Annotated in this window: 102 protein-coding genes (1 of these 102 running past the window's edge); 48 read left to right on the top strand and 54 right to left on the bottom strand. The window is 67.8% G+C overall.

Going from position 1 to position 115,343, the window contains the following annotated elements; all coding sequences use genetic code 11:
• Positions 1-713 precede the first annotated feature (713 nt).
• Positions 714-1,865 carry a hypothetical protein gene (locus TEF_08750; protein ANK80874.1) on the top strand — a complete coding sequence of 384 codons (1,152 nt, stop codon included), beginning with the start codon at positions 714-716 and terminating at the stop codon, positions 1,863-1,865.
• Between the two features lie 7 nt (positions 1,866-1,872).
• On the opposite strand, the gene TEF_08755 is transcribed toward TEF_08750, so the two are convergent.
• From TEF_08755 to TEF_08765, 3 genes are all read right to left on the bottom strand, one after another.
• Positions 1,873-5,925 (bottom strand): hypothetical protein, encoded by a 4,053-nt coding sequence (locus tag TEF_08755; GenBank protein ANK80875.1) that lies wholly within the window; start codon positions 5,923-5,925, stop codon positions 1,873-1,875.
• On the bottom strand, positions 5,922-7,745 hold the full coding sequence (locus TEF_08760) for an asparagine synthase (glutamine-hydrolyzing) (GenBank protein ID ANK83372.1): 1,824 nt from the start codon (positions 7,743-7,745) through the stop codon (positions 5,922-5,924). The genes TEF_08755 and TEF_08760 overlap by 4 nt, the downstream gene beginning before the upstream one ends.
• 128 nt (positions 7,746-7,873) lie before the next feature.
• On the bottom strand, positions 7,874-8,233 hold the full coding sequence (locus tag TEF_08765) for a hypothetical protein (GenBank protein ANK80876.1): 360 nt from the start codon (positions 8,231-8,233) through the stop codon (positions 7,874-7,876).
• A 30-nt stretch (positions 8,234-8,263) separates the two neighbouring features.
• Here TEF_08765 and TEF_08770 point away from each other — a divergent pair, with 30 nt between their 5' ends.
• Positions 8,264-8,542 (top strand): transposase, encoded by a 279-nt coding sequence (locus tag TEF_08770; GenBank protein ANK80877.1) that lies wholly within the window; start codon positions 8,264-8,266, stop codon positions 8,540-8,542.
• A 50-nt stretch (positions 8,543-8,592) separates the two neighbouring features.
• Entirely contained in the window at positions 8,593-9,435 is an 843-nt protein-coding gene (locus TEF_08775; GenBank protein ID ANK80878.1) for an integrase, read from the top strand.
• Here TEF_08775 and TEF_08780 read toward each other — a convergent pair.
• Positions 9,432-9,929 carry a hypothetical protein gene (locus TEF_08780; GenBank protein ID ANK80879.1) on the bottom strand — a complete coding sequence of 166 codons (498 nt, stop codon included), beginning with the start codon at positions 9,927-9,929 and terminating at the stop codon, positions 9,432-9,434. The two genes, TEF_08775 and TEF_08780, sit on opposite strands and share 4 nt — an antisense overlap.
• Positions 9,930-10,373: 444 nt before the next feature.
• Here TEF_08780 and TEF_08785 point away from each other — a divergent pair, with 444 nt between their 5' ends.
• Positions 10,374-11,660, top strand: coding sequence for a UDP-N-acetyl-D-galactosamine dehydrogenase (locus TEF_08785; GenBank protein ANK80880.1), 1,287 nt, complete (start codon positions 10,374-10,376; stop codon positions 11,658-11,660).
• A gap of 62 nt (positions 11,661-11,722) precedes the next feature.
• Positions 11,723-12,730, top strand: a complete 1,008-nt coding sequence (locus TEF_08790; GenBank protein ANK80881.1) for a hypothetical protein — start codon at positions 11,723-11,725, stop codon at positions 12,728-12,730.
• Between the two features lie 48 nt (positions 12,731-12,778).
• Here TEF_08790 and TEF_08795 read toward each other — a convergent pair whose 3' ends face one another.
• Positions 12,779-13,528, bottom strand: a complete 750-nt coding sequence (locus TEF_08795; GenBank protein ID ANK80882.1) for a hypothetical protein — start codon at positions 13,526-13,528, stop codon at positions 12,779-12,781.
• Positions 13,529-13,778: 250 nt separating this feature from the next.
• On the opposite strand from TEF_08795, the gene TEF_08800 reads away from it, so the two are divergent.
• A complete protein-coding gene (locus TEF_08800) occupies positions 13,779-18,959 on the top strand; it encodes a hypothetical protein (GenBank protein ID ANK80883.1) in 5,181 nt (1,726 codons plus the stop codon).
• Here the strand turns inward: TEF_08800 and TEF_08805 are convergent.
• Together TEF_08805 and TEF_08810 are read right to left on the bottom strand one after the other, a co-directional pair.
• Positions 18,956-19,939, bottom strand: coding sequence for a hypothetical protein (locus TEF_08805; protein ID ANK80884.1), 984 nt, complete (start codon positions 19,937-19,939; stop codon positions 18,956-18,958). The genes TEF_08800 and TEF_08805 overlap by 4 nt on opposite strands.
• Before the next feature lie 51 nt (positions 19,940-19,990).
• On the bottom strand, positions 19,991-20,563 hold the full coding sequence (locus TEF_08810; GenBank protein ID ANK80885.1) for a histidine phosphatase family protein: 573 nt from the start codon (positions 20,561-20,563) through the stop codon (positions 19,991-19,993).
• Between the two features lie 105 nt (positions 20,564-20,668).
• Here TEF_08810 and TEF_08815 point away from each other — a divergent pair, with 105 nt between their 5' ends.
• A complete protein-coding gene (locus tag TEF_08815) occupies positions 20,669-21,283 on the top strand; it encodes a carbonic anhydrase (GenBank protein ID ANK80886.1) in 615 nt (204 codons plus the stop codon).
• Positions 21,284-21,354: 71 nt separating this feature from the next.
• Entirely contained in the window at positions 21,355-22,161 is an 807-nt protein-coding gene (locus TEF_08820) for a TIGR03084 family protein (GenBank protein ID ANK80887.1), read from the top strand.
• A gap of 78 nt (positions 22,162-22,239) precedes the next feature.
• Here TEF_08820 and TEF_08825 read toward each other — a convergent pair whose 3' ends face one another.
• A complete protein-coding gene (locus TEF_08825; GenBank protein ANK80888.1) occupies positions 22,240-22,662 on the bottom strand; it encodes an acyl dehydratase in 423 nt (140 codons plus the stop codon).
• 13 nt (positions 22,663-22,675) lie between these two features.
• Entirely contained in the window at positions 22,676-23,149 is a 474-nt protein-coding gene (locus TEF_08830) for a hypothetical protein (protein ID ANK83373.1), read from the bottom strand.
• Positions 23,150-23,432: 283 nt separating this feature from the next.
• Here TEF_08830 and TEF_08835 point away from each other — a divergent pair, with 283 nt between their 5' ends.
• From TEF_08835 to TEF_08870, 8 genes are all read left to right on the top strand, one after another.
• Positions 23,433-25,067: a hypothetical protein gene (locus TEF_08835; protein ID ANK80889.1), complete on the top strand. Its 1,635-nt coding sequence runs from the start codon at positions 23,433-23,435 to the stop codon at positions 25,065-25,067.
• Between the two features lie 65 nt (positions 25,068-25,132).
• On the top strand, positions 25,133-26,389 hold the full coding sequence (locus TEF_08840) for an urea ABC transporter (GenBank protein ID ANK80890.1): 1,257 nt from the start codon (positions 25,133-25,135) through the stop codon (positions 26,387-26,389).
• 85 nt (positions 26,390-26,474) lie between these two features.
• Positions 26,475-27,344 carry an urea ABC transporter gene (locus TEF_08845; GenBank protein ID ANK80891.1) on the top strand — a complete coding sequence of 290 codons (870 nt, stop codon included), beginning with the start codon at positions 26,475-26,477 and terminating at the stop codon, positions 27,342-27,344.
• Positions 27,341-28,411, top strand: coding sequence for a hypothetical protein (locus TEF_08850; GenBank protein ID ANK80892.1), 1,071 nt, complete (start codon positions 27,341-27,343; stop codon positions 28,409-28,411). Before TEF_08845 ends, TEF_08850 begins: the two co-directional genes overlap by 4 nt.
• Positions 28,401-29,129: an ABC transporter ATP-binding protein gene (locus TEF_08855; GenBank protein ANK80893.1), complete on the top strand. Its 729-nt coding sequence runs from the start codon at positions 28,401-28,403 to the stop codon at positions 29,127-29,129. The genes TEF_08850 and TEF_08855 overlap by 11 nt, the downstream gene beginning before the upstream one ends.
• A gap of 851 nt (positions 29,130-29,980) precedes the next feature.
• A complete protein-coding gene (locus tag TEF_08860; protein ANK83374.1) occupies positions 29,981-31,495 on the top strand; it encodes an amidase in 1,515 nt (504 codons plus the stop codon).
• A gap of 4 nt (positions 31,496-31,499) precedes the next feature.
• Positions 31,500-33,200 carry an AMP-binding protein gene (locus TEF_08865; protein ID ANK80894.1) on the top strand — a complete coding sequence of 567 codons (1,701 nt, stop codon included), beginning with the start codon at positions 31,500-31,502 and terminating at the stop codon, positions 33,198-33,200.
• A gap of 87 nt (positions 33,201-33,287) precedes the next feature.
• Positions 33,288-33,932 (top strand): hypothetical protein, encoded by a 645-nt coding sequence (locus TEF_08870; GenBank protein ANK80895.1) that lies wholly within the window; start codon positions 33,288-33,290, stop codon positions 33,930-33,932.
• Between the two features lie 48 nt (positions 33,933-33,980).
• Here the strand turns inward: TEF_08870 and TEF_08875 are convergent, their stop codons facing one another.
• Together TEF_08875 and TEF_08880 are read right to left on the bottom strand one after the other, a co-directional pair.
• Positions 33,981-35,228 (bottom strand): acyl-CoA dehydrogenase, encoded by a 1,248-nt coding sequence (locus tag TEF_08875; protein ANK80896.1) that lies wholly within the window; start codon positions 35,226-35,228, stop codon positions 33,981-33,983.
• A gap of 14 nt (positions 35,229-35,242) precedes the next feature.
• Positions 35,243-36,361, bottom strand: a complete 1,119-nt coding sequence (locus tag TEF_08880) for an acyl-CoA dehydrogenase (protein ANK80897.1) — start codon at positions 36,359-36,361, stop codon at positions 35,243-35,245.
• Positions 36,362-36,521: 160 nt separating this feature from the next.
• Here TEF_08880 and TEF_08885 point away from each other — a divergent pair, with 160 nt between their 5' ends.
• Complete coding sequence (locus TEF_08885) at positions 36,522-37,631, top strand: hypothetical protein (protein ANK80898.1); 1,110 nt, start codon at positions 36,522-36,524, stop codon at positions 37,629-37,631.
• Between the two features lie 115 nt (positions 37,632-37,746).
• Here the strand turns inward: TEF_08885 and TEF_08890 are convergent, their stop codons facing one another.
• The 3 genes from TEF_08890 to TEF_08900 form a co-directional block, all read right to left on the bottom strand.
• On the bottom strand, positions 37,747-38,859 hold the full coding sequence (locus TEF_08890; protein ID ANK80899.1) for a hypothetical protein: 1,113 nt from the start codon (positions 38,857-38,859) through the stop codon (positions 37,747-37,749).
• Between the two features lie 169 nt (positions 38,860-39,028).
• Complete coding sequence (locus TEF_08895) at positions 39,029-39,817, bottom strand: 2-deoxy-D-gluconate 3-dehydrogenase (protein ANK80900.1); 789 nt, start codon at positions 39,815-39,817, stop codon at positions 39,029-39,031.
• Positions 39,818-39,921: 104 nt separating this feature from the next.
• Complete coding sequence (locus tag TEF_08900; GenBank protein ANK80901.1) at positions 39,922-41,352, bottom strand: hypothetical protein; 1,431 nt, start codon at positions 41,350-41,352, stop codon at positions 39,922-39,924.
• On the opposite strand from TEF_08900, the gene TEF_08905 reads away from it, so the two are divergent.
• The 4 genes from TEF_08905 (at position 41,331) to TEF_08920 (ending at position 44,086) form a co-directional block, all read left to right on the top strand.
• Complete coding sequence (locus tag TEF_08905) at positions 41,331-42,239, top strand: 16S rRNA (cytidine(1402)-2'-O)-methyltransferase (protein ANK80902.1); 909 nt, start codon at positions 41,331-41,333, stop codon at positions 42,237-42,239. The genes TEF_08900 and TEF_08905 overlap by 22 nt on opposite strands.
• Complete coding sequence (locus TEF_08910) at positions 42,226-42,600, top strand: hypothetical protein (protein ID ANK80903.1); 375 nt, start codon at positions 42,226-42,228, stop codon at positions 42,598-42,600. The genes TEF_08905 and TEF_08910 overlap by 14 nt, the downstream gene beginning before the upstream one ends.
• A gap of 108 nt (positions 42,601-42,708) precedes the next feature.
• Positions 42,709-43,278 carry a hypothetical protein gene (locus tag TEF_08915; protein ANK83375.1) on the top strand — a complete coding sequence of 190 codons (570 nt, stop codon included), beginning with the start codon at positions 42,709-42,711 and terminating at the stop codon, positions 43,276-43,278.
• 13 nt (positions 43,279-43,291) lie between these two features.
• Positions 43,292-44,086 carry a hypothetical protein gene (locus tag TEF_08920; protein ID ANK80904.1) on the top strand — a complete coding sequence of 265 codons (795 nt, stop codon included), beginning with the start codon at positions 43,292-43,294 and terminating at the stop codon, positions 44,084-44,086.
• An 11-nt stretch (positions 44,087-44,097) separates the two neighbouring features.
• On the opposite strand, the gene TEF_08925 is transcribed toward TEF_08920, so the two are convergent.
• Positions 44,098-45,183, bottom strand: coding sequence for a hypothetical protein (locus TEF_08925; protein ID ANK80905.1), 1,086 nt, complete (start codon positions 45,181-45,183; stop codon positions 44,098-44,100).
• 119 nt (positions 45,184-45,302) lie between these two features.
• On the opposite strand from TEF_08925, the gene TEF_08930 reads away from it, so the two are divergent.
• The 8 genes from TEF_08930 (at position 45,303) to TEF_08965 (ending at position 56,368) form a co-directional block, all read left to right on the top strand.
• Positions 45,303-46,241 (top strand): glutathione synthase, encoded by a 939-nt coding sequence (locus tag TEF_08930; protein ID ANK80906.1) that lies wholly within the window; start codon positions 45,303-45,305, stop codon positions 46,239-46,241.
• A gap of 162 nt (positions 46,242-46,403) precedes the next feature.
• Positions 46,404-49,076: an aconitate hydratase 1 gene (locus TEF_08935; GenBank protein ID ANK80907.1), complete on the top strand. Its 2,673-nt coding sequence runs from the start codon at positions 46,404-46,406 to the stop codon at positions 49,074-49,076.
• Positions 49,077-49,151: 75 nt separating this feature from the next.
• Positions 49,152-49,889, top strand: coding sequence for a hypothetical protein (locus TEF_08940; GenBank protein ID ANK80908.1), 738 nt, complete (start codon positions 49,152-49,154; stop codon positions 49,887-49,889).
• Positions 49,890-50,129: 240 nt separating this feature from the next.
• Positions 50,130-51,899: a hypothetical protein gene (locus TEF_08945; protein ID ANK80909.1), complete on the top strand. Its 1,770-nt coding sequence runs from the start codon at positions 50,130-50,132 to the stop codon at positions 51,897-51,899.
• Between the two features lie 4 nt (positions 51,900-51,903).
• Positions 51,904-52,785: a 4-(cytidine 5'-diphospho)-2-C-methyl-D-erythritol kinase gene (locus TEF_08950; GenBank protein ANK83376.1), complete on the top strand. Its 882-nt coding sequence runs from the start codon at positions 51,904-51,906 to the stop codon at positions 52,783-52,785.
• A 42-nt stretch (positions 52,786-52,827) separates the two neighbouring features.
• Positions 52,828-53,469, top strand: coding sequence for a cytidylate kinase (locus tag TEF_08955; protein ANK83377.1), 642 nt, complete (start codon positions 52,828-52,830; stop codon positions 53,467-53,469).
• Positions 53,470-53,556: 87 nt separating this feature from the next.
• Positions 53,557-55,299: a 30S ribosomal protein S1 gene (locus tag TEF_08960; protein ANK80910.1), complete on the top strand. Its 1,743-nt coding sequence runs from the start codon at positions 53,557-53,559 to the stop codon at positions 55,297-55,299.
• 157 nt (positions 55,300-55,456) lie between these two features.
• The gene (locus TEF_08965; GenBank protein ID ANK83378.1) at positions 55,457-56,368 is read left to right on the top strand and encodes a hypothetical protein; all 912 of its coding nucleotides are present in this window, start codon (positions 55,457-55,459) and stop codon (positions 56,366-56,368) included.
• 249 nt (positions 56,369-56,617) lie between these two features.
• Here the strand turns inward: TEF_08965 and TEF_08970 are convergent, their stop codons facing one another.
• Positions 56,618-57,229 (bottom strand): disulfide bond formation protein DsbA, encoded by a 612-nt coding sequence (locus TEF_08970; GenBank protein ANK80911.1) that lies wholly within the window; start codon positions 57,227-57,229, stop codon positions 56,618-56,620.
• Between the two features lie 77 nt (positions 57,230-57,306).
• Here TEF_08970 and TEF_08975 point away from each other — a divergent pair, with 77 nt between their 5' ends.
• Positions 57,307-57,921, top strand: coding sequence for a hypothetical protein (locus TEF_08975; GenBank protein ANK80912.1), 615 nt, complete (start codon positions 57,307-57,309; stop codon positions 57,919-57,921).
• A gap of 225 nt (positions 57,922-58,146) precedes the next feature.
• Here TEF_08975 and TEF_08980 read toward each other — a convergent pair whose 3' ends face one another.
• The 4 genes from TEF_08980 to TEF_08995 form a co-directional block, all read right to left on the bottom strand.
• A complete protein-coding gene (locus TEF_08980) occupies positions 58,147-58,695 on the bottom strand; it encodes a hypothetical protein (GenBank protein ANK80913.1) in 549 nt (182 codons plus the stop codon).
• A complete protein-coding gene (locus tag TEF_08985; GenBank protein ANK80914.1) occupies positions 58,692-59,828 on the bottom strand; it encodes a phosphonate metabolism protein PhnM in 1,137 nt (378 codons plus the stop codon). The genes TEF_08980 and TEF_08985 overlap by 4 nt, the downstream gene beginning before the upstream one ends.
• 183 nt (positions 59,829-60,011) lie before the next feature.
• A complete protein-coding gene (locus tag TEF_08990) occupies positions 60,012-60,299 on the bottom strand; it encodes a hypothetical protein (protein ANK80915.1) in 288 nt (95 codons plus the stop codon).
• Positions 60,300-60,417: 118 nt separating this feature from the next.
• Positions 60,418-61,002, bottom strand: coding sequence for a Rossman fold protein, TIGR00730 family (locus tag TEF_08995; GenBank protein ANK80916.1), 585 nt, complete (start codon positions 61,000-61,002; stop codon positions 60,418-60,420).
• Positions 61,003-61,024: 22 nt separating this feature from the next.
• Here TEF_08995 and TEF_09000 point away from each other — a divergent pair, with 22 nt between their 5' ends.
• The 3 genes from TEF_09000 to TEF_09010 all read left to right on the top strand — a co-directional run bounded on the left by TEF_09000 (position 61,025) and on the right by TEF_09010 (position 63,707).
• Positions 61,025-61,387, top strand: coding sequence for a hypothetical protein (locus tag TEF_09000; GenBank protein ANK83379.1), 363 nt, complete (start codon positions 61,025-61,027; stop codon positions 61,385-61,387).
• A gap of 77 nt (positions 61,388-61,464) precedes the next feature.
• Positions 61,465-62,868 carry a hypothetical protein gene (locus TEF_09005; GenBank protein ANK80917.1) on the top strand — a complete coding sequence of 468 codons (1,404 nt, stop codon included), beginning with the start codon at positions 61,465-61,467 and terminating at the stop codon, positions 62,866-62,868.
• 65 nt (positions 62,869-62,933) lie between these two features.
• Positions 62,934-63,707, top strand: coding sequence for a 3-oxoacyl-ACP reductase (locus tag TEF_09010; protein ID ANK80918.1), 774 nt, complete (start codon positions 62,934-62,936; stop codon positions 63,705-63,707).
• Positions 63,708-63,745: 38 nt separating this feature from the next.
• Here TEF_09010 and TEF_09015 read toward each other — a convergent pair whose 3' ends face one another.
• Complete coding sequence (locus TEF_09015) at positions 63,746-63,976, bottom strand: hypothetical protein (protein ANK80919.1); 231 nt, start codon at positions 63,974-63,976, stop codon at positions 63,746-63,748.
• 170 nt (positions 63,977-64,146) lie between these two features.
• On the opposite strand from TEF_09015, the gene TEF_09020 reads away from it, so the two are divergent.
• Entirely contained in the window at positions 64,147-64,959 is an 813-nt protein-coding gene (locus tag TEF_09020) for a 2-methylisocitrate lyase (GenBank protein ID ANK80920.1), read from the top strand.
• 3 nt (positions 64,960-64,962) lie between these two features.
• Here TEF_09020 and TEF_09025 read toward each other — a convergent pair whose 3' ends face one another.
• Positions 64,963-65,883 carry a hypothetical protein gene (locus tag TEF_09025; protein ANK80921.1) on the bottom strand — a complete coding sequence of 307 codons (921 nt, stop codon included), beginning with the start codon at positions 65,881-65,883 and terminating at the stop codon, positions 64,963-64,965.
• A gap of 193 nt (positions 65,884-66,076) precedes the next feature.
• On the opposite strand from TEF_09025, the gene TEF_09030 reads away from it, so the two are divergent.
• From TEF_09030 to TEF_09040, 3 genes are all read left to right on the top strand, one after another.
• Positions 66,077-67,465, top strand: coding sequence for a DUF4856 domain-containing protein (locus TEF_09030; protein ID ANK80922.1), 1,389 nt, complete (start codon positions 66,077-66,079; stop codon positions 67,463-67,465).
• Between the two features lie 1,142 nt (positions 67,466-68,607).
• Positions 68,608-69,582, top strand: coding sequence for an iron ABC transporter substrate-binding protein (locus TEF_09035; GenBank protein ANK83380.1), 975 nt, complete (start codon positions 68,608-68,610; stop codon positions 69,580-69,582).
• Positions 69,576-71,249 carry an ABC transporter permease gene (locus TEF_09040; protein ID ANK80923.1) on the top strand — a complete coding sequence of 558 codons (1,674 nt, stop codon included), beginning with the start codon at positions 69,576-69,578 and terminating at the stop codon, positions 71,247-71,249. The genes TEF_09035 and TEF_09040 overlap by 7 nt, the downstream gene beginning before the upstream one ends.
• Here the strand turns inward: TEF_09040 and TEF_09045 are convergent.
• Positions 71,246-71,806 (bottom strand): hypothetical protein, encoded by a 561-nt coding sequence (locus TEF_09045; protein ID ANK80924.1) that lies wholly within the window; start codon positions 71,804-71,806, stop codon positions 71,246-71,248. The two genes, TEF_09040 and TEF_09045, sit on opposite strands and share 4 nt — an antisense overlap.
• Before the next feature lie 77 nt (positions 71,807-71,883).
• Between TEF_09045 and TEF_09050 the strand changes: the two genes are divergently transcribed.
• Genes TEF_09050 through TEF_09060 form a run of 3 tightly spaced genes read left to right on the top strand, consistent with a single transcriptional unit; the run spans position 71,884 to position 74,860 of the window.
• Entirely contained in the window at positions 71,884-72,900 is a 1,017-nt protein-coding gene (locus TEF_09050) for a hypothetical protein (GenBank protein ID ANK80925.1), read from the top strand.
• Between the two features lie 11 nt (positions 72,901-72,911).
• Positions 72,912-74,186 carry a hypothetical protein gene (locus TEF_09055; GenBank protein ID ANK83381.1) on the top strand — a complete coding sequence of 425 codons (1,275 nt, stop codon included), beginning with the start codon at positions 72,912-72,914 and terminating at the stop codon, positions 74,184-74,186.
• Positions 74,183-74,860, top strand: a complete 678-nt coding sequence (locus tag TEF_09060) for a hypothetical protein (protein ANK80926.1) — start codon at positions 74,183-74,185, stop codon at positions 74,858-74,860. Before TEF_09055 ends, TEF_09060 begins: the two co-directional genes overlap by 4 nt.
• On the opposite strand, the gene TEF_09065 is transcribed toward TEF_09060, so the two are convergent.
• On the bottom strand, positions 74,845-76,452 hold the full coding sequence (locus TEF_09065) for a hypothetical protein (GenBank protein ANK80927.1): 1,608 nt from the start codon (positions 76,450-76,452) through the stop codon (positions 74,845-74,847). The genes TEF_09060 and TEF_09065 overlap by 16 nt on opposite strands.
• Positions 76,453-76,534: 82 nt before the next feature.
• Here TEF_09065 and TEF_09070 point away from each other — a divergent pair, with 82 nt between their 5' ends.
• Entirely contained in the window at positions 76,535-77,542 is a 1,008-nt protein-coding gene (locus TEF_09070) for a hypothetical protein (protein ANK80928.1), read from the top strand.
• Between the two features lie 103 nt (positions 77,543-77,645).
• Here TEF_09070 and TEF_09075 read toward each other — a convergent pair whose 3' ends face one another.
• Positions 77,646-78,380: a hypothetical protein gene (locus tag TEF_09075; GenBank protein ANK80929.1), complete on the bottom strand. Its 735-nt coding sequence runs from the start codon at positions 78,378-78,380 to the stop codon at positions 77,646-77,648.
• A 97-nt stretch (positions 78,381-78,477) separates the two neighbouring features.
• On the opposite strand from TEF_09075, the gene TEF_09080 reads away from it, so the two are divergent.
• Positions 78,478-80,796, top strand: coding sequence for a transketolase (locus tag TEF_09080; protein ANK83382.1), 2,319 nt, complete (start codon positions 78,478-78,480; stop codon positions 80,794-80,796).
• Between the two features lie 68 nt (positions 80,797-80,864).
• Positions 80,865-81,302, top strand: coding sequence for a hypothetical protein (locus TEF_09085; GenBank protein ID ANK80930.1), 438 nt, complete (start codon positions 80,865-80,867; stop codon positions 81,300-81,302).
• On the opposite strand, the gene TEF_09090 is transcribed toward TEF_09085, so the two are convergent.
• The 9 genes from TEF_09090 to TEF_09130 form a co-directional block, all read right to left on the bottom strand.
• Positions 81,270-82,286 carry a tetraacyldisaccharide 4'-kinase gene (locus TEF_09090; protein ID ANK80931.1) on the bottom strand — a complete coding sequence of 339 codons (1,017 nt, stop codon included), beginning with the start codon at positions 82,284-82,286 and terminating at the stop codon, positions 81,270-81,272. The two genes, TEF_09085 and TEF_09090, sit on opposite strands and share 33 nt — an antisense overlap.
• Positions 82,283-83,548, bottom strand: a complete 1,266-nt coding sequence (locus TEF_09095; GenBank protein ID ANK80932.1) for a hypothetical protein — start codon at positions 83,546-83,548, stop codon at positions 82,283-82,285. The genes TEF_09090 and TEF_09095 overlap by 4 nt, the downstream gene beginning before the upstream one ends.
• On the bottom strand, positions 83,545-85,344 hold the full coding sequence (locus TEF_09100) for a hypothetical protein (GenBank protein ANK83383.1): 1,800 nt from the start codon (positions 85,342-85,344) through the stop codon (positions 83,545-83,547). The genes TEF_09095 and TEF_09100 overlap by 4 nt, the downstream gene beginning before the upstream one ends.
• A 65-nt stretch (positions 85,345-85,409) precedes the next feature.
• Positions 85,410-86,594, bottom strand: a complete 1,185-nt coding sequence (locus tag TEF_09105) for a hypothetical protein (protein ID ANK80933.1) — start codon at positions 86,592-86,594, stop codon at positions 85,410-85,412.
• A gap of 89 nt (positions 86,595-86,683) precedes the next feature.
• Positions 86,684-89,023 carry a ribonucleoside-diphosphate reductase, adenosylcobalamin-dependent gene (locus tag TEF_09110; GenBank protein ANK80934.1) on the bottom strand — a complete coding sequence of 780 codons (2,340 nt, stop codon included), beginning with the start codon at positions 89,021-89,023 and terminating at the stop codon, positions 86,684-86,686.
• Between the two features lie 170 nt (positions 89,024-89,193).
• Positions 89,194-89,904, bottom strand: coding sequence for a hypothetical protein (locus TEF_09115; GenBank protein ANK80935.1), 711 nt, complete (start codon positions 89,902-89,904; stop codon positions 89,194-89,196).
• Positions 89,901-90,503 carry a hypothetical protein gene (locus tag TEF_09120; protein ID ANK80936.1) on the bottom strand — a complete coding sequence of 201 codons (603 nt, stop codon included), beginning with the start codon at positions 90,501-90,503 and terminating at the stop codon, positions 89,901-89,903. The genes TEF_09115 and TEF_09120 overlap by 4 nt, the downstream gene beginning before the upstream one ends.
• On the bottom strand, positions 90,500-91,366 hold the full coding sequence (locus tag TEF_09125) for a hypothetical protein (GenBank protein ID ANK80937.1): 867 nt from the start codon (positions 91,364-91,366) through the stop codon (positions 90,500-90,502). The genes TEF_09120 and TEF_09125 overlap by 4 nt, the downstream gene beginning before the upstream one ends.
• Entirely contained in the window at positions 91,363-92,043 is a 681-nt protein-coding gene (locus TEF_09130; protein ID ANK83384.1) for a cell division ATP-binding protein FtsE, read from the bottom strand. The genes TEF_09125 and TEF_09130 overlap by 4 nt, the downstream gene beginning before the upstream one ends.
• A gap of 188 nt (positions 92,044-92,231) precedes the next feature.
• On the opposite strand from TEF_09130, the gene TEF_09135 reads away from it, so the two are divergent.
• Positions 92,232-93,029, top strand: a complete 798-nt coding sequence (locus tag TEF_09135) for a hypothetical protein (protein ID ANK80938.1) — start codon at positions 92,232-92,234, stop codon at positions 93,027-93,029.
• A 69-nt stretch (positions 93,030-93,098) separates the two neighbouring features.
• Complete coding sequence (locus TEF_09140) at positions 93,099-93,458, top strand: MFS transporter (GenBank protein ANK80939.1); 360 nt, start codon at positions 93,099-93,101, stop codon at positions 93,456-93,458.
• 10 nt (positions 93,459-93,468) lie between these two features.
• Here TEF_09140 and TEF_09145 read toward each other — a convergent pair whose 3' ends face one another.
• On the bottom strand, positions 93,469-93,726 hold the full coding sequence (locus TEF_09145; GenBank protein ANK80940.1) for a hypothetical protein: 258 nt from the start codon (positions 93,724-93,726) through the stop codon (positions 93,469-93,471).
• 176 nt (positions 93,727-93,902) lie between these two features.
• Here TEF_09145 and TEF_09150 point away from each other — a divergent pair, with 176 nt between their 5' ends.
• Positions 93,903-94,865 carry a prolyl aminopeptidase gene (locus tag TEF_09150; GenBank protein ID ANK80941.1) on the top strand — a complete coding sequence of 321 codons (963 nt, stop codon included), beginning with the start codon at positions 93,903-93,905 and terminating at the stop codon, positions 94,863-94,865.
• A 2-nt stretch (positions 94,866-94,867) separates the two neighbouring features.
• Here the strand turns inward: TEF_09150 and TEF_09155 are convergent, their stop codons facing one another.
• The 15 genes from TEF_09155 to TEF_09225 all read right to left on the bottom strand — a co-directional run bounded on the left by TEF_09155 (position 94,868) and on the right by TEF_09225 (position 111,936).
• On the bottom strand, positions 94,868-95,488 hold the full coding sequence (locus TEF_09155) for a hypothetical protein (protein ANK80942.1): 621 nt from the start codon (positions 95,486-95,488) through the stop codon (positions 94,868-94,870).
• A 130-nt stretch (positions 95,489-95,618) separates the two neighbouring features.
• Entirely contained in the window at positions 95,619-97,754 is a 2,136-nt protein-coding gene (locus tag TEF_09160; GenBank protein ANK83385.1) for an alcohol dehydrogenase, read from the bottom strand.
• Between the two features lie 189 nt (positions 97,755-97,943).
• The gene (locus TEF_09165; protein ANK80943.1) at positions 97,944-98,747 is read right to left on the bottom strand and encodes a cobyrinic acid a,c-diamide synthase; all 804 of its coding nucleotides are present in this window, start codon (positions 98,745-98,747) and stop codon (positions 97,944-97,946) included.
• Entirely contained in the window at positions 98,744-99,694 is a 951-nt protein-coding gene (locus tag TEF_09170) for a hypothetical protein (protein ANK80944.1), read from the bottom strand. Before TEF_09170 ends, TEF_09165 begins: the two co-directional genes overlap by 4 nt.
• Positions 99,695-99,700: 6 nt before the next feature.
• Positions 99,701-101,857: a flagellar biosynthesis protein FlhA gene (locus TEF_09175; protein ID ANK80945.1), complete on the bottom strand. Its 2,157-nt coding sequence runs from the start codon at positions 101,855-101,857 to the stop codon at positions 99,701-99,703.
• Between the two features lie 35 nt (positions 101,858-101,892).
• Complete coding sequence (locus TEF_09180; GenBank protein ANK80946.1) at positions 101,893-103,284, bottom strand: sigma-54-dependent Fis family transcriptional regulator; 1,392 nt, start codon at positions 103,282-103,284, stop codon at positions 101,893-101,895.
• A gap of 19 nt (positions 103,285-103,303) precedes the next feature.
• Entirely contained in the window at positions 103,304-104,086 is a 783-nt protein-coding gene (locus TEF_09185) for a flagellar motor protein MotA (GenBank protein ID ANK80947.1), read from the bottom strand.
• A 5-nt stretch (positions 104,087-104,091) separates the two neighbouring features.
• On the bottom strand, positions 104,092-104,454 hold the full coding sequence (locus tag TEF_09190) for a flagellar motor switch protein FliN (GenBank protein ID ANK80948.1): 363 nt from the start codon (positions 104,452-104,454) through the stop codon (positions 104,092-104,094).
• A gap of 24 nt (positions 104,455-104,478) precedes the next feature.
• Entirely contained in the window at positions 104,479-105,090 is a 612-nt protein-coding gene (locus tag TEF_09195) for a hypothetical protein (protein ID ANK80949.1), read from the bottom strand.
• Positions 105,091-105,104: 14 nt separating this feature from the next.
• The gene (locus TEF_09200; GenBank protein ANK80950.1) at positions 105,105-106,118 is read right to left on the bottom strand and encodes a flagellar motor switch protein FliG; all 1,014 of its coding nucleotides are present in this window, start codon (positions 106,116-106,118) and stop codon (positions 105,105-105,107) included.
• Positions 106,119-106,128: 10 nt separating this feature from the next.
• Positions 106,129-107,829: a flagellar M-ring protein FliF gene (locus TEF_09205; GenBank protein ANK80951.1), complete on the bottom strand. Its 1,701-nt coding sequence runs from the start codon at positions 107,827-107,829 to the stop codon at positions 106,129-106,131.
• Between the two features lie 191 nt (positions 107,830-108,020).
• Complete coding sequence (locus TEF_09210) at positions 108,021-108,311, bottom strand: hypothetical protein (protein ANK80952.1); 291 nt, start codon at positions 108,309-108,311, stop codon at positions 108,021-108,023.
• 106 nt (positions 108,312-108,417) lie between these two features.
• Positions 108,418-109,749 (bottom strand): hypothetical protein, encoded by a 1,332-nt coding sequence (locus TEF_09215; protein ID ANK80953.1) that lies wholly within the window; start codon positions 109,747-109,749, stop codon positions 108,418-108,420.
• Between the two features lie 90 nt (positions 109,750-109,839).
• A complete protein-coding gene (locus TEF_09220) occupies positions 109,840-110,511 on the bottom strand; it encodes a hypothetical protein (GenBank protein ANK80954.1) in 672 nt (223 codons plus the stop codon).
• Between the two features lie 9 nt (positions 110,512-110,520).
• Positions 110,521-111,936 carry a hypothetical protein gene (locus TEF_09225; protein ANK80955.1) on the bottom strand — a complete coding sequence of 472 codons (1,416 nt, stop codon included), beginning with the start codon at positions 111,934-111,936 and terminating at the stop codon, positions 110,521-110,523.
• 235 nt (positions 111,937-112,171) lie between these two features.
• On the opposite strand from TEF_09225, the gene TEF_09230 reads away from it, so the two are divergent.
• Positions 112,172-112,777, top strand: a complete 606-nt coding sequence (locus tag TEF_09230; GenBank protein ID ANK80956.1) for a glutathione S-transferase — start codon at positions 112,172-112,174, stop codon at positions 112,775-112,777.
• Positions 112,778-112,793: 16 nt separating this feature from the next.
• Here TEF_09230 and TEF_09235 read toward each other — a convergent pair whose 3' ends face one another.
• From TEF_09235 to TEF_09245, 3 genes are all read right to left on the bottom strand, one after another.
• A complete protein-coding gene (locus tag TEF_09235) occupies positions 112,794-113,111 on the bottom strand; it encodes a hypothetical protein (protein ANK80957.1) in 318 nt (105 codons plus the stop codon).
• A 4-nt stretch (positions 113,112-113,115) separates the two neighbouring features.
• Positions 113,116-113,823 (bottom strand): cytoplasmic protein, encoded by a 708-nt coding sequence (locus TEF_09240; protein ANK80958.1) that lies wholly within the window; start codon positions 113,821-113,823, stop codon positions 113,116-113,118.
• Positions 113,824-113,894: 71 nt separating this feature from the next.
• Positions 113,895-114,884 (bottom strand): NAD(P)H-quinone oxidoreductase, encoded by a 990-nt coding sequence (locus TEF_09245; GenBank protein ANK83386.1) that lies wholly within the window; start codon positions 114,882-114,884, stop codon positions 113,895-113,897.
• Between the two features lie 77 nt (positions 114,885-114,961).
• On the opposite strand from TEF_09245, the gene TEF_09250 reads away from it, so the two are divergent.
• Positions 114,962-115,150 carry a hypothetical protein gene (locus tag TEF_09250; GenBank protein ID ANK80959.1) on the top strand — a complete coding sequence of 63 codons (189 nt, stop codon included), beginning with the start codon at positions 114,962-114,964 and terminating at the stop codon, positions 115,148-115,150.
• Here the strand turns inward: TEF_09250 and TEF_09255 are convergent.
• A protein-coding gene (locus TEF_09255) for a hypothetical protein (GenBank protein ID ANK80960.1) crosses the window boundary here: on the bottom strand, positions 115,140-115,343 show its 3' end. It continues 297 nt past the right edge of the window; the window shows 204 of its 501 coding nt (coding positions 298-501); the start codon falls outside the window, past its right edge; it ends in the stop codon at positions 115,140-115,142. The two genes, TEF_09250 and TEF_09255, sit on opposite strands and share 11 nt — an antisense overlap.

Here is a 115,343-nt window from a genome sequence, read left to right on the forward strand (position 1 = left end):
CCGCGTTCATTTGTCCCGGTTCAGGCAACACCTGTCCCGCATCCTGCGGTCCACAGCTACCAGACAGGTGGCTCAGGATCGCGCTGCCCAATCCTGGGCGTCGGAAGCGGACGCCACCTCTCCGGGAACCCCGGAATCCTGCCAGCTCACGCGGGGCGCGGACCGACCTCTGACACCGGCGCCGCTCCGGGCCCGCCCGTGCACGGCATCATCGATCGCGCCAGTCCGAATTGTCGTTGAGCCGCAGAAAGAGCGGGGTTCCCTGATCAATTCGCTGCTCCCGGAAACAGCGTTCCCTGCAGGCATTTGCGAATTCCCTGCAGATGGATTCCGGCTCCCTGTTCCGGGACTTGAATTTCCTGTTCCTGATCACAGGGAATTTGCCCGAAAAGAAACAGGATTCCAGGGGGTTACGGCAACCAAATGCGCCCCACCAGGCCCGAAAAAGACGAAAATTCCCTGTTCTTCCCTGTAAACAGGGACCCACGTTGCAAGAGACCGGTTCGACCGAGACTGCGGACACCACCATTTTTCGACTGTGCGCCATTCCCTGTGGCAACCCTCTACCCGCATGGCCGGGGCTGCGGCCCATTCGGTCGCGGCCCGGTTGCGGACGACCCGCCTCGCCAATACCTCAAGGTCAGACCGGCCGGACGTCGGGCCCAGGGCCCGGCGCCGCCGCACCGGAACGCGACAGGTACAAGGAAAACAAGATGATCGACGTTCGGAATCTTCTCGAAAGGCCCGCCACACCGGCGGTTTCGATCTACATGCCGGTGCGCAGCATCGCGCGCGACCCCTACAAGCTGGGCAGTCATCTGAAGGGGCTTGTCCGGCAGGCGAAGTCGATGGCCGGCGACCGGCACGAGGAGGAGATGTTCGCGCCCCTTGCCGACCTGGCAGGCGATCAGGGGCCGTGGCGCCACGCCATGGAAGGTCTGGCGGTATTTCTCGCGCCGGGATTCTCCCGCATCGAATGGCTGGGATTTGATCCGAACAGCTTTGTGGACGTGGGCGACCGCTTCAACCTGCGGCCGCTGATGCCGATGCTGGAGCCGTCGCAGGGCTTCCTGATCCTGACCATCGATCCGAAGGAGAGCCGTCTCTACCGCGCGGCGCGCTTCGAACACACGCCGGAAGAGGACAGGGCTTTCGCCGAGACCCTGGCCGATATCACGCGCAAGACCGAAGTGGAGGCCAATGTCGGCTTTCACCCCACCGGTCCCTCGCCCACCACCGGCGGCGCGCCGACACCGAAGTACCACAGCCAGGGCGACAGCCCGCCGGACTACAAGCAGGTCGAACTGGACGAGTTCGTCGGCCAGCTCGCCAAAGCGGTGGACAGCCATCTCTCGGGCGCCAGGGAGCCGCTGGTGCTGGTATCCGACCCCAACCTGCTGGGCATGTGCCGGGAGCACCTGCACTATCCGCACCTTGTCGAGGAAGGCGTCGCCAAGAACCCTTCCGGCCTGACGCCCGAGGAAATTCACGGCGAAGCCCTGCTCCATGCCCAGCCGGCGCTGGACGCGGCCCGGGAACAGGCGTTCTCGCGCCTCGAAGAACTGGCGGGCCGGCACGAGGCCAATGCGGCGACCCGCTCGACGGACGTCGTGGCCGCCGCCGAGCACGCCCGCGTCGACACCGCCTTCGTCGATCCGGCCAGACCGCTCTGGGGCCGGCTGAATCCGCGCGAGGGCGACCTGGACGTCAGCATCTCGGGCGAGAGCGAACGCGGTCCCGGCGACATCGATCTTGTCAGCGTCGCTATCGCGAGCACGCTTTCGAATGGCGGACAGGTATTTCTGGCCGCGCGCGGCGACATGCCGCCGGGCGACGAACCGCTCTGCGCCGTGATGCGCTACTGAATTCCGGTCAGGGGGCGCTGTCGGCAGGCGTTTCGGCGTAGACCCTCAGCGTCGCCCCGGTCATCGCCGCCAGGCTGAACGATTCCGGCGCCCAGCGCCCGGCCTCCTCGGCCATGGCCGTCATGCGCCCGCGGTCCGACAGCAGTTCGAACAGCCGCCCGGCGAGAACCGTCGGGTCGCCGCTGTCGATCAGAATGCCCGTCTTGTCCGCCACCATGGTTTCCTTCGCGCCGCCGACATCCGTCGCGGCCACGGGGACGCCCAGCAACTGGGCCTCGATGAGCACGTTCGGCAGTCCTTCCATGCGGGATGTCAGCAGCAGCAGCGACATCATCCGCATCCAAGGCTCGATGGGCCGTTTGGCGCCGGGCAGGTGGATCCGGTCCGCCAGACCGCGCTCGCGCACCAGTCGCAGGAGCTCGGGCCGGAGCGGGCCGTCGCCGATCAGCAGGAAGTGCGCCTCCGGCAGCCGTCCGGCCAGTTCGATGGCCGTGTCGACGAACAGCTCCGGGCGTTTCTCTTCCGAGAACCGCATGACGCCGCCGATCACAACGGCATCGGCGGGAATGCCCAGCGCCCGGGCCTCGGCGGGCATCTCCGCGGCGCCTCTGAGTTGCGTGACGTCGAAGCCGTTGTGGATGACCCGGATTGTTCCCTCGGGCAGGCCGATCCAGTCCTCGTAATCGCGGGCGCCATTGTGGGAGTTGTTGACCATGGTGATCTGCGGCAGCCGCAGCATCTCCCGATAGCCCGGCAGCAGATAGCGGCGCAGGCGGCGTCGGGCGTCCGGCCGCGTGCTGCGCGTCCCCATCACGATCCTCGGCACGCCGGCCATCAGCGCCGCGAGACCGCCGGCGATGTTGATGGTGTCCTGCCAGAGATGGACGACATCCGGCCGCCGGCGCAGGAAAAGCCCGAGCAGAGGCAGGGTGACCGCCTGAATCTCCTGCGGCAGCACCGCGGCCAGGCGGATGGCTTCGCGATGGGGCAGGGCCTCTCGTCCCAGCGCCCGCACCTGATCGAACAGGTCTTCGCCGGCCAGTTCAAAGATCTCTCCGCCCAGTTCCCGGATCGACGGCAGGAAGAAATCGCGACGCTGATAGGGATCCAGGGATCGGACCGCAAGCTCCACCGAGTCGAAATCGTGGGCATTCGCCGCCAGGCCGCGCATGGTGTACATCACCTGGCGTTCCGAGCCGCCGCTGCCCAGGGTGCTGGTCACAAGCATCGCCCGGCCTTCCCGTTCGGGACCGGCGGGCCGCGGCCATCGCCCGGCGCAGATCGCCCCGTAGACGTCGTCGGGTACCAGCAGGTCGCGGTACTGCTCGGGCGGTGTCCGCGGCCAGTCGCGATAGGTTGCCGCCATGACGGTCGCCGCCTGCGCCAGCGCGGCGTTGACCGTGTCGTCGGCCAGCGTCCGCCGCCGCGCCTCGACGGCCTGCTCCCAGACGCGGCCATAGGCGCCCTGATACAGCTCGAACCGGATCGCCCGGCGGCGGATATCCAGATTGCCCGGTTCCATCGCCACGGCCTGCGCCAGTAGTTCGCGCGCCTCTTCGAAGATATCCGCGAGTTCGGCGAGCCGCGCACTCTCGGCCAGCCCCCGGGCGCTGTCGGTGGCGAGATGTTGGCGCGCGCGTTCCAGTTCGCGGCGGGCTTCGGCGATCTTGTCGGCGCTCATCAGGTTCTTGATGCGGCCGGCCCAGAAGGTCGGATTGGCCGGGTAGAGGTCCAGGCCCCGCTGGCAGATCTCCTCCGCCTCGTCGAGGCGGCCCAGGCGCTCGCTCAACGTGTAGCGGTACTGCAGTCCGCCTTCGTGATCGGGCTCCAGGTGCAGCAGTTCCTGCACCAGATCGTCGAGAAGCGGAATATCGCCGCCGGCCGCGGAAAGCCGGACGATGTAGCGGAACTGGATGTCGGGATCCCGCGGCCACGCGCTCTTCATCCGCTCCCAGTGGGCCAGCGCTGCTTCGTGATCGTGCTGCGATTCCAGCGTGCGGCCTAGGCGGACCAGCGAGATCCGGTCGCCGGTGAGGAATTGCATCGCTTCGTCATAGCGCCGTGCGATTTCGGTCCGGTCGCCGTGACGGTAGGCGATCAGCACGTTGTTGATCGGCCAGTACGGGCTGTCGGGCGCGCGCCGGCGGATTTCCTGGTTCTCGTGCTCGGCCTCGGCCAGTTCGCCCAGGCGCAGCAGGGCGTTCACCAGCGCTTCGCGGCTGTCCAGGTGGTCGGGGTTCAGTGTCAGGGCTTCACGATAGAACGCGACCGTCTCGGCCAGGTCGCCGCGCCGGCCGGCGCAGCGCGCCAGGAATATGCGCGGTTCGAACGGCCGCACACGGTCTTTCGGGGCGTCCAGCAGTTCGCGCCAGAGCGTCTCGGCGGCTTCCAGTTCCCCGGCACCGTAGAGGAGTCGCGCCATTCGCAGTTTCGCGTCAACCGAGTCCCGGTGATGTTCCAGCGCGCGTTCCGCCCAGGGCCGGGCGCCCCCGCGGTCTCCTAGAACCACATGGGCGTCCGCGAGCGCGAGCAGCAGCCGCAGGTCGCTTTCGCCGGGGTCGATCGCGGCGGCGACCTCGCGTAGCCGATCCAGATCGCCACGGGCGCTGCAAATCTGGACCAGAAGCATCCGGATCGCCGGATTGCCGGGATCCGCTGCCAGAGCAGCCTCTGCAAGCGGCAGCGCAGCGGCGCTGTCGCCGGCGCGCTGCCAGGCATAGGCTGCCTGGATGCGCGGACCGGCGCGCGAGGGCTGCAGTTCGGCCAGGCGGCCCCAGGCGAGGGCGGCGGTGCGCCACTGCTGCGTACGGTTGGCGGCGAACCCCAGAAGTTCGGCGGCTTCGGCATCGTCGGCGTCGCTCTCGAACAGCGACAACGCCTCGTCGTAGGCCTCCTGCAGTCGGTCAGCTTCGAACAGCCACCGCGCCTCCACCAGCCGGACTTTGCGTTCCGCGTCGGCGGTCTCGTCCTGCGCCTCCGCAATCGTCCCGCTGTCCAGGACTCCGAAGTCGACCTCCGGCCCTGTCGCCGGTTCGGGCGCCGATTCCGCCGGAGGGGCATTCGGGACTTCCGGCGCCGCACCGGCGCCGGCCTCGATGTCGTTCTCGGGGGCGGGGAACAGATCGGACTGATCCGCTTCCGCATCCAGGCCGGCCGCAGCGGGCAGGTCCGTGTCTGGCCTTGCGACCGCATCGTCGACGCCGGGGGCAGGTTCGGTGAAGGCCGAGCGCCACTTGCGGATGCGTCCCGCGGTTTCCGGAACGATCGTCACCGCCTGCTCGAAGAAGTCGTCGGCGATCTCCGGTTCGCCCCGGCGCAGAGCGATGCGGCCGAGGAACAGCAGTGGCTCCTCCGGGCGCTGCAACGGCGTCCGGTCGGTCAGCATGGCCTGCCAGCGCAGACGCGACGCTTCATACTCGCCGAGCCGGTATTCCAGCCGCGCGAGATAAAGGTCGGCGCTGGCCCGCGTCTCGGTGAAAGCGGAAGCCGCTTCCAGCCATGGCCGGGCGGCCCTGGCGTCGCCCTGCGCCCAGTAATGGCGGCCGGCCTGCAGGTTGAGACGCCCGGACTGCCGTGCCGCCGCGCGATAGGCGTCGGATTCGATGTGACGGCGAATGGCGTCCGTCTGCTTCAGCCGTTCGAGCAGGCGGATGCGGCGATGAAGCAGTTCTTCGTGATCGGGATGAGTGTCGAGGGCGAAATCGGCCGCCGCCGCGGCCTGGCCCAGATCGCCCAGATGAGTCAGGGCCTTGACGTACTGGACGTGGCCGGCGGCATCCGCCGGGTCGAGCGTGGTCAACCGGCCCCAATGCGCTGCCGCCTGGCGCCAGTCGCGTTCGCGGTTGGCCGCGATGCCGGCGCGTCGGACATCGCGCAATTCGCGGCGTCGACGCTGTTCCGGACCAGGCGCCGTTGCAGGTGCCCGCCCGCCGGTCTGCGGCCCGATCCCCTCTTCCGGCTTCGTGGCGGTCCCGTTCCCGGCGTCTTCATCGGACGGGCCGCCGGGCGGGCCGGAGAACCATCCCTGAACCCGCCGGATCAGGGTCGCGAACTGGCTCATGCCGCCTGGCGCCGCGTTACGCCGCCGCCGCGCAGATCGAGCCCGAGCGGCGCGCGTCCGTCGCCGTCGATGTAGGTCTGATACCAGAGTTCCAGGCAGAGCAGGGTCCACAGGCGGGTGCCGTGATTCTCCTTGCCGGAGAGATGGTCGTCGACCATCCGCTCGAGATAGGGCGGATGCATCAGTTCGCGCTCCCGGAAGCGGCGGGAAAGCAGGGTATCGCGCAGGAAATCGGTGATGTCGTGCGCCATCCAGTGCGCCACCGGCACGGAGAAACCCATCTTCAGCCGGTAGAGGCATTCGTGCGGCACGTGCGGCTCCATTGCCTGCTTCAGCAGGGCCTTGGCCTGCATCTCACCGTGCCGGGCGTAGACCCGGCGGCTCTGCGGCAGGCGCGCCGCCCATTCGGCAAGGACATGGTCCAGGAAGGGGCTGCGGCCCTCCAGGCTGTTGGCCATGGTGGCGATGTCGGCCTTCACCAGCAGATCGTCGGGCAGATAGGTTTCCACGTCCGTGCGCGCGGCACGCTCGGCGGCGGTCGTCTCCGTGCCGGCGTCAAGTCCGGCCAGCCAGTCCGACGGGGGATTGAGGCAGAAGGGCAGCAGCGCGGGACCGTAGCCGCGCATGCGGTGCTCGTCGCGGAACTTGCCGACGATCCGCTCGTAGTGGTCACGCGGCAGCGAGGCCGCGGCGAAGGGGCCGATGCCGCGCGCCAGGGCGCCGCGGGTGAGATTGCGGGCCTCGCCCATGCGCAGATAGCGCGAGTAGCCGAGAAACACCTCGTCGCCGCCGTCGCCGGATACAGCCACGGTTACGTGTCGGCGGATCTCCTTCGCCAGGGCGTAGGTGACCAGGGCGGAGGAATCGGCATAGGGCTCGCCGTACATCCAGATCAGTTCCGGCAGGACGTCGATCAGCCCGTAGTCCATCTTGTAGTCGCGGTGGTCCGTGCCATAGCGCCGGGCCACAGCTTCGGCATAATGCAGCTCGTCATTGCCGACATTGCCGAAGCCGACCGAGAACGTCTTGAGCGGTTCGGACATGCGCGGCGCCATCCGGGCGACGACCGCCGAGGAATCGACGCCGCCCGACAGAAAGCAGCCGATGGGCACGTCGGCGACCATGCGCAGCGCGACGGACTCGTCGAACAGCGTCATGAACTCCTCGAGCAATTCCTCGACGGGCCGGTCCGCCAGCGCCGGATCGACCGCCGGAAGCGACCAGTAGCGCCATTGCCGGATGGCGCCGTCGGCTGCGACGACCATCGCCGTTGCGGGCGGCAGGCGGTGGATGCCGGCGAAGGCAGTCTGCTCACCTGTGCAATAACCCAGGCCGAGATAGTCGTGGATCACTTCCAGAACCGGTTCGCGGGGGACGCCCGGCACGCGCAGGATCGCCTTGATCTCCGAGGCGAAGACCATGCGCTGTCCGTCGCGGTGGTAGAAGAGAGGTTTCTTGCCGAAGCGGTCGCGGGCGGCGAACAGCTCCCGCCGGTCCGCGTCCCAGATGGCGAAGGCGAACATGCCGCGAAGCCGGTCGAGCACGGCATGGCCCCATTCGCGATAGCCCAGCAGCAGCACTTCAGTGTCGGAACTGGTGCGGAAGCTGTGCCCGCACGCCTCCAGCTCGCCGGCGATCTCGCGGTAATTGTAGATTTCGCCGTTGAAGACCAGCGCGTGGCGGCCGTCTGCGCTGACCATGGGCTGGGCGGAGCGGTGGTCGAGATCGATCACCGACAGCCGCTTGTGGCCCAGGCCGACCGGACCGTCGACCCGTACGCCCTCGTCGTCCGGTCCCCGGTGACGGATGGCTTCGATCATGTCGCCAATCCAGCCAGCGGCCTCCTCCGGCAGGGGAGAACCGTCGAACTGCAGGATTCCGGCTATGCCACACATATTCCCAAGCTCCGAAACGCCACATGTCGGATGCGCCGCGCGGCGCCCACCGACTATCCTTCGCCGTCGCCGGGCGTCAGCCGCGAATAGATGATCGAGGCCGATTTCAGGTCCGGGTCCAGTTCCAGGGCCATCCCGGCCGATTCCCGTGCGCGTTCCTTTTGCCCGGCGCGTTCCAGGCATTTGGCGAGCTGCAGATGCGCCAGGGCGTTGTCAGGCAATTGGTCGGCCTGAGACTCCCAGTAAGGCACTGCTTCCACGAACCGTCCCTCGGCCATCAGCGCCATTCCGATGATCTGTTGCGCGGCGATGTTGTCGGGTTCGCGATCCAGATGGGCGGCCGCCAGCGGAAGTACGTCGTCGCGGCCCTCCCGATGGGCCTCCAGTGAGCCTCCCCCATTGAATTGGTCCATCCTGATGTTTTGGAACAAGGAGGATCAGAGATGGCAAGGAAGCGTCACAAGCCTGAGGAGATCGTGGGCAAGCTCCGCCAGGCGGACGTCCTGCACAGCCAGGGCATGTCGATGGCGGATGCGATCCGGCAGCTGGGTATCAGCGAAGTCACCTTCTACCGATGGCGCAGGGAATATGGCGGGATGAGCGGCGATCAGCTGCGGCGTCTGAAGGAGCTCGAGAAGGAGAACGAGCGGCTGCGCCGGGCGGTCTCCGACCTGACCCTGGACAAGCAGATTCTGAGTGAAGCTGCGAAGGGAAACTTCTGAGCCCCTCGCGCCGCCGACGTTGCATCGATCATGTCCGCCGGCGTCTCCGGATATCGGAGCGCCGGGCCTGCCGGGTTCTCGGCCAGCACCGCTCCACGCAGCGCCATCTCCCGCGTGGACGTGATGACGAGGCCCGGCTGGTGGCGGACATGATCGAGCTGGCCCGTCAGTATGGCCGATACGGCTATCGCCGGATCGCGGCCTTGCTTCGGGAGGCCGGCTGGCAGATCAACGACAAGCGGGTCGAGCGCCTCTGGCGGCGCGAGGGGTTGAAGGTACCGGCCCGGCAGCCGAAGAGGCGGCGGCTGTGGCTGGGCGACGGATCCTGCATGCGGCTGCGGGCAGAACGGCCCAACCATGTCTGGTCCTATGACTTCGTCCACCACCGGACACATGATGGCCGGACCTTCCGGACCTTGAACGTGCTGGACGAGTTCACGCGCGAGAGCCTGGCGATCCGGGTTCGCCGGAAGCTCTCGTCGGTCGATGTGATCGACGTCCTGACGGACCTGTTCATTCTCCGCGGTCCACCGGCCTTCGTTCGCTCCGACAATGGCCCCGAGTTCGTCGCCGAGGCCGTGCGGCGCTGGATATCAGCGGTGGGCGCCAGAACGGCGTTCATCGAGCCGGGCTCACCCTGGGAGAACGGCTTTATCGAGAGCTTCAATGCCCGGTTCCGGGACGAGCTGCTCGACGGGGAAATCTTCTACACGCTGAAGGAGGCGCAGGTGGTCATCGAACAATGGCGCCGTCACTACAACACGATCCGACCGCACAGCCGTCTCGGCTACCGACCACCGGCGCCGGAGGTCATCATTCCGCCAGGCTGGCCGTCAGGCTCCGCTCCGCTTCACCAGCCGGCCGGCCTGGCGGCAAAGCCGCCCATGCACTAACATTCCACCCGGACCAATCGCTGGGGGCTGGTCAGTATGACCGTTTCGATATGGTTCTGAATTGGATCCTCAATGTCGCGATGGTTCCACATGCAGGCGAAGAACCCGCCATTCCTCAAAAGCCGGATAGTTTCCTTCAATGCCTTGGGACGATCACAGACGTTGAACGAACTGCCGAAGGTGACCAGGTCGTAGGAGTCATCGGGCATGCCGGTTTGCTCGCCCGTCCCCTCGAACCAACGAACGTTTTTCATGCTGGCCGTGCGCTCGGCGCCAAGGGCCCGCATGTTGTCGTTCGGCTCGACCGAATCGACCTGCATTCCACGCTCGGCCAGTTTGATTGTCAGGTGGGCCACGCCCGCGCCGACGTCACAGACAGGCTGCCCTGCTTTGACGTCAGCCACTCGAAGCATCGCATCGATAGCCGAATCCGCATAATCGGGCCGCTTCAGATATGCAGCGGCGAGTTCGCTATAGTCCCATTCGGTTTTCATGAACCGTAGATTCCCAACATTTTGTTTTTGAACCCTCTTGGTTGGAAAAAAGGACGTACCGCAGACTGGACGCCCCCTCAGTCGACCATGTTGAGGCCACGGGAATGTCCCGCGGACAGCTGCAACCGGCGATCAAACCGCTCTCCCGAGCCGATCAAGCACAATGTGACTTTGACAAAGTTCGCCTTGGCCACAGCCACTTCACGACGCTCTCTCATGACCGAAAGATGACAAAAATGTTGCAGCACCATCTACAGGAACTCTCGGTTGATTGGAAGCGGTTCCGATTTCACGTGGACACAGGGTTATCAGGCCCTGCAAGGGAACTTTGCCGCTTGTCCGCCGCTCGCCTCTCCCCCTATGGATTGTTGCATTGCGAATGACTATACCGGGCGTCCCGTGGCCCGCCCTTGGGGCTTCAGGCGCAGAGGAACAGGGACAAGCATGACGGTTTCGGAACGGATCGCCGTGGTCGGTCTGGGCTATGTGGGTCTGCCGCTGGCCGTCGCGTTCGCGCGGGCCGGCCTGGATGTCGTCGGCTATGACATCAGCCGCGCGCGGGTCGAGGAGCTGGCGGGCGGCCATGACCACACGGGCGAAGTCGAGGACGGTGGCCTGGCCGGGCTCGAAGGCATGTTCACCTGCGAACCGGAGCGTCTGGCGGACAGGACGGTCTACATCTTCGCGGTGCCGACGCCGGTCGACAGCGCCAACGTGCCCGACTTCGGGGCCCTGCTGGGCGCCTGCCGTCTGGTCGGGCCGCACCTGCGCCCCGGCGATCTGGTGGTCATCGAATCGACGGTCTATCCCGGTGTCACCGAAGAAATCTGCGGCCCCGAGATGGCGCGGACATCGGGGCTGAAACTGTTCGAGGAGATCAAGCTGGGCTATTCGCCCGAGCGCATCAATCCGGGCGACCGCGAACACACGCTGGAGCGGATCGTCAAGGTCGTCTCCGGCCAGGACGCGGAAACGCTGGGTCGCGTGCGCGCGCTCTACGACACCGTGATCAAGGCGGGCACGCATCCGGCCGAATCGATCAAGGTCGCCGAGGCCGCCAAGGTCATCGAGAACATCCAGCGCGACATCAACATCGCGCTGGTCAACGAGCTGGCCATGCTGTTCGACCGCATGGGCATCGAGACCGAGGCCGTGCTGCGCGCCTCCGGCACGAAATGGAACTTCCTGCCGTTCCGGCCCGGTCTGGTCGGCGGCCACTGCATCGGCGTCGATCCCTATTACCTGACCCACCGGGCCGAGCAGCTCGGTTTCCACACACAGATGATCAGCGCCGGCCGGCGCATCAACGACAGCGTCGCCGGCTTCGTGGCCCAGAAGGTGCTGGAACTGCTCTACCGCCACGGCCGCAAGGCGCCCGGCCGCAAGGCGGCGATCCTGGGGCTGACCTTCAAGGAGAACGTGCCGGACCTGCGCAACAGCAAGGTCGAGGCGCTGGTCAGGCAGCTCGGCAATTACGGTCTCGAGGTGGTGGCCCACGATCCGGTGGTCGGCGCCGCGGAGGTCCGCGAGGAACTGGGGCTGACACTGTGCGGCGACGACGACGTGCTGGACGCCGACTGCGTGATCCTCGCCGTGCCGCACGACGCCTATATGAAGGACGACGCGGCCTGGGTCATCGACCGGCTGGGCGATGACAGCATCGTTGTCGACATCAAGAGCCGGCTGCCGCGGGCGCGGCTGAAGCCCTCGCAGGTCTACTGGAGCCTGTGAGCGCGCGCGGCGCAACACGGGAAAGCGGGAGAACGGACGACATGGCGGCTGCGGATGGGACGATGACCGTGCTGGTGACGGGCGCGGCCGGATTCATCGGCTATCACGTGGCAGATCGCCTGCTCCGCGACGGCGTGCGCGTCGTCGGTCTCGACAATCTCAACAGCTATTACGACGTCCGCCTGAAGGAGGCGCGGCTGGCGCGCCTGCGCGGTCACAACCGCTTCGCCTTCGTCCGCGCCGCGCTGGAAGACCGTCAGGCGATCGAGGACGCCTTCGCCGAGCATCGCTTCACCCACGTGGTCAACCTGGCCGCACAGGCCGGCGTGCGTCACTCGCTGGAGGCGCCGCGCGACTACATCGACAGCAACATCGTCGGATTCATGAACATCCTCGAATGCTGCCGTCACGGCGATGTCGCGCATCTGGTCTATGCCTCGTCGAGTTCGGTCTATGGCGGCAACGAGAAGCTGCCCTTCTCGGTCTCCGATAATGTCGACCACCCGAAGAGCCTCTACGCGGCCACCAAGAAGGCCAACGAGCTGATGGCGCATGCCTACAGCTCGCTCTACGGCATCCCGACGACGGGCCTGCGCTTCTTTACCGTCTACGGCCCCTGGGGCCGGCCCGACATGGCGATGTACCTGTTCCTGGACGCGATCTATGGCGGAAAGCCGATCAGGGTCTTCAACAACGGCGACATGATCCGCGACTTCACCTACATCGACGACATCGTGGAGAGTGTGGTGCGGCTGGTGCCGCGGGCCGCGGCGCCGGACCCCGGCTTCGATCCGAAGGCGCCCGATCCGGCGACAAGCTGGGCGCCGGCCCGGGTCTACAACATCGGCAACTCCCGCCAGGAGCACCTGATGCACGTCATCGGCCTGCTGGAGCAGGCGACGGGCATCGAGGCGGCGAAGGAATTCCTGCCCATGCAGCCGGGCGACGTCCAGGCCACCTGGGCCGATACCGCGGCGCTGGAGGCGGCGATCGGCTTCACGCCCGACACGCCGATCGAGGAGGGCGTCCGCCGCTACGTCGCCTGGTACCGCGACTATCACGGGAAATAGCCTGGCCGTTCCGTCCTCGGGGAGGCGCGGATCGAGGCGGCCGAAACCCTAGCGGGCTTCGATTTCGGCCAGCAGATCCCGGGACTGGTCTTTCAGGGAATCGTTGCTGTCGGGGGACTCGATGATCCGGTTCAGGATGGCGACGGCGGCTTCGGTGTCGCCGTCGGCGTAGCCCGTATCGGCAAGGATCAGCGCCCGCCAGTAGTCGGCGTTGTCCGAACCCTCGAGACTGGGGCGTTCGAAATAGGCCAGCGCGGCCGCCAGATCCCGTTCCACGCCGACGCCGTTGTAGAGTTCGGTCCCGGCGACGAAGGCGCCGATGCGGGAATCGAACTTCTCGACGGCGGCGCGGGCAAGCTCGAAGGCGAGGCCCCGGTTGCGCTCGGCCACCGGGCCGCTGCGGAATTCACGCGAGAATTCGATGGCCTTTTCCTCGCCGACGGCCGCGACGTAATCGTCGACGAACAGCCGCCTTGCGTCCTCCTCCAGGCCTTCGTAGCGGAGTTCAAGTTCCTCGGCGCTCAGCGCCGCAAGGTCCTGAACGCCGTCGGTTGCTTCGGTCAACGGGGCGGGTGCTTCAGCGGATGCCGCGGCGGGCTTCTCCTCGGCCGCCATCGACATCTGGCCCGCGGAATCGTCCGCGGCCGCTGACGGCTCATCGCGTTCGACGGACACGGCCCGGGTGCCGGCGTCCATGCCAACCATTTCGGCGGCGTCTTCGGCATAGAGGAAATAGGCGATCGCCGCGATCCCGGCGAGCGCGATCACGATGAGAAAGATCTTCAGTGTTTTTGCCATTTCGCTTGCCCCCGCTACCCGCTTCACGACCCTCTGATACCGCCCGGATATGGGCCAGCGATGTGTCGGAGATCAAGGGATTTCTGGAATCCCGTGGTCCGGGGGACGGGCAGCCGTGCCAGACCGTGACGGTGGCTTCATCCGTCCCCGCGGCCCCGGGGCGACAGTTCGGGCCGCTGATGGTAGGTTGCGTCGAAGGGGTCGGAGATCGTCGTCTTCCATGCGGGGGCGCTTGGTATGAGGGTGTGAGATGGATGACGATCCACTGCTGATGGCGCCGGCAGTCCCGCTGGTCGAGGACATGGCAGTCCCGGTGATCTGCGCCCATTGCGGGCAAGATCATGAGAGCTTCGACCACCAGGGCGCGGCCCTGAACGGGCCAGATGGCGCCTTCGTCACCTTCGGCACGAAGTGGGGCGGGGGCGATCCCGGCGATCCAGGCGGGGTCGTGACCTGGAGCATCGCCACCCAGACCCTCTCGGCGTCGGACGGCAGCGCCATAACCCCGTTGGCGAATTTCATGCCGAGCGGGTTCGAGGCGGACATCCAGGCGGCCTTCGACGCCTGGGAGGCGGTCGCGGACATCCGCTTCGTCAGGGTGGCGGACGAGGGCGGCGAGGCCGGGCTGGATCCGATCGGCGACATACGCTTCGGCGGCCAGTTCATCGACGGCGCAAACGGCACCCTGGCCTTCGCCTTCGGGCCCGGCGAGTACCGCGGCCTGGACCTGATCGGCGGCAACGGCGCCACGGACGCGCTGAACGGCGAGGTCGCCTTCGACACGTCGGAGGCGTGGGAGACATCGACGGCCGGCCCCGCCAACGGCTTTCAGGTTTTCCTGGTGGCGCTGCACGAGATCGGCCACGCCATCGGGCTGGACCACGAGGAGACCAACCTCGCGGTCATGAACGCCTTCTACAACGACACGCTGACGGGGCTGCTGGCGGACGACATCAACGGCGTGCAATCGATCTACGGCAATGCCGGGTCGGTGGCGGACCCGACCGAAGTCAGCGGCACCGCGGCCGGAGAAACCATTACAGGCGCGGGAACGAACAACGCGCTGTTCGGCCTGGCGGGGGACGACGTTCTGACGGGGGGCGCCGGCCTCGACGTGCTGCAGGGCGGCGACGGCAATGACACGCTTTCCGGCGGCGCGCTGCGCGACAAGATTGCCGGGGGCGACGGCGCCGACAGTCTGGATGGCGGCACGGGCGACGACGTCCTCTCCGGCGGCCTCGGCGATGACATCTACGTGGTCGATAACGCCAACGATGCCGTCTTCGAGGCGGCCGGCGCCGGGCGGGACACGGTTCAGGCAAGCGGATTCAACTACTTCGTGGACGACAATGTCGAGGTGGTGCAGGTCGTCGGCGGCGTCGCGACGACCGTCACCGGTTCGGCCGCGGCGGAGGAGATTTTCGGCGGGTCGGCCGGTGACCTGGTCTTCGGCGGCGGTGGCGATGACACCATCGACGGCGGCGGCGGCGGCGATCAGCTGCAGGGCGGCAGCGGGGCCGACAGCCTTACCGGCGGCGCGGGTTCGGACACGCTGTTCGGCGATGCAGGATTCGACACGCTGAGCGGCGGCGCCGGCGACGATCAGTTGAGCGGCCAGACTGGCAACGACGAACTGTTCATCTATTCCGAGGGCGATGACTCCCTGACCGGGTTCGAAGGTGGCGCGGGCTCCGACGATGTCATCGACATCAGCGCCCGCGGAGACGTCACCGACTTCGCCGGTATCCTGGCCATCGCCTTCGAGTCCGGTGCCAACGGCATCATCGACTTCGGCGGCGGCGACCGGTTGATCCTGTTTGGCGAGAACATCGCCAACCTGACGGAATCGGACTTCGTCTTCCAGGTTGTTCCGGGAGAGGCAATAGCCGGCGACAACAATGCCAACACGCTGACCGGCAGCGCCGGCGACGATACGATCGAGGGGCTGGGAGGCGCCGACTCGATCGACGGTCTCGGCGGCAATGACAGCATCCTGGGCGGCGACGACAACGACTCCCTGTTTGGCGGTTCGGGGGCGGACACGATCGAGGGGGTCGGCGGCGCCGACTTCATCGACGGTGGCGGTGGCGACGATACGCTTCGGGGCGAAGCCGGGCCCTCCACCACGCCCGGCACATTCGGTCCGGATACCGTGTTCGGTGGAGGAGGCGATGACTTCGTCTTCGGCGGCGTTGGCGCCGACTCGCTGTTTGGCGGCGACGGCAATGATTTCGTCTTCGGCGGCGGCAGCGGCCTGGATACGCTGGCCGGCGGCGCGGGCGACGATCAGCTGGGCGGCCAGACCGGCAACAACGAGATTTTCGTCTACACCGAAGGCGCCGACATCCTGTCAGGCTTCACCGCGGGCGCCGGATCCGGCGATGTCATCGACATGTCCTCGCGCAATGACGTCACGGACTTCGCCGGCGTCCAGGCGATCCTGACCGAGGTCAGCGGCAATGCCCGCATCGACTTCGGCAATGGCGATCGTATCTCGATCATCGGACAGAGCGCCGCCAGCCTGACCGCGGGCGATTTCATCTTTGCGCCGGCCGGCGTATCGCTGACCGGTGACGGGAATGCCAACACGCTGACCGGCGGCGTTGGCGACGACACGATTTCCGGGCTTGCGGGTCCCGACCTTCTGCAGGGGGCGGGCGGGGCGGACACCGTCTCGGGCGGCGACGGATCGGACACCCTGGATGGCGGTGACGGGAACGATACGCTGCGCGGGGAGGTCGGCACGGACCGGCTGATCGGCGGCGCGGGCAATGACATTCTGGATGGCGGCGGCGGCGCCTTCGACGTGGCCGACTACACAGGCTCGAACGCCGGCATCACCGCCGACCTGGCCGCCGGCACCGCGGCTGGCGACGGGACGGACACGCTCATCGGCATCGAGCGGATCGAGGGCGGCACGGGCGACGACAGCCTTGCCGGCGACGCCAACGCCAATGTCCTTTCCGGCGGCGTCGGCAACGACACGCTGGACGGCAGGGGTGGCGACGATCTCTTCGGCGCCAATCTCGGCACCGGCGACGATACCGTCATCGGCGGGGAGGGCACCGACCGGTTCCTGCTGGTCAACGCCGGCGACAGGGCCGCGACCCTGAGCGTGGCCAGCGGTGCGGGCGGCGACACCATCTCGGGCGGCGGCGAAAGCTTCGACCTCAGTACCGTCGAGGAAATCGAGTACCGCGGCGGGGCTGATGCCGATCAGTTCGACGGCTCTGCGGCGGCCGCCACGATCTTCGCCACACTCGGCGACGGCGCGGACTCCATCGCGGGCGGCAGCGGGGACGACAGCCTTTCCGGTGAAGCGGGCGACGACACGCTGGATGGCGGCGATGGCGATGACACGCTGAATGGCAGCTCGGGCAACGACTCGCTGGACGGCGGCGCCGGCTCGGACCGTGCCACCTACGCCGGCAATCTGGCGAGTTTCACCTATGGGCTGACCACGCTGGGCGTGCTGACGCTGACCGATACCATCGGCGGCGAGGGGGCGGACACGCTGGCCGGTATCGAGACCATTGCCTTCTCGGATCAGACTCTCTCGATGAGGGTCAGGAGCGATAGCGCCGATACCTTCTTCGCCGGCGCCGGCTCGCACATCATCGCCGGGCTGGACGGCGTCGACGACCTGCGCGGCAATCTGGGCAACGACCTGATCGACGGCGGCGGTGCGGGCGACCTGATCCTCGGCAATGGCGGTCTCGACACGCTGCAGGGCGGGCTGGCGCGCGACACCATCTTCGGCGGCGACGACAACGACTCGATCATGGGCGGCGACGACGTGGACTCGCTTCGCGGCGACGGCGGTGACGACTTCATCGACGGCGGCGCGATCCTCGATTTCATCTCGGGCAATGACGGCGCCGACACGCTGATCGGCGGCGACGGCAATGACCGGTTGTTCGCCGGCGCGGGCAACGACTCGCTGCAGGGGGATGCCGGCAACGACCAGATGTTCGGCGAGGCGGGGGCGGATACGCTGATCGGCGGCGCGGGCGGCGACCGCATGGATGGCGGGAGCGAAGCCGACAGCCTGGATGGCGGCGATGATGGCGACGTGCTGCTGGGCGGCGGCGGCAACGACACCATGTCCGGCGGCGCGGCGCTGGATCTGCTGCTCGGCGAGGCGGGCGACGATTCCATGTCCGGGGGCGAGGGCAACGACTTCCTCCGCGGCGGTATCGGCAATGACACGCTTTCGGGCGACGCCGGGGTCGACAACATGCGCGGCGAGGATGGCGACGATTCCATGTCCGGCGGTGACGACACCGACATCATGGAAGGCGGCGAGGGCGCCGACACCATGGCCGGTGACGCGGGCAATGACCGTCTGTTCGGCGACGCGGGGGCGGACGTGCTGACCGGCGGCGGCGGCATCGACCGTCTCGATGGCGGCATCGGCAATGACAGTCTGGACGGCGGCGCGGCGCGCGACGATCTGCTGGGTGGCGCGGGCCTCGACACGCTGACCGGCGATGACGGCGATGACCGGCTGTTCGGTCAGGACGACGACGACCAGCTCTTCGGCGGGCTCGGCGCCGACCGGCTGGATGTGGGAACCGGCGACAATCTGGCCCTGGGCGGCGCCGGGGCCGACACGCTGATCGGCCGGACGGGCAACGACACGCTGTCGGGCGAGGATGACGACGACCTGATGTTCGGTCTCGAAGGGGCTGACAGCATGTCCGGCGGCGGCGGCGTCGACAACATGCTGGCCGGCGACGGTGACGACACCCTCGATGGCGGCGACGGTGACGACTTCGTCTTCGGCCAGGCCGGGGCGGACAGCCTGGAGGGCGGATCGGGCGCGGACCGCGTCGACGGCGGTGAGGGTAATGACAACGTCTCGGGCGGAGCCGGCGACGACACGGTGATCGGCCGCGGCGGCGCGGACACGCTGTCCGGAGGCGATGGCGCCGATCTGCTGTTCGCGGGTGCCGGCGCCGACAGTGTCTCCGGTGACGCCGACAACGACCGGCTGGTTGGCGAGGCGGGCAACGACACCATGTCGGGCGGCGCGGGCGATGACCTGCTGGAGGGCCGGGCGGACAATGACAGCCTCTCCGGCGATGACGGGGCCGACCGGCTCCTGGGCAACGAAGGCGACGATGCACTTTCGGGCGGCCTGGGCAACGATTCCCTGCGCGGCGACGCCGGCGACGACACGCTGTCGGGTGGCGGCGGCGCGGACGAGTTCCGGTTCTTCTCAGGCGACGGCACGACCAGCAACGACATCGTCAGCGATTTCGAGGTCGGCCAGGACACGTTCCGGCTGTTCTCGCTGACCGTCCAGACGGTCGCCGACGCCGACGCGGATGGGGATACCCTGGTCGACGATACGCTGGTGACCTTCTCCAACGGCGCCACCGTCGGCCTGATCGGCATCACCGGACTGCAGGAAAGCGACCTGTTCTAGCCGCTGGCCAGTATGCCCTCGACGACCGTCTGCACGTTGAGCGCCTCGCCGACGCTGGCGAGGTCGTGGGGCGCGCCACGGGCCATGGCGGCCAGTTTCTCCACCTGCCGTTTCAGGATCAGCGGCCGCGCCTCGGCGTGACTCGGCGCGTCCGGATCGCCGGTCCAGCTGCCGTCCGGCATCAGGCGTTCGGCCAGGGACCAGTCGCGGATGCGCACCGAGCCGTTCGAGCCGTGCAGGACCCAGAGATTGTGGTCGGAATGGTCCACCTCGCCGACGTCGCCGGTGAGCCGGAGCGGCAGCCCGCCGGCGGTCAGTTCGGCCTCGATGGCCGTTTCCGCGCCGTCGCCGCGGGAGAAGACCGCACGCGCCGATTGCAGCTCCAGCGGGCCGGCGAAGCGGCGGGCGAGGAACAGGAAGTGGGAGACGACTTCCCGCGTGAAGCCGCCTTCATGGCGTTTCGCAAGCCAGTCGGCGGCGTCCATCTGCCAGTCGCGCGGCCATTGTGCGAAGCGTGCGGCGATCTCGAGCCGCTCGGGCCGGCCGACGACGCCCTGCTCGATCCAGGCGCGCACCGAATCCACCGACGGCGCGGAGGCGAGAATGAAGTTCACCGCCGCCGGACGTTCGGCTTTCGCCGCCATGTCGCGGAAATCGCGCGATTCCTCGAGCGAGATGCCGAGCGGCTTTTCGGTGAAGACGGCGCGGCGGGCATCCAGCGCCGCACGGGCGTGGTCCAGATGGGTCGCCGGCGGCGAGGCGATGTAGACGGTCTCCGCACGGTCGATGACGTCATCGGCGTCATCGACGAAAGGCAGGTCCGGCAGGTCGACCCCGAGCCGCGCCCGCGCCGCGGGGTCGGGATCCCAGAGCGCCGTGAGCCGGATCAGCGCCGGATCGTGGGCCAGGGTGGCGCGGACAATCCGTTCCCCCATGATGCCGCAGCCGATGATGCCGAGCCTTTCCGGTCCGTTCGCCATGCCGAATCCTCCTCCTTGCCGCCGCCAGCATAGCGGCCCGCTGCGTCCCGTTCAGGGGCGCATGTGAATGGAGCCCGCGACCCGGACAGATCCGTCTTCGGCGACGTCCAGCACGAGCAGTTCGCCCGAGGCGACGCCGCGTCCGGCAAGCGCCGAGATATTGACCTGATGCGTCACCAGCATCAGCCGCTCGCCGCCGTCATGGGCGCGGAGCAGTTCCTGAACCTCGGCGGTCTGGATCTCGCGCGTCGAGCGGTCCCGGAAGAAGGAATTGAGCGCCGGAAAGCCCTCGGGCTCGCCCAGATCCAGCAGCCGCGCGGTCTCCCGGCAGCGGCACCACTGGCTGGTCAGCACGCGGGTGAACTCGATGCCGCGATCCCGGATTGCGGCGCCGATCGCGCGCGCCTGGTCACGGCCTTCTGCATCCAGATTGCGCTGGGTCGCGCAGTCGCCGATCTCGAAATCCGCTGGGTCGCCATATCCCGGCGCAATGGCGTGGCGCATGATGGCGATGGCGCCGGGCTTCGCCAGCGCGGCCCAGGCGGCTTCGTCGGCGCGCGGCTGGCCGCCGGCGGCGCCCACCACGGCGATCACGGCGAGCGCGAGAAGGAGTCGGATGAACATGATATCTCTCCTGCTGGATTTCCGTCCGCGGCCTGATATTTCAGGGGTGCTGCGAGCGGGGGACGCTGCTATCTGTCCTCCGGTACGATTGACGGGAGGGAATGGATGAACGCCAAGACACCGCAGGACCTTCTGGCCGAGAACGTGCGCTGGGCGGAAAACCGCGTCGCCAGCGATCCGGAGTACTTCCAGCGGCTTTCGGCGCTGCAGTCGCCGGATTTCCTCTGGATTGGCTGTTCCGACAGCCGCGTGCCGGCCAATGTGATCACCGGTCTGGAGCCCGGCGAGGTGTTCGTCCATCGCAATGTCGCCAACATCGTCTACGCCGCCGACCTCAACTGCATGTCCGTGGTCAAGTTCGCCGTCGACGGACTGAAAGTGAAGCACATCATCGTCTGCGGCCACTACGGCTGCGGCGGGGTCCGTGCGGTGCTGGAGAATTCCCAGGAGGGCCTGGTGGACCACTGGCTGGCGCCGGTCCACAATCTGCACCGCCGCTACCGGCGGGAACTGGCGACGCTGGAGACGCTGGACGCGCAGATCGACCGGGTCTGCGAGCTCAACGTCATCGCCCAGGTCGACGCGCTCTGCCATTCGCCCATCGTGGTCGAAGCGTGGGAGCGGGGGCAGGAACTGGCCGTGCATGGCTGGATCTATCGCCTGAGCGATGGCCGGCTGCGCGACCTGAAATGCGGCCGGGCCGGACTGCTGGCGGAGTAGGGCGCCGACGACTGACGAAGGACGGCCTGCGGCCGTCCGTTTGCCGAGAAGACCATGGGGAGGGTCGGAACATGCAACAGGCCAGGGACTTCCGAGACGAGAGCGATCAGCTTCATGCGCTGATCGAGCCCCTGAATGACGAGCGGATGGCGACGGTGACGGCCTTCAAGGGCTGGACCATCAACAACGTCATCGCGCATCTGCACACCTGGAACCACGGGGCGGACCTGTCGCTCAGCGATCCGGAGAAGTTCCGCGAGTTCTTCGAACGGCTGGTGGCGCACCGCGACGCCGGCGGCCTGGTGATCGACTTCGAGAAGGCGTTCTGCGAGGGCGCGGAGGGCCGGGATCTGGTCCGCATGTGGCACGACTACTACGGCCCCATGAGCGAGCGCTTCGCCGAGGCCGATCCCTCGGCCCGCGTGCCTTGGGCGGGTCCGTCGATGAGCGTGCGCTCGTCGATCTCCGCCCGGCTGATGGAGACCTGGGCCCACGGCCAGGAAGTGTTCGACGTGCTCGGTGTGGTGCGGAAGAACGCCGACCGGATCCGCAATATCGTGATCCTGGGCGTGAATACCTATGGCTGGACCTTCCACGTCCGCGGCGAGACGCCGCCCGAGCCCATGCCGCATCTCCGGCTCACCGCGCCGTCAGGCGAGATATGGGAATATGGCGACCCGAGTTCTGCGGAACTGATCGAAGGCCTGGCCGAGGAGTTCTGCCAGGTCGTCACCCAGGTGCGGAACATCGCCGACACCTCGCTGAAGGTGACGGGGCCGAACGCCACCGAGTGGATGGCCAAGGCCCAGTGCTTCGCCGGCGCGCCGAACGACCCGCCCGCGCCGGGCACCCGGCGGACGCTGACCAGGGCCGCGTGAGGGGCAGGGCCGCGTGAGGGGCCGCCCGACCGAGAGACTGCGTCCCGGGGGCAAGCCCCGGGACGCCGGTGAGTTGCTTCAGCCTTCCAGCCGCGCGGTGGCGTTGCCGGTGATGACCGTCTGACCCTTCTGGTTGGTGGTCTCGATCGTGACATCGGCCACCGTCTCGCCGTTCTCCTCGCGGATGTCGGCGACGGTCGCCTTCGCCTTCAGCGAGTCGCCCGGCCAGACCTGATTGGTGAAGCGCACGCCGTATTTCTTGACGTTGGCGACGCCGAACATGTCGGTGACGATGCGTCCGGTCATGCCCATGGTCAGCATGCCGTGCGCGAAGACGCCCGGATAGCCCGCCGCCTCGCGCGTGTAGACGTCATCGGTGTGCAGCGGGTTGTAGTCGCCCGACGCGCCCGAATACATCACCAGCTGGGTGCGCTTGAGATCGTCGACCAGCTCCATTTCGCGCGTATCGCCGACCTTGATGTCGCTTTTCTTCACTGCCATCGAATTGTCTCCCTCAACCCTGTGCGACCGGGCGCTCGGTCTTCACGCCAACGCTGCGGGCGCGGACGACCAGTTCGCCCTTCTGGTCGCGATATTCCGTGATCCGCTCGGAGAACATCAGCTTGCCGGCGCGCTTGCTCTCCTTCTCCCAGGTTTCGCCGTCGTGGACGGTCACGGTCAGCACGTCGCCGGGCCGCAGCGGGCGCATGTACTCGAAGTGCTGCTCCGCATGCAGCCCGCCCGAGGAAGACGGCTTGCCCTCGATGCCGCTCGGGTTCTTGCCGGAGCCGAACCACGGCTTGCCCGGCTGCAGACGCAGGTAGTAGTCGGGGTCGAACTGCGCGACCGACTGCGGGAAGGTCAGCGGTGCGACGATGCCCCCGGCCTCCGTCTTCTTCGCCGCCTCGGCGTCGACATGTTCCGGCGAATAATCCCCGATCGAGCGCGCGAACATCAGGATGTGCGTCGCCTCGACGGGGAAGGTGATCTTCTTATCGTCTGACAAGGCTCTCTCCTCCCATCTGAACCAGCCGTAATTGACGCCAAAAACGCGGTGCTTGTCACCCCCTCCGGCGCGCGGCGCGCATCTGCCGCGACTGGTCTGCACATCCCATGACCAGATGCCTGCCCGACAAGTGATACATCTGCTCATTCTCTGGCCCGTTCGATGAAACACTTGACTCTCCGGGCGTTTCCCACGGACGATTTTTCTGCAGCGTGAGAAAAGCGAAGGGCCGGTGGCCCGGACATCTTGGCGCCACACAGACGGATTGGCTTGGGAGGGGACCTTGGGCTGGCTGGTCGGAATCATCCTGGCGATCGTCGTCCTGATCGTCGCGATCCTCTTCCTGAACCGCTTCTACAAGAAGGGCAGCCGCGACGTCGCGCTGATCCGGACCGGCTTCGGCGGTCAGCGGATCGTGATGGAGCGGGGCTGCATCGCCCTGCCGATCGTCCACCGCGTCTCCGAAGTCAACATGAAGACGACGCGGCTGGAAATCGAACGCAAGGGCGAGCGGTCGATCATCACCAAGGACCGTCTGCGCGTCGACGCGGCGGCCGAATTCTATGTGCGGGTGAACCCGTCCGGGGAGGGCGTGACCACGGCTGCACAGGCTCTGGCGGGCAAGTCCTTCCGTGCAGCCGACCTGGCCGAGACGCTGGAGGGCAAGCTGGTCGACGCCATGCTCTCGGTGGCGGCGCACTACACCATGGACGAATTGCAGGACCGGCGCGGCGAATATGTGCGCGAGGTGTCCGAGGCCCTGTCACCGACGCTGGCGCTGAACGGCCTGCTGCTGGAGAACGTGGCCCTGACCCGTCTCGACCAGACGCCGTTCGCTTCGCTGGACGAGAACAACGCCTTCAACGCCATCGGCATGCGCCGTCTTTCGGAGATCATCGCGACCTCCCGCAAGGAGCGGGCGCAGATCGATGCGGAAGCCGATGTCGCCGTGCGGCAGAGCCAGCTGGAGGCGACGAAGCGGCGCTATGTGATCGAGCAGGAATCCGAACTGGCCCACCAGGCGCAGCAGCAGGAGATCGAAAGCCGGCGCGCGGCAAGCCAGGCCGAGATCGCCGAGCAGCAGGCGCTGGCCGAGCGCCGCCGCGAAGCCGCCCGCATCGAGCGGGACCGGGAGGTGAAGTCCGCGGAGATCAAGCGCGATCAGGACGTCCGTCGCATGGAGGTCGAGGCGGAGATGAGCACCCGGACCGCGCGCCACGAGCGCGAGGTCGCGCTGGCTGCGAAGCGGATCGATGAGGCCAGGGCGCATGCCGCCGCGCTGCTGGAGGAGGCCAAGCGCGTGGAGGCCGATGCCGGCGTCGAGACCGCCCGTGTGATCGCGGAAGCCGAACGGCAGAGGCGCCTGGCGACGATCCGTGCCCTGGAGGAAGCCGAGGTCGACGACACCCGGGTGAAGAGCGAGACCGAAACCATCCTCGCCATGGCCAGGGCGAAGGGCGAGGCGACCGACATCGAGGCGACGTCGAACCGGATCGCGATGCTGGCCGAGGCCGAGGGCCGGAAGGCGCTGGTCAACGCGGAGAACGACCAGAGCGAGAACCTGATGCGCCTGAAGCTGGACATGGCGCGGATCGAGGCGTTGCCGGAGGTCGTGTCTCGCATGACCAAGCCGGCGGAGAAGATCGATTCCATCCGTATCAACCACATTTCCGGCTTCACCGGCGCCGGCGGCGGAAAGGGCGACGGGACGGCCGGCGGCGAGGGGGCAGCGTTCAATCAGGTGGTCGACAGCGTGCTGTCCATGGCCCTGCAACTGCCCGCCATCCGCAAGCTCGGCGAGGACATCGGCATGAATGTCGGCGACGGCCTGAGAGGGCTTTCGGCGACGATCGGCGGCGACGAGCGGCCGGCGCCGGGCCGTCCGGCCGACGACGAATGAGCCATCTGCCCGGGCGATCCGGGCGTACCGGGCCCGTTCCGGGTCCAAGGACAGGGAGCAGCAACATGAAGGCGACGCGCAGAACCTTTCTCAAGGGCACCGCCGCGACCGCGGCGGCGCTGGCGGCCCCGGCGATCATCGGGCGGGCGCACGCGGCCGATCCGATCAAGCTGGTCAGCATCCTGGATCAGTCCGGCGGTCTCGACATCTATGGCCGGCCGATGGTCAGCGCCAGCGAGATGGCCGTGGCCGAGATCAACGAGGCCGGCGGCCTGCTCGGGCGGCCGGTCGAACTGACGATGTACGACCCGCAGTCGACCATTCAGCTCTACACCCAGTACGCGACCCAGGCGGCGGCCTCTGACCGCGCCGACGTGGTCCATGCGGGCATCACCTCGGCCTCCCGCGAGGCTATCCGGCCGACGCTCAGCCGTTTCAACGTGCTCTATTTCTACAACGTCCAGTACGAGGGCGGGGTCTGCGACAAGAACACCTTCTGCACTGGCTCCACGCCGGCGCATACGGTCGAGAAGCTGGTGCCGCACGTGATGAACAAGTGGGGCAAGAAGGTCTACATCGTGGCCGCCGACTACAACTACGGCCAGATCATCGCCGACTGGGTGCAGAAGTACGTCGCCGAGCAGGGCGGCGAGACGGTGGCCACCGAGTTCTTCCCGCTGGACGTCACCAACTTCGGACCCACCATCCAGAAGATCCAGGCGGCCAAGCCCGACATGGTCTGGTCGGCGCTGGTCGGCGGCGCGCACATCTCCTTCTACCGCCAGTACGCGGCCGCCGGCATGAAGGGCAGCATCCCGGTCGCCTCCACGACCTTCGGTCTGGGCAACGAGCACCAGTCGATCTCGGCGGAGGAAGGCAACGGCATGCTGACCTCCTACACCTATTACGAGGAGATCGACACGCCGCGGAACCAGGCCTTCGTCAAGCGCTTCAAGGATCAGTACGGCGGCGCCGACGCGCCGTATCTGAACGAACTGGCCGTTCGCTCCTACGAGGGCATCCACCTCTGGGCGGAAGGCGTGAAGGCGGCCGGCACGCTGGACCGCATGGCGGTGATCGAGGCGCTGGAAGGCAATGTCACTTTCGACGGGCCGTCTGGCGTCATTTCCATCGAGCCGACCTCCCACCATGCGACGCTCAACGCCTACATCGCCGAGGTGCAGGATCAGAAGTTCAACGTGCTGGAGAAGTTCCCGGAGCAGAAGCCGACCGACACCATGCAGGTCTGCAACCTGATCGAGAACCCGAACCAGTCCGCCTTCCTGTTCGAGAACGGCCTGGAGGCGGCGGGCATCAAGTAGTCCGCGATCCGGCGGCCGGGCGCCCTGGCGGGGTCCGGCCGCTTCCACCGCCTCTCGCGCCGCCTCGAACAAGGAACGCCGAAACTTGGACCTCTACGCCGCTCTGGCCCTGCAGATCGTCTATGGCGTCGCCAACCTCGTGCTGATCTCGCTGGGGCTGGCGATCATCTTCGGCATGATGCGGGTCATCAACCTGGCCCATGGCGAGTTCCTCATGCTGGGCGGCTACACGGTGGTCATCTCCACCAATGCCGGCGTCAACATCTGGATCGCGATGCTGATCCTGGCGCCGCTGGTGGTGGGGATCATCGGCCTCGTCGTGGAGCGGCTGATGATCCGCTTCCTCTATGGACGCATGGTCGACACCCTGCTGGCGACATGGGGTCTGTCGCTGGTGCTGATCGGTCTGATCACCACCATCTTCGGGGCCCAGACGGCGACCACCATCTCGCCGCCGATCGGCGCGGTCCGGATCGGCGGTTTCACCTCCTCGGGATACGAGATCTTCCTTATCGCAATGACGGCCCTGCTCTCGATCGCCGTCTACGCCGTGCTCCGCTACACCAAGCTCGGCCTGCTGGCCCGCGGCACCATGCAGGGGGCGGAGATCGCCTCGGCGCTGGGCGTCTCGACGGGACGGATCTACGCCGTCACCTTCGGCCTGGGCGCGGCCGTGTCGGGCCTGGCCGGCGGTCTGCTGGCGCCGGTCACGGGCGTGCTGCCGACCATCGGAGCCACCTACATCGCCAAGGCTTTCATCACGGTGATTTCCGGCGGTGCGGCGATCCTGTCCGGCACGCTTTCGGCCTCGGCCCTGCTGGGCAGCGTCAACTCGGTTCTGAGTTACGTCACAGGCCCCACCATCGGCGAGGTGGGACTGCTGGTGGTCGCCATCGTCCTGCTCAGGCTCATGCCCCAGGGCATCACCTCCAAGTTCTTCCGGAAAAGCCTGTGAGCCGCGCCCGGGAGAACCGCTGGCTGACCATCACCGGCGTCCTGGCCGTGATCTTCCTGCTGGGCGCGCCGCAGGTGCTGGAACTGTTCACCATCATCAACCTGACGACCGCCCTGGCGCTGGCGCTGCTGGCGCTCAGCCTCGGGCTGATCTGGGGCTTCGGCGGCATCCTGTGCTTCGGCCAGACGACCTTCTTCGGCGTCGGCGCCTACGCCTATGTCGTCGCCGCGATCAATTTCGGCGGCACCAGCTGGGCCGTCGTCGTCGCCATCCTGGCCGCCGCCGCCTTCGCCGCGGTGCTGGGTTATTTCGTCTTCTACGGACGGGTCTCAGACGTCTATCTGGCGGTGATCACGCTGACGGTCACGCTGATCTTCTACAACCTCATGCGGCGGACCTCGGGACCGGAGTACAAGATCGGCGACGCCCTGCTGGGCGGTTTCAACGGCATCAACGCGCCGCCGCTCAACGTGCCGGGATACGCGAACTGGTTCCTGTTCCCGGAGGATGTCTTCTACGTCGCCATGGCGACCCTGATCGTTGCCTATTTCGGCTGCGTCTGGCTGACCCGGACCCATTTCGGCCGCGTCGCGGTGGCCATCCGCGAGAACGAGCTGCGCGCGGAACTGATCGGCTATGACATCCGCCTGAACAAGCTGGGTCTGTTCACCATCGGCGGCGGACTGGCCGGCGCGGCTGGCGTGCTGTTCGCCAATGGCGTGGGCCGCGTGACGCCGGACGTCTTCAACCTCTACAACGCCGCGCTGACCATCATCTGGGTGATCGTCGGCGGCCGCGGCACGCTGATCGGACCCATCCTCGGCGCGCTGGCGCTGTTCTATCTGACCAGCGGCCTGGGCCAGCAGAGCACGATCAACAACAACCTGATCCTGGGCGTCATCCTGGTCGTCTTCGTCCTGCTGGTCCCGCGGGGCATCGTACCCAGTGTGATCGAGTTCTGGGACGCGCGCACCGGCCGCCGTCGCGAGTTCTCGCGCCGTGGACGGCGCAGACCGCGCAGCCGCAAGCGCTCCGGCGCCTCGACGGAGGCCCATCATGAGGGATAGGGGCGAGATCGTCGTCGAGACGCGCGGGCTGTCGGTGCACTTCGGCGGCGTCGTCGCCGTCGACCAGGTCGATTTCTCACTGAGGGAGCGGGAGCTTCGCTGCCTGATCGGGCCGAACGGCGCCGGCAAGAGCACCTTCTTCAAGTGCCTGACCGGCCAGCTCGAACCCACCCATGGCGACGTCGTGATCCGCGATCTCAACGTGAAACGCGCCCACAGCCACGAGATCGCCGGCCTGGGCGTTGGCATCAAGACGCAGGTTCCGAACGTCTTCGAGGGACTGACAGTGCGCGAGAACATCTGGCTGTCGGCGCGCCGCTGGCACGACAGCCGCCGCGCCCGCGCTCTGGTGGAGGAGACGATCGAGCGCCTACGTCTGGGCGACATACGCAACGAACCGGTCAACGAGCTTTCCCACGGGAAGCGCCAGTGGGTGGAACTCGGCATGGTCGTCGCCGCCGAACCCTGGCTGGTGCTGCTGGACGAGCCGGCGGCGGGCATGACCCACGAGGAAGTGGAACTGACCGCCGAACTGATCCGGGAGATCAACGAGACGGCCACCCTGATCGTCGTTGAACACGACATGCAGTTCATCCGCATGATCGCGGAGAAGGTCACGGTCTTCCATCGCGGCGCGATCCTGATCGAGGACACCATGGACAGGGTCTCGGCCGATCCGACGGTCCGCGAGGTCTATCTGGGGCACAGGAAGCAATGAGCGGCGAGGCGATCCTGCAAGCGAGGGGGCTGCGCGCCGGCTACGGCCGGGTGCCGGTGCTGCACGGTATCGACCTCGACCTGGGCGAGGGCGAGATCGTCGGCGTGCTCGGCCACAACGGCATGGGCAAGACGACCCTGCTGAAGACGCTCTGCGGCATCATCCGGCCCACCGGCGGGCGGATCGATTTCGACGGCATGGACATCACCCGCGAGCCCGCACACGAGCGCAACCGCATGGGCATCGGCTACGTGCCTCAGGGACGGGGCATCTTTCCCATGCTTTCGGTGACCGACAATCTGCGCATGGGCATCGCCGCCCACCAGGCCGACGAGCACGAGGCCGTGCAGCGCATGGTCGCGGAGTTTCCTCGGCTGGAGCCGATGCTGGACCGCCGCGGCGGCGCGCTTTCCGGCGGCGAGCAGCAGATCCTCGCTCTGGCCCGCTGCCTGATCAGCGATCCCGTGGTCATCCTGCTGGACGAGCCGACCGAGGGCATCCAGCCGTCCATCGTCGACGACATCGGCGCCCTGCTGCAGAAGCTGCGCCGCGACCGCGGCATATCCATCATCCTGGTGGAGCAGAACCTGGAATTCATCACCGAGCTTTCCGACCGGATCCTGCTGCTGCAGAAGGGTGTGGTGACCGGAGAGGTCTCGGCCGCCGCCAACGACCCCGAACTGATCGAAGAGTTCACCGGCTTCGGCGCCGGCCGTCAGCCCCGCGCCGCCACATCGGCCGGCAAGCGCCCGGCGACGACACCCGGACCGTCGGCGAAGGCAACGCGCCAGGCCGCCGACATGACACCGCACCAGCCAGCGCGTCCGACGCCCGTACAGGAGGCGATCTACATGACCGTGAAGCGACCCACCCTCTCCCAGATGCGCGCCATCGTGGAGGACTTCGGCATGCACATGCCGGACGAACGCATCCGCGAGTTCATGGATCTGATGGAAGGCAACATGCAGGCCTATGATCTGATCGATTCCCTGCCTGACTACCTGCCGCCTGTCGACTATCCGCGGACCGCCGGGTACCGCCCCGGCCCGGACGAGAATCCGATGAACGCCTGGTACGTGAAAACGGAGATCAAGGGCGCGCCGCGCGGGCCGCTGGCCGGCAGGACGGTCGCGCTGAAGGACAATGTCTGCCTGGCCGGCGTGCCGATGATGAACGGCGCCTCGACGCTGAAGGGCTACGTCCCCGATGTCGACGCCACCATCGTGACGCGGCTGCTGGATGCCGGCGCGACCATCGTGGGCAAGGCGCATTGCGAGTATTTCTGCCTCTCGGGCGGCAGCCACACCAACGCCACCGGGCCCGTGCACAACCCCCACAAGCGCGGCTTCTCGGCGGGCGGCTCCTCGTCCGGCTCCGGCGCGCTGGTCGGCGCGGGGGAGGTCGACATGGCGATCGGCGGCGACCAGGGCGGCTCCATCCGCATGCCGGCCAGCTTCTGCGGCTGCTACGGCATGAAGCCGACGCACGGGCTGGTGCCCTATTCCGGGGTCATGCCGATCGAGAACACGATCGACCATACCGGCCCGATGACCCGGAGCGTCCACGACAACGCCCTGATGCTGGAAGTCATCGCCGGCGCGGACGGTCTTGACCCGCGCCAGTACGCACCGAAGACGGACAACTACACGGCGGCCGTGAACCGTGGCGTCGGCGGCCTGCGCATCGGCATGGTCAAGGAGGGCTTCGGCCGCGAGGAATCCGAACGCGACGTCGACGACGCCAACCGCGCGGCGGCCGAGCGTTTCCGCGAGATGGGCGCGACGGTCGACGAGGTCTCGATCCCGATGCACAACATGGGCACCGCGATCTGGACGCCGATCGCGCTGGAGGGCCTGACCAACCAGATGATGAAGGGCAACGGCATGGGCACGGGCTGGGAGGGCCTCTATGTCACCAGCCTGCTCGACTTCCATTCCAACTGGCGCTCGCGCGCCGACGAGCTCTCCGACAGCCTGAAGATATCCATGATGGTCGGCGAGTACTTCCAGCGCCACTACCGGGGTCACTTCTACGCCAAGGCGCAGAACCTGGCGCGCAAGCTGCGCGAGGCCTACGACCAGATGCTCGGGGCCTACGATCTGCTGCTGATGCCGACCACGCCGATGAAGGCGCAGCCGATCCCGGCGCCCGACGCGCCGCTGTCCGAGTATCTGCAGCGCGCCTTCGAGATGCTGAACAACACCGCGCCCTTCGACACCACCGGCCATCCGGCCATGGCCGTGCCCTGCGGCATGGGCGACGGGCTGCCGATCTCCCTGATGCTGGTCGGCAAGCACTACGCCGAAAGCACCATCTACCAGGCCGCCGGCGCCTTCGAGAGGGCGGGCGACTGGCGCAAGATGTAGCGCGATGACCGCGCCTCCTGGCGGCAGATCCCATGTGAAGGGGGCGAGCGTCCCGCCTCTGCGGCGGGAGACTGTGCCGGGATTTCTGGCGCGCGCCGTCCGCAAGTGGCCGGACCGGCCGGCGGCTGTCTTCGCCGCCGAGGGCGTGCGCTGGACCTGGGCCGAGTTCGCCGCCCGGGTCGACCGCTGCGCCGCCGGCCTGCTTTCTCTGGGACTCTACCGCGGCGACCGGGTCGGGATCTGGTCGCCCAACCGCTCCGAATGGCTGCTGGCGCAATTCGCCACGGCGCGGATCGGGCTGATCCTGGTCAACATCAACCCCGCCTACCGCCGCGCCGAGCTGGAATACGCCCTGAACAAGGTCGGCTGCGCGGCGCTGATCACCGCGGAGCGCTTCAAGAGCTCCGACTATGTCGGGATGCTGAACGACCTGGCGCCGGAGCTGGCGGACGCCGCGCCGGGCCGGTTGCGCGCCGAGCGGTTGCCGAAGCTGCGGACGGTGATCCATCTGGGCGCGGAGAAGCGGCCGGGCATGTACGCATGGGCGGATGTGATGGCGCGGGGCCGGACCGCCTATCGCAGCCGACTGGACGGCCTGTGCGGCCGGCTGAAGGCGGAGGACGCGATCAACATCCAGTTCACTTCTGGCACCACCGGCGCGCCCAAGGGCGCGACGCTGACCCATCGCAACATCGTCAACAACGGCTGTTTCGTCGGCCGGGCGATGAACCTGAGCGAGCAGGACCGGCTCTGCATTCCGGTGCCGCTCTACCATTGCTTCGGCATGGTGCTGGGCAACCTGGCCTGTGTGGCGCATGGCGCCTGCATGGTGTTCCCCGGCGAGGGCTTCGAAGCCGGCCAGACCCTGAAGGCCCTGGAACGCGAGCGCTGCACCGCGGTCCATGGCGTGCCGACCATGTTCCTCGCCATGGTCGAGCATCCGGATTTCCGCCGCTTCGACCTGACCTCGCTGCGTACCGGCATCATGTCCGGCGCGCCCTGTCCGGCCAGTCTGATGGAGCGGGTCATGCGCGACATGCACGCCGGTGAGATCACCATCGCCTATGGCATGACCGAAACCTCGCCGGTCTCCTTCCAGACGGCGATCACCGACCCCGTCCACCGCCGCGTCTCCACGGTCGGGCGCGTCCAGCCACATGCCGAGGTGAAGATCGTCGACGAAGCCGGTGAAACCGTGCCCGTGGGGCAGGAGGGCGAAATCTGCACGCGCGGCTATCTGGTCATGCAGGGTTACTGGGACGATCCCGAGCGGACGGCCGAGGCGATCGACGCCGGCGGCTGGATGCACACCGGCGATCTCGGCCGCTTCGACGACGAGGGCTTCTGCAACATCATCGGCCGGGTGAAGGACATGGTTATCCGCGGCGGCGAGAACATCTACCCCGCCGAGATCGAGGAATTCCTGCGCGGCCATCCCGACATCGCCGATGCGCAGGTCTTTGGCGTGCCCGACGAACGCTTCGGCGAGGAGCTCTGTGCCTGGATCGTGGCGCGGGCCAGCGCGAAGGTCACTGTCGAAAGTGTCCGCGCGTTCTGCGAAGAGCAGATCGCCCACTACAAGATTCCGCGCTACGTGAAGTCGGTGACCGAGTTCCCCATGACGGTGACCGGCAAGGCCCGCAAGATCGAGATGCGCCAGGCGATGATGGCCGAACTGGGAGTGAAGGAGGCGAGGACCGCGTGAGATGACAGGTGTGCGACGAATGTCACTTGCGCGGCGTTGGCCGTCGCGGCGTGATTCTGGTCAGGGCGTGCGGCAAGGGGGCAAGCCATGACCAATCCCTTCTCCAGGGTCCGCTATCAGGATCACATGCTGCTGGGCCGGCTGCTGAACGGCAACCGCCGCGGCGAGGGCAACAACTACATCGTCCTTCGCGACTATTCTGTCCGCTACTGGCGCAAGACCGACGACCAGGCCGGCCCGGGCACCGTGGTGACGGTGCCGGCGGGCATGCTGACCGACCTCGCCAGCGTGCCGCCGATCGCGCGCAGCTTCCTTTCGGTGACAGGGCGCCACACCGAAGCCTCGATCGTCCACGACTACTGCTATCTCTACCAGAAGGGCGATCCGGAGCCGCATTGCGGCCTGGACCGCGACGAGGCCGACTTCCTGTTCCTGCAGTTGATGCGGGAGGCCAATGTCAGCCCGCCGGACCGCGACAAGGCATTCCTCGCCGTGCGGGCCGCGGGCAAGGGGGTCTACGAGGACCGCAACGACATCCGCAATGTCCGCGAGAGCCATCCCCGGCCGGAACTGGAGGAGGAGCGGCTGCGCATGTTCGAGCAGTGGGGTCCGCTGCTGGACCAGATCGCCGGCACCGACTGGGCGGAGCGGAAGGGCGCGCTACCGGGCCAGGCGCCCCATTCCGAGGTCATCGACGACGTGGCCGTCTTCGAACCCGAGATTCCCAACTAGGGAAGCCGGCTTTCGCCGTCGGAAACCGGACTTCAGGTGCTCTGGACGTCAGTCCTTGCCGCTGGTGGGGATCTCGTTGAAGGCGACGTCCTTGTCGACGCGGATGTCGCCGGGCAGGCCCAGCACCCGTTCGCCGATGATGTTGCGCAGGATCTCGTCGGAGCCGCCCTCGATGCGGGTCGCGGGTGAGCGTAGCAGCATGGCCTGGAAGCGGCCCCTGGCCTCGGCGTCGTCGCCCGTCATCACGCCGGCCTGGCCCTGGACGTCGAGCGCGAACATTGCGAGTTCCTGCATCATCGAGCCGGCGACCAGCTTGCCGATGGAGTTCTCCGGCCCGGGCGTCTCGCCCTTGGACAGCGCGCTGATCGCCCGCATGCCGGTGTATTTCAGGCCCGAGGCGCGGACCGCGAAGTTCGCCAGCCGCGAGCGGACCGCGGGGTCGTCCACCGCCGGCCGGCCGTCGATCTCCGCGTTCATGCAGAAATCGAACATCTCGGGAAAGCCCGTGGGCATGCCCGACCCGATGGACAGCCGCTCGTTCATCAGCGTCGTCAGCGAAACGCGCCAGCCTTCGCCGACCCGGCCGAGCCGCTGGCTGTCGGGGATGCGCACGTCGGTGAAGAAGACCTCGTTGAAATTGGCGTCGCCGTTGGCCTGCCTGATCGGCCGGACCTCGACGCCCTCCGAGCGCATGTCCAGGAAGAACATTGTCAGGCCCTTGTGCTTGGCCACGTTCGGGTCGGTGCGCGCGATGAGCAGGCCGTACTGGGCGCGGTGCGCGCCGGAGGTCCAGATCTTCTGGCCGTTGACGATCCAGTCGCCATTGTCCTGCTGCTCGGCGCGGGTGCGGATGCCGGCCAGGTCGGAGCCGGCCGCGGGTTCGGAGAAGAGCTGGCACCAGATTTCCTCGCCCGAGGCCAGCGGCGGCAGCATCCGCCGCTTCGTCTCTTCGTCCGCCCACTCCATGACGGTGGGGCCACACATGCCCTGACCGATCAGGAAGGGGCTGGAGAGCTTGGCGTAGACGCCTTCCTCCTGGCCCCAGATGACGCGCTGGATCGGAGTCGCCGCCGCGCCGCCATACTCCTTCGGCCAGTGCAGGCAGGCCCAGCCGGCATCGTACTTCTTCTTCTGCCATTCCCGGGAGGCGACCAGCGGGTCCATCGACGTGATGCCGCTGGTGGCGAAGCCGGCCTGCTTCAGTTCGGGCTCCAGGTGCTTCGGCGCATTGGCCGCAATCCAGGCCCGGGCGGTCTTGCGGAACTCGGCCTCTTCCGGGGTATCGTCGAAATCCATCTTCGTTTCTCCCTTCAGGCGGCGGAAGCGTTGGCGTTGCGCATTTGCTCGATCAGCCGGTCTTCCCAGGCCGACAGCGGCCCGAGAGCCAGGGCTAGTCCGTTGGCGCGGCGATAGTGCAGATGGCAGTCGAAGGCCCAGGTGAAACCCATGCCGCCATGAACCTGGATGTTGTTCTTCGCGCAGTGCTGATAGGCCTGCGTCGCCGAAACCCGCGCCGTGGCCGCGGCGACGGGGGTCTCCGCCGCGCCGTTCGAGATCGCCCAGGCGCCGTAATAGGCGTTGGAGCGCGCCAGCGTCGCCGAGACATACATGTCCGCCAGCATGTGCTTGATCGCTTGGAAGGAGCCGATCTGCCGCCCGAAGGCCATGCGCTCCCTGGCATATTCCGTCGCGGTCTCCAGCGCCCGGTCGGCGCCGCCGATCTGTTCGAATGCCAGCAGCACCGCGGCCCTGTCGAGCACGGTCTCGACCGTCCGCGCGCCGTCGGCGCCGTCGCCCAAGGGTTCCGACGGTGCGTTCTCGAAGGTGATGCGGGCCTGTTTGCGGGCGGGATCGATGCTGTCCACGGTGTCCACTCTCACACCCTCGGCATTCAGTTCGACGAGACGCAGCGACAGCCCGTCGGCGTTCCGCACGCTGACAATGGCGAAATCGGCGGCGCCGGCATCGGCGACCGGCGCCTTGACGCCGCTGACGCGGCCGTCGGTGGCCGTGGTGGCGATGTTCCGGACGGTGGTGCGCCCCGGCGCTTCGCCATGGGCGAAGCAGCCGATCGCCTCGCCGGCGGCCAGCTTCGGCAGCCAGTGGCGCTTCTGCGCCTCGCTGCCGGCGGTCATGATGAAGTCCGCGGCGAGATAGATCGACGAGGCCACGGGCACGGGCGCCAGCGCCCGGCCCAGTTCCTCCGCCACCACGCAGAGCTCCAGAGGGCCCTGGCCTGCGCCGCCGAACTCTTCGGGGATCGCCGCGCCGAGCACACCCAGTTCGGCCAGTCCTGTATAGACCTGGGCGTCGTGGGTCAGGTCGCTCTCCAGCACCGCGCGCACGGCGCTGGACGGACAGCGGTCGGTCAGGAAGCGCCGCACATGGTCGCGCAGCATCTTCTGGTCATCTGAGAAATCGAGGTTCAACGCGCTCCCCTTTTGCGTGCGATCGGCGACCGGAGGCCGACATTCGAATAGCTTGCCATGCACCGGGAGGCAATGCGGCAGCGACAAGCGGTCGTGCCGCCGGCCACCGAAAGGTCACCGGCTACCACTTGATGGCGGGCGCAACCGGCGACACAGATAGATGATGGATCAGACAGCGAACTACATCCAGGCGAGGTTCGCGCGGCCGGCCCTCGCCTCCGTGCTCATTGCAGGTCTCGCTCTGGGCGGCTGCGAGAGTATCGTCGACGACGTCAGGGATCTTGCCGGCGGCAGTGATACGGCTGACGCGGCGCATCAGCAAGCGGACCAAACCCGTATCGCCCAGGCGCAATCGCATTTCGACAATGGCCGGCCGGAGCAGGGCGTAGCGCTGTTGCGCCCGCTTGCTGACGAAGGCGACGCGGAAGCCCGTTTCCTGCTGGGCCTTGCCTACAGCGACGGGCGAGGGGTGCCGAGAGACCTGGCGCGGGCATTGAGTCTGTTCGAGGCCGCCGCTGCCGACGGTCATGCCGATGCCGCCTTTCTGGCGGGACTGGCGCATCATCGCGGCAGGGGCGCGGCGGCAAACCAGACGGAAGCCGTCCGCTACATGCGCCAGGCGGCGGAAGCCGGCCATGCGGCGGCGCGGTACCGGATGGGCCTGTTCCATCAGACCGGGGCAAGCGTGACCAGGGACCCTGAAAGCGCCGCCGGATGGTTCCGGCTGTCGGCCCGGCAGGGATTCCCCGAGGCCGCGGCCGCCATTGCACAGGCCTACGAGAACGGCGTCGGGGTCGAGAAGAATCTGCCCTGGGCGATGCGCTGGCACGAGCGTGCCGCCGAATACGGCGTTGCCCGATCCCAGTTCAAGTTCGGCGTCCTGATCGCCGCCGGCCGCGGCATGCCGGCGGATCCGGAAACCGGCCTCAAATGGCTGATCCTGGCGGAGGGGAAGGGCGTCGCGGAGGCCCCGCCGGTGGTCGACGCCGTGGAGGCGCGGCTTTCGCCGGCCGCGGTGAGGCGTGCTGAGATGGCTGCGCGCGCGTGGCGGCCACGGCCCGCCGGGGAGGTCGAGCCGGTGGATCCGGCGACCGTGCGTTATGTCCAGGCGATGTTGAACAGGCTCGGGTTCGACGCCGGAGCCGTCGACGGTCTGGACGGGCCCCGCACGCGCGCTGCGGTTCGCGCGTTCCGTCAGAGCCGGGCGCTCGGCGGTGGCGCCGGGATCGACGAGCCTGTGCTTCGAGCGCTCCGCCAGGAAACCGCCTGACCGCCTCACCCACCCGAGCGAAAAGAAGGACGCCGGACCTCGCGGTCCGGCGTCCCCTTCTGTCCAGGCCGCTGCGGACCGGCCCCTGAAGACCGGTCCGTCCGACGGAACGCGATCAGCTTTCGCTGCCGGTATCCGTATCGGCGTCGTCGATGTCGCCCTCGGCGACTTCGCCGTCATCGGTGGAGCCGTCATCGGTACCGTCATCGGCCACGTCGCCGTCATCGGTACCGTCATCGGCCACGTCGCCGTCGTCGGTTGAACCGTCATCGGTACCGTCGTCGGCCACGTCGCCATCGTCGGTCGAACCGTCGTCGCTGCCGTCGTCGGCCACGTCGCCATCGTCGGTCGAACCGTCGTCGGTGCCGTCATCGGCCACGTCGCCGTCGTCGCCGTCATCGATTCCATCGTCGGCATCGTCGATACCGAGAAGATCGTTGACGGCCTCGGCGACGTCCTGATCGACATCCTTGTTGGCCGCCGCCTCGAGAGCCGCTTCCGCCTCGGCGCTGTCCTTGCCATTCTCGGCCACCGTGTCCGCATAGGCCTGGATCAGCCCGACGCGGGAGTTCGGTGCAGCATTGTCACGCGCGGTCTGGGAGGCGTGCGCGGCATTCAGCGCGCCCAGCTTGCCGGCGAGGTTGCCGCTTTCGTCAGCATCGTCGATCTCGCCGTCATCGAGATCGGCGTCCGCGCGGGCCGTGGCGCTCGTGTCGAGGCCTCGGCCTCTGCCCTGCCCCCGACCGTTCGTATCGCCTTCGACGTCTGCGCTTGCGCCGAGGCCACGGCCCGGGGCGTTTCCGCTCTGGCCGGGAGCCGTGCCGCTCAGACCGGGCGCCTCGGCGCTCTGGCCGGGCGCGCTGCCGCCATGACCCGGCGCGCTGCCGCTGTTGCCCGGGCCGCCATCGCCGGCATCAGCACTCGCGCCCGGACCGCCGCCGCCGGGACCACCACCGGGGCCGCCGCCGGGTCCACCGCCGGGACCGCCGCCGCCGGGACCACCACCGGGGCCGCCGCCGGGACCGCCGCCGCCGGGACCGCCACCGGGGCCGCCGCCGCCGGGTCCGCCACCGGGGCCGCCGCCGCCGGGACCACCCTTGGCCAGGGCGGCCGGCAGTTCGAACGTCAGCTTCTTGCCGTCGATGCCGGCGTCCATCATCAGGGCGCCGCCAAAGGCGACGGCGCCGAGCGCCAGCATGCTTGTCGTCTGTTTCAGCCGGTTGATCATTTCCTGGAATCCTCCCGAGAGGTTGGATTTTCGGAACGCGGAAAGGCCCGGCGTTCCGTGTGGACGCGCAAGTGCCGCGCGCCCCTTCCATGAACAATCTAGTAGCTGCAACCGGCGGACGTTATGACCGGCTGGTGATCAAACTGTGACGCCGACAGGTCCGGTCCGGTCAGAACACCCAGTAGCCGCCGTCGATCAGGAAGCTCTCGGCGGTGTGGAAGCCGGAGGCCTCCGACATGATGTAGACGGCGATGCCGCCGAAGTCTTCCGGGCGGCCCCAGCGGCGCATGGGCATGCGCGGCATGACGTTGCCGTGAAACCGCGGATCGGCGAAGGCCTTTTCGGTCATCTCCGTCTCGATCCAGCCCGGCAGGATGGCGTTGGCGGTCACGCCATGGCGCGCGAACTCGATCGCCAGGGCGTTCATCATCGAGACGAGACCGCCCTTGGAGAAGGCATAGTGTTCATTGCGCGCCGGGCCGGACAGCGCGGCAAGGGAGGCGGTGCCGACCAGCCGGCCGAAGGGATCGCCGTTCTTCGAACGCTCGACCATGTGCCGCGTGGCGGCGCGGAAGGTGAAGAACGCGCCCTCCATGTTGACCGACATGACGTGGCGCCAATCCTCGATCGTCATCTCGGTGAAGGACGTCCCGCGCGCGGAGACGCCGGCATTGGCGAAGCAGCCATCGACCCGGCCATGGGCCTCCAGCGTTTCGGCGAAGCGCCTGTCCACATCCTGCTCGTCGGCCACGTCGCAGACGAACGCCGTGTGCGTGCCGCCGGGCCCGGCGGCCTTCAGCCGTTCCAGCGCCTCGGCGTTCTTGGCCTCGTTGCGGCCCCAGATCGAGACATCGCCGCCGGCGGCCGCGATGGCCTCGCCGAAGCCCAGACCGATGCCGCCATTGCCGCCGGTGATCAACGCCACCTTGCCCGTCAGATCGAACGGCTGGTACGCCATGTCGCTTCCCTCCCCGATATCGTTTGCTCGCCGCGCCCGCCGCGGCCCTCGGGAAGGTCGGATAGCAGATAACGCGCCTCTCGCGCCATCCGCTCCGTGCGGGATCAGTTGATCAGCAGATCGAAGTTCTCCGGCGCTTCGTCGATCACCGCCGGGCCGTTCTCCGTCACCCGCAGGATCGAGAGCTGACGGTCGGTGGTGTTGTCCGGCCCGATCCGGAATGCGCCCAGATAGGCGCGGAAGCCGTCCGGGTTGTGCAGCCGGTCTGCCGAGAACGGGTTCTGGCCGGGCTGGGCCGTGCGCACCAGATCGGCCGTCATCGCCACGGCGCCATAGGCGAGTGCTGCGATATCCAGTGGCGTTTCGCCGTACTCCGAGCGGTAGCGGTCGCTGAAGGCGTTGATCAGTTTCGGATCCGGGTGGGGGAACCAGGCGCCGATCAGCGTCGGCTCCGTCTCCAGGCCGTCACCGTACCAGCTGCTCATGCCCAGATAGCGCACCGTTTCCGGATCGATGTCGTAATAGGCCAGCAGCGGCGCCATGGTCTGCAACCGGCTGCGCGGCTCGGCGATCAGCACGGCGTCGAACGGCGGGTCGCCGAAGGTGTCCAGGTTTTCCAGCCGCCGCAGCGCCTGCTTCGAGATATCGTCACCGCGGTTCTTGAGCCGGGCGCGCTCTCGTTTCAGGGCGGCTGCGCGCGCGTCGTAATCGGCGAAGGATCTGGCGGCGTTCAGCAGACGGTCGTCGCTCGCCTGCGCGCCGGCGGGATAGAAGTAGATCCGTTCGGCGGCGGCGCCTGCGTCGATGGCTGCCTCGCGCAGGTTCTCGGCCACCACCCGGCCGTAGTTGGAATCCGGCAGCAGGGCGCCGAACCGCGAATAGCCGTTGCGCGCGGCGAAGCCGACGATGCGCCTTATCTCCGTCTCGGGGGTCAGACCGAGGATCAATGTGCCGTCCGAGGCTTTGGAGGCGTCGTTGGAAAAGGCCAGCACCTTGATGCGGTTGCGGGCGGCGATGTCGCGCACCAGGGGTACGTGATCGCCGAACAGGGGGCCCAGAATGATATGTGCGCCTTCGGCAACCGCGGCTTCGGCGGCGGTCCGGGCGCCCAGCGGCGTCGATTCCGTGTCCTTGGGCATCAGCATCAACCGATCAGCGCCCTGGTCGAAGACGGCCATCTGCGCCGCCTTCAGCATCATCTGGCCGACAGTGCCGGCGCGGCCGCTGAGCGGCGCCAGCAACGCCACTCGCACCGGCTGACCGGATCCGACCAGTTCCCGCATGCGGGGGTCGCTGGCGGCGGCGGTCTCGAAGTCGTTCAGGGAGTCGCTCGCCAGACCGCCGGGCAGGGCCGGCTTGTCAGGTTCGGTCGAAGGCGCAGGCCGCGGGTCGGGTGTGGTCGCCACTTCGGGCGTCGCCGTGGTAGGTTCTTCCCGCTGCGCCTGCTCGCATCCGGCGGCGGCGAAGGCGACGAGAACAAGCGCGCATACGCGGCGGCGGTAGGGGATCGAAAATCGTCTCATCAGGGCACCCATCTTCTTCTTGTACCGAGCCTGCCGAAACCGATCCGCGACGCCCGAAGCCCGGAAGCGGACTCTACGTCGTCGCCACGCCGATCGGCAATCTCGGGGACATCTCCGAACGCGCCAGAGAGATCCTCGCGAGCGCCGATCTCGTCCTGGCGGAGGACCGGCGGATGGCGGCCAGACTTCTCCAACACATAGGCGCGCGGACCACAGTCGCCAATTACCACGAGCACAATGCGGCCAGAGCAAGGCCGGACATCCTGCGCCGCCTCGCCGAAGGTCAGGTGATCGCGCTGACCAGCGACGCCGGGACGCCACTGATCTCCGATCCCGGTTACAGGCTCGTCGACGAGGCGCTGGAGGCCGGCGTGCCGGTCCGGGCCGTCCCCGGCCCCTCCGCGGTGATCGCGGCTCTGTCGGTTTCGGGCCTGCCCACGGATCGGTTCATGTTCGTCGGATTTCCGCCGCCGAAGCAGGCGGCGCGGCGCAGCTTCCTGGCGGAGGTCGCCGGCATTGCCGCGACATTGGTGCTCTATGAATCGCCGCGCCGGCTGCCGGACTGCCTGCGTGACATGGCCGCGGTCCTGGGCGACCGGCCGGCGGCCGTGGCGCGGGAACTGACGAAGCTGCACGAGGAAGTGCGCCGGGGAGGACTGCCGGACCTGGCGGACCACTACGCCGCCGAGGGCCCGCCGAAGGGCGAGATCGTCATCATCGTCGGCCCCCCGGCGGCGGCGGAAACCGACTGGGCGGCGATCGACCGGGAACTCGCCGACAGGCTGACGCGGGAGAGCCTGCGCGACGCCGTCGACGCGGTCGCGGCCGGAAGCGGCGCCCCCCGCAAGGCGGTCTACCGCCGGGCGCTGGCGCTGAAGGACGGCGATGGCGGCGCGTAGCCGGGCGGACCGGCGTGCCGCCGAGCGCGCCGGACATCGCGCCGAATGGCTGGCGGGGCTGTGGCTGCGGCTGAAGGGCTTCCGCGTGCTGGCGCGCAATGTGCGCACGCCCCATGGCGAGATCGACCTGGTTGCGCGCCGTGGCAAGATCGTGACCTTCGTCGAGGTCAAGCGCCGCGACGACGAGGATGACGCCCGTCGTGCGGTGACCACCCGCCAGCGCGACAGGATTGTCCGCGCAGCCCGCCATCTGGTGGATTCCGGGCGTTTAGGAGCCGATGTCGAGGGCTTCCGCTTCGACGTGGTGATCGTGCGCCGCGGACGCCTGCCGCTGCATATTCCCGATGCCTGGCGACCCTGAGGCGCGCGACGCATGCCGGATGCGCTAGAATGCGCGGGTGATTCGCTTCCATCAGGAGCCACGGCAATGAGCAGAATACCCTTGTCGAATTTCGCCGCCGCCGCCGCGATGGCCGCCGGAATTGCGGCCGCCCTGGGCGGCTGCACGGGCGCGGTGCTCGGCGGCGGGGCCGCCGCCGGGATCGGCGTGGCGCAGGAGCGCTCGTTCGGCGACGCGATCGACGACACCACCATCGCCACGAAACTGTCTGCGGCACTGCTCGACGACAGCTTCAGACTGTTCCGCGACGTCGATCTGGAAGTGGTCGAGGGCCGCGTCCTGCTGACCGGCAAGGTGCCGGAAATGAAGGACAGGCTGCGCGCCGAGGAACTGGCCTGGAAGGTCAAGGGCGTGAATGAGGTGGCCAACGCCATCCAGGTCACCTCGGAGGGCGGCATCGGCTCCTACGCCCGCGATGTCCGCATCTCCAACGAATTGCGTCTGGCCATTCTGGGCGATTCCAAGATCCTGGGAATCAACTACTCGATCGAGACCGTCGGCGGCGTGGTCTATCTCATCGGCATCGCCCAGAGCGAGGAGGAACTGGACCGCGTGATCCAGCACGCCCGTTCGATCAAGGGCGTCAAGAAGGTCGAGAGTTATGTGCGCCTTAAGGACGATCCGCGGCGGACAAGCTGACGGGGCGCCCGGGATGGACTGGCGCGGCGAACTGAGCGAACAGGGCCGGCGGGACAACGATGCCCTGGACATCGCCGGCACGTTGCTCGCCCTCTCCGCGGCGGACGATCCGGCGCGCGATCTGACGCCGGCGCGGGACGAACTGGCGGCGCTGGCCGAACCGCTGGCGGCGCAGGCCTCGGCCTCCGCTCTTGCCGACCGGATCGCCCGCGGCCACGGTTATCGCGGCGACGCCGAGACCTATGACGACATGCGCAACGCCGACATCGCCGAGGTGGTGCGCCGGCGCAGGGGGCTGCCCGTCGCGCTGGGGCTGCTCTACATGCATTGCGGCCGCGCCCAGGGCTGGTCGATCGCCGGCCTCAACTTCCCCGGCCACTTCCTGCTCCGGCTTCAGGGCGGGGAGAAGCCCGAACTCATCGATCCCTTCAACGCCGGCAACACCATCACTCCGGCGGAAATGAGCGCCATGCTCCAGCGAATGAACGGGGCCGGTGCAAGATTGCAGCCCGGCCACATGGCCGCGGTTCCGGTGCGGCACGTGCTGATGCGGCTGCAGAACAACATCAAGATCCGGGCCCTGCAGGCCGGCGACACGGACAGGGCGGTGGCGGTGCTGGAGCGGGTCAGCCTGTTCGCGCCGGCGGAGGCGGCTGTCTGGCTTGAATGGGCGGGGATCGAGAGCGGGCGGGGCAACATGCGCCGCGCGCTGGCCCTGCTCGACCGGGGCGCGGAGCACGCCGCCGACGAGGTCTCCAAACTCGCCATCGCCGACGCCCGGCAGGCACTGGGCCGGCGTCTCAACTGAGCGGTTCAGCATCACCCGGCGTCGCTGGAGAACATGATTGCGGCGAGCCGTTTCCGCGCGAAGGCAGAGGCGCCGAGCAGCCGGATCAGACCGTCTCGTACGGCCTTCGTCAGCGGTCCCGAGGCGGTAACGAGCCGGAACCCCCTGTCGGCGGCGCGCATGACACCCTTTGCCGCTTCCAGCCGGCGGCGCTGATAGCCGTCCAGGTCGCCTTCGGAGACGGCGCGCGCGAAATCGAAGGCGTCGTCGATGCCCAGGTTCATGCCCATGCCGCCGACCGGCGAATGAACGTGGGCGGCGTCGCCCGCCAGCCAGACGCGGCCGTGGCCGAAACAGTCGACGCGGCGCTCGCTGAGCCCGAAGCTGTTGCGCCAGCTCACCGTGCCGAGCGCCATTTCGCGGCGCACTCTCGCGTCCAGGTCGGGATGGTTGCCAATGGCGCGGAAGCGGCCGTCACCCAGGGTGATCATGAACATCGCCAGGCTCGGGTCGTCCAGAAAGGCTGCGGCCTGGCAGTCGGGCCAGGGCCAGTCCACTTCGGCGTCGAGCAGCGACCAGTCGCCTTCATAGGGCACGCCTTCGAATTCGACGCCCAGGCTTCGGCGGGTAATGCTATGCGCCCCGTCGGCGCCCAGAACACGGTCGGCCTCGAAGATCTGCCCGTCATCGGTCGCGACCGACGCGATGCCGTCGTTCTGCCGGACCTCCGCGGCTTCGGTGCACCAGAGAATCTCGATACCGCGCGCCTCGGCCAGTCCGGCGAGGATCGCTTCGGTGCGGCTCTGGGGCAGTGCGACCATGGTCGGCGGCGGCGCGGCCGGTTGCGGGATATCGAGCGTGGTGAGCGCGCGGCCATTGCGGAAGAATCCGACGCGTTGCAGCGGGGTCGCCGCGTCCAGGATCGGCAGTGCCGCCCCGACCGTATCGAGATGAAGCAGGCTGCGGCGGTTGACGCCGACGGCGCGGGATTCGCCGATGGTGTTGTCCAGCCGTTCCAGCACCCGGACCGCATGCCCGCGCCGGGCAAGCGCCAGCGCTGCGCTCAGCCCGGTGGGGCCGGCGCCGACCACGACGATGCTGGCAGGCGCGCCGGTCATGCAGGCGACGTGGGGACGGCGGGACCGCGGTCAATGTCGGCGCCTGCGGCGGAACGGCTTTTGACCGGCCCGGCGTACGCCCTATCATCGCGGCGGAATTCTTTGGGGAGCGCTGCCGGATGAGCCTGAAAGTCGCGGTCCAGATGGACCCGATCGCCGCGATCGACATCAACGCCGATTCCACCTTCGCCCTGATGCTGGAGGCGTCGGCGCGGGGGCATCGGCTCCACTATTATCTGCCCCAGGAACTGGCCTGGACCGGCGGGCGGGTAAAGGCCCGCCTGCGCGAGGTCGAGGTCCGGCGGGAAAAGGGCAACCATTTCACCCTGGGCGAGGACCGCATCGCCGACCTGACCGAGATGGACGTCGTCCTGCTGCGTCAGGATCCGCCCTATGACATGGCCTATCTGACGACGACCTACCTGCTGGAGCGCATCCATCCGAAGACCCTGGTGGTCAACGATCCCGCCGAAGTGCGCAATGCACCTGAGAAGCTGTTCGTCACCGATTTCGTCGACCTGATGCCGGCGACCCTGATCACCCGCGACACGGCGATGATCCGGGCCTTCTACCACGAGCATGGCGACATCATCGTCAAGCCGCTCTACGGCAATGGCGGGGCGGGCGTCTTCTACCTCAGGGACGGCGATCACAATCTGAGTTCCCTGCTGGAGATGTTCCAGCAAATGTTCCGCGAGCCTCTGATCGCGCAGAAGTTCCTGCCCGCCGTGCGCGAGGGGGACAAGCGGATCATCCTGGTCGACGGCGAGCCCGTCGGCGCCATCAACCGTGTCCCGGCGGAGGGCGAGTCCCGTTCCAACATGCATGTCGGCGGGACGCCGCTGAAATCGACGCTGACCGAGCGGGAGCACGAGATCTGCACCCGCATCGGCCCCGAGCTGAAAGCGCGCGGCATGATCTTCGTCGGCATCGACGTGATCGGCGGCCTGATGACGGAGATCAACGTGACCAGCCCGACCGGGATCCAGGAGATCGACCGCTATGACGGGGCCAATCTCTCCGGTCTGATCTGGGATGCGATCGAGGCGAAGCGCTAGGCTGCGCCCCGTCCGGCGCCCTTGCGCCATCTTGCCTTCGCATGCGCAAATGAGGCAGGAATCCGGCGGGCCTTTCGCCTATAGTGCGCGACGAATTCGGTTGGGGACGAACCGGCGCGCCATGCCGGGCAATCGAGGCACAGATTCTAACCACGGAAGGAGTTGGGAGTGGGCGAGGACACCTTGAAGACGCGCCGCAGCCTCGACGTTGGGGGCAAGACCTACGACTATTTCAGCCTGAAGGCGGCGGAGGCGGAACTGGGCGACCTGTCGGTTCTGCCCAAGACGCTGAAGGTGCTGCTTGAGAACCTGCTGCGCTTCGAGGACGGGCGCACGGTCACGACCGACGACGTGAAGGCGGTCGCCGAATGGCTGAAGGAGCGCCGCTCCGACCGGGAGATCGCGTACCGGCCGGCGCGCGTGCTGATGCAGGACTTCACCGGCGTTCCGGCTGTGGTCGACCTGGCCGCCATGCGCGCCGCCATCGAGTCGATGGGCGGCGATGCGAAGAAGATCAACCCGCTGAGCCCGGTCGATCTGGTGATCGACCATTCGGTGATGGTCGATGCCTTCGGCACCCCGCAGGCCTTCGAGAAGAATGTCGAACTGGAATATTCCCGCAACAAGGAGCGCTACGAGTTCCTGCGCTGGGGCTCCACCGCGTTCGACAATTTCCGCGTCGTGCCGCCGGGAACCGGCATCTGCCATCAGGTGAACCTGGAATACCTCGCCAAGGTCGTCTGGACGAAGGAGGAGGGCGGCAGGACCGTCGCCTATCCCGACACGCTGGTGGGCACCGACAGCCACACCACCATGATCAACGGTCTCGCCGTGCTGGGTTGGGGCGTTGGCGGCATCGAGGCCGAGGCGGCCATGCTGGGACAGCCGATCTCCATGCTGATTCCGGAGGTCGTGGGCTTCCGGCTGACCGGCAAGCCGAAGGAAGGCACCACCGCCACCGACCTGGTGCTGACGGTCACCGAGATGCTGCGCAAGAAGGGCGTGGTCGGCAAGTTCGTGGAATTCTTCGGCCCCGGCATCCGCGAGATGAGCCTGGCCGATCGCGCGACCATCGCCAACATGGCGCCGGAGTACGGCGCCACCTGCGGCTTCTTCCCGATCGACGAGGAAACGCTCGCCTACATGCGTTCGACCGCGCGGCCGGACGACCTGGTGGCCCTGACGGAGGCCTACGCCAAGGAACAGGGATTCTGGCTGGACGACGTGGAGCCCGTCTTCACCGATACGCTGGAACTCGACATCTCCACCGTCGAGCCGTCCCTGGCCGGGCCGAAGCGGCCGCAGGACCGGGTGCCGCTGTCGATCGCGGCGGACGCGTTCGACAAGGCGCTGACGAAGGACTTCAGCGTCCCCGACAAGGCGAAGTCGGTGCAGGTGAAGGGCGCCGACTACGCGATCAGTCACGGCGATGTCGTGATCGCGGCCATCACGTCGTGCACAAACACGTCCAACCCGGGCGTGATGCTGGGCTCGGGCCTGGTGGCGCGCAATGCGGTCGCGCGGGGGCTGACCGTGAAGCCGTGGGTCAAGACCTCGCTGGCGCCGGGCAGCCAGGTCGTCTCCGACTATCTCGCCCAGGCGGGTCTGGACGATGATCTGGACAAGCTCGGCTTCAACCTCGTCGGCTATGGCTGCACCACCTGCATCGGCAATTCCGGGCCGTTGCCGGAGCCGATCGCCGACGCGATCACCGAGGGCGATCTGGTGGCCTGTTCGGTCCTGTCGGGCAACCGCAATTTCGAAGGCCGCGTGAACCCGCACGTGCAGGCCAACTACCTGGCTTCGCCCATGCTGGTCGTGGCCTACGCCATCGCGGGCTCGATGCACGTCAACCTGCTGGAGGATCCGCTCGGCCAGGATCCGGACGGCAATGACGTCTATCTGAAGGACATCTGGCCCTCGAACCAGGAGGTCATCGACACCGTCCGCGACTGCGTGAAGAAGGAGATGTTCCTGAACCGCTATGGCGACGTCTTCAAGGGCGACGAGCACTGGCAGAAGATCGACGTCTCCGGCGGCCTGACCTATGACTGGGACTCCACCTCGACCTATGTCCAGCACCCGCCCTATTTCGAGGGTATGCAGGCGGAGCCCGGCGAGGTGAGCGACGTCAGGGATGCACGCATCCTGGCGGTGCTGGCCGACTCGGTGACCACGGACCACATCTCGCCGGCCGGTTCCTTCAAGGAGGAGACGCCGGCCGGGCGCTATCTGACCGACCATCAGGTGCCGCCGCGGGAATTCAACTCCTACGGCTCCCGCCGCGGCAACCACGAGGTCATGATGCGCGGCACCTTCGCCAATATCCGCATCCGCAACGAGATGGCTCCCGGCACCACCGGCGGGATCACCCGCCACATGCCTTCGGGTGAGGAAATGCCGATCTACGACGCGGCCATGCGCTATGCGGAGGAGGGCGTGCCGCTGGTCGTCGTGGCCGGCAAGGAGTACGGCACCGGCTCGTCGCGCGACTGGGCGGCGAAGGGGACGCGCCTGCTGGGCGTCAAGGCGGTGATCGCGGAAAGCTTCGAGCGCATCCACCGCTCCAACCTGGTGGGCATGGGCGTGCTGCCTCTGGTCTTCAAGGATGGCCAGAACCGCGAGACGCTGAAGCTGACCGGCGAGGAGATCATCTCCCTCGGCGGCATCGAGAGGGGGATCAAGCCGCGCATGGACGTGCCCTGCACCATCACCCGGGCGGACGGTTCGACGGAACAGATCAACCTGCTCTGCCGCATCGATACGCTCGACGAGGTGGACTACTACCGGCACGGCGGCATCCTGCAGTACGTGCTGCGCCGCCTGGCGGCGTAGGGGCCGGTGCGATTGACGGGCGGGTCACCCATGTGTGACTCGCCCGGATCGCGGCGCCCTCCTAATTTCCGGCGCATGACACGCGTGAGATCATGGCTGGCCCTGGCGGCCGCGGCGCTTCTGGCGCCGTCGAGTTGGGCAGAGGACGCGCCAGGCAATCTCACCGTGGTCGAGCTGTTCACCAGTCAGGGATGCAATTCCTGTCCGCCCGCCGACAGGTTGCTGGGCGAACTGGCGGCGCGGAAGGACGTGCTCGGGCTCAGCTACCACGTCGACTACTGGGACTATCTCGGCTGGAAGGACACGTTCTCCCTGCCGGAATCCTCCGTGCGCCAGCGCGGCTATGTGGGGCACGCGGGCGGGCGCTACGCCTATACGCCGCAGATCGTCGTCGGCGGCGAGCATCAGGTCGTCGGCAGCCGGCGCGCTGCGGTCGAGACTGCGATCCGCGAGGAAGCCGCCGAGCCCATGACGGTGGAGATCCGGGCGCGGCCGGATGGCGGCGGCATGTGGCATGTCGCGATGGAACCGACCGAGCTGCCGGAGATCGTCTGGGTCTGGCTGGTAACCTTCGACGACCGTCACGACGTCGACATCGAGCGGGGCGAGAACAGCGGCAAGACGCTCTCCTACTACAATGTCGTTCGCCGCATCGAACGCATCGCCACCTGGGACGGGCGGACCGCGCTCGACGTGCCGGTCGACATGCGGCAGGCTTGGGCGGATGGCCGCGACGGCTGCGCCGTGATCGTTCAGACGGCCGGTTTCGGTCCGGTGCTGGGCGCCGCGCGCATACGGCGGAATGGAAGCTGACGGCCGGCGGACAGGCGGCGCGCTTTCCATTTGTGATCCGGATCACAAGATGATGCGCTGAAGTGGCGTTCGCGCCGCGTCCGGTTGGCCGGGAGCCGTCGAATCCGGCCCGCAGCGCCGGATTTCGGGGGCGGCCGCTCATGAAGGGTTAACCCGGATCTGTGAGATTTGCTATTGCGGCTGACCGGGAAGCTCTGGAAGATCGGATTTATGGGTATTCTTGCGCTGAGAACTGGAAGTGTGGCCCGCACCGTCTGGGCGAGCGCCGTGCTGATCGCCGCAACGGCCATGACCGCCGGTGCGGGGGAAGGGCTGCCCGACAGCGATTTTTCCGAACTGCCGCAGGTCGCCGCGGTGACCGGTCAGTCCTCGGCCCAGACCCCCAGGGGCCAGAGGCTGAGTGGGGAAGGGTTCGGCGCCTATCTCGCCGGACGGCAGGCCCGCAAGGACGGCGATACTACCGCCGCTGCGCGCTACTATGCCATGGCGCTGGCCGCCGATCCGGACAATGACAGGCTGGCCCGGCGCGCCTTTGTCCTCGACGTCAGCGAGGGCCTGTTCGATCGCGCCATCCCGCTGGCCAACCGCGTGCTGGCCGGGGACGAGGCGGCGCCGGTCGCGAACCTCACCATTGCCGTCGACGATCTGAAAAACGGCCGTTACGGCAAGGCCGAAGCGCGGATCGCCGGCGCTGCAAAACGTGGCGCCATGCGCCTGGTGGGCCCGTTGCTCCGTGCCTGGGCCGCCTATGGCGCCGGCGACGTCAAGGGGGCGCTGGCCCGTCTCGACCAACTGCAGGGCAACGAAACCTTCAAGCCCTTCGAAATGTACCACCGGGCGCTGCTGCTCGGCGCATCGGGCGATCCGGACGGAGCGCTCGCCGCGCTCGATTCCCTGCCCGACGACGTCGGCCTGGATCTGCGTTCGCGCCTTGTCTACGCATCGCTGATCGAGCGGCGCGACGGCCGCGAGGCGGCGCTGGCCTATCTGAAGGGACTGACCGCTCGCTATGGCGAGGATCCGGTGTTGCGGACCTACCTGACCGGCGAACGGCCGGTCGCCGACGCCTTCCCGGTCAACGATGCCGGGGACGGCGCGGCGGAAGCGCTCTATGGCGCTGCGTCGGCGCTGGCGCGGGATGCGGTCAATGACGTCTCGCTGGTCTATCTCAGGCTGGCGCTGCACGTCCGTCCCGATCTGGATGTCGGCTACGCGCTGCTGGGGGACATGCAGGAGGAAAGCGGCCGCTGGGACGCGGCCATGTCGTCCTACCGGCGGATCGACGGCGAGTCGCCCTACAAGTGGGGCGCCAACATCCGCGTCGCCTGGGCGCTCGACACGCTGGGCCGCACCGACGATGCGATATCGCTGCTGCGCACGATGGCGAACCAGCGCAAGCAGAACATCACCACCCTGGCGACGCTGGCCGACGTCCTGAGGGGCCACCGCCGCTTCGACGAGGCGGCCAGGGTGTACGCCGAGGCCATCGAACGCATCGAGACGCCGGGTGCGCGGCACTGGTCGCTGTTCTACGCCCGCGGCATCGCGCTGGAGCGCACCCAGCGCTGGAAGCAGGCCGAGTCCGACCTGCTCAAGGCCCTGGAACTGAATCCCAATCAGCCGCTGGTGATGAACTATCTCGGCTATTCCTGGGCCGATCAGGGTGTGAACCTGGAAAAGGCGGTGGCCATGATCCAGAAGGCCGTCGACCTGCGGCCGACCGATGGCTACATCGTCGACAGCCTGGGCTGGGCCTATTACCAGAAGGGCGACTTCGATAACGCAGTCAAGCAACTGGAACGCGCCGTCGAACTCAGGCCCGAGGATCCGACGATCAACGATCATCTGGGCGATGCGCTCTGGCATGTCGGCCGCCGCCGGGAGAGCTGCTACCAGTGGCGTCACGCCCTGCAGCTCGATCCCGAGCCGGAGCAGGCGGAGCGCATTGTCGAGAAGCTGAACGGCGGTCTGGACGAGGGTTCCAGGGCTTTCCGTGGCTGCCTCTTCTGAGGCAATCGCACCCGCCGCGCTTTTCGAGGACGCGCCGGCCAAGCTGAACCTGTTCCTGCACGTCGTGGGCCGCCGCGACGATGGCTATCACCTGCTGGAGAGCCTCGTCGCGTTCACCGATATCGGCGATCGCCTGTCGGCGACGGTTCCGGCCGACGGTACGCTGTCCCTCACCGTTTCCGGGCCCTTCGGGGCGCTTCTGACCGAGTCCCCGGAGAATCTGGTGCTCCGCGCCGCGCAGTCGCTTCGGAGCCGCCTGGGCGTCGGTGCCGGCGCAGCGCTGCATCTGGAAAAGAACCTGCCGGTCGCCTCGGGCATCGGCGGCGGTTCGGCGGACGCGGCCGCGGCCCTCCGGTTGCTGAACCGTCTCTGGAAGGGAGGGCTGGAGGACGGGGATCTGGCCGGGATCGGCCTCGCGCTCGGCGCCGATGTGCCTGTCTGCATCGCCTCCCACGCCGCCCTCATGAGGGGTGTCGGCGAAGTGCTGGAGCCGGCGGCGCTGCCCGCCCCCTTCGGCGTTCTGCTGGTCAACCCGCTGCAGCCGGTCTCCACGCCCCGGGTCTTCGCCGGCTTTCGCCGCACCGGGCGCTTTGCCGCGCGCGCCGCCCATGACTGGACGGCCGAGCGCGATCCCCATCGCTGGCTGCATCATCTCGCGGCGGCGGGCAACAGCCTGCAGGCGCCGGCCGAAACGCTGCTGCCGGAAATTGCGACGATCCTGTCGGTGCTGGGCGAACTGCCGGAATGCCTGCTGGCGCGCATGTCCGGATCCGGCGCGACCTGTTTCGCACTGTTCCCCGACGCGGCAGCCGCGGCGTCCGCGGCGCGGGATTTCGGCGCGCGCCGTCCCGATTGCTGGGTGGCGGCGGGGCGGTTGCGGGGTTAATCATCGCCTGCGGATTCAAGGCAGGATGGAACGCCCATGAGCATGGTCATCGCGGTGGACGGGCCGACGGCTTCCGGCAAGGGGACTCTCGCCCGCCGGCTGGCGGCGCATTTCGGCTTTGCCTATCTGGACACCGGCTCGCTCTACCGCGCGGCGGCGTTGCGGCTGTTGAGGGCGGGCGGCGACGGGTCGGACGTCGCCGCCGCCGTGACGGCGGCGCAAGGGATCGGACCCGACGATCTCGCCGATCCGGCCCTGCGTGAGGAGGCGACGGGCAACATGGCTTCGCGCGTGGCCGCGCTGCAGCCGGTGCGCGATGCGCTGTTCGCGCTGCAACGAGACTTCGCCGCCTGCCCGCCGGCCGGTCTGCCCGGCGCCGTCCTCGACGGACGCGACATCGGCACCGTCGTCTGTCCCGATGCCCGGGTGAAGCTGTTCGTCATCGCCGATGTGACGGCGCGGGCGCGCCGCCGACACCTCGAACTGACTGGGCAGGGACGGGAGGTCGCCTACGAGACCGTTCTGCGGGATCTGGAAGCCCGGGACGCGCGGGATTCGGCCCGCGCCAGCGCCCCGCTCGCGCGGGCGGACGACGCAGTGTTGATCGACACCACCAAATTGGATATAGAAGCCGCGTTCTCCGCGGCGCTGGAGGCGTGTGCGTCCCGTATGGACGGGAGCTGACGCCGGCTGCGGAGGGTCCGAAGGTTGCGATCGCCCCCGGCGTCGCAAAATCAAGCCTCGGGCCGCTGAAAGGAGAGAACCCTCGAAATGAGTGATGTTAACGCCGGAGCTGGCACTCAGCTCCCGAGCCAGGATGATTTTGCCGCCCTCCTGGACGAAACCTATGGCTCCGAAGACAATCTCGAAGGCTCGGTCATAAAGGGAACCGTGCTGGGCGTGGAGAATGACCACGTCATCGTCGATATCGGTCTGAAGACCGAGGGCCGCATTCCGCTTCGCGAGTTCCAGAACGGTGGCCGGCCGCCGGAAATTCATGTGGGCGACTCGGTGGAGGTCTATCTCGAGCGCATCGAGAACGGCCAGCACGAGGCCGTCATCAGCCGCGACAAGGCACGCCGCGAGGAAGCCTGGGCGAAGCTGGCCAAGTCCTTCGACGCCAACGAGCGCGTCGAGGGCATGATCATCGGCCGGGTCAAGGGCGGCTTCACCGTCGACCTGTCCGGCGCGGTGGCGTTCCTGCCGGGCTCCCAGGTCGACATCCGTCCGATCCGCGACGTGACTCCGCTGATGAACACGCCGCAACCGTTCCAGATCCTGAAGATGGACCGCCGCCGCGGCAACATCGTCGTCTCCCGCCGTGCCGTGCTGGAAGAGACCCGCGCCGAGGCCCGCCAGGAGCTGATCCAGCGCCTGGAGGAAGGCATGATCACCGACGGCGTGGTCAAGAACATCACCGACTACGGCGCGTTCGTGGACCTGGGCGGCATCGACGGCCTGCTGCATGTCACCGACATGTCCTGGCGGCGCGTCAATCACCCGACCGAGGTTCTGAACATCGGCGAGACCATCAAGGTCCAGGTGATCAAGGTCAACAAGGAGACCCAGCGCATCAGCCTCGGCATGAAGCAGCTGCAGGAAGATCCGTGGGACGGCGTGGCGCTGAAGTACCCGGTCGGCGCGAAGCTGACGGGCCGCGTCACCAACATCACCGACTACGGCGCGTTCGTGGAGCTGGAGGCCGGCGTCGAAGGTCTGATCCACGTCTCCGAGATGTCCTGGACCAAGAAGAACGTCCATCCGGGCAAGATCGTCTCCACCAGCCAGGAGGTGACGGTGCAGGTCCTGGAGGTCGATCCGGAGAAGCGCCGCATCAGCCTGGGCCTGAAGCAGACCATGGACAATCCATGGGACAACTTCGCGGAGACCCATCCCGTGGGCTCGACCGTCGAGGGCGAGGTCAAGAACAAGACCGAGTTCGGCCTGTTCGTCGGCCTGGACGGCGAGATCGACGGCATGGTCCACATGTCCGACCTCAGCTGGGACGCTTCGGCCGAGCAGGCCATGAACGACTACAACAAGGGTGATCACGTCCGCGCCGTGGTGCTGGATGTGGACACCGAGAAGGAGCGTATCAGCCTCGGCATCAAGCAGCTCGAGAACGATCCGTTCGCTGGCGCGAAGTCGCTCAAGCGCGGCGCGACCGTCACCTGCTCGGTCACCCGCGTGCTCGACGCCGGTCTGGAGGTCGAGACTTCGGAGGGCCTTTCGGGCTTCATCCGCAAGGGCGACCTCAGCCGCGACCGCTCCGAGCAGCGGCCGGACCGCTACGCCGTGGGCGACAAGCTGGATGCCAACGTCATCAACGTCGACAGCAAGACCCGCCGGGTCAACCTGTCGGTGAAGGCGCTGGAAGTGGCCGAAGAGAAGGAGGCCGTGGCGAATTATGGCTCCTCCGACTCCGGCGCCAGCCTTGGCGATATCCTGGGCGCCGCCCTGAAGGCGCGCATGGAGGCCGGCAAGGACGACGAAGAGGAAGACGGCGACAAGTAAGGCCTGAAACGGGGCGCGCCCTTGCGGCGCGTCTCCGCAGGTCTACGATCGCGTGCGGGGAGCGTCATCGGCGCTCCCCGTTCCTTCTTTCGGGGTCGGGGAATTGGCGGCAACGGGCGACATCGACTGCTGGGTGCTTTCCAACGGCGGCGCCGGCATGCTCAACCAGTGCATCGGCCTGGCCGAGGCGCTGGACGTCGCGTGGACCGACAAGCGCGTGGCCATCCGCCAGCCCTGGCTCAGCCTGCCGCCCGGTCTGTGGCTCAGGCCCTTCGCCGCGCTCGGTCCGGGGTCCTCGGACCTGCGGCCGCCCTGGCCGGACCTGCTGATTGCCAGCGGCCGCCAGACCGTCGCCATCGCCGCCGCCATCCGCCGTGCCTCGGCGGGCCGCACATTTACCGTCCAGATCCAGAAGCCGGGTATCCCGCCCCGGCATTTCGACCTCGTGGTCACGCCGCAGCATGACCGGCTGGCCGGTGCGAACGTCGTCGCCACCATGGGCGGGCTGAACCGCATCACGCCGGCACGCCTCGAGACCGAGGCCGTCCGCTTCGCCGACAGCGTCGCCCATTTGCCGCGCCCGCTGATCGCCGTGCTGGTGGGCGGCTCCAGCAAGGCCTACCGGATGACGGACGCCAGCTGCCGCGATCTCGCGGCGAAGCTGCGCGCCCTGGCCGAGCGGGAAGAGGCGGGGCTGCTGGTCACCGCGTCGCGCCGCACCGGCGAGGCCAACGCCGCCGTCCTCCGGGAGGCGCTGGACGGCGTGCCTCATCTCTGGTGGGACGGGAGCGGCGAGAACCCCTTTCTGGGATGGCTCGGTCTCGCCGACGGTTTCGTGGTCACGGCCGATTCCGTGAACATGATCTCGGAGGCCTGCGCCACGGGAAAGCCGGTCATGGTCCACGACCTGCCGGGTGGCACGGCCAAGTTCGACCGTTTTCACCGGCTGTTCCGGGAGGCCGGTCTGGTCCGGCCCTTCGACGGGCGGCTGGAGCGCTACTCATACCAACCGCTGAACGAGACCGCCGAGGTCGCCCGCATCGTCCGGGAGCGCATGGCGGGGCGGTAGGTCCCTTTAGATCGTTCCGCTGTTTGATTGAACCGCCACTCACTCGGCGTGTCACCCCCGCCTCTGTGCGGGGGTCCGGAGCGGCTTCGCCGCAAGTCGACAAACTGGCCGGATGCCCGCACAAGGCGGGCATGACACCGAAGCTCCACTGGCAACTCAATCTCCCCAAGGCTTGCTCTGGAATCCCGGGGCCGGCGCTTGCCCCGATATGTCATTGCCCGGACAAGACGGGCAGCGACAATTGCTACTCTAGCCCGCCTTCTGGCGCGCGATCTCGTCCTCGACGTCGCGCAGCTTGTCCTTGCCGAAGAACATCTCGTCGCCGACGAAGAAGGTCGGGCTGCCGAAATTGCCGCGCTCGACCGAGGCCTCGGTGTTCCCGATCAGCTTCTGCTTGATCGCCGGGTCCTGCGTCGCCTCGACAAGGGCGCGGCCATCGAGGCCGGCGGCGTCCAGCACCGCCGCGACGGTCTCGGGATCGTCCATCTTGCGGTTGTCCTCCCACATGGCGCGGAAGACGGCCTCGACATAGTCGCTCAGCCGGCCGTCGCGCTCGGCCGCCAGGGCGCCGCGCATGATCAGCACCGTGTTGACGGGGAAGTGCTCGTTCCAGCGAAACCCGCTGATGCGGTGGTTCTCGACGAAACGCTTCATCTCGAGCTGCCCGTATTCCGCCTTGTTGCGGATGCCCTTCAGGCTTTCCATGGGCGAGACGTTGCCGGTCAGCTTGAAGACGCCGCCCAGCAGGACGGGCACGTAGTCGAACTTCGCGCCGCTACGCTGCTCGACCGCCGGGATGACGCGGTGCGCGAGATAGGCGTTCGGGCTGCCGAAATCGAAATGGAATTCAACCCTGGGCATCGATAATCCTCCCCTTCTGCCGGCGGGGAGCGTATCACGGCGGTGGCGATCTCGGCAGCCATTCGGGAGGCGGAACGATGGACAGGATCGAGACCATCGATCAACTGGAGACGATCTATGGCGAGGCGCCGGAGCGGGCGCTGGCCAAGGAAAGCCCGACGATCATTCCGGAATACGCCGCCTTCATCCGCCGCGCGCCGTTCTGCATGCTGGCGACCGTCGGGCCGGAGGGCGTCGACGTCTCGCCCCGCGGCGACCCGCCGGGCTTCGTCCGGGTGGCCGACGAGCGGACGCTGATGCTGCCGGACCGGCGCGGCAACAACCGGGTGGATTCGCTGCGCAACATCGTGCGCGACGGCCGCGCCTCCCTGATCTTCATGATCCCCGGCATCGGCGAGACGCTGCGCGTCAACGGCGGCGCGGACCTGTCGATCGATCCCGGTCTGCTCGACAGCTTCGCCTTCGAAGGCAAGACGCCGCGCTGCATCGTCCGGGTCCATGTCGAGACCGTCTATTTCCAGTGCCAGAAGGCGCTGGCGCGCTCGGGCCTCTGGGACCCGGCGGCGCGGGCGGACCGCTCCGAGGTGCCGACCGCGGGGCAGATGCTGCAGGCGCTGATGAAGGACAGGGACTTCGACGGCGACGATTACGACCGGACCTATCCGGAACACATGGCCCGGACAATCTATTAGAGTGTTCTAATGTTTGATGGGTCGGCCCAGGCCCGTCGCCCCCGGACTTGATGCAAGGCTCCAGCAAACCAAAGGACCGGGTCCTGGGGTCAAGCCCCGGGACGCCAAGTGATTCCATTCCTTCTCGGAAGACCCCAAGTCCGCTCACGGATGAGCGCAACGGTTGTCAAAGGCAAGCCGGCTGCGGGGCGGATGGGTCCGGCGTCCGCCCCCTGCAGGCTTCGGTCAGCCCGCCAGCGAGGCTTCGACGTACTGGCGGAAATGCTGGATCGGCGGGGTGCGCATCGTCGGGTCCTTGGCCAGGTCGTCCCAGCGGCGGAGCTTCACGGCTTCCTGCGCGAAGGGACGGTGGACGAAGTACTCGGCCTCCCGGCCCGTGAAAGGCCCGCCCTGCACCGCCAGCGAGGTGACGGAGGCGGGCGAGAGCGTGGCGAAGTACTCCAGATCCGTGGCGCAGAGAAAGCGCTTGGCGTCGACATGCAGCCGCACCGGCTCGGTCACGTCGGGACCGAACCACTTCGCCAGTTCATCGGCGCCGATCGCCTCGTGACGCAGGTCCTTGCCCTGGTTCGCGGCCTCGGCGTCGTCGTCCAGCAACAGGTGCCCGTAGTCGTGCAGCAGCGCCGCGGTGATCGTGGCGGGGCTGGCGCCGTCCCGTTCGGCCAGCAGGGCGCACTGCACCCCGTGGGCGAGCTGGGTCACGGCCTCGTTGCCGTACATCCGGCCGCCGCGTGCAGCCAGCAGGTGCAGGATCTCGCCGGCAATATCGCTCATGCGACCCGCCTTCCCTCGCGCCAGACGCCGCGCACGACCGGCAGGCCGTCCACCAGCCGGACGCGGACGAGATCGGCGCGCAGGCCCTCGGCGATCTCGCCCCGGTCGGCGAGGCCGGTGGCTTCCGCGGGGTTGACCGTCACGGTGCGCATGGCGTCGGCGAGATTCATCTCCGGCGCGTGGCGGGGCAGATCGAACGCCGCCTGCAGCAGGCTGTAGGGGATGTAATCCGAGGAAAGGATGTCGAGCAGTCCCAGCCGAGCCAGCTCGGCGGCGGCGATATTTCCCGAATGCGAACCGCCCCGGACGACGTTGGGCGCCCCCATCAGTACCTTCATGCCATGGCCGTGGGAGGCGCGGGCGGCTTCCTCGCGGGTCGGGAACTCGGCGATGGCGACGCCGTCGGCGATGGCTTCGGCGACATGGCCGGCGGTGGCGTCGTCATGGCTGGCGAGCGCCAGTCCCATGCTGCGCGCGCGCTCGACGATGCGCCGCCGGTTGTCCGGCGCAACCCGGGCGCCGCGCGCCTGCCGGTCGACGATGAAGGCGTCCAGCTTCTCGGTCGACCAGCCGGTCTTGCCGCCGTAGTAGGTCCGGAACTGGTCGAGATCGGTGAACTGCCGCTGGCCGGGGGTGTGATCCATCAGCGAGACCAGACGGATGCGGGGGCTGTCGGCCATGCGTTCGAATTCGTCGGCGGCGTTGTCGGCCGACAGCTCGCAGCGGATATGCAGCAGATGGTCGGCGCGGGTCATGTCGGCGTCCAGCGCGTCGGCGATCGCGCCGGCCAGCACCATGGCGTCTTCGCCGACATTTTCCGAATCGGCGTCGTCGCCGACGCGCAGCGCATCGAAGACCGTGGTGATTCCGCTGGCCGCGACCTGGGCGTCGTGGGACAGCACCGCCGCGATCGGGTTCCATTTCACCTTCGGCCGCGGCAGGTAACAGCCCTCCAGGAAATCGGTGTGCAGCTCGATCAGGCCGGGCAGCAGGAAGTCGCCGTCGATATCCTCGCCCGTGACGCCACGGCCCTCGGAGAAGGCGGCGATGCGCCCGTCACGCAGAACCAGCGAGCCGGTGACGACGCGGTCGCGCAGGACGATCTGCGCGTTGTCGAATACCGTCTCGCCCATCTTCGCGGCCCTCCGTTCTGCCGGCGGCCTGCCCGCCGCTCCGTCCAATAGCGCAAAGCCGCCGCCCAGTCAGCGGGGCATGAGCACGCGCCGGATTCCGCCGCCGCGACGACGGCAGGGGATAACCTCTGATTCTGACGGATTTGTGCCGCTTTTCTTACCGTTGCATGACCGCCCCGGCGATCAGCGCATCCTGGCGCGGGCCTTCTCGAAGGTGCGCTGCAGATCGTCCCAGGCATTGTCGAGGCCGCGCAGAAAGCCTTCCCAGCTCTCGTCGCTCTGGTCCTTGGCTTCCTCCCAGCGGTCGCGCAGCAGCTGACGGCGCTCGCGCAGTTCGCGGAGGTATTCTTCGTAGTCGCTGGAACCGCCGACGTCGGAACGTTCGGCATTCTCTTCCAGCTTGACGATGTCCATGTCCGCCTGCTTCAGGCGGGCGTGCATCTTGCGGGCATATTCTTCCTGGCGGTCCATTGTTCTTCTCGTTTGCCGTTGGCTGACATGCGGACCGGCCGCACCGATCCATTCGTGTGACGGAATTGGTCGTTCGGACCATCGGCGCAAGCGGGACCGATTGTCCCGACGCCCGGCGTCAGATCTTCTCGGGGTGTTCCTCGAACCGCTCCGGCGGCGAGGCTTCCAGCAGGGGCAGAACGTCCTCGACGCGATCGACGAAACTGACGAACTCGAGAAGCGCCGGTCCCGCATAGCGGTGCTCGATGAAGTGTGCGAGCAGGGCGCGGAACGGTTCGAAATAGCCGTCCTGATTGACCACGACCACGGGCTTGTCGTGCAGCTCCAGCTGCCGCCAGGTCAGGATCTCGACCAGTTCGTCCAGGGTGCCGATACCGCCCGGCAGCACGCAGAAGGCGTCGGCGCGGCGCACCATCTCGGCCTTGCGTGTATGCATCGTGTCCACGACCAGCAGTTCGGTGACGTCCTCGTTCTGGACCTCGACCTTGTAGAGATGTTCGGGGATGATGCCGACCACGGTGCCGCCGCCGGCCAGGCCGCCCTGCGCGACCCGGCCCATCAGCCCGAGCCGGCCGCCGCCGTAGATGATCGTGCGGCCGCTCTCCGCGATCAGCCGGCCCAGCCGGGCCGCGGCGTCGAGATGGGCCTCGCTGGCGCGGCTGCTGGAGCCGCAGTAGATGCAGATGGAGGCTATCTCTGACATGCGGAAGATCGCTCTGATCCTGATGACCGTCGCACTTTTCTCGCCGTTCGGCGCGACTCGGTCAATGGCCGGCGAGCCTGACGTGGTCGCCGTGGAGGTCGCTGCGTTGCCGTCGGACCCCGGCATGTTCCGCTTCAGCGTGACGGTCCGGCACGGCGATACGGGCTGGGAACACTATGCCGACGGCTGGGAGGTCGTGGCGCCTGACGGCCGGGTGCTGGGCCGGCGTGAGCTGCTGCATCCCCATGTCGGCGAACAGCCCTTCACCCGTGGGGCCGATATCAGGATCCCGCCGGAGATCGGCCAGGTGACCGTACGGGCGCATGACAATGTCCATGGTCTGGGCGGCCAGGTGGTCTCGGTGACGGTGCCGCACGGAGGCTGAGATGAAGGAATCATTGCGGTTGCGGGCTTGCAGGACTACGAATTCCCGATTGACGTGAACTGCGGATCGGAAATCTCTTGAACAGAGCCCTGTTCGCCGCCATCGGCCTGGCGGCAGTGATCGCCATCGGCGCCTATTTCGTTTTCCAGGACTCGGAGGACTCCAGTGTCGTCGTTCTGAGCGGCGAAACCCGGGCTCCGGCGACGGCCGGCGCGGACGCCGACAAGGATGCCCCGGCCGAACCGGAAACCGCGGCGAAGCCGGCGGGGGACGACGCGGCTGCTGCGGACCGGCCGCCCGCCGACGCTGCCGCTCCGGCGCCAGAGGGAAGCACCGGCACTGCGGCGGGCGGAGCCGGGACCGACCCCGACGGCCGGGCCGCCAGCGAAACCGCGGCGAAGACACCGGCGCAGACGCCCGAAAGCAAGTCCGGCGCGGCGGATGCCAGGAACGCGGGCGGCGAAACGCTGAGCGTCGAGGTGGCGAAGAACGCGGTTCGCGCCGAACAGGCGGTCGGCGACAAGCCAGCGGCCGAAGGCGCAGGCGGGAATGCCACCGTTGCAGCGGTCGCGGAACGGGTCGAGAAGCCCGCGGCGTCCGCCGGAGAAGCGGCGGCAGAGAGCGGACGCGACACCGACCAGGCCATGGTCGCGATGACTCCGCCCGCCTTCGATATCGTGCGCATCTCCGACGTCGACTGCACGGCGGTGACGGCCGGCCGGGCCGAACCCGGCGCGACGGTTTCCCTGCTGGCCGATGACGAGGTGCTGGCGACGGTGCAGGCCGACGCGGCCGGCGAGTGGGCGCACTACGTCGAGACGCCGCTCGGTCCGGGGTCCGTGGCGCTCAGCCTGCGCGCGGAGCGGGATGGACGCGCCGCCGAATCGGCCAGCGAGGTGATCTTGGTGGTTCCCGACTGCGCCCGGCCGTCCGGGGACAACTCCGCCATCGCGCTGCTGGCCCCGAAGGACCGGACGGACACGAAGATCCTGCAGGAGCCGAAGACCGAGACCGCGGCCGGAAAACTGTCCGTGGGCAAGGTCGACTATGACGATCAGGGCAATGTCTCGGTCTCGGGGTCCGGCAAGGCCGACCGCGAAGTGCGCGCCTATGTCGACGGCAAGCTGGTCGGCCGCACGCGCGCCGATTCCAGCGGCCGCTGGCTGCTGGTGCCGGACACCGAGATCAAGCCTGGCGTCTACGACCTGCGCGTTGACGAGGTGGACGAGAAGGGGGCGGTTCAGGCGCGGGTGGAACTGCCCTTCTCGCGGGCAGAGCCGGGTGAACTGGACCTGGGCCGGCAGCGTGTCATTGTCCAGCCGGGCAATTCGCTCTGGCGCATCGCGCGCAGCACCTACGGCCAGGGCATCCGCTACACGGTGATCTACAAGGCCAATGACGACCGCATCCGCGATCCGGACCTGATCTATCCGGGCCAGGTCTTCCGCCTGCCGCCGGTGGAGGGCGCTGCCGTCAACTGAAGCCTTTATCGGTTTCACGCGGCTGCTCTATTCTGCCCCTGATTTTGCAATGGGGAGGATATCCGATGAACAATCCGATGGGGATGGAAGGCCGTACCGTGCTGGTGACAGGCGCGGCGCAGGGAATCGGCCGCGCGGTGGCGCTCCAGGCGGCCTCGCTGGGCGCGCGCCTGGCAATCAACGACATGAACGCCGACGGACTGGCGGAGACCGTTGATCTGATCGGGCGGGATGACACGATCTCCCATGTCGGGTCGGTCGCCGATGCCGGCTTCGTCGAGCAGATGGTCAACGATACGGTCAAGCAGGCGGGCGCCGTCCACGGCCTGGTGAACAATGCGGGGATCGTGCGTGCGGCGATGATCCACAAGATGCCGCTGCAGACCTGGCAGGAGGTGATCGACGTCAACCTGACCGGCGTCTACCTCTGCCTGCAGGCGGTGGGCCGCCACATCATCGAGCGGCGCAAGGACGGCGACAAGGAGCCGGGCCGGATCGTCAACGTCTCCTCCATTGCGGGCCGGCGCGGCACCATCGGCCAGATCAACTACGGCGCGGCCAAGTCGGGCGTGCTCGGACTGACGATGAGCGCGGCGCGCGAATGGGGCCGCCACGATCTCAACGTCAATTCGGTCTGCTTCGGACTGGTCGAGACGCCGATGACCGAGACGATCCGCGGCGAGAAGTTCCGCGACCAGTACATGGCCAGCATCCCGCTGCAGCGGTTCTCGACGCCCGAGGAGGTCGCGGTGCCCGTCTGCTTCCTGCTCTCGGACGGGGCGAGCTACATTACCGGTCAGCACCTGACCATCGACGGCGGCAGTCATATCGGCTTCTGATCCCGAGGCGGGCGTCCGGCGGCAGACCGGGCGCCCGCCTACCGATCGCCATTGCGCTTCTCGTAGACCTTGACGAGGAAATCGCCGATGGCGCCGAACATCATGAAGGCGGCGCCGACGATGAACAGCCAGACGCCCAGCGTCTTCCACTGCTCGAACTGCGGCAGGAAGAGCACGCTGCCGGCGAGGAAGTTGATGTTGCCGAACAATCCCAGACCGGTGTGAATCCAGCCATATTCGTGCACGACGGTGCGGGCCAGGCGGGACATCGGTTGTTGCTCCAATCTTGTCTCGACCGGTTTTGTTGCGCATGTAGCCGCGCCGCCGCCGCGTGCAAGTCCGCAACCGGTCATTGCCCCGGCGGCGTTCCCCGCTACCTTTCCCCGGGACGGACAAGCGGCCGGCCTCCCGCCGGCGGCCCGGCGAGGGGGACAAAGCCATGACGGCCCGATCGGACGCCTTCCTGAAGCTCCACGTGAAGGGGCAGCCCTTCGTCATGCCCAATCCATGGGACGCTGGGTCCACCCGAATTCTGGAGAGCATGGGATTCCCGGCGCTGGCGACGACCAGCGCCGGACTGGCCTTCAGCCTCGGGCGGCGCGACGCGGAAGGCGCGGTCAGCCGCGCTGAAGCAATCGCCCACGCGCGCCTGATCGCGGAAGCCACCGATCTGCCGGTCAACGGGGATCTGGAAAATGGCTTCGGCCCGAGGCCGGAGGACTGCGCGGAGACGGTGCGGCAGGCGGTCGAGGGTGGTCTCGCCGGCTGCTCCATCGAGGACACGACGGGCGATCACACGAACCCGATCGTCCCATTCGAATTGGCGGTCGAACGTGTGGCGGCTGCGGCCGAGGCGGCGCGCCAGGCCGGCGGGCTGGTGCTGACCGCGCGGGCAGAGAATTTTCTCTATGGCCGGCGGGATCCGGACGACACCATCCGCCGGCTGAACGCCTTCGCCGAAGCCGGGGCCGATGTGCTTTACGCCCCCGGCCTGCGTGATATCGAGACGGTCCGCAACGTCATCTCGGCCGTCGACAGGCCGGTGAACGTGCTGGCTTCGCCGGGGCTGACGGTCGCCGCGATTGCCGAGGCGGGCGCGGCGAGGATCAGCCTGGGCTCCGCCTTCGCGCTGGCTGCGCTGCGCGGTCTCGTCGGCGCGGCCGAGGAGGTCATGGAGCGCGGCAGCTTTGAATTCGACTCGGCGAAGCCCGGCTATCCCGAAATCAGCGCGCTGATGAAGGGGCGGAGCTGAGGGTCAGCGCCGCGGCGTGGCCGGCGGCTGCGGCGCATCCTTGGGAAAGGCCGTGCCGATGGCGGCGAAGATGAACAGGGCCGCGACGATCTCCGTCCAGCCCAGCCGCTCGCCCAGCAGCAGGGCCGCCGAGCCGAGGCCGACCAGGGGCACCAGCAGCATGGACAGCGACGACGTCTTCACCGGCAACCGCTTGACCAGCCACAGATAGGTGGCGACGCCGAAGACCTGCGCGATCATCCCGGCGTAGAGCGTCGCGCCGACGGCCTGCCATGAGACCGGCTTCAGGTCCGGCAGTTCGGGCAGGGCCATGACCACGATGGGCGCGGCGCCGAAGACGAGCTGCCATGTGATCACCGACATGTGGGGCATGCCGTAGTCGGTGCGCTTCTGCCAGACGGTGCCGAAGGCGAAGCACCAGGCAGCGCCGATCATGACGAGGACGCCCACGGGCGTCTCCCCGAAGCTGGTGATGTCGTCGCCGATCAGCACCAGCAGGCCGATCATGGCGAGCGCCAGTCCCGCCAGCCGCCAGCGGGTGACCCGCTCGCCCAGCATCGGGATGCCCAACAGGAAGGCCCAGACCGGCATGGTGTAGGCGATTAGCGCCGCCCGCCCGGCGCCGATGAGCGTGACACCGATGGCTGACAGCAGCAGCCAGGCGCCGACATTGAAGATGCCGGCGATCATCAGGGGGCGCCATGAGCCCCTGGGCACCCTGAGGCTGTAGCCGGCGGCCCTGGTCACGATCACCATCGAGATCACCGCCAGCACCGAGCTGATGGCGCGGAAACTGAGCACCGGGATCTCGGCGACGGCGACCTTCATCGCCGGCCAGAGCAGGCCCCAGACCAGAACCAGCATGACGAACATGAACAGGCTGAAGGCGCGGCCGCGTTCTTCGGTGAGGGCGGTAACGGACATGGGCGGGGACTGTAGCGGCAACGGGCTGCGCGCCAAGCCGGAATGTCCGGCCGCTCCCATGAACCGGCCGCATGGCTGATCCGGGATGCGGCATTCTGACAATGAAAGTGATTTTCATTCGTATTGCTCTCGGACGGCATTGGCGCTATTGAGAGGCAATCGCACGCTATCGGATGTTCAGGGGAAGGATCCAATGAAGCACGCTTCGAAAATCGCCGCCGCTGCTGTTGCCATTGCTGCGCTGACGACGGCGGCGCAGGCCGAGGAAGGCGTCTATGCCGGCTTCCCGGTAACGGTGAAGGGGTATTCGGGCGACAGGACGCATTCGGTGTCCTACACCGGGCAGGCGGCGCGCAACGTGCTGCACGACTCGCTGAAGAAGCTGGCCGGCAAGGGCGCCAGCGCCGAGGAGATGCTGAGCTACTACGAGGGCAAGGGGCCGGGTCGTACGATCATCGCACCGGCCTCGAAGAACGGTTTCCCGATCCTGCAGTCGACTGTCGACGAAATCAGCGGCGACAAGAACATCGCCGGCAAGACCTACAAGGGCGCGATCCTGGGCTGGCCCAATGCGCTGACCGGTCCGGAGGTCGTCAGCTTCTGGATCGGCAAGGCCGTCGGCGGCAACGGCGTGGATCTGACCAACGGCTACGACTACGCGCAGCTGATCTCCAAGTTCATCATGGGCGCGATGAACTACAACCAGGCCGTCGACGACTATCTCGACGAGAACCTGGAGGCGGACAAGAAGCCGAACGACAAGCCCTACAGCGATGGCGCGGCCTATACGGGCAAGGAACACAGCTGGGACGAGGCCTTCGGTTATTTCGGCGCGCCCGCCCACGCCATGAAGCTGACGCCGGCGCAGGTCTACGACATCGCCAAGCAGAACCCGGAGGCGCTGGCCGCCGCCGACCACAATGGCGACGGCAAGGTCGACCTCCGCACCGAAATGACCTTCGGGCCGGCCTATTACGCCGCCGGCTTCGACAAGGGCGGCAAGACCGAGTACCTGCACGGCATCGTTGGCGCGTTCCTGGAGGGACGGAAGCTGATCGCCGCCGCTGGCGGCGAGAAGCTGACCGACGCCCAGCGCGCCGAGTTGAAGGCCCATGCCGCGACCATCGATGACCTGTGGTCGAAGGTGCTCGCCGAGGCCGTCTTCAAATATGCCGGTTCCGTCTACAAGGATCTCGGAAAGCTGAAGATCATCATGGACGCCAGGGGCGAGACCGACGAGGTCTTCGGCGACTACGTCAAGCACTGGGGCGAACTGAAGGGCTTCTCGCTGGCGCTGCAGACCGGCCGCGAGAACCTGGGTGAAACCGCCGTGCGGATGAACCGCCTGATCGGTTTCGGCCCGTGGCTGCTGAACTCGAGCCAGGTCGTCGATGTCGACAGCGACGGCAACTACCTCAAGGGCCAGGCAGTGGAGATGGGCGAGTACATGCTGCACATGCTGAAACTCCAGAAGCTGATGGTCGACGAGTTCGGCATCGAGGCGCGCAACAACGACATGCTGGCGGACATCAAGTCGCTGGCCGGCCAGCTCGGCAACGGCGCCAGCGCCGAAAACGACTGAGTGCGGCGCGCGAGCGGTCCGCCGCCGGACCGCTCGCACCCACGCTGACCGAGGGGGCCATGCTGGCGATCCTGATCGATTATCTGGGCTCCATTGCGGATGCGTTCGTCAATCCGCAGAAGCGGGTCTTCCTCGGCTACCTGGCCAGCGCGCTCGTCATCGCGCTGGCCGCGTCCGTTCTGGCAGCCGGCGGCTGGCGTCAGGGCCTGCGCGCAGGACTGGTCCGCGTCTTCGACCGACGCATCTGGTTCTCGCGGTCGGCGCGCGCGGACTATCTGATCGTCTTCATCAACCGCGCCGCGATGATGCTGATCGCGCCGCGGCTGATCACGCACATGGCCGTCGCCTCGGCGCTCTATCTCTGGCTGCACGGCTGGGCAGGGATGCCGGCGTCGCCTTCGCCGGAAATGCCGGCCTGGGCGGTGGCGGCGCTGTTCTCCGTCGTGCTGTTCCTCGCCGACGACTTCTCGCGTTACGCCGTGCACCGGATGATGCACCGTTCGCCGCTGCTCTGGCCGTTCCACGCGGTCCACCACACCGCCGAAGTGCTGACGCCGCTGACCGTCTACCGCACGCATCCGGTCGAAGGCGTTGTATTCGCCCTGCGCAGCGCCGCCGTGCAGGGCGTGGTGATCGCGGGTTTCGTCTTCTTCGTCGACAATCGCATCGATCTGGTCACCGTCCTTGGCGCCAACGCGCTGGTCTTCGCCTTCAACGTCGCGGGTTCGAACCTGCGCCATTCGCATGTGCCGATCCGCTATGGCCGGCTGCTCGAACGCTTCCTGATCTCGCCGGCGCAGCACCAGATCCATCATTCCCTCGATCCGCGCCATCACGACCGGAACTTCGGCGCGGCGCTGGCGGTCTGGGACTGGATCGGCGGCAGTCTGGTCGTCTCCGAACGCGGCGAGGAACTGCGCTTCGGGGTGGCTGCGGCGCCGGGCCACGACGCCAACTCGCTCTACAACCTCTATGTCGGACCGGTGCGGCTCGCCGCACAGGCTTTCCGGCGCGTACCGCCCATCCGATTCCTGGGGAGGACATCCATGCAAGCGTTCAATGCTGTCCGTCATGGCGGCCGGCCCGCCGCCGCGCGCGTCCGAGCTTTCGCGCTTGGCGCCGGCGTTCTCGCCGCCGCCACGCTGGCCGCCGGCGATCTTGCCGCGGCGGAAGGGGAACTGGACATCTACTCCCACCGCCAGCCCTTCCTGATCCAGCCCTTCATCGACGCGTTCACCGAGCAGACGGATGTGAAGGTGAACGTCGTCTACGCCTCCAAGGGTCTGGCCCAGCGCCTGCTGGTGGAGGGCGAGCGCAGCCCCGCCGACCTGGTGCTGACGGTCGATATCGGCCGGCTGGGCGTCTACGCGGACAAGGACCTGCTGGCGAGCGTCGATTCCGACGTGCTGGAACAGAACATTCCGGCGCACCTGCGCGACCCGGAGGGCCGCTGGTTCGGCCTGTCCATCCGCACGCGGGTGGTCGCGGTTTCCAGGGAGCGGGTCGAGCCGGGCGCCATCACCCGGATCGAGGATCTCGCCGACCCGAAATGGGAGGGCCGGATCTGCTCCCGGCCCGGCAGTCACGTCTACAACCGCGCCCTGCTGGCCTCATTGATCGCCGCGCACGGCGTCGACCAGGCCGAGGCATGGGCCGAGGGTCTGGTCGCCAATCTGGCACGCCGTCCGCAGGGCAACGACCGCGCCCAGATCAAGGCGATCCACGAAGGCGAATGCGACGTCGCCATCATCAACCACTACTACTATGGCAAGCTGAAGACCTCCGAGACGCCCGAGCATCACGAATGGGCGGACTCGGTGCGGCTTGTCTTCACCAACCAGGACGACCGCGGCAGCCACATCAACATCTCCGGCGGGGGCGTCGCGAAGTACGCCGACAACAAGGCCGACGCCATCCGCTTCCTCGAATTCCTGACCAGCCCCGAGGCGCAGCGGCTCTACGCCGAGGTCAATACCGAGTACCCGGTGAACCCGGCTGTCGAGACCCCGGCGTCGCTCGCGGAGTGGGGCGCTTTCAAGGCCGATGACCTGCCCATCTACCGCATCGCGGAGCTGGCGCCGGAGGCCCAGAAGATCATCGACAGGGTCGGATGGTAGCGACCGACGCAGCCGCCGCGCCGCCGCGAGCGGGCGGGTGGCTGCTGCGCCCTTCGACCCTGCTGGTGGTCCTGCTGGCGGGGGTCCTTCTGGGCCCGATCCTGGCCGTGTTCTTCGCCGCCGCGCAGGACAGCGAAGGTCTCTGGCCGCATCTGCTCCAGACGGTGCTGCCGACCTATGTCGCCAATACCGTCATCCTGATGACCGGGGTCGGCGCGGTGGCGCTGGCCTTCGGCGCGGGGGCCGCCTGGTTCGTCACCCATTACAGCTTTCCGGGACGCCGCGTCCTGGAATGGGCGCTGCTGCTGCCGGCGGCGGTGCCCGCCTACATCGTCGCCTACACCTATACGGACTTCCTCGAATACGCCGGACCGGTGCAGGGCGTGCTCAGGGACCTGTTCGGCTGGCGGACGTCGCGTGAATACTGGTTCCCCGAGATCCGCTCCATGGGTGGCGCCATCCTGGTGATGGGCGCGACGCTCTATCCTTACGTCTACATGATGACGCGGATCGCCTTCCGGATGACGCCGGAATCCCTCTACGACGTGGCCCGTGCGCATGACCGCAACGTCTTCCTCACCGTCGCCCTGCCCATGGCGCGGCCGGCGATGGCCGCCGGGCTGGCGCTGGTGCTGATGGAGACGATCTCCGACTTCGGCACCGTCGAGTATTTCGCGCTGGAGACGCTCACGCTCGGCATCTTCAATGTCTGGCTGGGCATGAACAGCCTGCCGGGCGCGGCGCAGATCTCCATCGTCGCCGTGCTTTTCGTCGTCACACTTCTGGTGATGGAGCTCTACGCGCGGTCGCGGCGGCGCTATGCGGATTCGGGGCGGCGGGTGACGCCGCCGAGGCCCCGGCGGCTGACCGGCTGGCGCGCCGCCGGCTGCGCCGTGGCCTGTCTGATTCCGGTAGCGCTGGGCTTCGTCTTCCCTGCCGCGATCCTGACCGGTTTCGTGCTGCGCGGCCATTCGCTGGACGACTACGCCACGGTCTTCGCCGTGGCCCTGAACTCGGTCTGGGTCGCGGCGGCGGTCGCCGTGCTGGTGCTCCTGTGCTCGGCCATTCTTGCGGTCACCGTCACCTGGCGGGGCAATCGCCCGCTCAGGATCCTGGCCGGGCTGGCGGCGACCGGCTACGCCTTTCCCGGCACCATTCTCGCCATCGGCGTGCTCACCTTCGCAGGGGCGGTGGACGATGTCATCGCGGGCGTCTTCGTCGAGGGTCTGGGCCTGCCTGGCGGCTGGTACCTGACGGGCACCATCGCCCTGGTGCTGCTCGCCTGTCTGGTGCGCTTCCAGGCGGTGGGCTATGGCGCCCTGGTCACGGGCGTGGGCCGCATGCCGCCCAACCTGCTGAATGCCAGCCGCGTCCTGGGCCGCAGCTTCTCCGGCGGCGTCGTGCAGGTGGTGCTGCCCTTCATCCGCAGCTCGGTGATGGCGGCCGGCCTGCTGGTCTTCGTCGACGTGATGAAGGAACTGCCGATGACGCTGCTGCTGCGGCCTTTCAACTTCGAGACCCTGGCGACCTTCGTCTACCAGTACGCCAAGGACGAACTGCTGGAACAGGCGGCGCTGCCGGCGTTGATCATCGTCCTCGCCGGCATCGGCCCGGTCATCCTGATGAACCGCATGATCCGCAGCGCGACGGCCGTGCGGCAGCTCTAGTAGCCGCCGAAGGAGCTGTTTGGCTCCTTCAGGAAGGCAGCTTCCTCCGGTGTCGTCTCCCGGCCCAGAATGCGGTTCCGGTGCGGGAAGCGTCCGAAGCGCGCGACGATCTCGTGGTGGCGGACGACGAAGCCGTAGACCTCGTCGGTCAGGCCGAGCCGGCGGAATATTTCCAGCGAGCGTTCCTGAACCGCCAGATCCTCGGAATGTTCGAACGGCATGTAGAGGAACATGCACCGGTCGTCGGGCAGGCACCGGTCGAAGCCGCGCTCGATCGCCCTTTGCGCCACGTCCAGCGCCTTCGCGTCGGTTGCGAAGGCGCGCGGTTCGTCACGGAACATGTTGCGGGGCAACTGGTCCAGCGCGATCACCAGCGCCAGCGCCCCCTCCGGCGTCTCCTGCCAGTGGTCCAGCCCGCCGGCTGCGGCCCTTTCGTACAGCGCGCCGAACTCGCGCCGGATGCGCTCGTCCAGCGCATCGTTCCGGGTCCAGTAGTCCTTCGGCTCCAGTTCCCCGAACCAGAAGCCGAGCAGCCTTGCAATATCCGGGTCTTCCATCCCCAACCCCTCCGCGTTATCTGCGAGCGTGAAATGACAGGGCCGGAATGTAGATCATCGACCTGGAGAGACCAGCCTTGCGCCTGAGCGTACTCGATCAGAGTCCCATCCGCGCGGGCTGCACGCCAGCGGACGCCGTGCGGGAAAGCGTGGAACTCGCAAGGGTTTGCGACCGGCTCGGCTATCACCGCTACTGGCTGGCCGAGCACCATGCCTCCGCCGGGCTCGCCGGCGCCGCGCCCGAAATCCTGATCGGCCACATTGCCCAGGCGACGCGCCATATCCGTGTCGGCTCCGGCGGGGTGATGCTGAACCACTACTCGGCGCTGAAGGTGGCGGAGTGCTTCCGCATGCTGGAGACCCTGCATCCGGGCCGCATCGATCTCGGCCTCGGCCGCGCGCCGGGCAGCGATCAGAGAACCATGCAGGTGCTGCGCGCGGGGCCGGGGTCCGCACCCGTCGACTACTACCCCCGGCAGGTTCTGGACACGATCGGCTTCCTGAATGACGCGCTGGAGCCGGGTCATCCCTTCTTCGGCATCGAGGCTCAGCCGAAGGGGCCGACCGCGCCGGAGGTCTGGCTGCTGGGGTCGTCGGCGGACAGCGCCTCCTACGCGGCGCATTTCGGTCTGCCGTTCTCCTTCGCCCATTTCATCGCGCCGCGCGGCGGCGACCAGGTGACAGCGGCCTACCGGCAGGCCTTCCGTCCCTCCGACTACTGTCCCGCGCCGATGACCTCGGTCGGCGTCTTCGCGCTGGCCGCAGACACCGACGAGCGGGCTCAGTACCTGGTCAAATCCCGCAATCTGTGGCTGGTCCGCCTGATGAAGGGGGAGCTGGCGCCGTTCCCGACGCCGGAGGAAGCCGACGCCTACGACTATGGCCCCCACGATCTGGCGATCCTGGAGGCCAATCGAGGCCGTTCGATCGCCGGCGACGCGGCGGCGGTGCGTTCGCAACTCATGGCGCTCGCCGAACGATACGGCACCGATGAGCTTGTCATCGTCACCATCAGCCACGACTTCGACGCCCGCGTGCGTTCCTATGAACTGCTTGCGGAGGCGTTCGGCCTGACGGCGCGGGCGGCAGCATGACCACAGGCACGATGGACGAAAGCGCCTCGGCGCGCGTCGGCGGCCTGCGCGCCTGGATCGTCTGGTTCCTGGGCGCCAACGCCTTCTTCTACGCCTTCTTCGAGCGGGCGGCCCCCAGCGTCATGGTCGACCAGTTGATGGGCGCCTTCGCCGCGGGCGCGGGCGTCGTGGGTAATCTGGCCGCGCTCTATCTCTACATCTACGCCTTGCTGCAGCTTCCCGTCGGCCTGCTTCTGGACCGCTGGGGACCGCAGAAGCTGCTTGCTTCCGGCATGGCGATCGCAGGGCTCGGCGTGGCGACCTTCGCCCTGGCGGACAATATCTGGGTCGCCTATGCGGGCCGACTGGCGATCGGCGCGGGTTCCGCCGTGGGCTTCATTTCGGCGCTCACGCTTGCGGCCCACTGGCAACCGCCGCACCGCTTCGGACTCTTTTCCGGCATGACCATGGGGTACGCCATGATCGGCGGTTTCCTGGCGCAGGGGCCGCTCGGCGCGCTGGTCGAGTCCTATGGCTGGCGCGATCCCCTGCTGGTGACGGCGGTCTGGGGCGTCGTGCTGGCGGCGCTGATCTGGCTGGTTGTCCGTGACCGGCCCGACGGCAGGCCCGTGCAGCGGACGGGCAACCAGAGCCTCGGGCGTTCGCTGGTGCAGGCCATGAGCCTGGGCCACAACTGGGTGCTCGCAATCTACGGCCTCGTCATCTCCGGGCCATTCCTGGCTTACGGCCTGCTCTGGGGGGTGCCGCACATGATGCTGGTCTACGGCATCGAGCGCGACATCGCCGGATTCAGCGCCAGCCTGATGACCATCGGCTTCGCCATCGGCGGCCCCCTCGGCGGCTTCCTCTCGGACTATTTCCGCCGCCGCAAGCTGCCGCTGATATTCGCTTCTCTCCTTTCGCTGGTGCTCTGGGCGACCATGCTCTACGCCCCGACGCTGCCGCTGCCGGTCTATCAGGTGCTTCTGTTCCTGGTCGGCCTGTTCGGCGGCTCCATGATCCTCGTCATCGCTCTGGGGCGGGAGCTTTCGCCGCCCTCCATCGGCGGCGCCGTGACGGGCTTCGTCAATGGCGCCTTTGTCGGCGGCGGCGCGCTGCTGCAGCCGATCATCGGTATCGTGCTCGACTGGGTCTGGGATGGTACGGTGTCCGCCGACGGCGGGGTGCCGGTCTATACGCCGGCCAACTACGACACGGCGCTGGTGATCATCCCGGTGGCGTCCGGCATTGGCTTCCTGCTGTCGCTTCTGATGCGCGAAAGCCATTGCAGGCCGGTGGGTGAATGAGCAGCGAACACAAGATTACCCGCGAAGGCATCCTGGAAGGAGCGGTCGAGGAGCGGCTGCAGGAGGCCGAGCGCAAGGGCCTGCTGCAGCGTCTGCCGGAAGAGGTCCGCATTCGCGAGCGTGAGCGGGTGCTGGCCGAGATGGGCGAGACGGTCTGGGTCTTCGGCTATGGCTCGCTGATCTGGAACCCGGCCTTCCACTACGTCGAAAGCCGTCCGGGCCGCATCCATGGCTTTCATCGCAGCTTCTGCCTGGAGACGCCGCTGGGGCGCGGATCGCCCGAGGCGCCGGGGCTGGTGCTGGGCCTCGACAGGGGCGGCTCGTGCCAGGGCGTTGCCTTCCGCGTCGCGCCGGAGCTTGCCGCGCACGAACTCGACATCGTCTTCCGCCGGGAGATGGTCAGCGACGCCTATCTCGCCCGTGTCGTGCGCGTACACACTGCCGACGGGCCAGTCCGCGCCGTGACCTTCGTCATCAACCCCGTGAGCCCGCGCTATTGCTGCAAGCTGGACCTCGAGAAAAGCGCGCAGATGATCGCAAGGGCCGAAGGCTGGCTTGGACCCTGTTCGGACTATCTTCTGAACACGGTCGACCACCTGGCGGAGCTGAAGCTGGTCGATCATGGCCTGTTCCGGCTGGCGGAACGGGTGCGGGAGATTCAGGCCGCCGCCTGACGGCGCGCCAGCTCCGCGAGCCGGGCGGCGACGCCGCCGACGGCGCGGGACCAGTCCCGGTCCGGCAGGCGGACGAAATCGGTCATGTTCGGAAAGAACGGATTGACCGGCTGGCCCAGCGCAAATTCGTAGGGCAGGCGGGAAAGCACGAGCGACGGCACGCCGAGGCTGGCCGCGAGCTGGCGCGAGGTGTTGGTCGGCCCGATCACCAGGTCGAGGCCGGCGGTGAGCCGCGCGACCCTGTCGAAGTCGTCCTTCATGTCCAGGCCCGGCATCTGTTCGATCCGGATGCCGAAGCGGCGCTCGGCCTCCGCGATTTCCTTCGAGACGTCGCCATATTGCAGGTTCACCCAGGTAACGCCCGGCACGGCGAAGACCGGGCCCCAGTGTTCGAGCGGGATATAGCCCCGGTCGCGCAATCGGCTGCGCCTTGTGCTGGTCCATGAGATGCCGACGCGCAGGCCGGGTTCGGTGCGCGGGCCAGCCTCGGCGGTCAGCAGGGGCGGTGTGGCGGGGAAGTCCTCCAGCCGCCGCCGGAAGATCGTCTGCGGGCTGCCGGCCTCGATATAGGCGTCGAATTTCGGCGCTTCGGCCAGCCAGTCATAGCCCCGGTGGACGCCGGGCCTCTCAGAGCCCTGCCATGGGACGAAGCGTACGTCCGGGAAGCTGCGGGAGAGCAGTTCCACCAGCCGGGGATCGCATTCCCACCAGAGCTCGCCGCACGCGGCGCGCGCGTCGGGCAGGCAGTGCAGGAAGTGCAGTTCGTCGCCAACGCCCTGCTCGGCGGCGACAAGCAGGCGGCCGTCAGGCATGGCGCGGCCGTTCCAGCGCTTCAGCTTCAGGTCGCGGCGGACGAAGCCGGGGTAGATCGGCTCCAGACGAGCCTCATAGTCCCGCCAGCCCGTCTCGATATCGCCCGCCGCCAGGGCGAACAGGGCATGGTTGAAGCGTAGCGCAGCGTCGCCGGGCCTGAGCTTCAGCGCGGCGCGGTAGGCGGCGCGCGCTTCTCCGGGCCGGCCGTCGGCGAACAACACCTCCGCCAGGTTGCCGGCGGCGGCGCCGTCCTTCGGGTCGAGCCGCAGCGCTTCATTCAGAAAGGTCTCTGCGTTCGCGTGGTCTTCCAGGTCCGCCATCACCGCGCCCAGCGTCGTCCACAACGGCGCACAGGTCTGGTCGAGCTGGATCGCCGACTGGAGGAGCTCGATAGCGTCCTCCTGCCGCTCCAGGTCGCGTAGCGCGTGGGCAAGGCCGCAGACCGCCGCCGGCGAGCCAGGCTCTGCCATGGCCGCTTCACGGAAGAAGCCGGCGGCCTGCTCGGAGGCCTTGAGGTCGCGGGCGAGACGACCGAGCGCGATCAGGGTCTCGGCATTGCCGGGCGCGACCGAAAGCGCCCGCTCGAAAGCGTCGACGGCCCCGGCGGCATCGCCCAGCGCCTGCAGCGCGGTGGCGCGGCCCTGGTGGACCTGGAAATCGCGCGGGTGCGCGGCGGCGGCCTGGTCGAAGCAGGTCAGCGCCTGATCCGGCCGGCCGCGCGACAGCGCCGCCCAGCCACGGGCGGCGGCTTTCGATCCGGCTTTGGGCGTCCTGCTCATGGGTCCCATCATCGGATGGCATGGTTAAGGAATCGTCGCGGTGCTAGCCTTCCCCGCTCCGCATTGAGGAGGGGAGGATTCAATGGCCGGACCGAAGATCGACACGGTGCGCTTGCAGCGCATCTCCAAGGGCTACTGGGAAGCAGGCGCGTTCTTCGCCGCCATCGACCTTGAGGCCTTCACGCTGATCGACGCGGGCGACAACACGGTCGAGAAGCTGGGCGCCGCCGCCGGCATCGGCGCGCTCAACGCGGAGCGGCTGCTCGACGCTCTGGCCGGGATGGACCTGGTGACCCGTGACGCGGGCGGCGTCTACGCGAACCCGCCGGATGTCGACCGCTTCCTGGTCAAGGGCAAGCCCGGCTATGCCGGCGCCTGGATGTGTTTCCTCAGGGAAAGCTGGCCCGACTGGAACCGCATGGCCGAGATCCTCAAGCAGGACACGCCGGCCGACCGGCTCGGCATGTATGACGACCTGACCGAGGAAAGCGCGCGCGCTTATCATGAGGCGACCTATTCGATCGGTCTCGGTGCGGCGCGCAAGTTCCACCGGGAGGTGGACCTGTCCGGCCGGCGGCGCATCATGGACCTTGGCGGCGGGTCCGGCGCCTACTGCATCGTCGCCGCCGACACCTATCCGGAGATCGAGGGGGTCGTCCTCGATCTGCCGCCCGTGGTGCCGGTGGCCCGCGAGTACATCGAAAACCACGGCGTCGCCGCCCGCGTCCGGGCCGAGGTCTGCGACTTCACCGCCGACCCGCTGCCCCGAGGCTGCGACGTGGCGATCCAGGCCTCCAACCTGCCGATCTATGACCGCGCGATCATCGGCGCGCTGGTGCAGCGCATCCACGACGCGCTGGAGCCGGGCGGCGAGTATCACCTGATCGGGGAGATGGTCGACGATGACCGCATGGGCCCGATCGGCCCGGCCCTCTGGGGCCTTTACGAGGCGATTCCCGGCTCGACCGGCCACGCGCATTCGATCGCGGAGTGCATCGGCTACCTGGAAGCCGCCGGCTTCGAGAATGTCACCGCGACCGAGTTCATTCCGAAGACGCTGACGCGGGTCACGGGTTACAAGCGGAAATAGTGATGCCCGAGATGACGGCGCCCACGGACTTGATCCGAGGGCCCGGAGGAAAATACATGCCGGTCTGGGTTCTCGGGTCGAGCCCGAGCACGCCGGCCGGAGACTAACCGAGCTTCAGCGCGCTGCGGACCTGGCCTTCGGCCTTGTCGAGGGCGGCGTCATCCTCGCCGTAGAGGCGGGCGACGGGCTTGCGGGGTCCGGTGACGAAGCCGGCCTCCGCGATCCGGCCGATGGCGCCTCTGGGTCCCAGGGTCTCGAGCGCCGCGCGCAGCGGCCCGCCATTCCAGGTGCTGATCGCGCCGCGCCGATCGGCCATGACGTCGCGGCGTTTCTCCGCCAGCGTCGCGACCTCGCCCGGGTTGCGCAACGCGTCCTCGCCGAAGATCAGCGCGAAGCGTTCGGCCGCCGTGCCGGATGTCAGCCCGCCCTCCATAGCGTAGAAGGCGCTGGTGCGGTCGAACTCCTTCAGGCCGGTCAGTATATAGGCGCCGGTCTCGATCACCGCCTTCTCCAGTGCGCCGCCGCGGGCCTTGCCGGTCAGCAGCCCGGCGACCTCGTGGAAGCGCGCCTTACCCAGCGTGCGGCCGATGGGGATGGGGCGCGTGAAGGGCGGCTCGCCGATCCAGAAGACGCGCTCCGCCGGAATCCGCTCCGACGCCTGCGCGCCTGCGCCGCGCAGCATCATCAGACCCCCATCCTCCAGCCGGTCGCAGTCGAACGGCAGGAAATCGTCGATGGCAGCGGCCACGCTGCAGCCCGTCGCCGCCAGAACGGGCGCGAGTGCCAGCACGAGCGGCGAAGGCGGGTGTTCCGTCGAGAGTAGTCCGATCCGGGCCATCGGGCCATCCTGCGCAATCGTGTTCGATTCGTCGCCGCCGTTCGACAGCGCCCCGGCCGCGCACTACCATGCCTGCCAGAATTCGGGAGGCCCGGAGATGCCCGACACCGGCGCGACGATGAACGACCTACACCTGCTCCAGCAACTGGAGCGGAAGGTGCTGTGGCTGTCATCCTGGACAATCCATCACGCCAACCACGTGCGCGAGAACCGCGACGGGCTGAAGGTCGGCGGCCATCAGGCTTCCTGCGCTTCGGTCTCGACATTGATGACCGCGCTCTATTTCGCGGTGCTCAGGCCCGAGGACCGGGTCGCGGTGAAACCCCACGCCTCGCCGGTCTTCCACGCCATCCAGTATCTGTTCGGCCGCCAGAGCCGGGAGCGGCTGGAGCGGTTCCGGGCCTGGGGCGGTGCGCAGTCCTATCCCTCTCGGACGAAGGACGCCGACGACGTGGACTATTCGACGGGGTCCGTCGGGCTGGGCGTCGCGGCGACCATGTTCTCCTCGATGATCCAGGACTATGTCCGTCTGCACCGTCTGGCCGACGACAGCGAGCCGCCGGCGCGCATGGTCGCCGTCCTGGGCGACGCCGAGCTGGACGAGGGCAATGTCTTCGAGGCCCTGCTGGAGGGCTGGAAGCACGACGTGCGGAACCTCTGGTGGATCATCGACTACAACCGCCAGAGCCTGGATGGCGTCGTCAATGACCGGTTGTTCGAGAAGATCACCGGCTTCTTCCGCGCCGTGGGCTGGGAAGTGGTGACGCTGAAATACGGCAAGCTGCAGCAGCAGGCCTTCGAGGGGCCCGCAGGCGGCGCGCTGAAGGCATGGATCGACGACTGCCCGAACCAGCTCTACTCCGCCCTCACATTCAAGGGCGGCGCGGCCTGGCGGGAGCATCTGGCCCGCGATCTGAAGGACGCCGATGGCGGGCGCGAGTTCCTCGACAGCCACGATGACGCGGCGCTGCAGCGCCTGATGACCAACCTGGCCGGTCACGACATGGCGGCGGTGCTGGAGGGTCTCCGCGGCGTCAATTCGGATCTGCCGCACTGCTTCGTCGCCTACACGGTGAAGGGCTTCGGTCTGCCGCTGGCCGGCCACAAGGACAATCACGCGGGCCTCATGACGCCGGATCAGATGGCCGGCTTCCGCGAGATCATGGGCGTCGCCGAGGGCGAGGAATGGTCGCCGACTGCGGGTCTGGAGGCCGATGCCGACGACCTGATGGCCTTCCTGCGCGCCGCGCCCTTCAACGCCCGCGAGCCGCTGCCGCCGGCGCCCCTGATCGCCGTGCCGGAGATCGCCGCGCCGGCAGCCGAGCGCATGTCCACGCAGGAGGCGTTCGGACGGATCCTCAACGATCTGAGCCGGGAAGACAGCGATTTCACCCGGCGCATGATCACGGCCTCCCCCGACGTCACGGTCTCGACCAATCTCGGCCCCTGGGTGAACCGGCGGAAGATCTTCGACCGCAACCCGCAGGCGGATGTCTTCCGCGAGGAGCGCGTCGCCTCCCCGCAGCGCTGGGAGAAGTCGCCGACGGGCCAGCATGTCGAACTGGGCATCGCGGAGAACAATCTCTTCCTCTTCCTCTCGCAGGCGGGGCTCGCCGACCGTCAGTTCGGCGCCCGGCTCCTGCCGGTGGGCACCCTCTACGATCCCTTCATTGCCCGGGGCCTCGATGCGCTGAACTACGCCTGCTACCAGGATGCGCGGTTCATGGTGGTCGCGACGCCGTCGGGCGTCTCGCTGGCGCCGGAAGGCGGCGCGCATCAGTCGGTCTCGACCCCGCTGATCGGCCTGGGCCAGCCGGGCCTGCTCAGCTACGAGCCCGCCTTCGCCGACGAACTGGCGGCGATCATGGCTTTCGGCTTCCGCCACATGCAGGCCGACGACGGCGCCGCGATCTATCTCAGGCTCTCCACCCGGGCTTTGGCGCAGCCCGAGCGCGAACTGTCCGGGGACGAGCGCGATGCGGCGGTGCTCGGCGCGCGCTGGCTCGTGGAACCGTCCGGCGACGCTGAAGTGGCCGTCGCGTTTCAGGGCGCGATCGCGGCCGAGGCGCTGAAGGCGTTCGAGGAGGTCGCGGCGGACTGCCCCGGCGCGGGACTGCTCGCGGTGACCTCGGCCGACCGGCTCTATCGGCACTGGAAACGCGACGGCGAGCGCAGCCATGTCGCGTCGCTGCTGGCCCGGCTGGCGCAGGATGCCGGCCTGGTCACCGTGATCGACGGCCATCCCGCGACGCTCGCCTGGCTGGGTGGTGTGAAAGGACACGCGACCGAGGCGCTGGGCGTCACGCGCTTCGGCCAGTCGGGCGACACGATCGACCTCTATGCCGATCAGGGCATCGACGCCGACGCCATAGCCGACGCAGCTGCCCGGGCGCTGGTCCGCCGCGCGGCGCGCTGAGCGGTCCCTTCGGGGCTGGACAGGCAGCAACTGCCTGCCGATGATCCGGCCGCCGAGGGGGAGGATTCATGGACGACAAGACCGACTATTTCGCCAACAAGCGCAATCCGGACGAGCACTACCGCCATTTCGACCCGGAAGACCCGCACGAGGTCAACACCGGCCCCTTCCACTGGCGCAAGAAGGGGGGCCGGGTGCAGTTCGCCTTCCGCGCCGAGCGCAAGCACTGCAACTCCGGCGGCATCGTCCATGGCGGCTTGCTGATGACCTTCGCCGACCTGATGATGTGCGGTACCGCCACCGAAGGGACGGACGACCGCGGCGTCTACACGGTCGCCTTCAACGCGGAATTCGTGGCCAGCGGCGAGGAGGGGGACTTGGTCAAGGCTCGCGCCGAAGTGGTGCGGCGGACGCCCAAGACGGTCTTCATCCGCGGCGAGATCTACACCGATGACCGGATCGTGCTGACCTGTTCAGCCGTCCTGCGCCGCATCCGCGCCGCCTGAGGGCCGCGCGAGGGCGAGCAGCGGCGACAGCAGGGCCTCGAGGCTTTCCGGCTGGTCGAGCCGCAGGGCGACCTCGACGACCGTGACCTTGGCGCGCTGATCCGGCGGCAGGCGGACCGCGTCCTTCGCGGTCGTCACCGGCGTGGCCTTCTCCGCCGCTGCCGCCTTCAGCACCGCCTCGATCTCGGTCTTGCGGAAGGGGTGATGGTCGGGGAAGTCCCGATGGCCGGCGATCTCCGCACCGATGCCGCGCAGGGTGTCCCGGAACTTCCCGGGCCGGGCAATGCCGCAGAAGGCGTAGACTTTGCGGCCGGCCAGCACCTCGGCCGCCCTATCGGGAATGAGATCGCCCCGCAGCACGGGAAGAGGCCCGCGCTGCAGCCGTTCGCCGATGCTTCCGCCGCCAATGGCGATCACGGCGTTGGCGCGGCCGAGGCCGGTGGCGACGCTTTCCCTGAGCGGGCCGGCGGGAAAGACCGCGCCGTTGCCGAAGCCGTATGCGGTGTCGACGACGATGATCGAGAGCGCCTTGACCAGGGCCGGATTCTGATGGCCGTCATCCATCACGATGACGTCGGCATGGCGCGCCAGCAGTTCCGCGCCGCGGCGGCGGTCGGCGGCGACCACCGTCGGGCCGTGCGCGGCGTGAAGCAGGGCTTCGTCGCCGACCTCCGCCGCGCTGTGGCGCGACGCATCGACCAGGGTTGCGCCCCGTCTCGACAGTCCGCCGCCATAACCCCGGCTCAGCACGCCCGGCCGTAGCCCATGGGCGCGGAACCAGTCGGCGAGCATCCGGACAGTGGGGGTCTTGCCGGCGCCCCCCATGACGAGATTGCCGACGCAGATCACTGGAACGCCGGGGTCATGGGGATTGGCCGTCGCTCGCCGCAGCCAAGCGGCCGCCCGCCAGGGCAGAGTGAGGGGCCGCAGCGCCAGCCGCGGCAGGGCGGCACCGCCGGGCGCCCAGAAATGCGGGGCCTTCATGACCCGGGCAACAGCGGCTCCAGGCGGGCCATGACCCGGTCCAGAACCGCCGACTGGCGGGCCGCGATGGCGAGCGCCCGCGCGCCGAGGCTGTTGCGCTCGTCCGCGTGGGCGATCAGCCGCGCGAGGGAGGCGGCGAGTTCCTCGCTGTCCTGCACTTCGATCAGGGCGCCTTCGGAGCGCAGATCCGCGACCACGTCGGCGAAGTTGTGGGTATGGGGACCGGTCAGCAGGCCACGCCCGAAGCGCGCGGGCTCCAGCAGGTTCTGCCCGCCATGGGGGACCAGCGAGCCGCCCACGAAGACCGGCCCGTCCAGACGGTAGAACAGGCCCAGTTCTCCGATGGTGTCGGCAATGTAGACGCCGCAGTCGGGGCCCGGCGTCTGCCCGGCCGTGCGCTGGCACCACGCGATCCCGCGCTTTTCCGCCTTGCGGGCCATGTCGGCGGCGCGTGCGGGATGACGCGGCACCAGAACGGTGAGCAGGTCCGGGAAACTGTCACGCAGGGTCAGGTGGGCATCCAGCGCGATGTCGTCCTCGCCCGGATGGATGCTGGCGGCGATCCAGAACGGCCGCGCGGCCACGATCTCCCGCAGGCGCGCCAGGTCTTCCTCGTCGGCGGGCAGGGGATCGGCGGCGTATTTCAGGTTGCCCTCGCAGCGGACATTGCCGCCGCCCAGGTCGGCGAAACGGGCTGCCGCCTCGTCGGTCTGCGCCAGGATCAGGCGGAAGGCCGAGAGCAGTTCCCGCGCCGCGCCGGACGCCAGCCGCCAGCGCCGCCAGGAACGGCGCGACATCCGGCCGTTGATCAGCGCCATGGGCCGGCCTGTGCCCGCCATGGCGGCGAGCAGATTCGGCCACAGCTCGCTTTCGATCCAGATTGCCATGTCGGGCCGCCAGTGGCCGATGAAACGCCCTGTCGCGTCCGGCAGATCGACGGGCACGTACTGATGCAGGGCGCCGTCGGGCAGGTCCCGCGACAGCATCTTTCCTGACGTCACCGTACCCGTGGTGATCAGGATGGACGTTTCGGGGCGTTCGGCGCGCAGCCGGTGGATCAGGCGGAGCACGGACTGCGCCTCTCCGACGCTTGCGGCGTGCAGCCAGATCAGCGGCCCGTCGGGCCGGGGCAGGGAGGCGTGGCCCATGCGCTCCCCGATCCGGTCCGGGTCTTCCTTGCCGGCGCGCAGACGGCGGCGAAGCAGCGCCTGGCCGAGCGGCGCGGCCGCGCGGCCCGCCCGCCGGTAAAGCCAGAGGATCATTCGGCCCCGACTGCCGCCGCAGCCGTGATCTCCGCGTCGCCCGAATAGAGCTCGGCATAGCGCCCGCCGCGCGCCATCAACTCGCCATGGCTGCCGGATTCCGCCACCCGGCCGTCCTCGATGACGTAGATCCGGTCGGCGTTGATCACGGTGGAAAGCCGGTGGGCCACGGTGATGGTCGAACGGCCCTTCTGCAGATGGTTGAGGGCCGCCTGGACCTTTCGTTCGGAATCGGTATCCAGCGCCGACGTTGCTTCGTCCAGCAACAGGATTGGGGCGTCGCGCAGCATGGCCCGTGCGATGGCGATTCGCTGACGCTGGCCGCCCGAGAGCCGGAACCCGGCCGAACCCACCACGGTCTGATAGCCGTCCGGCAGCGCCGCAATGAAGCCGTGGGCGTTTGCGCCCTCGGCCGCGGCCTCGATCTCGTCGTCGGTCGCGTCGGGCTTGGAATAGGCGATATTGGCGCGCACCGTGTCATCGAACAGGGCGGTTTCCTGGCTGACGAAACCGATGGCGCGGCGCAGGCTTTCGACGCTGACGGCGTCGACCGCCTGGTTATCGATCGTCACCTGGCCGCCGCTGGTGTCATAGAAGCGTCCGACGAGGTTGAGGATCGTCGATTTGCCCCCGCCGGACTGGCCGACCAGCGCGATGGTCTCGCCGGGCCGGCATTCCAGCGTGATGCCGTGCAGGGCCTCGGTGCCGTCGGGGTAGACGAAGCGGACGTCGTCGAAGCGGACATGGCCGCGCGGCACCTTCAGTTCCCGTCCGCCGGAGCGGTCCTCGATCTGCGGCAGGCTGTCCAGCGCGTCGAACAGCCGTTCCGCCGCCGCCAGGCCCGACTGGAAGGCAGCGTTGACCTTGCCGAGCTGGCGGATCGGCGACGCGGCGAGCAGCAACGCGGTGAGAAAGGCGAAGAAGGCGCCGGGCGTCAGTGCGCCCTCGATCACCCTGATGCCGCCATACAGCACCGCGGCGGCCACCGCGATGCCGGCGATGACCTCGATGATCGGGCTGATCAGCGCGCGCACGCGCAGGTTCTTCAACAGGGTCGCGAGCCGGACCGCCAGCGCGTCTCTGGCGCGGCGGGCCTCGTAGTCCTCGCGGTTGTAGGCCTTGACCTGCCGGATGCTCGACAGGGTGTCGGACAGGAACGAGGCGAGAAAGCCCGATGCCTGCTGTACCTGCTGCGACGATTTCCGCGAGAGCCGGCCGATGCGCGCGATGGGCAGGCCGGCCGCCGGCAGCACGATCATCGCCACCAGCGCCATCTGCCAGTCCTTGGTGAACATCACGATGATCAGCGCGATGGCGGTCATGGAGTCCCGCACCAGGGCCACGAAGGTCGTCGCCAGCGCTTCCTGCATCATCTGCGCGTCGGTGAGGAATCGGCTGATCGATTGCCCCACGGTGTGATTGTAGAAGAACCGCAGATCGGAGCGGATCATGCGGTCGTAGAGATCGCCCTGGACGTCGTTGGCCACACGAATGCCGACCGCGCGCATCACATAGTGCTGGCCGAAGGTCGCCACCGCCATGACGGTGAAGATGCCGACGATGATCAGCGGGATCCCGAACAGCTCCTCGCGGTTCTGGTTGATGAAGATCTCGTTGATGATCGGCTCCATCATGTGGGCGATGGCGCCGGTCGTGCCGGCGACCACGGCGATGGAGATCAGGCCGATGACCAGGTCCCGCTTGTAGCGGGACATGTAGTCCGACCAGATCCGGCGCACGAGCCTGCCCGTCGGCGTCCGCCGTCCCGCGCCCTTCGAAGCCTTCTGATTCTGCACGTCCGTTCCGTCTCTTGCGGGAAAGGCGCGGACCATATCATCGCCGCCGCGCCGGGTTAAGCGGGTCAGTCGGCGGCCGTTGCGGCATAAAGCGACAGTTCGCGCGCCGCCTCCAGCCGGGGGAGGGCGGCTTGCATCGCTTCGCCGAGTGCGGCCAGGGCGGCGCGCGCCTCGGGAAACCGGCGTGCGGCGGCGAGCGCCGTCACCTGCTTCAGGTCCTTCGCCCAGGACCGCGTCGCGTCCCGCGCCTCCGTCGCCTCGGGGCGGTAGCGGCGATGCACCCGTCCGACCTCCATCGCCACCATGTCCGCGATCCGGTCGGCGCGGACGAAATCCTCGTCCAGAAGCGGCTGGTTGAGCACTGCCAGGAAGCCGAGCAGACGCGCCAGATCTCCGGCCGGTGTCTCCGGATCGAACCGCCGCGTGACCGCCCCGGCGGCCTGGAGCCAGGCAAGGATCGGTTCCAGCGCCTCCGCCGGCGGCGGATCGCGATGCGCCGCCACGGCGGCCCGGAGCGTGGGCGCCGATCCGTCGTGCAGATAGGGCGCGGTCTCGGCAAGGCCGAAGACGGCCGGCGGTTCGAAAAAGCCGCCCGTGCCGATGTCGTGGCGCGCCGGTGGTGGCAGGGCGTCGACATCGCCATGACACGCCGCGCAATGGTCGCCGTAGGCGTCACGGCCGGCGGCGGCTTCGTCGGTGGTCCCGGGACGGGGCGGGAGGGCTAGTTGCTGCTGATATGCGACCAGAGCGTCGAGCAGCCAGGGTTCGATTTCCGGGCCGCCGAACTCGTTCATGATCACGTGGCGGCTGAAGTCGCGCAGGCTGGCGACGCGGCCGTCATGGCCGTAGGGAGCGGTCAGCCGCACACCGCGAAGGCTCGGGATGTTGACCGGATTGTCGATCCCGTCGTCCTCGCGGAAATGGAACTCGAGGTGCGTGACGTCGACATTGCCGGGCCTGTCCGAAGCGCCGGGAACGAAGAATCGTACATTGGCCGCGCCGTTCGGGTGGCAGGCGTCGCAGGAGAGCCCCCGGCGCGCCGCTTCCCGCCCGAGGGTCAGCGGGCTGCGGAAGGCGAGTTCCCCCAGCCGGGCCATGTAGCCCATTGTCCCGCCCTGCATCTCGGCCCGGATCCAGCGGGCGGGGCGTTCGCTCAGTGTCGTCTGGACCGTCGAGCCGGGCGGCAGCCATTTCAGCGGATCTTCCTGGGCGAGGCCCGCGCCAGCCGGAAGCAGGGACGCGGCCAGCATGACAAGCGATGGCATCAGATGCCGCCATTGCCGCGCCGCGCCGCCGCCGCAGGGGCGGAGCCGCCCCCTGTCCGATGAATTCCGGCCGCTCAGGCGCACTTCGAATGGCCGCAGGAAAGGCACGTGTCGCAGCCCTCCATGCGCGCCAGACTGGCCTCGCCGCAGCGCGGGCACTGGCGCATGGCGGCGGGCGTGTTCGGCTCGCCCACGGCGATGGTCTTCGCCTGGGCCTCCAGCTCGGGCCGCTTCGGATCGGCCATGAAGCCGATGGAGATCATGTGCTTCTCGATCACCTCGCCGATGGCGGCCAGCATGGAGGGCACGTAGCGGCCCTTGATCCAGGCGCCGCCGCGCGGGTCGAAAACCGCCTTGAGTTCCTCGACGACGAAGCTGACATCGCCGCCGCGGCGGAAGACCGCGGAGATCATCCGCGTCAGCGCCACCGTCCAGGCGAAATGCTCGACATTCTTGGAATTGACGAAGATCTCGAAGGGCCGCCGGCGGCCATCCTGGATGATGTCGTTCAGCGTGATGTAGATGGCGTGGTCGCTTTCCGGCCAGTTCAGCTTGTAGGTCTGGCCGGGCAGCACGCCGGGCCGGTCCAGCGGCTGCGTCATGTAGACGACGCCGCCGGACTCGTAGGGATCCTTCGCCTTCGGTTGCGGCTTCGCCGCCTCGGCCCGCGGCGCCAGCGGCAGTTCGGCCTGCTCGTCCGCCGCCTTGTCCGTTTCCTTCTTTTTCACCGACAGAACGGCGCCGGTGACCTCGTTCGGACGGTAGGTCGTGCAGCCCTTGCAACCGCTCTCGTAGGCCAGCAGGTAGATGTCCTTGAAATCCTCGAAGCCGATCTCTTCGGGGCAGTTGATGGTCTTGGAGATCGATGCGTCGATGTACTTCTGGACCGCGGCCTGCATGGCGACATGCTCGGCCGGGCTGAGCGACTGGGCGTCGACGAAGTAGTCCGGCAGAGGCCGGTCGCCGTGCATGCGCCGCCAGAGCCGGAAGGCGTAGTCGGTCACCTCCTCCTCCCGCCTGGAGCCATCGGGCATGAGAACGGCGCGGTTGTAGGCGAAGCTGAACACGGGCTCGAGCCCCGAGGAGATGTTGTCGGCGAACAGGGAGATGGTGCCCGTGGGCGCGATCGATGTGACCAGCGCATTGCGCACCCCGTCGCGCGCGATCGCCTCCCGGACGTCGGCGTCCAGTTCCCCGATGCTCTCTCCCGCCAGATAGCGGTCCCGGTCGAACAGGGGGAACGGACCTTTTTCCCGCGCCAGTTCGGCGGACGCGAGATAGGCGTGGCGGCGGATCGCGGCCATCCACCGCTCCGTCATCGCCACGGCTTCCTCGGAGCCATAGCGCGCGCGGCACATGATCAGTGCGTCGGCGAGGCCGGTGACGCCCAGGCCGATGCGGCGCTTGGCCTGCGCCTCCTTCTGCTGTTCCTCCAGCGGGAAATTGGAGACGTCGGTGACGTTGTCCATCATCCGCACCGCCACCGGCACCAGTTCCGCCAGCCGGTCCTCGTCCAGCCGGGCGTCGTCGGTGAAGGGGTCGACGACCAGCGCGGCGAGGTTGATCGAGCCCAGCAGACACGCGCCGTAGGGCGGCAGCGGCTGCTCCCCGCAGGGATTGGTCGCCGCGATTTCCTCGCAGTAGTGCAGGTTGTTGCGCTGGTTGATGCGGTCGATGAAGATCACGCCCGGTTCGGCATAGGCGTAGGTCGCGCGCATGATGCGGTCCCAGAGATCGCGGGCGCGCAGCGAGCGGTAGGTCCGCCCGCCGAAGGTCAGTTCCCAGCTGTCGTCGGCCTTGACCGCCTCCATGAAGGCATCGGTCACCAGCACCGACAGGTTGAACATGCGCAGCCGGCCCGGATCCTCCTTGGCGGCGATGAAGGCTTCGATGTCGGGGTGATCGCAGCGCATGGTGGCCATCATCGCGCCGCGTCGGTGGCCGGCGGACATGATGGTCCGGCACATGGCGTCCCAGACATCCATGAAGCTGAGCGGCCCCGAGGCGTCGGCTCCGACGCCTTTCACCGGCGCGCCCTTCGGCCGGAGCGTGGAGAAGTCGTAGCCGATGCCGCCGCCCGCCTGCATGGTCAGCGCGGCTTCCTTCAGATGTTCGAAGATGCCGGCCATGTCGTCGGGGACTGTCCCCATGACGAAGCAGTTGAACAGCGTCACCCGCCGCGAGGCGCCGGCTCCGGCGATGATCCGGCCTGCGGGAATGAAGCGGAAATCCTCGAGCGCGCGGTAGAAGGTCTCCTCCCAACGCGCCGCGTCGGCGCCCTCCACCGAGGCGAGCGCCTTCGCGATCCGGCGCCAGCTGTCTTCCAGGGTCTGGTCGACCGGCTGCCCGTCCGGGCCCTTCAGGCGGTATTTCATGTCCCAGATCTGCTGGGAAAGGGGAGCGATCGCGTTCATCTTCGGCTTTCCGCGGCGGGATTGGAGGACACGGGATCATAGGCCATGCGTTGCCGCCAATCAACGAAGCGTTCTCTTTATGTTTACGGCATTCGCCCACCGATCGGTGAACAGGCCGAGTGGGCGGTCACGCCGTTCTCCATCCATATATCCACCGCTGTGGACGAATTTCAGCCCCCGGCTTCGAGTTTCCGGGTTCCGCCTTCGATGGCCGCCTCCAGACGCTGCATGAAATCCTTGCGTTCCAGGCCGGGCGGGATGGGCTCCATGTATTCCAGCACGATCTCGCCGGGCCACTTCATGAAGCCCTTGCGTGCCCAGTGACTACCCGAATTGAGGGCTACCGGGATCACGGGCAGGCCGAGGTCGCGGTAGAGGGCGGCGACACCGGGCAGATAGCGGCGCGTCTCGCCCGGCATCACCCGGGTTCCCTCAGGAAAGATGATCAGGTGACGGGCGTCGTCGCGGGCCCGGCGGGCGTGGCGCAGCATGTCCTTCAGGGCCGCCGCACCCGCCCCGCGGTCGATGGGGATCTGGCGCGTGTGGCGGCAATACCAGCCATAGACCGGCACTCGCAGCAGTTCGCGTTTCATCACGATGGCGGGGTCGTCGACCTCGATATGCCAGATGATGGTGTCCCACATGGACTGGTGCTTGACCGCCAGGATCGCCGGCGCGGGCAGCAGGTTCTCCCGACCCCGCACGCTCCAGCGCGTTCCCACCAGCCAGCGCAGACCCCAGTTCAGTCCCATCGCCCAGATGCGCTGGCCCCGCATCACCGCCTGACGCGGCAGCAGCAGGCCGGGCAGGAAGGCGACGTTCATCACCGCCGACCAGAGCCAGAACCAGATGGTGAACAGGAGTGCGCGGATGACGGTCATCGGAAGCGCAGGTCGCCGATGTCGGCCGTCAGCCGGGCGCGAACGAGACTGAAGAGATACTTGTGATACTCCAGAGCGATGCGCCGCCGCGTGGGCGAGTTCCACCACCAGCGCTCCGGATTGTCCTCGCCGGCGCGGGTGGGCAGCGGCTCCAGGCGTACGTCTGCCATTACCCGGCGCATCTCCACTAGGCTGCGCGGCATGTGGTAGGCGGCTGTCACCACCACCAGGGAGGAGATGTTGTTGCGCCGGACCCAGCGCGCCGTCTCCTCGGCATTGCCGACCGTGTCCTTGGCCCGACGGTCGAGTTCGATGCAGCAGTCGAAGAGCGCCTCGTCGGTGGAGAAGGCGGCGGCGATCTCGGATTTCGCCGTGCCGTCGCCCACGCCGGTGATCAGCATGCGCGCGTCCGGATAGCGCTTCAGCAGCTCCAGCCCCCCCGAGATGCGTCCGGCCGAACCGGTGAGCACGACGATGCCCTCGGCGGGTCCGGGACTGGTGGGAATGCTGTAGACCCGCCAGGCGAAACCCAGCAGCCCGCCGAGCCAGAGCGCGACGAGGCACAGGAGCAGCCGGATCACGACACCCGAACGGCTCACCAGCGTTTCCTCAGCATGCCCATGACCGTATAGCGCGCCGTCAGCGTGGCGACGAGGGCGATGATGACGGGCAGAACCGCCATGGCGATCCAGCCGGACGCCATCGGACTCAGGCCTTGAAGCAGTTCCGAACTCTCCAGACGTGCGGCGCCGACGCCGAAGCCGATGACGATCAGGCCGGGGATGACGCCGCCCAGACCGCCGGCCAGGCCCTGCCACATGGCGTGACGCTGGAAGCGGCGCGCGATATAGGTCTCGTCGGCGCCGATCAGGCGCAGCAGTTCCACCGTGTCCTGCTGCGCCGAAAGCGAGGCGCGGGTCGCGAAAATGGTGACAAGAACGATCACGGCGATGGCGATCAGCGCCAGCGCGCCGGCGACGAGACCCGCCATGCCGGCGAGCTGTTGCAGTGGTTTCAGCCAGCTCTCCGAACGGTCGACGACGATGCCTTCGCGGCCCGCCAGGCGCGCCGCCACGACGCGCGCCGCCGTGGGCGCGGTCAGCCGCACCTCGATCAGCAGCGGCAGGGGCAGGGCGTTGTCCGTACCCGCCCGGTCCGCGTCGCCGATCCACGGCGCCAGCAGTTCCGCGACCGCGCGGCGGGGCAGGGCTTCGACTTCCAGCACCTCGGGCATGGCGCCCAGTTCCCGCACCAGTTCCCTCGCCGTGCCCTCGGCGCCCGGCGCGCCGGTCACGCGCACGGTCAGCCGGTCGCCGCCCAGATCGCCCCAGGAGGCCGTCAGCGCCGCCAGCGAGAACGCCGCGCCGATGGCGATGGCGACCACGAAGGACAGCGCCGCGATGATCCACGGCATGAAACGGCTCGACGGATCGCGCTCGAGGGCGAGTTCCCGGCCGCTCATGCGGGCGCCGCCGCAGCCTGGTCGGCGACAAGTCTTCCGTCCTCCAGGCGCAGCACCGGATAGGCGAACCGCGTCGGCAGCGCCGGGTCGTGTGTGGCGATGAGGACCGTGGTGCCGAGACCGTTCAGCTTGACGAACAGCGTCATCAGCCGCTCGCCCATCTCCCGGTCGACATTGCCCGTCGGCTCGTCGGCCAGCAGCAGGCGGGGACCGCCGATGACGGCACGGGCGATGGCGACGCGTTGCTTCTCGCCGCCCGAGAGTGTCGGCGGGCGCGCATCCGTCTTGTCGGTCAAGCCGACCCAGGCCATCATTTCGGCGACATAGTTGCGGATGTCGGCGGCCGGCAGCCGGCCGGCCAGGCGCAGCGGAAGGGCGACGTTCTCGGCCGCGCTCAGGTGATCCAGCAGGCGGAAATCCTGGAACACCACGCCGACGCGCCGGCGCATGGCCGGCACCTGGCGGCGCGGCACCTCGTTGACGTCCTTGCCGAACATGGCCATCAGGCCCCGGCTTGGCCGCTGCGAGAGATGCAGCAGGCTGAGCAGCGAGGACTTCCCGGCACCGGAACGGCCGGTGAGAAAATGGAAGGAGCCCGGCGCGAGGTCGAGGTCGAGCCCGCGCAGCACTTCGGGCCCGCTGCCGTAGCGCAATCCGACATTGCGCAGCGTCACCAGGGGGGAAGCTGCCGATCTTTCATCGCCGTTGGTCACGTCCGCCCCGCATTGCCGCCGCCTTGAACGGCTTTTGATAAGCTGCCTATATGGCTTCCGATGTTCGATAATCGACAAAGACTCAGCGGATCAATGCCTGAATGATGCTGACCTGTCCCTCCTGCGGGGCCCGGTTCCGGGTAAAACCAGAAATGTTCGCCGCGGGCCCGCGGCTGGTGCGGTGCGCGCGCTGCAGGCACGAATGGCGGGGCCGGCCCGATCCGGACAGCGAAGCTGAGGATGCGGCGTCTGCCGCGCCTGTCGCCGTCGACGAAGCACCTGAAGCGGACGCAGCGGCCGAATCGCCGCCGCCGGCGGAAGCGGACGCGGCAGCGGAAGACGCGGTTGCCGAAGATGACGGCGAGGACGCCGGCGATGACGGGCCGGCGGAGGATTTCGGGGGCGCCGAGGCGGAACCGGCGTCCGGACGGCGGGAACCGGTCTTCGACACCATCCCCGGCGCCGCGCGGCCGGCGGACGATGATTTTCGACCTGCCGAAAGGACGGAGAAGCGGCGGACGCCAGCCTGGGTCTGGGGCGGATGGGCGCTGATCCTTGCGGTACTGGTCTTCACGGCGCTTGCACTGGCCTTTCTCAGGGATCCGATCGTGAACGCGTGGCCGCCGTCGGCGCGGCTTTTCGACCGGATCGACCGCGTGAGCCGCGCGGAAGCGGTTCAGCCGGTGAGTCTGGTGATCGAGAGTTCCCGCCTGACCGGCGGGCAGATGGAACTCGGCATCCGCCTGATCAACGGCACGGCGGAGCCGCAACCGCTGCCGATCGCCGTCATCCATCTGCTGGATGCGGCGGGCGAACTGGTAAAGACGGAACGCATCCGCCTTGACGACGATCCGCTGGCGCCGAAGGAAAGCCGTACCATGCGCCTGCTGCTGGAAGACCTTCCCGAGGGGCTGCAAAAGGTGCGCGCGGACACGGAAACGGCGGAATGACGTCCGGGATTGTCTGTTTTCCGATCCGAGGTCATCTTTTGTTAGGTAGTTGAGCCGGAACCTGAACCGATGTCCCGGATACTGGTCGCAGATGACGAACCCGACATTCGCGACGTGATACAGCGCGCCCTCAAGGCGGCCGGTCACGATGTGACGGCCGTGGCCGACGGCGCTGCGGCGCTGCAGAAGCTGGGCGAGCAGCGTTTCGACCTGCTGCTGACCGACATCGTCATGCCCATCATGGACGGCGTGGCCCTGGCGCTGAAGGTCGGCAAGGAACATCCGGATGTCCGTATTCTGATGATGACCGGCTACGCCGATCAGCGCGACCGCGCCTACAACCTCGACAGCCTGATCGAGGATATCGTGGTCAAGCCCTTCACCGTCGACGAAATCGTGCTCAAGGTGCAGGAAGCCCTGTCGGACTGAGCGTCCGCGGTCAGGCTTCGGTGGCCGGCGCGCTCGGCGCCGCGGACGGATTTCCTGCGAACAGTTGCTCGCAGCGCGCCTCGGCCTGATCCTCGGCCTGCGGGACGGCGGCGGCGGTGCGCAGGACGATCGAGCGCGTCAGGGCCTCGACGCAATGCCGTTCGGCCAGTTCCAGTGCCAGCATCGCGTCGGAAGGGCGTTCCGGCGGGGCGAGCGGAATGCCGGAGGCGCCCGCGCCGAGCAGGCCACAGAATGCGACTGCCGTCACAATACGCACCGCGGTGAATGTGATCCTGTTCACGTTCGGGCTTCCGTCCCTGGGTTGACGCCTTATCGGAGCACCTCTCGCAACCATCGCGCCATGCGGTGAAAGCGGATGGCCACGGGAAGCCGCAGAATATAGTGTCCGCAGCGGTTCCATTTCCGGAGTTCGTTCACCACGCCATGATCGACAAGTCCAGCAGGCGGACCCTCTATCCGCGCATCGAGCCATTCGACCAGGGGCGCCTTTCCGTTTCGGACCTGCACACGCTGCACTACGAGCAGTGCGGCAATCCCGACGGCAAGCCCGCCGTGGTGATCCATGGCGGTCCCGGCGGCGGCAAGAAACCGGACGACCGGCGCTATTTCGATCCGCAGAAGTACCGCGTTGTCCTGTTCGACCAGCGCGGCTGCGGGCAGAGCACGCCCCATGCGGAGCTGACCGAAAACACCACCTGGCGGCTGGTCGAGGATCTGGAGGCGCTGCGAAGCCATCTCGGCATTGAGAAGTGGCAGGTTTTCGGCGGCTCCTGGGGCAGCGCGCTGGGCCTGGCCTATGCGGAGAGTCATCCGGACAGGGTCAGCGAACTGATCCTGCGCGGCATTTTCACCCTGCGCCGTGAGGAACTGCTCTGGTTCTACCAGAAGGGAGCGGACGCGCTGTTCCCCGATCTCTGGGAGAACTATGTCGCCGAGATTCCGGTGGAAGAGCGCGGCGACATGATCGCCGCCTACTACCGCCGGCTCACATCCGAGGACGAGAGCGTCCGCCTTTCGGCCGCCCGCGCCTGGAGCACCTGGGAAGGCGGAACGCTTTCGCTCTACGCCGATCCCGGCCGGGTCGCCGATTTCGCCGATGCGCGCTTCGCCCTCGCCTTCGCCCGGATCGAGTGCCACTACTTCGTCAATGGCGGCTTCTTCGAGAGCGATGACTGGCTGATTGCCAACGCCGCCCGGATCCGCGGCATTCCCGGCGTGATCGTGCAGGGCCGCTATGACGTGGTGACGCCGATGATGACGGCCTGGGCGTTGCGCAAAGCCTGGCCGGAGGCCGATTTCCGTGTCGTCCCCGATGCGGGACACGCGGGCAGCGAACCGGGCATCGTCGACGAACTGGTGCGCGCGACCGACCGCTTCGCCGGCTGACCTCAGGGCAGGAGGCCGGAGACCAGCACCTCCTGCGTCAGCTTGCGGCGCAACGCGTCCTCGAAATGATCCAGGCTGTCGACGCCCATGACGAAACCATTGGCGACCTTGCTGGCGTAATAGGCCTCCAGGTTCTCGCGCTGATGGCCGAAGACCAGGCCGTTGATCTCGATCCCCGCGCCCGCCGCCTGCTCGCGCAGGCGCTCCAGCCCCAGTGAATCGCGGTTGTCGCGGCCGTCGCCGGAGATGTCGATGATCCGCCGGCCCGGTTTGCCCTCCAGCAGTTCCAGCGCGTCCGACATGCCCCGGGAGATCGCCGTGGCGCCCCTCGGACCGAGCGGGCTCCAGCGTTCGTAGATGTTGGCGGCGTCGGCCGGCGTGCTCCAGCCGACCACGATTTCCGAGCGGGTGTCGAACTCGACTATGGCGACCATCGTGTCCTTCAACGCCCTGGCCATGAACGGGTCGCGCAGCACGCGGGCATAGGCGCCGCGCTGCAGGGCAAGCTCGCGGTCGTCGATCGAGTTGGAGCGGTCCACGACAAGCACCAGCCATTCCCGCGCCTGCGCCGGGCCTGCAACCAGGACGCCGGACAGGATCAGCAGGACCGCCAGCAGGCGCATGGCCGGCCTCGGGCGTGTGGTGCACCGGTTGTTCGGGAGCGGCATTGGCGGGACTCGCGGGTGAACTCGCAAAGAACGAGGGGGAGCGGGCGGCGACGCCCGCTCCCCCGGTTCCTGGCTGGTCCCGTCCCTACTTCGGCCGGACGGCGTCTGCCGTGGCCTGGATGAACGCCTGGATCCTGACGACGTCATCCTTGCTCAGGCGGCCGGTGAAGTCCGGCATGCCGCCCTGCACGAAGGTGTCGCTGAGGACCAGATCGGGCAGGTTGCGCAGTACGTTGGCGTCCGTGAAGCCCAGATTGGGCACGTTGCCGCCATTCTGCACGCCGGGCACGCCATGACACTGAGCGCAGCTCGAGACATAGAGGCCCGTGCCGGCGGTGACGTGTTCGGGATCGTACTCGACGCCCTGCACCAGTTCGCCGGCCTGCATCGCCACGTCCTTCGGCTTCTCACCGCTCGCGCCGACCGCGAAGGTGTAGACCCGCCCCGGTCCGACGGTCTCGGTAGCCTTGTTGGCGACCCCGTAGACGCCGCCCCAGCCGACCGCGATCGAGACATACTGCTTGCCGTCGATCATGTAGGTGGAGGGGCCGGCCACGGCACCGGTGCCCAGAGGCGTCTGCCAGAGGGTGGCGCCGGTCGTCGCGTCATAGGCCACGAAGCGACCGTCCGCGGTGCCCTGGAAGACCAGGTTGCCGGCGGTCGCGAGCGTGCCGCCGTTCCACGGCGAGAGATACTCCTGCCGCCAGACTTCCCGCTGGTTGACCGGATCCCAGGCGATCAGGGAACCGTAAGGCTTGGCTTCCGGCGCTACGGCGTTCAGCGCGAAGCCCAGGTTCCAGCCCGAATTGGACGCGAACTTGAACGGCTTGTGTTCGTCCTGGACGAAGTCCTTTTCCGGCAACTGGGTGACCGGGACGCCCTGGGCGGGGATGTAGACCAGGCCGGTCTGCTCGCTGAACGACATCGGGTGCCAGTTGTGGGCGCCATAGGCGCTGGGGATCGTTTCCCAGGGCTTGTCCTTGGCGCGCGCATCCGGAACCTCGATCGGCCGGCCATTGGCGTCGTAGCCCTCGGCCCAGCTCACTTCCACGAAGTTCTCCGCGGAGATGAACTCGCCGTCGGTGCGGTCGACCACGAAGAAGAAGCCGTTCTTCGGCGCGTGCATGATGACCTTGCGCTCGCGGCCGTCGATCTGCAGGTCGGCCAGCATCAGCGGCTGGGTTGAGGTGTAGTCCCAGTGATCGCCCGGCGTCTCCTGATAGTGCCAGACATATTCACCGGTGTCCGGGTTCAGGGCCACGATGGAGGCGAGATAGAGATTGTCGCCGCCGCCGGGGCTGCGGATGTCGCGGTTCCAGGGATTGCCGTTGCCGGTGCCGACGTAGAGCAGATTGAGCTCCGGGTCGTAGACCATGCTGTCCCACATGGTGCCGCCGCCGCCGGCCTCCCAGTACTTGCCCGACGGATCCCAGGTCAGCGCCGCGCGTGCCATGGATTTGTCCTCGAACGGTTTCGAGGGATCGCCCGGCACGGCGAACCAGCGCCAGGCCTGCTCGCCGGTTTCGGCGTCATAGGCGGTGATATAGCCGCGCACGCCGTACTCGGCGCCGCCATTGCCGATGATCACCTTGCCGTTCACGACGCGGGGCGCGCCCGTGATCGTGTAGGCCTTGTCGCGGTCGATGACGGTGTCGACTTCCCACACCGGCTGACCGGTCGCCGCGTCGAGCGCGACCATGCGGCCGTCATAGGTGCCGACATAGACCTTGCCCTTGTGGAGCGCGACGCCGCGGTTGACGATGTCGCAGCAGCCCTTCTCCGCGTAATCGCGGGGCACCTGCGGGTCGTAGGTCCAGATTTCCTCGCCCAGCCGCGCGTCGATGGCGTGCACGATGCTCCAGGACGACGTCACGTACATGATGCCGTCGACGACGATCGGCGTCGCCTCGACGCCGCGCCGCGAATTCAGGTCGTAATACCAGGCCAGACCCAGTTCGCCGACGTTGGCGGTGCTGATCTGGTTCAGCCGGCTGTAGCGTTTCTCGCCATAGTCCAGACCGTAGTTGAGCCAGTTCTCGCTGGTCTTGGCGTTCTCGATGATGGCGTCCTTGTCGACGCCACCGGTAATTTCGCGGATCTTGGCCTCCGACAGGGGCTCCGCCCATGTCGAAGCAGCGGTCAATGCAAGCGTGACCGCGGCCAGCGCGATTGCTGTACTGCGCACGATTTTCCTCCCTGGAACTTTTCTGTTCTTCGCGATCCGGGGAGTCGAGCTGGCCGCCACGGTTGACCCCCTGTCCCCGTACCGATCAGCAAGCCTAGTCGGTTGTGAATTCGTGCGCCAGCTTCTTGCGTTCAAGCGTCCGTTCGGCCGCTTTCTTACCAATCAGTAGTTGGTTGTTACTTGCAGGTAATGAAAATCTTCATTCATGACGGCGGGGGCGTCGCGTCAACCGGTGAGGCCGCGGGCGATGCGTTCCACGTCCTCGCCGGCGAGGCTGGTCGGATGCCGCTTCAACAGCGGGGTCTGACGGCGGATGGCGTCGGGCACGCGGCTGTCGCGGCGGACGATGCCGGCCAGAGAGGGGGCGAATCCGAGAAAGTTCTCGCAGGCCGTGCGCAGCTTCTCGTAGGTGCGCTCGCCATCGCGCTGGTTGCTGGCCAGGTTGATGACGACGCGAATATCGGCGCCGGCGTCGGCGCCGTGGATCAGCTTGATCAGGGCGTAGGCGTCGGTGATCGCCGTCGGCTCCTCGTTGGTGACGACCAGCAGCGGTCCTGCATTCGCCGCAAGGGTGCGGACGGCGCGGTCCACCCCGGCGCCGAGGTCCAGGATCACGCTGTCATAGGTGTCGCCGACCAGCTTCAGGCCGCGGCGCAGCATGTCGAGCTGAGCTGCGCCGGCATCGGCCAGCCGCGCCGTGCCCGAACGGCCGGCGACGACGTCCACGCCGGTTGCCGGATCCTGCGTGACCACATCTCGGAAGGAGGCTTGACCGGTCAGGGCCTCGGAGAGGTCGCGGGCGGGCGACAGCCCGAGCTGGATATCCACGTTGGCAAGTCCCAGGTCGCCGTCGAACAGCAGCACCTTGCGTCCTGCCCTGCGCATGGTGTGGGCGAGAGTGATCGCGAACCACGTCTTGCCGACGCCGCCCTTGCCGGACGCCACCGAGATCATGTTGGCGCCGAGCCGGGCGGACGGATGCCCCGCGGGGCCGTCCTGGCTGCGCGAGCGGGCCGGGTGCTGGTTCATGCGCGTTTCCTGTCGTTGTTCAGGTCGGTCGCCTGATCGGGGTCGCTGAGGATCATCCGCGCGAGCGCGGCGGGAGTGAGGGTATGCAGGCCGTCGGCGATCACCGGCGACGCACCTGCGAGGCAGAAGGCGAGACCGGAACCGGCGGCCGCCAGCAGACCGCCCAGCCGACGGGCGGTGTCGAGACGGGTGACGATCATCCGACGGGCGCCGATGCTGCGGAAGGCTGCGGCCATGTCCTCGGATTCGTAGGGGTCTCCGCCGGCGGGCAGCACCAGGATGGGCTCGGCCTCGTTGATCCGCACCGTTTCCGTCAGCCTGGCCATGTCATAGGCGTCGAAGGGGTTCACGCCCTCGGTGTCGATCAGCCGGGGGCCGCGCCAGTCGAGGCGGCGTTCCGGGCTGAGCCGCACCGGCGGATTCTCCACGATGGCGCCGAGAGCCTTCAGACGGTTGTCGCCGCCGGGGCGTTCGATATCCGTGGTCGCGATCTTCAGCGGCTGCTTGCGCAGTGCCGCCTCCAGGGCAAATTTCGCGGCCACCACCGTCTTGCCGGCGCCCGGCGGGCCGACCAGCGCCAGCGCCGGTTCGGCGCCGGGTTCGGCGGGACGGAAGCTGAAACAGTCGTCCATGCCCGCCGTGAGCGACACCGTGAGGTCCGGGTCGTCCACCTGCGCCGCCACCCTGCAGATGCGTTCGTTGAGAGCCGTCGGCGCGCCGTGAAAGGCGATGGCGCGGACCAGGAACTCGGCGTCCGGCGTCAAGCCGGCGTCTTCCTGCTCGGGTTCGGTGGCCGGAGCCGGGGCGGCGCGCTCGACCGCCGCCGTGACCTCGACGCCCTCGCGGGTCTCCCTGGTGCCGAGAATGACCGCTTCGGGACCCAGTTCGCGGCGGACGTCGCCGAGGGCGGCGGAGACCGTGCGGGCGATGAAGGTGCGGACCTGCATCGCCGATCAGACCTGCGCCAGCGTGCGCAGCCGCACCTTGGGATGGACCTCGTTCTGGCTCATCACCACGGTGGCGTTGCGGAAGCGCTCGACGATGGAGCGGACGAAGGGGCGGATGGCCGGACTGGTCAGCAGCACCGGGTCATGGCCCTGCTGGCCCAGACGGTCGTAGTGCAGGCGCACCGCGCCGATGAATTCCTGCAGCTTGCTGGGCGCCATGGCGAGCTGACGCTCCTCGCCGTGCCCGGTCAGGGCGTCGGCGAAGGCCTGCTCCCATTCCGGCGAGAGCGATACCAGGGGCAGGTAGCCGTCGGGGCTGAGATTGGCGTTGCAGATCTGGCGTGCCAGGCGGGTGCGCACGTGTTCGGTGATCAGGGTGACGTTCTTGGTGAAGCCGACGGCTTCCGAGATGCCCTCCAGGATGGTGGCTAGGTCGCGGATCGAGACACGCTCCGACAGCAGGTTCTGCAGCACGCGCTGGATGGCCGAAACCGAGATCTGGTTGGGGATCAGGTCGTCCACCAGCTTCTTGTGCGCGTCCGGCAGATCGTCGAGCAGCTTGCGCGTCTCCGCATAGGAGAGCAGCTCCGCCATGTGGTCCTTCATGATCTCGGTCAGGTGGGTCGTGACGACGGTCGCAGCGTCGACCACCGTCAGCCCGCGGAAGCTGGCTTCCTCGCGCAGCGACTCGTCGATCCACTTGGCCGGCAGACCGAAGGCCGGTTCGATCGTTTCCTCGCCGCGCATGTCGATGGGCCGGCCGGCGGGGTCCATCACCATCAGCCGGCCGACGCGGACATCGCCGGCGCCGGCCTGCACTTCCTTGATGCGGATGCTGTAGGCGTTGGCGCCGAGCTGGACATTGTCGAGGATGCGCACGCTGGGCATGACGAAGCCCATGTCGGTGGCGAACTGGCGGCGGAGCGCCCTGATCTGGTCGGTGAGCTTCGGCGCATTGCCGTCGCCCTCCAGCAGCTTCAGCAGGCCATAGCCGATTTCCAGGCGCAGTTCGTCGATCGCCAGCACTTCCGAAAGCGGCTGCTCGCTCGGGGTCTCCTCTTCCGCTTGCCTGGCGTCGTCCTCGCGCCTGATTTCCGCAGCCGCGGCGTCCTTCTTGCGCCGGGCCATGTACCAGGCGCCATAGCCCGCCGCCCCGGCCAGCGCCAGGAAGGGCAGCATCGGAATGCCCGGCAGCAGCGACATTGCGACAAGCAGGAACGAGGACAGGCCCAGCGCCTGCGGATATCCGCTGAGCTGTCCGAACAGCGCCTTGTCGGCGGAACCGGTGACGCCGGCCTTGGAAACCAGCAGGCCCGCGGAGGTGGAGACGATCAGCGCCGGAATCTGGGAAACCAGGCCATCGCCGACGGTCAGCAGGGTGTAGGTCTGCGCCGCGGCGCCGAAGCTCATGTCGTTCTGCGCGACGCCGATGACGATGCCGCCGATGACGTTGATGAAGGTGATCAGCAGGCCGGCGATGGCGTCGCCGCGGACGAACTTCGCCGCGCCGTCCATGGCGCCGAAGAAGGTGCTCTCGTCCTCCAGCTCCTTGCGGCGGTCGCGGGCGTCCTTCTCGTCGATCAGGCCGGCGGAGAGGTCGGCGTCGATCGCCATCTGTTTGCCCGGCATGGCGTCCAGGGTGAAGCGCGCTGCGACCTCGGCGATGCGGCCGGAGCCCTTGGTGATGACCACGAAGTTCACGATCACCAGGATCGAGAAGACGATGATCCCGATGACGAAGTTGCCGCCCATCACGAAGTTGCCGAAGGCCTCGATGACGTTGCCGGCGGCGTCGGTGCCGGTGTGGCCTTCGGACAGGATCAGGCGCGTCGAGGCCAGGTTCAGCGACAATCGGAGCATGGTCGCGATCAGCAGGACCGTCGGGAAGGAGCTGAATTCCAGCGGCTTGCCGATGAACAGGCAGGTCATCAGGATCAGCACGGAGAAGGTGATCGAGATGGCCAGGCTGAAGTCGAGCAGCCAGCCCGGCATGGGCAGCATCAGGACGACCAGGATGGCCACGACGCCCAGCGCCAGCGCGATGTCGCCGCGCATCAGATGGCTTTTGAGGACGGCGAGCGTGTCGGCGCCGTTGCTGCCGAAGCCGCCGCCGGTCGCCGTCACTTCGCCGCCGCCGCGTTCTGCGGGGAGCTGCTCGCTCATTTCAACCTGCCGGAAAGGGGGTCAGAACCAATTGCTCAGTACGCCATGCGCCGCATCTCGCCCGGCCCGGGGACGGGGACGCCCTCCTCGGTATAGGCCTTCAGCTTGTTGCGAAGCGTCCGGATCGAGATGCCCAGGATGTTGGCCGCGTGGGTGCGGTTGCCGAAGCAGTGGTCCAGGGTCTCCAGGATGAGCTGCTGCTCGACCTCGGCGACGGTGCGGCCGACCAGGCCGGCCTGCGCCGCGTCTTCCTCCGAGATCACGCCGCCGCCGGAGATCTCTCCGGCGACCCGCCCCGCGGACGGCGCCGCGTTCTCCCCCGGACGGGAACCGTCGGGCAGCACGATCGCTTCGATGGTGATCTCGTTCCCGGTCGCCAGCAGCACGGCGCGGTGGAGGGTGTTTTCCAGTTCGCGGACATTGCCCGGCCACGGATGCCCGCGCAGGACACGCGCGGCGTCGCGGTCGATCGGTTTGCAGGCGACGCCGTTGGCCTCGGAATACTTGGCGACAAAATGGTCGGCCAGAACCGCGATGTCCTCAGGCCGCTCGCGCAGCGGCGGCAGCTTCAGGTTCACCACGTTCAGGCGGTAAAGCAGGTCCTCGCGGAAGGTGCCCGATTTCACCTCGGCGACGAGATCGCGGTTGGAGGTGGCGATGACCCGGATATCGACCTTTATCGGCTTGCCGCCGCCGACCCGGTCGATCTCGCGTTCCTGGATCGCCCGCAGCAGCTTGGCCTGCAGGCGGATGTCCATTTCGGAGATTTCGTCCAGCAGCAGCGTTCCGCCATCGGCTTCCTCGAACTTGCCGATGCGCCGGGCCACCGCGCCGGTGAAGGCGCCCTTCTCGTGACCGAACAGCTCCGATTCCAGAAGGTTGTCGGGGATGGCGGCGCAGTTGACGGCGACGAAGGGTTTGTCGGCGCGCCGGCTCTTCAGGTGAATGTGGCGCGCCATGACCTCCTTGCCGGTGCCGCTCTCGCCGGTGACCAGGATGCAGGCGTTGGAAGGCGCCACCTGGTCGGCCAGCTTGATCACCTGCTCCATGCGCTGGTCGCGGTAGAGCAGGTCGGTCTCCTCGTCGGCGACCGCCTTCAGGACGGCGGCGATCAGCTCGGGATCCGGGGGCAGGGGGACATATTCCTTGGCGCCGCCCTTGATGGCGCGCACCGCGGCTTCGGTGTCGTTGCCGATGCCGCAGCCGATGACGTCCAGACTGATGTGCTCGGCGGCCAGCCCCGTCACGAAGGCGGCGATGTCGAGCTTGACGTCGACCATGGCGAGGTCGGCGCCGCGGCCGGAACGCAGTGCGTGCATCGCGCTCTCGACGGTGTCGACATGGGCGACCTTGGCCCCGTTCTGCATGGCGATCTTGCTGGCCGCGCCGAACTGGCCGGACAGGGGCCCTACGATAAGAAGCCGCATGGCGTTTCTTTCCTCCGTATCAGGTCGCGTAGTACCGCACGCGCTTCAGCGGCGGCAGCAATGAGTTGATGAGCGTCTCCAGCCGGCGCGGATTTTCCTTGCGGCTGATGGAGCAGGCGGCGGCGGCGTAGAGCCGGTTGAGCGTCGCCTCGTCGGCGGCGTTGCGTTCGATCTTGGTGGCCAGCGGATGCAGCACCATGTTGGCCAGCACCGCGCCGTAGAGGGTGGTCAGCAGGGCCAGGGCCATGGCCGGCCCGATCTCGGCGGGGTTGTCGAGACGGTTCAGCATCTGCACCAGACCCACCAGCGTGCCGATCAGGCCCATGGCCGGGGCGATTTCCGCGGCGCGCCGCAGGATATGGACGACGCCGCGCTCGCGCTGAGCGATGGAGACCATGTCGTTCTCCAGGATACGCTCGATCTCGGCGGTCGGCGTATCGTCGGCCACCAGTTCCAGCGCCTTGCGCAGGAAGGGCTCCTCGCGCACGCCCGTCAGCGTCCGGGGCAGGCCCAGATGGCCCTTGCGCCGCGCCTCGTCGGCCAGCCGGACGGCCATCATCGCGGCCTGGGAGGCGTCGCGCGGGCGGCGGAAGATCGCCTGCAGGGTGATCGGCACGGCGCGCAGGACATCGCCGACATGGAAACTGATCAGCGTCACGGCGGCGGTGCCGCCCAGCACGATCAGCACCGAGGGCAGGTTGACGAAGTTCGCCCATCCGTCGCCCAGGGCCACGGTCAGCGCCAGCAGGCCGAATCCGGCCAGCAGTCCCAGCGCCGTCGCGATGTCGAAGCGGCTCAGCATGGCCTTCAGCTCCGGTTCCCCTTGATGATTTCCGTCATCGTCACGCCCAGACGCTCGTCGACGACCACCACTTCGCCGCGGGCGACGAGGCGGTTGTTGACGTAGATGTCGATGGCCTCGCCGACCTTGCGGTCCAGTTCGACCACGGCGCCGGTCTCGATCTTCATCAGCTGGCTGACCTGCATGCGGGACTTGCCCAGCACGGCCGAGACCTGCACGGGAATGTCGAAGACCGCCTCCAGGTCGTTCGCGGTCTTGCTCGTCTCCTCGTCGTCTGCAGCGACGTCGGTGCCGGCGACGTCGGTCGCGGGCACCTGGGCGGCGCCTTCTTCGAGGTTGTCGAGGTCGAGTTCGTTGTCGTCCGCCATGATCGGCTGCTCCGTTGGATCGGGTTACTGGACGTTGTCGGTGGCGAGGTAGGTGCGGACCGCACGCTCGATCAGCGCCTCGGTCCGGGAAAGTTCGAGCGCGGCGCCGCCGTCGGCCCATTCGACGCGGCAGTCGCTGTCGGTCATCGTCTCGTCGGGCAGCATCACCAGATGGCCGTCGAAGCCGGCGCTGGCTGCGATGGCGGAAATGCGCTCCCGGATCGCTTCGGTCACGCCGTCGGACGCCCGTATCACCAGGCGCGGCTCGTCGCGCAGCTCGCCGATGCAGTCGACGATCAGCGCCTCGATGGCCGCCAGGGGATGGGCCTCGATCAGGTTGCCCGCCAGCTTGCGTCCCACGGTCACCGCCACCTCGGCGGCTTCGCGGCGGCAATCGCCGAGCGCCGTCCGAAGCTGCTCGCTGGCGGCGTCGATCTGTTCCGATATCACCGACAGCGAAGCGCTGGCGGCGGCTTCGATTTCCTGGCGCGCTTCCTGATGGCCGGCGCGCTGGCCTTCGGCATAGCCCTCCGCGCGGGCGGCCGCGAGATCCTCCTCGGTGAAGGTCTCGGCCTTCTTGCGCCGCCGGGCTCCGCCGTCGCCGAAGTTCTTGTCGAAAAGGAACTTCTCGCCCATGGTCCGCGCCCCGCTCAATAGACCAACTCGTCGTCGCCCTTGTTGTCGGCGAGCATGATCTCGCCGCGCTGGGCCAGGTCCTTGGCGGTGTTCACCATTTCCATTTGGGCGGCCTCGACGTCCCGCAGGCGGACAGGGCCCATGGCCTCCATGTCCTCGCGCAGGATCTTGGCCGCACGCTCCGACATGTTGGAGAAGAACAGGTCGCGCAGGGAATCCGACGCACCCTTCAGCGCCAGACCCATCTTGTCCTTGTCGACGCCGCGCAGCAGGGTCTGCACACCGGCCGGATCCAGCTTGGCCAGGTCCTCGAAGGTGAACATCAGCGCCTTGATGCGCTCCGCCGAGTCGCGGTTGCGCTCCTCCAGGGCGGCGACGAAACGGTTCTCGGTCTGGCGGTCGAGATTGTTGAAGATCTCCGCCATCATCTCGTGGCTGTCGCGGCGGTTGGTGCGCGCCAGGTTGTTCATGAACTCGATGCGCAGCGTCTCCTCGACCTTGTCGAGAACCTCCTTCTGCACCGATTCCATGCGCAGCATCCGCGCCACGACTTCCATCGCGAAGTCCTCGGGCAGGGCGGCCAGGACGCGGGAGGCGTGGTCGGGCTTGATCTTCGAGAGCACCACCGCGACGGTCTGCGGGTACTCGTTCTTCAGATAGTTGGCGAGCACCGTCTCGTTCACGTTGCCCAACTTGTCCCACATGGTGCGGCCGGCCGGGCCCCGGATCTCCTCCATGATCAGCTCGACGCGCTCGCGGCCCAGCGTCTTGGCCAGCATGCGCTCGGTGCTTTCGAAGGAGCCGACCAGGGAGCCGCCGGAGCTCATCTGGTTGGCGAACTCGACAAACAGGCGCTCCACCAGATCGGAGTTGATCGAACCGAGGTTCGCCATCGTCTGGGAAACTTCCTTGATCTCCTCGTCGTCGAGCAGCTCCCAGACCTTCGCGGTGCCTTCCTCGCCCAGGGAGAGAATCATGATGGCCGCTTTCTGCGAACCGCTCAGATGCCGGTATTCAAGACTTGGCATGATACGCTCCTCAACGGTCCTGGTAGAGCCAGTTGCGCAGGATCGCGACGGCCTCTTCGGGGTGCTTTTCGACGATCTCGGCGATCTTCTTCAGCGACGATTCCTTCACCCGGCCCTCGACGTGGCTGAGATCGATGGTCGGTGAGGGCGGCCGCTGCTCGGCCGCCGGCAGGGCGGGCATGCCGCCGTCGCCGCCCTGGCCGCTGGGCGGCGGCAGGGACAGGTTGCCTTCGGCCTGGCGGCCGGCGGCGGCCAGCGCCGCGTTGATGTTGCCGCTGGCGCCGGCCAGCGCGAGCGAGTCGTCGGCGGCGTCCATGTTGCCGGTGGCCAGGATGCGGCTCAGCATCGGGCGGACGACCAGCAGCATGACCAGCAGGGCGATCAGACCCAGCGCGGCGGTTTCGCCGATGCGGATCAGCTCCGCCTTGCCGAGTCCGGCGACCTCGAATTCCTCCGCGACGGGTTCCTCGAAGACAGCATCGACATCGGCGAAGCGAAGGTTGGAGATCTCGACGGTATCACCGCGCTCTTCGTTGTAGCCGACGGCGGAACGGACCAGCCGGCCGAGTTCTTCCAGTTCGTCCTCCGTGCGCGGCTCATAGGTGCGGTTGCCCTCGGTGTCGGTGCGGTAGTTGCCGTCGACCAGCACGGCGACCGAGAGGCGTTCGATCACGCCGGCTTCCCGCACCTCGGTGCGGATCTGCTGGGAAATCTCGAAGTTCGTCGTCTCCTCGGTCACCGATTCCTTGTTCGAGGTTTGCTCGGTCGCGCCGGCGCCGATGTCCTGTCCGGGCAGGTTGGTGGCCACGGTTACGGCGTCCTGGGCATTGCCTTCATTGGTGCTCGAGGTCTCCTCGCGGAGCTGGGTCGAGCGCACGACCTGGCCGTCGGGATCGTAGGTCTCGCTCTGGGTGGTGACGCGGTCGTGCTGGATCTCGACGGCGACCTCGGCGCGCACGCGGCCGGCGCCGACGGTCTGTTCGAGCAGGGATTCGACGGCGTGCTTGATGCGGCGCTCATGGCCGAGGCGCAGTTCCTGCAGCGCGCTGGGCGCGCTCAGCGGGTCTTCGCCGCCGTCCAGAGAGCGCGAAAGCAGATTGCCGCGGCTGTCGACCACCGAGACGCGGCCCGGATCGAGGTTGGGCACTGCGGCGGCGACAAGGTTCTGGATCGCGGAGACACGGTCACGGCCGAGATTGCCGCGCATCTTCAGGACGATGGACGCGCTGGGTTGGCGATCCTCGCGCTGGAAGACCTCGCGCTTGGGCAGCACCAGATGGACGCGCGCCGCGTCGACGCGGTCGAGGGAACCGATCGTGCGCGAGAGCTCGCCTTCCAGTGCGCGCAGCAGATTGACGTTCTGCACGAAGTTCGTGGTACCCAGCGAGTCGGTCTTGTCGAAGATCTCGTAGCCCACGGAGCCGCCGAGCGGCAGGCCCTCCTCGGCGGCGGCCATGCGCTGGCGGGCGACCTGATCGCGGGGCACGTAGATCTCGCCGCCATTGCCGCGGATTTCGTAGGGGATCTCCCGCGATTCCAGCATGGCGACGATGTTCGCCGCGTCCGCCGGCTCCAGTTCCTTGTAGAGCAGCGCCATGTCGGGCTTGGCGACGCGGCTCGCCAGGAAGACGAAGAAGACGATGACGGACAGGGTGACGCCGGCGATGAGAACCAGTCGGGTCAGTCCCAGATTCTTGATGATGTCGGGCAAGGCCGGCTCCGTCTTCGGGTCAATTGCGGTCTTCGCCAGGGGGCGACGCAGCCGACGATAGGGGAGCCGTCGTAAATCAGCGGTTAACGCTGGGCAGGTTTTGCCGGGTGATGGGAATATTTTTCCGGTCTGGAGTCCGGGGGGCGGCGTTCTGCGCGCGCGCCGGGTATCTATGGATCAATCAGACAGTATCAATCGCCCGCGGCCGCGGAGGCGCGGTAATCCTGGAGACGGGTGGTCCTGAGGCCGCGGACGCCATGGCGTTCGACGGCGCGCTGCCAGGAAAGAAACTCCTCCACCGACAGCGTATAGCGCTGGCAGGCCTCCTCGAGGGTCAGCAGGCCGCCGCGAACCGCGGCGACGACCTCGGCCTTTCTGCGCGCCACCCATCGGCGCGTATTCGGGCTGGGCAGGTCGTCGACCGTCAGCGGCGTTCCGTCCGGACCAATGACGCTTGCCTTTGGACGGGGGCTATCCGGCATTTTTCGGCTTCCTCTCTTGTTCCGACCAGGGAAAGCTACCGCGCTGCCTTTAACATTCCTCTAAATCAGATGGTTAACGGACCGGGCGGTTCCCGGTCCGTCGCCGTCAGCGCTTCAGCCTGACCAGTTCCTCCAGCATCTCGTCGACGGAGGTGATGATCTTGCCGTTGGCCGAGAAGGCGCGCTGGGTCTGGATCATGTTGGTGAACTCCTCGGCCAGGTCGACGGTCGAGGATTCCAGCGAGGAGGGAGCAATGAAGCCCGCGCCGCCGACACCGGCCACGTTGAGGCTGAAATTGCCGGAGTCGTTGTTCTGCTGGAAGGCGTTGCCGTTGACCGAGCTCAGGCCCGAATTGTTCGTGAAGGTGGCGAGCGGAAGCTGGAACGCCTTCTGGCGGGTGCCGTTGTCGAAGAAGGCGGTGACGATTCCGTTCTCGTCGATCTCCACGCCGGTCAGGGAGCCGAAGACGGCGCCGTTGATGCTGTTGGAGATGATCTGGGAGATGCCGTTGAACTGGGTCATCCCGTCCGTGGCGCCGTCGCTGCCGAAGTCGACCGCCACCGTGGAGTTGTTGACGCCCAGGCTGGCGTCCCAGGTGATGTTCAGGTTCTGCAGCGCCGCGCTGGTGTTGGTCAGATCCAGCGTGCCGTCGGTGTTGAAGGCCATGGTGCCCGACGAAATCAGGCCGTTCGGATGGGTTGCGGCGTCGACCTGTGCGGCGGGCTCGACATAGATTTCGGTCAGCCACTGGTTCGCCGTCGCCGACTTGAGGAACCCGATCGTCAGGCTGCGTGTGCCGCCCTGGCTGTCGAACAGCTGCAGCGTGGTCTCGAAGTCCGGATCGAAGGTGCCCGCGGCCATGTCGCCGGCGGCGTAGGCGCCGATGCCGGCGTTCACCGTCTGCGTCGACTGCAGGTTGGCCTGGAGGGAGATCGCGTCGGTCGCGGTGGCGCTGCCGGTGATGGAGTTGACGTTCACGGTCTGCGTGACGTCCAGCACCGTGCGGTTGGTGGGGATGTCGCCGTTGGCGTCGATCGGCCAGCCGCGCAGGTAGTGACCCGCCGAGTTGCGCAGATTGCCGTTCTGGTCGGGGCTGAACTGCCCCGCGCGGGTGAACAGGAACTCGCCGGTGGCGTCGTCGGGCGTCGTGTTGACGACAAAGAAGCCGTTGCCGCTGATGGCGATGTCCGTCGCGGACGTGCTCTGCTGCAACAGGCCCTGGGAGTTGTTGAGATTGATTGGCTGGGCCTGCACGCCGCCGGCGTTGAAGCCGCGGCTGGCGGTGCCGGCCTGGCCCACCAGGGTGGTGAAGGCAGCCCGCGTGGACTTGAAGCCCACGGTGTTGACGTTGGCGATGTTGTTGGCGATGGAACTCATCGCCTGGCTCTGGGCGTTGAGCCCGGAGACGCCGGAGAACATGGCTCCAAGGATACTCATCTGCGTGGCCTCATTTCACGAATGCGTCCGGCATTGTGCCCTGGACGTGCCGCCGACCTACTTCGGCGACGAATGGGTTGTCGTCTCGGTCTAGTCTTCGCTGGTCACCGCGGAGACGGCGGTGACATCCGACAGGGGCAGGATGGCGCCGTTGACGGTCAGCTGTGCGACGCCGTTGACGACTTCGACGCCGTCGACGATGCCGCCGGCGCGGATGGTGGCGGGGATCTTCGAGCCTTCGCCATCGACGGCCGAGATCGAGATCCGGTAGACGCCGTCGGGCATGGTGTTGCCGAGGTCGTCCCGGCCGTCCCAGTCGAAGCTGTTCAGCCCCGCTTCTCCGCTGGCCTGGACGGCGCGGATCGGGCGGTTCTGGCTGTTGGAGATCAGGATCGAGACGTTCTCGGCTTCCTCGTCCAGTTCGTAGCGCCAGGTGGCGGCGCCATCGGTCAGCCGCGCGCGGTCGCTGACGCCTTCGACGGACTTGCCGATATAGTCGACCAGGGCCCCGTGCTGATTGGCCAGCGACAGCGAAACCAGGGATTCGAGATTGTCGTTGGTGGCGATCTGCTGCTCGACCTGGGAGAACTGGACGAGCTGCTGCGTGAACTGCTCCGACTTCAGCGGTTCCAGAGGGTCCTGGTTCTTGAGCTGGCTGGTCAGCAGGGTGAGGAAGGTGTCGAAGTCCTCCGACAGCTTCCGCCCGGCGGCGCCGCTGGCGTTGTTCTGCAGGGTGGGAAGACCCAGTGCGGAAAGATCCATATTCGGCTCCTAGACTGAAAGGTCGATGCCGAGCCCGTCGAGCGACAGGCTCTGGCGGCCGGTGGAAGTCAGGATGGTGTCGGGGACGATCCGCTCGCCCGGCTTCTCGCCGGCCGGTCCGTCGCCTTTCTCCCCGCTGCCCTCACGGTCGCGGCGGTCCTGGAAGGTGAAGCTGTCACGGTCGGTGTTGAAGCCGGCGTCGGCCAGCGCCTTCTCGAGCTGGTTCACGTCGCGGCGGAGCTGTTCCAGCGTCTCGGCGCGCTCGGCGCTGACCACGGCCATGATCCGGCCGTCATGCCCCAGTTCCAGCTTGACCTCGACCCGGCCGAGCTCGGCCGGGTGAAGCTGGATGTCGATCTTGTCCGCGCCCTCGCGCGCACCGCGCACGATGGAGACAGAGAGCTGCTGGGCCGCTTGGGCGGCGTTCTGCGGCATCTGCGGCTGCAGGTGAGCCTGGAACGTCTGTGCCGTCTGGCTGCTCTGAACCGTCGGCTGTGCGCTCTGTTGGGGCAGCGCCGTCTGGATCGGCTGTTCTGGCTGCGGCGCCGTCTGCTGGAACGCGGCCGGGTCGGCGAAGGCGAAGCCGCGCGGCATCTGGCTGTCCATGGCCTGGATGATGGTGGAGTGGGAGGCTGTGCCGACGCCGGCGCCGCCCGTGCCCGATTGCAGCGCCTGCAGGTTCGGCGACGCCGAGGCCGCGGCGGCCGCGTTGGCGAGGGCGTTCTTCGCGACGTTCGCGGAGATCGAGGTCGCCTGCTTCAGGCCCGTCTTGCCATTGAGAGGTTTGATGATGGCGAGGATGTCCGGTTCGGCCTCGGGCAGTTCGCCCTCTGGCAGGGCCGAGGCGGGCGCCTCACCCTGCACGGTCTTCTGAGCCGCTGCGGCGATCGCCTGCGCAGCGGTGTTCGGCGCGGCTGCCGCGCCGGAAGCGGATGCACCGCCGCCACCGCCGCCGCCCGACTGCGCGGGCGTGGCTGCAGCGCCTGCCGAGGTGATCGCCGTACCCTGACCGGCCGCCGCCGCGGACGCGGTGATGGCGGTATCCCTGGCGGAGACTGTCTGTTTGACGTTCTCGGCCGGCTGGGCGGCCGGAACCTGGCCGTCCTCGCCGCGGCTCTCAGCGGTCGCCTCCTTGTCGGCGACGTCACCGGCGCGAGGCGGTTCGTGCGTCCCGGCGGCACCGTCGGAGTTCTTCGGTGGTGCGCCTGCATCGTTCGGGCGGCCGGCGCGCTCGGCAGGCCGGCGGTCGTCCTGCCGGGCGCGGTCGAGCGAGTCGGCGAAGGCGGGGCGGGGTTCTTCGCGCTCGCGCGTCCTGCTGTAGGCGTCGCGCGCCGCGGCCCTGTCGGCGGCGTAGCTTCTGTCGAAGGCGAGAATGTCCGAAGCGGCTGGCATGTTCATCGTCCGAAAATGGAAATCGTCGGACATCCATCAGCAAGGTCGATGCCACGCCCCTCCATGAAAAATAGCACGTATTTTCAATATGTTGAGTGAGAGGAATTTTCTCGTCCATGCGGTGGTCATGGCCCCGCGGCAATTCCTGCCGGGCCAATTCCGCCGCCGGGACGGTTGAGGGAAACTTGGCGACTTGCCTAGAACTTCTCGGTTGCGGGTGTCTGGCTGGCGGGGATCAGATAGCGCCGCAAGCGCCTGGAGGGACACCGTGCTGACGCTCTACGACAACCTGGATTCCGGAAATGGCTACAAGGTCCGGCTGCTGCTCTCGTGGCTGGAAATTCCGTTCGAGCGCGTCGAGGTGGATACCTATGCCGGGGAGAGCCGGCGGCCCGAGTTCCTCGCCCGGTCGCCGAACGGCAAGGTGCCGGTGCTGGACCTGGGCGATGGCGACCATCTGTGGGAATCGGGCGCGATCCTGTTCTACCTCGCCGACGGGACCGCCTTCCTGCCCGACGACAGGCGCGCGCGTGCCGAGGTTCTGAAGTGGATGTTCTTCGAACAGTACAGCCACGAACCCTATGTCGCCGTGCTCCGCTCCTGGTCGCGCCATGGGCCCGTGACCGACGAGCGGAAGCGGCAATGGGCGGCCCGGGAAAGCGAGGGTTATCGCGCGCTCGATATCATGGAGGGGCATCTGGAAAGCCGCGACTGGTTCGTCGGCGAGGGACCGACGATCGCCGACATAGCCTTGTTCGCCTACACCCATGTGGCCGATCAGGGCGGCTTTGAGATGGGACGATACCCGGCGATCCGGCGCTGGATCGGGCGGGTCAGGTCGCTGCCGCGTTTCCGCCCGCTCGACCAGCCCTGAACCGGCCCGCTGGCGGTCAGCCGTCGCCCAGCATCCGCCGCAGATAGCTGCGCCGGCCGGCGTGCTTGCGTTCCCGGTTCCGGTCCGCGTCCTCGCGCTCGTCCAGCGCATCCTCGAAATAGTCCACGATGACGCGGTAGACGCGGCGTCTCGGGCGCGAGACGTCGTCCAGCAGTCCTTCGACCGTGAGTCGGTCGATCAGGGCCTGGACGTAGCGGGGATCCTTGCGCCAGCCGAGGGCGAGGAAGGATTTCAGGCGAGCGAAATCCGCCTCGACGCTCTCCTCCATCGCATTGCGGGCGTCGAGAGTGCCGTCGCCGTCCTCGTCGGCCATGGGTTCAGCTCTTTCTGCCGAAGACGGAGTCGACGGTCGGCTCCTCTTCGTCATCCTTCTCTTCGTCGTCGCCCTTGCCGCGGTTCAGGCCGAAGGCGGCGGCCATTTCGGCCGCATCCGCCGTCAGGCGGTTGCGCGGGTCGATTATGGCCTCGGCCTCGACGGGTTCGCCACTCTCGGCCAGCGCCTTGCGGCGGCGCTCGACGGCCTTCTCGACCGCCTTGGCGAGTTCGGTCTGGGTGCAGATGCCGAGGCTCACCGGATCCGTCGGCTTGATCTGCTGGATGTTCCAGTGGGTCCGGTCGCGGATCTTGTTGATGGTGTCCTTGGTGGTCCCCAGCAGTCGCTGGATCTGGGCGTCCGTGAGCTCAGGATGATGACGCAGGATCCAGGCGATCGCAGCCGGGCGGTCCTGGCGCTTGGAGACCGGGGTGTAGCGCGCGCCGCGGGTCTTGCGCTCCGGCGGCAGCGCCGTTTCCTTCAGCTGCAGGGTCGCCTTCTCGTCCTGCTCGCACCGCTCGATTTCCGCGCGTGTGAGCTGGCTGTTGGCGACCGGATCCAGCCCGACGATGTTCTGGGCGACCTCGCCGTCGGCGATGCCCTGCACCTCAAGCGTGTGCATACCGCAGAATTCCGCGATCTGCTTGAAGCTCAGGGTCGTGTTGTCAACCAGCCATACGGCTGTGGCCTTCGGCATCAATGGCAATGCCAATGTCGTCTCCTGATGATGCTGAGTGGAGTTGGTCAAGCGCATTATACGTTTCTGCGCGATCACGCAAGTTGTCAGACCTCAAGCATGATCTTTCCTATGTGGGTGCTCGCCTCCATTTTTTCATGGGCCTTCGCAGCCTCTGCGAGCGGCAGGACGGTGTCGATCACCGGCGCGACCGCGCCGGAGGCCAGCAGCGGCAGCACATGCTCGGCCAGCGCCTCGGCGATCTCCGCCTTCTGCTGAACCGACCGCGGACGGAGTGTCGATCCGGTCAGCGTCAGGCGCTTCAGCATCATCGGCGTGAAGTCAAACTCGACCTTCGGGGTGTCGAGGAAGGCGATCTGGACCAACCGGCCCTCGACGGCGAGGGCCTTGACGTTGCGGCGGAAATAGTCGCCGCCGACCATGTCGAGGATCAGGTTGACGCCGTCGCCGCCGGTCAGTTCCTTCACCACCTCCACGAAGTCCTCTTCGCGGTAGTTGATGGCCCGCTCCGCGCCCAGTTTCACGCAGGCATCGCACTTCTCCGCCGACCCGGCGGTGGCGAAGACGCGCGCGCCGAAGCGCTTCGCGAGCTGGATCGCCGTGGTGCCGATGCCGCTGGAGCCGCCGTGAACGAGGAAGCTTTCGCCGCCCTGCAGACGTCCGCGGTCGAAGACGTTGGTCCAGACGGTGAAGAAGGTTTCCGGCACCGCCGCGGCCTTCACCATGTCATAGCCTTCGGGCACGGGCAGACACTGCGGCGCGGGCGCGGCGCAGTATTCGGCATAACCGCCGCCGGCAACCAGGGCCATGACCCGGTCGCCCTCCTTCCACTGGCTGACGCCGGCGCCCCTGGCGACGATTTCGCCTGCGACCTCCAGGCCGGGCAGGTCGGAGGCGCCGGGAGGCGGCGGATAGCCGCCGGCGCGCTGGATGCAGTCGGGGCGGTTGACGCCCGCGGCCGCGACCCGGATCAGCACCTCGTCATGGGCGGGCCGCGGCACCGGCCGCCGAACCTGCCTCAGCACGTCCGGCCCGCCAGGGCCCGTGATCTCGATCGCATTCATTTCGTCCGGCAACGAGGCCATGGCCTTCCCCTTTTTGGTCGCGAAGCTCTTTCGATCTATTGTTGTGGCCGCATGGGAGCAAGTGAGGATTGACCATGACGGACGATGAAGAACGCGCCAGGGACACTTTCTTCGCCGCGCGGGACCTCGACGACGTCTCGGTGGAGGAGCTTCAGGAACGGATCGCGGCGCTGCATGCCGAGATCGCGCGCCTGGAAGCGGCCGTCGAACGGAAGAAGTCAGTGCTCAACGCCGCCGACTCGGTATTCAAGCGCTGAGGCTCCGCCGCCCGCCGCCGGTTGGCCCCGGCTTCATGTCGGCGACGCCCAGGATCATGTCGACATTCCTGCCGTCGGCCGCCAGCGGCAGCATCAGGCGGTCGAACAGGAACGCGCTGCCGCCGAAGATCGCCGGTTCGCCGAGCGTGGCCACGGGACGGTGCGTCTCCACGACGCCGTGCACCAGGTCGAT

This window comes from Rhizobiales bacterium NRL2, assembly GCA_001664005.1.
Classification (GTDB): domain Bacteria; phylum Pseudomonadota; class Alphaproteobacteria; order Minwuiales; family Minwuiaceae; genus Minwuia.

Excerpts from the sequence above, each read along its gene's own strand:
- TEF_08750 (ANK80874.1), top strand. The coding sequence starts at position 714 with ATGATCGACGTTCGGAATCTTCTCGAAAGGCCCGCCACACCGGCGGTT.
- TEF_08755 (ANK80875.1), bottom strand. The coding sequence starts at position 5,925 with ATGAGCCAGTTCGCGACCCTGATCCGGCGGGTTCAGGGATGGTTCTCC.
- TEF_08760 (ANK83372.1), bottom strand. The coding sequence starts at position 7,745 with ATGATCGAAGCCATCCGTCACCGGGGACCGGACGACGAGGGCGTACGG.
- TEF_08765 (ANK80876.1), bottom strand. The coding sequence starts at position 8,233 with ATGGACCAATTCAATGGGGGAGGCTCACTGGAGGCCCATCGGGAGGGC.
- TEF_08770 (ANK80877.1), top strand. The coding sequence starts at position 8,264 with ATGGCAAGGAAGCGTCACAAGCCTGAGGAGATCGTGGGCAAGCTCCGC.
- TEF_08780 (ANK80879.1), bottom strand. The coding sequence starts at position 9,929 with ATGAAAACCGAATGGGACTATAGCGAACTCGCCGCTGCATATCTGAAG.
- TEF_08785 (ANK80880.1), top strand. The coding sequence starts at position 10,374 with ATGACGGTTTCGGAACGGATCGCCGTGGTCGGTCTGGGCTATGTGGGT.
- TEF_08790 (ANK80881.1), top strand. The coding sequence starts at position 11,723 with ATGACCGTGCTGGTGACGGGCGCGGCCGGATTCATCGGCTATCACGTG.
- TEF_08795 (ANK80882.1), bottom strand. The coding sequence starts at position 13,528 with ATGGCAAAAACACTGAAGATCTTTCTCATCGTGATCGCGCTCGCCGGG.
- TEF_08800 (ANK80883.1), top strand. The coding sequence starts at position 13,779 with ATGGATGACGATCCACTGCTGATGGCGCCGGCAGTCCCGCTGGTCGAG.
- TEF_08805 (ANK80884.1), bottom strand. The coding sequence starts at position 19,939 with ATGGCGAACGGACCGGAAAGGCTCGGCATCATCGGCTGCGGCATCATG.
- TEF_08810 (ANK80885.1), bottom strand. The coding sequence starts at position 20,563 with ATGTTCATCCGACTCCTTCTCGCGCTCGCCGTGATCGCCGTGGTGGGC.
- TEF_08815 (ANK80886.1), top strand. The coding sequence starts at position 20,669 with ATGAACGCCAAGACACCGCAGGACCTTCTGGCCGAGAACGTGCGCTGG.
- TEF_08820 (ANK80887.1), top strand. The coding sequence starts at position 21,355 with ATGCAACAGGCCAGGGACTTCCGAGACGAGAGCGATCAGCTTCATGCG.
- TEF_08825 (ANK80888.1), bottom strand. The coding sequence starts at position 22,662 with ATGGCAGTGAAGAAAAGCGACATCAAGGTCGGCGATACGCGCGAAATG.
- TEF_08840 (ANK80890.1), top strand. The coding sequence starts at position 25,133 with ATGAAGGCGACGCGCAGAACCTTTCTCAAGGGCACCGCCGCGACCGCG.
- TEF_08855 (ANK80893.1), top strand. The coding sequence starts at position 28,401 with ATGAGGGATAGGGGCGAGATCGTCGTCGAGACGCGCGGGCTGTCGGTG.
- TEF_08860 (ANK83374.1), top strand. The coding sequence starts at position 29,981 with ATGACCGTGAAGCGACCCACCCTCTCCCAGATGCGCGCCATCGTGGAG.
- TEF_08865 (ANK80894.1), top strand. The coding sequence starts at position 31,500 with ATGACCGCGCCTCCTGGCGGCAGATCCCATGTGAAGGGGGCGAGCGTC.
- TEF_08870 (ANK80895.1), top strand. The coding sequence starts at position 33,288 with ATGACCAATCCCTTCTCCAGGGTCCGCTATCAGGATCACATGCTGCTG.
- TEF_08875 (ANK80896.1), bottom strand. The coding sequence starts at position 35,228 with ATGGATTTCGACGATACCCCGGAAGAGGCCGAGTTCCGCAAGACCGCC.
- TEF_08885 (ANK80898.1), top strand. The coding sequence starts at position 36,522 with ATGATGGATCAGACAGCGAACTACATCCAGGCGAGGTTCGCGCGGCCG.
- TEF_08890 (ANK80899.1), bottom strand. The coding sequence starts at position 38,859 with ATGATCAACCGGCTGAAACAGACGACAAGCATGCTGGCGCTCGGCGCC.
- TEF_08895 (ANK80900.1), bottom strand. The coding sequence starts at position 39,817 with ATGGCGTACCAGCCGTTCGATCTGACGGGCAAGGTGGCGTTGATCACC.
- TEF_08900 (ANK80901.1), bottom strand. The coding sequence starts at position 41,352 with ATGGGTGCCCTGATGAGACGATTTTCGATCCCCTACCGCCGCCGCGTA.
- TEF_08910 (ANK80903.1), top strand. The coding sequence starts at position 42,226 with ATGGCGGCGCGTAGCCGGGCGGACCGGCGTGCCGCCGAGCGCGCCGGA.
- TEF_08915 (ANK83375.1), top strand. The coding sequence starts at position 42,709 with ATGGCCGCCGGAATTGCGGCCGCCCTGGGCGGCTGCACGGGCGCGGTG.
- TEF_08920 (ANK80904.1), top strand. The coding sequence starts at position 43,292 with ATGGACTGGCGCGGCGAACTGAGCGAACAGGGCCGGCGGGACAACGAT.
- TEF_08925 (ANK80905.1), bottom strand. The coding sequence starts at position 45,183 with ATGACCGGCGCGCCTGCCAGCATCGTCGTGGTCGGCGCCGGCCCCACC.
- TEF_08930 (ANK80906.1), top strand. The coding sequence starts at position 45,303 with ATGAGCCTGAAAGTCGCGGTCCAGATGGACCCGATCGCCGCGATCGAC.
- TEF_08940 (ANK80908.1), top strand. The coding sequence starts at position 49,152 with ATGACACGCGTGAGATCATGGCTGGCCCTGGCGGCCGCGGCGCTTCTG.
- TEF_08955 (ANK83377.1), top strand. The coding sequence starts at position 52,828 with ATGGTCATCGCGGTGGACGGGCCGACGGCTTCCGGCAAGGGGACTCTC.
- TEF_08960 (ANK80910.1), top strand. The coding sequence starts at position 53,557 with ATGAGTGATGTTAACGCCGGAGCTGGCACTCAGCTCCCGAGCCAGGAT.
- TEF_08965 (ANK83378.1), top strand. The coding sequence starts at position 55,457 with ATGCTCAACCAGTGCATCGGCCTGGCCGAGGCGCTGGACGTCGCGTGG.
- TEF_08970 (ANK80911.1), bottom strand. The coding sequence starts at position 57,229 with ATGCCCAGGGTTGAATTCCATTTCGATTTCGGCAGCCCGAACGCCTAT.
- TEF_08975 (ANK80912.1), top strand. The coding sequence starts at position 57,307 with ATGGACAGGATCGAGACCATCGATCAACTGGAGACGATCTATGGCGAG.
- TEF_08980 (ANK80913.1), bottom strand. The coding sequence starts at position 58,695 with ATGAGCGATATTGCCGGCGAGATCCTGCACCTGCTGGCTGCACGCGGC.
- TEF_08985 (ANK80914.1), bottom strand. The coding sequence starts at position 59,828 with ATGGGCGAGACGGTATTCGACAACGCGCAGATCGTCCTGCGCGACCGC.
- TEF_08990 (ANK80915.1), bottom strand. The coding sequence starts at position 60,299 with ATGGACCGCCAGGAAGAATATGCCCGCAAGATGCACGCCCGCCTGAAG.
- TEF_08995 (ANK80916.1), bottom strand. The coding sequence starts at position 61,002 with ATGTCAGAGATAGCCTCCATCTGCATCTACTGCGGCTCCAGCAGCCGC.
- TEF_09000 (ANK83379.1), top strand. The coding sequence starts at position 61,025 with ATGACCGTCGCACTTTTCTCGCCGTTCGGCGCGACTCGGTCAATGGCC.
- TEF_09010 (ANK80918.1), top strand. The coding sequence starts at position 62,934 with ATGAACAATCCGATGGGGATGGAAGGCCGTACCGTGCTGGTGACAGGC.
- TEF_09015 (ANK80919.1), bottom strand. The coding sequence starts at position 63,976 with ATGTCCCGCCTGGCCCGCACCGTCGTGCACGAATATGGCTGGATTCAC.
- TEF_09020 (ANK80920.1), top strand. The coding sequence starts at position 64,147 with ATGACGGCCCGATCGGACGCCTTCCTGAAGCTCCACGTGAAGGGGCAG.
- TEF_09025 (ANK80921.1), bottom strand. The coding sequence starts at position 65,883 with ATGTCCGTTACCGCCCTCACCGAAGAACGCGGCCGCGCCTTCAGCCTG.
- TEF_09030 (ANK80922.1), top strand. The coding sequence starts at position 66,077 with ATGAAGCACGCTTCGAAAATCGCCGCCGCTGCTGTTGCCATTGCTGCG.
- TEF_09040 (ANK80923.1), top strand. The coding sequence starts at position 69,576 with ATGGTAGCGACCGACGCAGCCGCCGCGCCGCCGCGAGCGGGCGGGTGG.
- TEF_09045 (ANK80924.1), bottom strand. The coding sequence starts at position 71,806 with ATGGAAGACCCGGATATTGCAAGGCTGCTCGGCTTCTGGTTCGGGGAA.
- TEF_09055 (ANK83381.1), top strand. The coding sequence starts at position 72,912 with ATGGACGAAAGCGCCTCGGCGCGCGTCGGCGGCCTGCGCGCCTGGATC.
- TEF_09060 (ANK80926.1), top strand. The coding sequence starts at position 74,183 with ATGAGCAGCGAACACAAGATTACCCGCGAAGGCATCCTGGAAGGAGCG.
- TEF_09065 (ANK80927.1), bottom strand. The coding sequence starts at position 76,452 with ATGAGCAGGACGCCCAAAGCCGGATCGAAAGCCGCCGCCCGTGGCTGG.
- TEF_09070 (ANK80928.1), top strand. The coding sequence starts at position 76,535 with ATGGCCGGACCGAAGATCGACACGGTGCGCTTGCAGCGCATCTCCAAG.
- TEF_09075 (ANK80929.1), bottom strand. The coding sequence starts at position 78,380 with ATGGCCCGGATCGGACTACTCTCGACGGAACACCCGCCTTCGCCGCTC.
- TEF_09080 (ANK83382.1), top strand. The coding sequence starts at position 78,478 with ATGCCCGACACCGGCGCGACGATGAACGACCTACACCTGCTCCAGCAA.
- TEF_09085 (ANK80930.1), top strand. The coding sequence starts at position 80,865 with ATGGACGACAAGACCGACTATTTCGCCAACAAGCGCAATCCGGACGAG.
- TEF_09090 (ANK80931.1), bottom strand. The coding sequence starts at position 82,286 with ATGAAGGCCCCGCATTTCTGGGCGCCCGGCGGTGCCGCCCTGCCGCGG.
- TEF_09095 (ANK80932.1), bottom strand. The coding sequence starts at position 83,548 with ATGATCCTCTGGCTTTACCGGCGGGCGGGCCGCGCGGCCGCGCCGCTC.
- TEF_09105 (ANK80933.1), bottom strand. The coding sequence starts at position 86,594 with ATGCTGGCCGCGTCCCTGCTTCCGGCTGGCGCGGGCCTCGCCCAGGAA.
- TEF_09110 (ANK80934.1), bottom strand. The coding sequence starts at position 89,023 with ATGAACGCGATCGCTCCCCTTTCCCAGCAGATCTGGGACATGAAATAC.
- TEF_09115 (ANK80935.1), bottom strand. The coding sequence starts at position 89,904 with ATGACCGTCATCCGCGCACTCCTGTTCACCATCTGGTTCTGGCTCTGG.
- TEF_09125 (ANK80937.1), bottom strand. The coding sequence starts at position 91,366 with ATGAGCGGCCGGGAACTCGCCCTCGAGCGCGATCCGTCGAGCCGTTTC.
- TEF_09135 (ANK80938.1), top strand. The coding sequence starts at position 92,232 with ATGTTCGCCGCGGGCCCGCGGCTGGTGCGGTGCGCGCGCTGCAGGCAC.
- TEF_09140 (ANK80939.1), top strand. The coding sequence starts at position 93,099 with ATGTCCCGGATACTGGTCGCAGATGACGAACCCGACATTCGCGACGTG.
- TEF_09150 (ANK80941.1), top strand. The coding sequence starts at position 93,903 with ATGATCGACAAGTCCAGCAGGCGGACCCTCTATCCGCGCATCGAGCCA.
- TEF_09155 (ANK80942.1), bottom strand. The coding sequence starts at position 95,488 with ATGCGCCTGCTGGCGGTCCTGCTGATCCTGTCCGGCGTCCTGGTTGCA.
- TEF_09165 (ANK80943.1), bottom strand. The coding sequence starts at position 98,747 with ATGAACCAGCACCCGGCCCGCTCGCGCAGCCAGGACGGCCCCGCGGGG.
- TEF_09170 (ANK80944.1), bottom strand. The coding sequence starts at position 99,694 with ATGCAGGTCCGCACCTTCATCGCCCGCACGGTCTCCGCCGCCCTCGGC.
- TEF_09175 (ANK80945.1), bottom strand. The coding sequence starts at position 101,857 with ATGAGCGAGCAGCTCCCCGCAGAACGCGGCGGCGGCGAAGTGACGGCG.
- TEF_09180 (ANK80946.1), bottom strand. The coding sequence starts at position 103,284 with ATGCGGCTTCTTATCGTAGGGCCCCTGTCCGGCCAGTTCGGCGCGGCC.
- TEF_09185 (ANK80947.1), bottom strand. The coding sequence starts at position 104,086 with ATGCTGAGCCGCTTCGACATCGCGACGGCGCTGGGACTGCTGGCCGGA.
- TEF_09190 (ANK80948.1), bottom strand. The coding sequence starts at position 104,454 with ATGGCGGACGACAACGAACTCGACCTCGACAACCTCGAAGAAGGCGCC.
- TEF_09195 (ANK80949.1), bottom strand. The coding sequence starts at position 105,090 with ATGGGCGAGAAGTTCCTTTTCGACAAGAACTTCGGCGACGGCGGAGCC.
- TEF_09200 (ANK80950.1), bottom strand. The coding sequence starts at position 106,118 with ATGCCAAGTCTTGAATACCGGCATCTGAGCGGTTCGCAGAAAGCGGCC.
- TEF_09210 (ANK80952.1), bottom strand. The coding sequence starts at position 108,311 with ATGCCGGATAGCCCCCGTCCAAAGGCAAGCGTCATTGGTCCGGACGGA.
- TEF_09215 (ANK80953.1), bottom strand. The coding sequence starts at position 109,749 with ATGAGTATCCTTGGAGCCATGTTCTCCGGCGTCTCCGGGCTCAACGCC.
- TEF_09220 (ANK80954.1), bottom strand. The coding sequence starts at position 110,511 with ATGGATCTTTCCGCACTGGGTCTTCCCACCCTGCAGAACAACGCCAGC.
- TEF_09225 (ANK80955.1), bottom strand. The coding sequence starts at position 111,936 with ATGTCCGACGATTTCCATTTTCGGACGATGAACATGCCAGCCGCTTCG.
- TEF_09235 (ANK80957.1), bottom strand. The coding sequence starts at position 113,111 with ATGGCCGACGAGGACGGCGACGGCACTCTCGACGCCCGCAATGCGATG.